Source organism: Arenibacter sp. F20364 (assembly GCF_023015905.1).
Lineage (GTDB): Bacteria > Bacteroidota > Bacteroidia > Flavobacteriales > Flavobacteriaceae > Arenibacter.
Genome location: NZ_JALKBD010000021.1, coordinates 1 through 95,074, shown reverse-complemented (window position 1 = coordinate 95,074; position 95,074 = coordinate 1). Strand labels below are relative to the sequence as shown.

The window sequence follows — 95,074 nt, the reverse complement described above, 5'->3', positions numbered from 1 at the left end:
ACTCTTCATCGTTGATTCTTATATAACTTCGATCAACCAACAAAGCTGTTTCCCGGCCCGTATTTTCGATTTATTTCTCTGCGCCCCAAAACCGTCTCCGGTAAAGGGGCACGCTGTCTTTACAATATATCAATGAACTTGTTAACTTCTTTTTTTACTATCGCTCTTTCTCTAAGCGGGTGCAAATGTAGGATACTTTTTTGGCTTACACAAAACCTTTTTTGATTTATTTTTAAAATAATTTTCAATCCTCTTATAACACCTTGATTTACAGCTAAAACATTTCCGTATTTTTTTTTACGCTTTAGACCATCTTAAAAGATTAAAAACCTAAACCACAAAAAAAGTTGAATTCAACTAAGAGAAGAAATTCCAAACCAACCCAAATCGAATTACAAAATCCCTGTATGGATAATTTGGGGCGGCATAAAAATTACTGTTGCCAAACGAGGAATTGAAGTGTTCGGCTTTTAAGAATATTCTAGTTTGCTGTATTCGGGCATTAATAAAAAAGTCCAGCATAGGAAAGCCTCCCAATTCCTCCTGGCCTTGGGAGTAGAATTCGCCCAGCACAGGATTATAAGCATCCGCATTATAAGATGTAAAATACTTAAGGGTCACCCCCGTTTGAAAGTACAAGGCCTTTTTAAACCCAAAGTTTGAATAATAAAAGGTATTCCTTGTGACCACTTCCGGCAGATTTAAAGCATTGTTGGGCTGGGAAACATTCTGATACATTACAGTATTATTCAGCGCAAACCCCTTCCATTTAAATTCCTTTCCATATTTAACCTTTATAATATTGATGGTGCCACTCTCCTGGAACGGCTTAACAAATGCCTGTTCCCCACCTTCAACCACCGTTTCCGAGGGATCCGAAGCAAAGTAGGTGTAATTGTCCAAGGAAGTGTACTTCGCCATTAAATCGCCAAAAACATTGGATTCCAAATCAAATTGAAAACCGATATTGTTTATCTTATCAAAATCAGCTGTATGCTGCCAGTTGTAATTACTATAGTCACTTTGATATAGCAGGAAATTAAAATCGGGCATTCGCGAAGAAGAGTGTACGGAAAATTTGAGCTTATTGTTCTTATTGACGTCATAACTGGCAAACGCATCCAATAAATTTCCAGATAGATCCCCGGAGATATTGACCTGTGCCGACCCATTCAATTGAAAGCCTCCGATTTTCTTTACATATTTGGCCCCGGCAGAGATTTCATCGCCACTTAGCTGGCTTTGGATAAGTTGGGTAGGCGTTTGCAAAACTGAATTAAAAAAATAGTTGTACCGATAATGATTGATCAACCCTGTTAAAACACCTAAGGTTTTATTGGAGAATTGGGCATTGATCTGGTTATAGGTCGTTTTTAAGCTAGCCTTATCCGATATACTAGACTCATAGCCATCCCCAAAATAATCATTTTGGGCGGTTTGTTTATATTGATAATACTTGGTCTCATAATTAAATTCATGCCCCAAGGTCAACGAAGTGGTCCTGGTCTTCGATGTATCCATTTTTTTACCAAATAAAACATACTGATGATCCAAATAATAACGTTTCCCTAGCAATCGGTTGTTGGCATCGGTAAAAAGCACATCCAATCTGGAACGGTCGCTAAAGTCAGGATCGCCCGATTCAAATTGCAATTCCTTATTGGATAACCCACCATTTTCCTCTGACAAGGAATTTTGGGCTGCTCCATGCGCCCTTAAATTATAGCGCTCGTCCTTAGTTTCATAGTTGGCCGTCATCTTAAAATTTCCAGACTCAGCCTCACTATATTGATATTTACCCAAGGATCTAAAACCCTTAAACCCTATTGAAAAATTTAGTCTTCGTGAGGTATTAAAAGCCAATAATGCATCCAATAGCTGCCCTTGCTCAAAAGTGGTCTTAAACATTAAGTCGCTCATTGGGGTCGCCACATTGTAATAGTTAACATCCCTAACTTCCATATAGTTGTAATGCTTCGCAGTAGCACCCAACTTTGGATAGGTATCCTTTACATCAAAATCAACTCCCAATTTATTATAAGGCTGTCCTACATTGGCAAATGGCATCAGTTCAAAATCGTCCTTTCTTAAGAAGTTGTATTTATACTCTTTCTGTATGGAAATAGTAGTATCCAGAAACGTAGTATCCCTTTCGTAACTAATAATCTTATAATCCTTAATCGTCACTTCCTGACCTTGGCCATCACCATTTATTCTCGGCGGCAGGTTTCTAACATTACGTTCCATCCCAGCCTCACCCTCTTTCCTCGACGGGGGAATAGAATCTTCCTGGGCACTAATGGCCTGACCAAAAAACACTATTAAAAGTGTCAATAAATATCTCATGCTACAAACTTACGTCGACAAAGTTAATTTTTTTGTCCTTAATGAAATGTGAAAGTTTAAAAAACAGAAAAACTACATCTTATACTCTGTCCTAAAATGGTAGCAATACACGTATGATACATATACCGCTCCTCAAATGAAACTTTAAAACTAATGCACTTCTCCCGATTCTTAGCCACAAAAAAAAACCTGCAGGGGACACCTGCAGGTTCTTAGACTTATTTTTAAAGACTATTCTAGTTCAAATCCCAGAACAACTTTGTCTCTGCTTCATCACCACCAATGGCGGAAGAAGCGGATCCATAATTGGTCCCGTTAAGTGACTGTTCTATAATTGGATAGGTATATCTATTTGGAAATCCGGAAACCGCATCTGTAGGAGTAGCCATAAGTGGATAGTCCAACAATCTAATGGATGTCCAAGCTTCCAAACCTCTATTATACAATGCAATCCACTTTTGGGTTCCAATAACCTCTTTCCAAGGCGTAGTAGCCGTACTGGCCAATATAGCCAAATCATAATCTACCGTAGGTTGAGCCAAATAGGTAGTAGCCTCTGCGGCAGTTCCTCCCCAATCAAGGATGGAAGCCGTAATACCAGCATCATAATGCTCTTTGGCAGTACCACCAACCTCAAATGATCTTGCCCTTGCTTCGGCCAATAAAAATCTCACCTCGGCATAGTCAAAAAGTATACCTGGGAAAGTAGCTTCCTCTACTTGGGCGGATACGTGCGAATGGGTAGAATAATTGGATGTCTCACCTATATTACCTCCCACGTAAGTACCGTCATCGATAGGAGTAAAATAAAGAGGTCTTCTTGGATCATCCAAAGAGTTCATAATATCTATGATCGTCACAGCGGCAACAAAATCCTTTCTTCCACTCAAAACCAAATTATCGTGAATCGGGTTTGTATTTGGGTCGGAACCCAAAAATGTATAGGACGCATTATCTGCATTGCTTGTGAACACCCCAGTGGCGACGGCACTCTCAACGGTAGTTTTAGCAAAGGCTGCATCTACATCAGATAGAAGTATACCCATTCTTAATTTTAGGGAAGCAGCGAACTTTTTCCAAAGCGCCACGTCTCCTCCGTATATCCTATCAGCACTACCAAAACTTTCAGTACTCTCATCCAAAGCATTTATTGCTGCTGTAAGCCTAGCTACTAAATCCTTATAGACAGTTTCGGCATCATCGTACTTGGGCAATAGATTATCAATATCCAAAGCTTCAGTATAAGGCACATCCCCAAAAGTTTCCACCAAATTGGCATAAGTATATACATTAAGAATCTCGATTATAGTAAGCTTGTTAGGCTTTAATGCCTCAAGCTCAGCGGTGGTATAGGTTGTTGCCTCTATAACCTTTTTTGCTTCATCCAAATCCTTTAAAACATCTTTGTACATGACACTCCAATGTTTTTCCGGTATGGTTCTGGTAACCTGATCGTAGTTACTTTCATCCGTATAGGTGGTTTCCTGTAAATACTGTGCCCAAAGTTTGGTGTTGTTGTTATTTACATTCAAATCCACCACTTGGTCCACCAAATTTTTCTGTGCCCCGGTAAATAAACTTTCCCCAGGTACGGCCAATGGATCCTTGATGTTCTCGTTCAGACTTTCCAAATCACTGGAACAAGAAGCAAAAATCACGGCAGTAATTAATATTGCTAGTTTTTTCATGTTTATTTTTTTTAGAATTGTAATTTAAGATTGACACCAAAATCCCTTGTGGTCGGCAAAGAACCAACGGAATACCCTTGAAGGTTACCAGCAGACAAACCACCTTCTGGATCTTCATGTGGAATATTCTTGTCTATTATCCAAAGGTTGGAGCCAATTAAACTTAAACTGGCATTGGTCAAGAAAGTATCGGCCAATAATCTGCTTGGCAAATTATATATAAGCGCCACCTCACGTAATTTCACATAGCTGGCATCATAGACAAATGCTTTGTCCGGCAAACCTCTTCTGTAGCCAAAAGCACCAAACCTGTTAGCATTTATCCTAGTAGTGTTTGTTGCCCCATCCGGGTTTACACCTTCATTAATAAATCCTCCGCCATCGGCCAAGGTATTCCTAACTGGATTTCCCAAATCGTTAATAAAAGCAGTCTCTTCGTACAAACCTGTTGCACGACCATAGTATTGGTCCAAAGAAAAAATACTACCCCCTTGTTGAATATCGATCAAAAAGCTCAACGAGAAATTTTTGTAGTTGAATTTATTGGATATCCCCATTAACCAATCTGGGTTGGTATCTCCAATTTTTTGGTCTGAAGTAGACGTTTTAATATATTGCCCGTCTGCTGGATCAACTACTCTTTCCCCGTTTAGGTAAGTATAGTCCGTACCATATATAACACCATAGGGTTGTCCTACTTCTGCATTGAGGGTTACCCCGCCCTGGAAATCTCCCAACTGTAAAGTCTCGATTCCATCTTCCAATGATACCACCTCATTTCTATTCCTGGTCCAGTTGACCATAGCGGTCCAACTAAAGTCTTCCGTTCTAATTGGATTCCCAGAAAGGGAAAGCTCCACACCCTGGTTTTCAATTTCACCTGCATTTAAAATCTTCTTTTGAAAACCTGTGGCTCTTGAAACGGGAACTCCAAAAATTTGATCAACTGAATTGGTCTTGTAGTAGGCCACATCAAAACTTAACCTATTTCGTAAAAACTTCATTTCCAAACCAACTTCGAAACTTTCTGTCTTTTCCGGCTTCAAATTAGGATTCTTTTTCTCATTGTCTACAGAAGTACTGGGTGCCCCAGGTGGAATGTTTACATTATAGGTATCGTATAGAAAATCGAAAGGAGCACTGTTACCTACTTCTGCATAGTTGGCCCGTAATTTACCAAAGGTTACAAAATCCGCATTCAATAGATTAGTGAAAACGAAACTCGTAGCTATCGAAGGATAGTAAAATGTACTATTGTCTTCAGGCAATGTAGAAGAGTGGTCCCTTCTTATGGTAGCGTCAACAAAAAGTATACTGTTGTAACCTAAAGAGGCGCTGGCATAAATACCATCTATACCCACCTTTTCATCATTTTCAACAGGAAGAGCCAGTGGACCGGTACTATTCTGTAAAGAATATAGTCGTGGTACACTCAAACCACCGCTTGTTGCGGAATAAATTGATTCAAATTCACTTCTCCTAATGTTGGTCCCCAATATCCCTTTTAAATTAAATTGGTCAGACAGGTCTTTTTGAAAATTAATCATGAAATCATAATTGGTCTCCGTAACCTGAAGGTTTCTTCTTCCGTAACCAGAATCCACATTCCCTCTGTTTCCTGCACTGTCAGGAATACCAAAGCTTGTTGGCACACTACCATTGGCCCTTCTCTCTTCCTGTATCTCAGAATAAGTATCTGTAGCCGCCCTTGCCGTAAAGTTTAACCAATCCGTGAATTTATAATCCAAAGACACATTTCCTATAAAACGGTTCCTGGAATCGTTTTGGTAATTCTCATAACGGGTCCAATAAGGGTTATCCCAAAAGATAGGCGCAGAACCTGCCTCGCTGGTAGCCGGGTTCCAAGTAACATTTCTTTTGGTGTCAAAATAAATATCCTTTTGATCCTTGATATCAACGTTGGTCTGCCACCATTGTTTAAAGTTACTTATAATGTTATCGTTATAACCGGTTGAATTACGTCCTAATGCTTTTTGATTAATATAGTTGGCATATCCGGTTACCGTTAGACGATCCGTTAATGCAAAAGAACCGCTCATTGAAAAATTGTGCTTTTTAATGGAACTGTTCGGCATTAAACCGCTCTGATCAAATTGCGTATAATTCAATCGAAAAGAACCATCATCATCATAAGACCTTGCAAAAGAAACCGAATTGGTTATTGTAACAGGTGTTTCAAAAAATGATATTGGTCCGTTCTTAGCATTTACCCATGGCGTAGCCGTTCTGTAGTTTGGAGAATCCGGATCAAAGGAATCCCACTGGTATACTAACAAGTTAGGATCAAAAGGCGCTCCATAAGATCCATCTTCGGTATACACCACTACTTGATCATCATTTCCGTCACCGGTAACATCTTCTTCGTACCAATATCCACCAGGACCATCATAATAAGCCCCGTAACCGGCACCGTATTGATCCTGATACTTGGCAAAAGTACTTTTATCTATAGAACCTATGGTTATCCCAGAGTTAACGGTAACACCAATCCCGGCAGCATCCTTACCTTTTTTGGTAGTAATCATAATAACCCCGTTAGCAGCCCTTGAACCATATAAAGCGGAAGCGGCCGCTCCTTTTAAAACGTTTACCGACTCAATATCATCAGGGTTAATATCGGAGGCGGTATTTCCATAATCATAGTAGTTACCACTCGCTTCCCCTTGATACTTGGAATTGGTATTCGTATTGTTTACCGGCACACCATCAATTACGAACAGGGCCTGGTTACTTCCAGTCAAGGAGGCATTACCCCTAATAACCACATTGGTAGAACCTCCAAGGTTATTGTTTTTTCTGATCTGAATACCAGAAGCTTTTCCCGAAAGGGCATTTACGAAGTTTCCGCTCTTCACAGTACTCAGATCCTCACCTTGAACCTCCTGTGTAGCATATCCCAATGATTTTTTGTCCCTTGAAATACCCAAAGCAGTTACCACTACTTCCTCCAGTGCTTCGGCATCCTCCTGCATTACCACATTAATTGTGGACGAGGCACCAATAAGCTTACTCACACTTTGTTGCCCAATATAACTGAACAATAAAGTTTGCCCTTCACTACCTTGAATGGTGTAGTTACCATCAAAATCCGTTTGTGTTCCATTAGTAGTCCCTTCGACTACAATGTTTACTCCAGGTAAGGCTAGACCCATTTGATCTGTCACCGTACCGGAGATTGTTTTTTCCTGTGCGTAGGAAAAACTCATTAATAGCCCCATGATTGGAGCTAAAATCCAAGTTAGTTTTGATTTCATTTACTTTATTTTAAGAATTAGTCAACCACAAACTTGAAAAAATTTTGTTAAAAAACCTAAATTATTTAACATTCACTTACCTGTTTGTTAAACTTCTTGTGTATTATTATTAATTTATTAATTATTTAACCATTTAGTAATGTTTATTTTAACAAAAGCGTATTAAAACCTAATTATTGTTATCAGATTATTCCTACCTCTATTGTAGTTATCAAATTTTAACGGATTCTAAGCCCCAAATCCAATTCTAAATACAGGATCCTGCCCTGGTTAAAAGCGGTATTCATCCTATATTTTGAAGAATTATTGCAAAATTCTTTCCATTCTCAGCAGAGAATGAGTTAGAAATAGAAAGAACATCCTATTGAATTTGGATCAAAAGGGATAAATCCCTTTCTATAATTTTTATATTTGGCCTGTTCGGGATAACCCTTTGCCCCCAAATACAGGGTTCTATATTCCACACTTAAAAAGTGGTAGACGGTTTTAAATTCCCTTTACCTTATATATATGTACAAAACCATTACATGCTAAAAGCCAATTATAAATATCAGCTAGAAGCCGGAACCGATGAAGCGGGCCGGGGTTGTTTGGCAGGACCGGTAACCGCTGCGGCCGTTATTTTACCAACAGATTTTGTAAATGACACCCTTAACGATTCAAAAGTTTTGACCGAGCTAAAGCGAAATAACCTTAGACCATTAATAGAAAAGAATGCCACAAGCTTTGGGGTTGCCCAAGTTTTTCCAGATGAAATTGATAAAATAAACATCCTGAACGCTTCCTTTGTAGCCATGCACCGGGCCTTGGATCAATTAACCCTAAAGCCGGAGTTTATTATTGTAGACGGCAATAGGTTTAACCCATACCAAAACATCCCCCACGCCTGTATTGTAAAGGGTGATGGCAAATATCTCAGCATTGCTGCGGCTTCCGTCCTTGCCAAAACCTTTAGGGACGCCTATATGGAGAAAATCCATCTGGAATACCCTATGTACAATTGGGTAAAAAACAAAGGCTATCCAACTCTGGAGCACAGAGAGGCCATACGGAAGTACGGCATCACCAAATATCATCGAAAAACTTTTAGACAATTACCGGATCAATTAAAACTGGACGTTTAAAAATCTTAAATTTGTTCAAAGCCTTATTTATGAAATTCAAATTACTTGCGTTACTCTTTTTACTAATAATCGGATGCACGGAACAAACCACTAAAAACTCACCAATACTCTACTACGTTCCGCAGAATAGCGCTATTATTATAAAAATAAACGACAAGCCATCTTTCTCCAGCGAGTTGGAAAACAGTGACCTCCTCAAGACCTTATCCTCGACAACGGCCTACACCTCGGTTCTGGAAAAACTAAAACCACTAAGATATATTCAGCCCAATGGAGAAAGTATTTTGGCCTTTGTTGAAGTGGGGAAGGCTAATTTTGAGCTGCTGTTAATTGCCCAAAAAACAGATGACCTTTTTCAAATTGCCGATGAGAGCAATAAAGTGGTAGAAAATATAAGTTATGAGGGAAAAAACTTTGATAGGTACAGTGTGGACGGGACCAATTTCTTTTCCACCCTTATGGATGATAAAATTATAGTAAGTTCCACGCAAATGTTGATCGAAAATATTCTTCGCAACGAAAGGGATTTAACGGTAGACGAATCCTTAAATAAACTTTACCAGATTGCCAATAACCAGAGTAGTGCCAATATTTTTATAAACACCAACAAAAGCAATCCAATGCTCAACAACGTTTTGGCAGATGGCCAAAAGGCTGACATTTCCAAATTTACAGACTGGGTCTCATTGGATTTTAACACCAATAAGGATCACCTAAAACTGAATGGTATCAGCATGGCCAATGATTCCATTATAAACTATAGCAATCTTTTTAAAAACAGCCATGCCTTAACACCCAAGACACCCAATCTTGCCCCAATTGCCTCCGATGCCATTATGGCATTTACATTTGACAATTATGAAAATTTTGCCCTAAACCAAAAAAAGTATTTGGACCGATCCATTGTTATTGACACCACCTTCAAAGCCGTGGAAGAAATTGGATTTGTTTATTTGAACAAGGAAAAAGCCGTGATTCTCCACACTTACGGTTCTGAGAATATCCTTAACTATCTGGATAAATTAGAAAAGTCCTCGGAAGAATACCAGGGCAATGAAATTGTTGGGCTATCCAAGTCCGATTTCCTCAATCATTATTTTAATCCATTGATTCGCGATTTTGAGGCCAATTATTACACCATTATAGAAAATGCATTTGTGTTCTCCCCCTACCCGGAAACTTTAAAGACCTTTATTGGAAACTTTAAAAATGTTTCCACTTTTGAAAAAACATCGGTTTACAAAACGGCAAAAGAACAATTGGCAGACGAATCCTCTATGCTTTTTGTTTCCAATGCCGATGGTGTTGAATATTTTTTGGATCAATATACGAACCAGGACATCACCAAAAACGTTGAAACCAAAGAACTATCGGAGTATTCCTTTGCCGCCCAAATGGTCTCCGATGATAATTTTCATCACACCAACATACATTTCCAAAAAATTGCCCACGAAACCACACTCAACAAAACCATACCCTACTTTACCCTGCAGCTCGATACCGAAATAGTAACTCCCCCGCAATTTGTAAAAAACCACAGGACCAACAAAGACGAAATTATAGTTCAGGACCAGGACAACAACCTCTATCTGATTTCTACCGACGGTAAGGTGATTTGGAAAAAACAATTAGGCGGTAGGATACAAGGCCGGGTGGAACAGGTAGATCTTTACAAAAATGGAAGATTACAATTGGCGTTTACAACGGACAATCAGTTGTTGATAGTAGATAGAAATGGTAAGGATGTGCCACCCTTTACCTTAACATTTGAAGGAGGCAATCTAAACCCTTTGGCCGTATTTGACTACGACCGCAAAAAGGACTACAGATTTGTAGTTACCCAGGGAACAAAGGTGTTTATGTACAATAGCGCAGGACAGATCGTAAAGGGCTTTAAGTACACCAAGGCAGAAAACCCTATTGTGGGAACGCCCAAACATTTTAGGATAGGCAAAAAGGATTATTTGGTGATGAAACAGGAAGGTGGCGAATTAAAAATATTGTCCAGGACCGGGGATACTCGGGTAAAGACGAACAACAAAATAAATTTTTCAGATAACGAAGTGCTGCTTCATAAAAATAAGTTTACGGTAACCGACACCAAGGGCCATCTATTCCAGGTAGACGAAAAAGGCAAGACCACTACCGCCAACCTAAAACTGCTCCCTGACCACGGTTTGGACGCCACAAGCAATACCTTGGCCATTATGAACGACAATGTACTGACCATTAGGAGCAAGAAAGTAGAATTGGATCTAGGCGTATATTCAAAACCCAAAATATTTTATTTAAACGACAAGATATACATCAGCGTTACGGATATACAGAACCAGAAAATATATCTTTTCGACAGTCAGGCGGAAGCCATTTCCAATTTTCCGGTACCCGGGAATTCCAGTATTGATCTCATTGATATGGACAATGACCATAAGCTGGAGCTTGTGGCAAAAGATCAGGACAACTCTATAATAGTCTATAAGATCAACTAAGAAAAATCTCTCCACAAAATTTCGGGAGAGATTTTACCTCTCCCAGAACAAGGAATAATAAAAGCTCCGAGTGCGCCTCCCATGAAATAGGGCTTTCCCAAGGCTAAAAACAAAGTAAAAAGGAGCCGCATCATGTAGTATGAAGAGCTTTGGCAAAGCACCATCGGGCAATAACCCGTAACCAATATTTATTTATTAGTTTTACCTTCAAAATACATCTGAAAATTTTATCAATATTATCAGATTAATCCTTTTTTTTAAAACCATTCCAGAGACATTTAATACTTTTTTTACAAACTTTTTCATCTTTCATGTTAATCATAAGGTGTAATCTACTATTAATACATAAAAACGGACCACATATACACCATTACGGTCCAGCCCCTAAAATTTCGTTAATTTTAGTTAAATTATTGGGCAGAAGCATATTATATCAAGAATACATTGAGAACACTAAAAATTTAGATAATGAATCGCATTAAAATTTTCCCCAAGGTAATATTATCTTTTCTGTTGCTATTTTTTGTCTGCAGTGAAGTACAAGGCCAAATATTGAAAAAACTGGGAAAGCGGGCAGAAAGGGCCGTAGAACGGACTGTAGAAAACAGGGTAGACAGGGAAGCCTCAAAAAAGACAGATGAAGTATTGGACAGCATCTTGGAACCCGGCAGTAAGGGGCCTTCCACCAACCCTCAGGTTGGGAACCCACTACCTCCAGCTGGACCGGAAAATCCGGGAGGCAGTATCGGCAACAGTAAAGATATGCCCTCTAAGGGTGGCGTAAAAACCATTGAGGTATACAGTAAGTTTGATTATGTCCCTGGAGACAAACTTTTATTCTACGATGATTTTGGCAACGACTTCGTCGGTGATTTTCCCTCAAAATGGAACACCAATGCAGGTGGCGAAATCATCACAATGGGGGACTCGCCACAAAAATGGCTTGAACTAAAAGCAGGGTACAATATTTATTTTATCCCAGATGTGCCAAAACTTCCAGAAGAATACACCATAGAATTTGACATCATGGGCCGTGGGGTCCAAAAAACCTCTTCAACGGCCCATTTAAGGGTTGACTTAAGTGATGACGAAAAATTTAAGGAAGGCACTAATTTTGTTCAGGCCCATATCCCGTTTTGTCAATATACCCCTGTAGGTATCACTATAGAGAATAGGATAAACAACAAACGAGAAATTCGAAGCACTATCAAGGCCGATATACGCGATGCGATACTCAACAAGGCACATATATCGATTGCCGTAAACAAGCAAAGGTTCAGGCTTTGGGTAAACGAGTCAAAATACATTGATGTTCCCAGAATGGCCCCAGAAGGTGCCATTCTCCATACCCTTAAATTTCATGCTAATAATTTTAAGGATGGCCAAGAGCAAGTTTTTATAACCAATCTGAAAGTGGCCGAAGGTGGTTTGGATCTTAGGCGAAAACTAATCTCGGAAGGCAGCGTATCCACCAATGGCATTTTGTTCGATTCAGGATCGGCCAACATCCAACCGCAATCTATGGGGATCATCCGTCAAATCTCACAAGTACTACAACAAGAACAAGGCATGAATTTAATGATCGAGGGTCATACGGATGCCGATGGACAAGAAAACACCAATCTTGCCTTATCCCAAAAACGTGCCTTAGCAGTAAAAGAGGCTTTGGTGAGTGTATACGGTATAGATGGCAGCAGACTGAGGACAGATGGAAAAGGCGAAACTGAACCCGTAGGTGACAATACCACTCCCGATGGCAAAGCGCAAAACCGAAGAGTGGTCTTTAAAAAGATATAAGCACTAATCATAAATCAATAGAAAACATATGAATTACCTAAAAAATACCCTAAGAACCTTAGTAATACTTTTAGTTCTTAACCTCCCTGGAGCATCGTTCGCCCAATTGTGTGATACCTTTTTCCCTATGCGGGAAGGCGTACGTATGGAATATACCCTCCACGACAAAAAAGGAAAAGTCGAAGGGTCCCAATGGCAAGAATTCAGAAATGTGCAGAAAACGGCGAACGGTGCGGAAGCAGAAATCCACATGGGCTTTATAGATAACAAGGGAAAAAATCCCTACGAAATGTCTTATAATATAACATGTGATGGCGATGTCATCCGTATCGACTTCAAATCCCTACTCTCCACGCAAATGATGGAGCAGTACGGTGAAATGGAAGCGGAAATAACCGGTACGGATATAGAATGGCCAACACAACTAAAACCGGGCATGGAACTACCTGATGCGGGCATGACCATGACAATGAGTATGGGGGCCATGAATATGAAAACGGAGGTGGAAATGACCAACAGGAAAGTCGAAAAGAAAGAAACCATTACCGTTCCGGCAGGGACCTTCGACTGCTATGTGATTTACAGCGACAATCGCTCTAAAATGATGATGATCGACAAAAATTACCCAAATCGGAGCTGGATTTCCGAAGGAGTAGGCACCGTAAAGACCGAATCCTACAACGAAAAAGGAAAACTCTTGAATTCCATGGTGCTGAGTGCTATTTCAGAATAAAGCTTAGTCTTGGTAAATATCAAATTCCTAGACAGCAATAGAGAAAATGCCAAGAGGCCAATTTCCCTGTCCAAATTGTGTGCTTTCTTTTTGGAATTATACAACAAGCCTATGGCACAGAAACTATGCAGCCAGTAAGGGTATTTATTGTAGATATTAACTCCCTCTATGGGAGAAATTAAAACCTCCCTATGTGCAATTTACAATCGACCTAAAATATAGCCGGTTATTATTTCAGGTTGTTTCTCTCCAAATATCCCTGGATCAAACCGGTTTATTATAGTTTATCATTTCCACCTCAAAAAGCTGTGAAAAGTGTTTCAATAATTTTTCCTTAACCTCATCCATAGACACCTTCTGTTTCCCTAATTCCACATTTAAGGAAGTTACGGCCTTTCCTTTAATGCCACAGGGGATCATCAGGTCAAAATAACCCAAATCGGCATTTACGTTCAAGGCAAAACCATGCATGGTTACCCATCGGCTGGCACGTACACCCATGGCACAGATCTTTCTGGCGAATGGGGTACCTACATCCAACCAAACTCCAGTCTCCCCCTTGGAACGCTCCGCCTTCAGCCCGTAGTCGGCCAAGGTTAGAATAACCATTTCCTCTAGAAACCTCAAGTATTTATGAATGTCGGTAAAGAAATTATCCAGGTCCAAAATAGGGTATCCTACAATTTGCCCAGGCCCATGATAAGTGATATCTCCGCCGCGGTTTATCTTGTAGAATTTGGCTCCTTTTTTCTCCAGATAGTCCTGATCCACCAAAAGATTTTCCAAATGCCCACTTTTGCCCAAGGTGTAAACATGGGGATGCTCTACAAACAAAAAATGATTGGGCGTTTCCAACTGGGAGCCCTCCCTCCTATTCTTAATTTTTAAGTCCAAAATAGATTGGAACAATTCTTCCTGGTAATCCCAAGTTTCCTTGTAATCCTTGTGCCCCAAATCTTTAATTTCTACTACTTTATTTCTTTTCACGCTTCAAAAATATAAATATCGTTCTGAAAATGATCAATTTTCCTTTCCCCAACCCTAAAGGGAGGGAAAATTATCAACTCCTTTTAAAATTTTTATCAACTTCTCTGTTATCTTACTAAAATTATTGTCTATTTCTTGATTGTCAAACCTAATCACTTTCAGCCCATAACTTTCCAAAATACTTGTTCTATCATTATCATATTCCAAATTCGATTTATGTTGTTTTCCGTCCAGCTCAATGACAAATTTAGCTTGATGACAATAAAAGTCGAGTATGTAGTCATTGAACGGATGCTGCCTTCGAAATTTGAATCCATGTGGTTTAACCTTCAAGAATTCCCATAATTTTTCTTCTTGTGGAGTTTGTGTCCTTCGTAATAAATCCGCGTAAGCAAACTTATCGGCCTTAGCACCTGCATGCATTCCTTCTTCTTCTAACGACCTGTTTTAACTACACATAAATTGGATCTATACCCTAAGTTTTTCCCGATTAACGACCTCAATTCCTTTAAATAGAAAAAACCTCACCCTTCAGGGTTGGGGCATGGTTTTTTCGGACTTGCCCGTTATAGATTATTCCTTGTAATCCTTATGTCCCAAATCTTCTAAGAGAATACTTTTGTTCATCCTGCAAAGATACAAACTCCACTCATAAACCAAACCTCAAAACCCTAGTTTGGATTGTTAAGGATGATCAGCGCGGCGATAACACCGGGCACCCACCCGCAAAGGGTAAGAAGAAAAACGATAATAAAGGATCCGCACCCCTTGCCAATTACGGCCAAGGGCGGGAAAATAATGGCCAACAAGACCCTAAAACAGCCCATGCTTTTTTCGATTTTTGATTGATGCCGCCCCTCAGCGGGACAGGTGTACCAATATGACTAAAAAACAAACATTTTGTTACAAGGAATTGGGAATAATTTGAATACACTGTTTTGAAAACAATCAATTCCAATTTTTGGATTGATAGATTAACGGAGAGTGCCTATATTTGCAGCCTTAATTTATAAGAATATGCAACTTTCGGAACAAGAAGTAATTAGAAGGGAAAAACTTGGCAAGTTACGGGAATTGGGCATCGACCCCTATCCCGCAGCACTTTACCCAGTAAATAGTACTTCTAAAAAAGCCAAGGAGAATTATGAGGAAGGCAAAAAGGTAGTTCTTTCCGGAAGACTTATGTCCAGAAGAATCCAAGGTAAAGCTTCCTTTGCGGAACTACAGGACAGCGAAGGCCGTATACAGGTCTATTTTAACCGGGACGAAATTTGTACAGGTGAAGATAAAACCTTGTACAATGATGTGTATAAGAAATTATTGGACATTGGTGACATTATTGGCATAGAAGGGGAGCTTTTCACCACTCAGGTAGGCGAGAAAACGGTCATGGTCAAGAATTTTACAATTCTAAGCAAATCCTTGCGCCCATTACCCTTGCCAAAAGTGGATGCCGACGGGAAAGTCTACGATGAATTTAACGACCCAGAATTGCGCTATCGCCAACGATACGTGGATCTGGTAGTGAATCCAAGCGTTAAGAAAAATTTTATAAAGCGTACCAAGATCACCAATAGTATGCGTCAGTTTTTTAACGATGCCGGGTATTTGGAGGTAGAAACCCCTATATTACAACCCATTCCGGGCGGAGCTGCGGCACGTCCGTTTATGACGCACCATAACGCACTTAACATTCCATTATACTTAAGGGTGGCCAATGAGCTATACCTAAAAAGATTGATTGTTGGTGGCTTTGACGGGGTTTATGAATTTGCCAAGGATTTTAGGAACGAAGGTATGGATCGTACCCATAACCCTGAGTTTACGGTTATGGAACTTTATGTAGCCTATAAGGATTACAATTGGATGATGGACATGACCGAAAAGCTTTTGGAAAAAGTGGCCATCGATTCCAACGGCACATCGAAAGTAACCGTAGGCAAAAATGAAATAGAATTTAAGGCCCCTTACCCTAGGGTTCCCATTTTGGAAGCCATTAAGATCCATACCGGTTTTGATGTGGCGGGGATGAAAGAGGTGGAACTAAGGGAAGTTGCCAAGAAATTAAATATTGAGGTGGATGATAGTATGGGAGTTGGAAAACTTATCGATGAGATTTTTGGCGAAAAATGTGAACATCACTACGTACAACCCACCTTTATCACAGATTACCCCAAGGAAATGAGTCCTTTGTGCAAGGAGCACAGGGACAATCCCGCATTAACGGAACGTTTTGAACTGATGGTAAACGGAAAGGAATTGGCCAATGCCTATTCCGAGCTGAACGATCCCATTGACCAGCGCGAAAGGTTCGAGGAACAACTTCAACTTTCGGAAAAAGGGGACGATGAGGCCATGTTCATTGACCAAGACTTCCTAAGGGCCTTGGAATATGGTATGCCACCTACCAGTGGCATCGGTATCGGTATTGATCGTTTAGTCATGTTAATGACCAACAATGCCTCCATACAAGAAGTTCTTTTCTTCCCTCAAATGAGACCGGAGAAAAAACAAGTAGAGCTAAGCGAGGAAGAAAAAGAAATCCTTGCCCTTTTAAAGCCGGAAGGCAAAATGGCCCTGGATGAGCTTAAGACCAAAGCAGGCTTAAGTGGAAAAAAATGGGACAAATCCATGAAGGCCCTTTCCAAGCACGAGCTGATCAAGGTAGCCACCGAGGGAGATGCCAAAGTGGTGCTGCTAAAGAAATAATATCTGCAACGGAAGGTTTTACAATAGACCTAATTCAGTAACAATAACAAGTGCTTGCAATACTCAACTTAAAAAGCTGGGAATTGCAAGCATTTTTATATTGTGTAGCCTATAAAATTCCTGGAAAACAAATAATTCAACTTAACAAAACTCAAAATAGGCCTTATTTAACAATTCCATGTTCTATTCTTAATAAATACATTTTTTGACAAAATTATCTATGGTTTCGCATAATTATTCTTATTATTAGTGGAGTTTTATTCAACAAAGTAAAAACCATGAAAAATAAAGCATATATATTCCTATTGATAGCAGGGGCAGTTGTGCTTGTTATTTCCGTTTGGAATATGCTGCAACCTTCCGATACGGTTGATTTTAGTGCCGATATTAAACCCATCTTGAACAAGAATTGTATTACCTGTCATGGTGGGGTTAAAAAAAGTGGCGGCTTTAGTCTTCTGTTCCAGGATGAAGCCTTTGCCAATACCGAATCCGGGACTCCGGCCATAATCCCTGGCAACGCCGCCAAAAGTCCTTTTATTCAAAGGTTAAAGGAAGATGATCCGGAATTACGAATGCCCTATAAGAAGTCCAAACTTTCAAAAGAGGAAATAGAATTATTGACCAAGTGGGTAGATCAAGGCGCTAAATGGGGCAAACATTGGGCCTACACTTTGCCTGAAAAAGTGGAAATTCCGGAAGCAACACAATCCGCAGGTATCGCTTCGGGTGATCTAGAGGGATTTATTCAAAATAAAATAGACCACTTTATTTTAAGGACTTTGGAAAATAACGACTTGGAACCGAGTCCTGCAGCAGAGCCCAATGTAATAGCCAGAAGACTTGCCCTGGACCTGACCGGACTTCCACCGGAGGATTCCTTGTTTAATGATTTTACCGCCGGAAAGATTACCTATGAAAATATGGTGGACGAGCTGTTGTCCCAAGATGGGTATGGTGAAAAGTGGGCCAGTTGGTGGTTGGACCAAGCCCGCTATGCCGATACCAAAGGTTATGAAAGTGATATGGGGAGAACTATGTGGCAATATCGTGATTGGGTAATAAGGGCCTTCAACCAGGATATGCCCTATGACCAGTTTACCATTGAGCAGTTGGCCGGTGATCTTTTACCTCAACCATCCGTTGACCAACTCATTGCAACGGCTTTCCATAGAAACACCATGAATAACGGAGAAGGAGGAACAGATGATGAAGAGTTCAGGGTCGCTGCGGTAATAGACAGAGTAAATACCACTTTTGAGGTATGGCAGAGTACCACTATTGGCTGCGTACAATGTCATAGTCATACTTATGACCCCTTTAAAAATAAAGAGTATTACAATCTCATGGCGTTTTTCAATAATTCCAGGGATGAAGATACTTCTGAAGATGAACCTACTCTAAAATTTTATACTCCGGACCAAAAAAAGGAGATAAAAAAGATAGTAGATTGGATTTCTAACCACGGCAGTCCCCAAATTGCCGAAAAATATCAGAACTTCCTCACCTACACCGAACCAATTTACCATTCGCATTTAATAAAAAAATTCGAAAATGGTAACGTAGAAGGAAGGCTTTCCTTGAGGGATAATGGTTTCTGTTTTTTAAATAATGTATACACTCAAGGTGCGGGGTATATGTATTTAAAATATTCTTCGGGAATAGACGGTACTACTATGACGATAAGAAAGGATAATGCCGAGGGAGAAATTCTATCCCAGTTTGTCATCAATAAAACTTCTGGCAACTTAGTACGAAAAGTTCCATTTAAAAAAACGAACGAAAAGCTAAACCTTTATATCGAAACGGATAACAATAGGGTCTCACCTAAATCTGCCTTGGGATATTTTACATGGTTTGCCTTTCTTCCCGATATGCCCAATGATCCGGTAGCCGAGTATTCTACCATTGAAAATACCTTATTAAAATTATTAAATACAGATACAGCCTCCTTACCTATCATGGTTGAAAACCCGGACTATAGAAAACGGATCACCCAAGTTTTTGAGCGGGGTAGTTGGCTTATGAAAACCGATACAGTACAACCAGGAACCCCCAAAAGTCTCAACGCTTGGAACGATGCCTGGCCTAAAAATAGGTTGGGACTCTCAAGATGGCTTGTCAGTAAGGAGAACCCGCTAACGGCTAGGACTTTGGTCAATAAGGTGTGGCAGCAAATTTATGGCCGGGGCATAGTAGCTTCCTTAGAGGATATGGGCTCCCAATCTGATCCGCCTTCCCATCCAGAATTATTCGATTGGCTGGCGTTAAGATTTATGAACGAGCACAATTGGAGCATAAAAGCCTTGGTAAAAGATATTGTGATGAGCGGCACCTACAGGCAGAGTTCAAAAAACAACGCCAAATTATACAATTTGGATCCTGAAAACCGACTCTATGCCCGTGGCCCCAGAATTCGTTTGAGTGCAGAACAAATTCGCGATCAGGCCCTGGCCGTATCCGGACTTTTGAGCACCAAAATGTACGGCCCAAGTGTTATGCCGCCCCAACCGGATGGTATTTGGCAAACGGTATACAATGGTGGTAATTGGGTGGAAAGCAAAGGAGAGGACAAGTATAGAAAGGGCGTATACACTTATTTAAAAAGAACCAGCCCTTACCCTTCCTTCCTGACTTTTGACGCAGGCAGCAGGGAAGTATCAACGGTACGCAGAACGGTGACCAATACCCCATTGCAGGCTTTAGTCACCCTTAATGACCCAGTTTACCAAGAAACCGCCTATCATTTGGCCAAATTCATGGGTCAAAGTGATGAGGTGGACAGCAGCATAAGACAAGGGTACAAGAAAGCCGTTTTATTAGACATCAGTGACGAAAAACTAAGTGTATTAAAAGAACTGTACAACAGTTCTGTTTCTGATTTCAAGGAAGAACCTCAGAATATTACGGAATTTATTCCATATGAAGCGGATGCAGATGCCAATATAGCGGCATTGACCGTAGTGGCCAATGCCATCATGAATTTGGATGAGTTTTTAACAAAATCGTAGTTATGAACAGTTTGGACCGATTAATAAAAGAAAAGTTACAGCGGGAAATACAGGCAAAGACCCGAAGGCATTTTATAAAGGATTGTGTTGCCGGGATGGGAGGTTTGGCCTTAGGTTCACTTTTTATGTCCTGTAACTCTTTTCTTGGCAACAATGACAAAGCTAAGATTGCACTAACCGAGAGGGACATCAACCCCTTGGCTTCTATGGCACCCCCATTCCCTGCCAAGGTAAAATCCGTTATATATTTGCATATGGCGGGCGCTCCCTCCCAACTGGAAATGTTCGATTACAAGCCTACCCTTCATAAACTGAACAATCAGGCCTGTCCGCAATCCTTGTTGGAAGGGCGAAAATTTGCCTTCATCCGCGGAGTTCCCAAATTACTTGGACCACAGGCGGAATTTAAGCAGCACGGGGAATCCGGTAATTGGGTCTCCAACTTTCTGCCCCACTTTTCAAAAGTAGTGGATGAAGTTGCCTTCCTTAAAGCGGTAAATACAGATCAATTTAACCATGGGCCTGCGCAATTGTTCATGCATACCGGAAGTCCCAGATTGGGCAGACCAAGTATAGGGTCTTGGGTTACCTACGGTTTGGGATCCGAAAATCAGAATTTGCCAGGTTTTGTGGTTCTTACCTCCGGAGGAAAAACACCGGATGCCGGAAAAAGTGTCTGGGGCAGCGGTTTTTTACCCTCGGTGTACCAAGGTGTCCAATGCCGATCCAAAGGAGATCCGGTACTTTATATAGACGACCCTAAAGGCATTACCCGAAACCTTAAAAAAAGTACTATTGATGCTATAAACAACATCAATAAAAAAGAATTTGACGAATATTCCGATCCAGAGATCTTGGCCAGAATCAATCAGTACGAAATGGCCTACCGTATGCAGACTGCAGTACCAGAGGTCATGAACATCAATAATGAACCAGAGCATATAAAGGAAATGTACGGGGTACAACCCGGAAAGGAATCCTTTGCCAACAATTGTCTATTGGCCAGAAAACTCGTTGAGGACGGGGTACGCTTTGTGCAATTGTTCGATTGGGGCTGGGACAGCCATGGCGACAGTCATTCCAATGCCGTAGATCTTGGGTTAAGAAATAAATGTACAGAAATAGACAGGCCAATTACAGCACTACTCCTAGACCTTAAACAAAGAGGATTATTGGAAGAAACCTTGGTGGTCTGGGGAAGTGAGTTCGGAAGGACACCTATGCAGGAAAACAGGGAAGGAAAAGAAATGGCCTTTAAGGGAAGGGACCATCACGGGGATGCCTTCACCATGTGGATGGCAGGAGGAGGCATTAAAAAAGGTGCTAGCTGGGGACTTACGGATGAGATAGGCTTTTCCGCTTTGGAGGGCCAAGTCTCGGTACACGACGTGCATGCTACCATGATGCACCTTCTGGGTTTTGACCACGAACAATTTACTTTTGACTTTCAAGGAAGACCCTTCCGCCTTACAGATGTGGAAGGCCATGTCATACACGAAATTCTTGCCTAGAACACAAACCGACCAAACCAATATCATGCGATTATTTATCATACTTTTTCAGTACTTATTATCATACCATAGTCAGGTAGCATTTAAAAAAATAGCCCAAAATTGAATAAATAGTTGATCTATGGAAGTTATTCAACAATTAATAGGGCGCTTACACCCCCTTGTAGTACATTTACCAATAGGATTCATTCTTGCCGCCTTACTATTGCAATGGTATGATAGAAAGAATTATGAATGGTCCAAAATAATTGGAATCCTGTTTCAATGGGCTTTTATTTTTGCTACCATTGCCTGTATTAGCGGCTATCTGCTTTATACAGCCGAAGGATATTCCTTTGATACTGTAAAATTCCATTTATGGCTGGGTATTGTCACCGCCCTGTTTTCTTTGTTGATGTATCTTAGGTTGACAGCACCCTCAAAACTCGATTTTATAAAGCGAGTTCCGGTGGTGCTTTTATCCTACTCACTATTATTTCTTATATCGTTCACCGGGCATCTTGGGGGAAATATTACCCACGGATCGGACTACCTCATTGAACCTCTGCCCAACAGTATAAAATCCCTATTGGGCGTTGGCCCGGAAGTTTATGAAATGCCTACCCTGGAAGAAGAAAATTGGGAAGAGGCAATTCTATATACAGACCTTGTACAACCCATCCTCAATACTAGATGCGTAAGCTGTCACAATGCCAAAAAAGAAAAGGGGGAATTGCGATTGGAAGAAGAAAATGGAATTCTGAAAGGCGGGGAGGACGGATTGGTAATTGAGCCAAACGACCCGGAAAAAAGTTCCCTCTACGCTAGATTGATATTGCCATTGGAACATGAAGACCACATGCCACCAAAAGATAAGGATCAGCCCTCCAAGGAAGAATTGGATATTATTAGAACCTGGATAGCCAATGGCAATTCTTTTGACAAGAGCATTGGGGAAATGGGCCTAAAAAAAGAATTGGTCCAAGCTTTCTTTCCAAAAGCAAAAGACGATACCTACCCGGACGTAGTGGTTGCCGAAGTATCTGCAGATACCATTTCGGCCATAAAGAAAAAAGGCTTCCACGTAGAAAGGGTCAACGAAGAAAGTAATTTCATAAAAGTGTCCTGTATCAACAAACCTACATTTTCGGATGGAGATTTTGAGCTGCTTGCTTCGCTTACAAATCAGATCGTTTACCTAGACCTAGGTGAAACCCAAGTTACGGATGCCATTTTTGAAAAAATAAGTATCCTGCCCCACCTTACGGTATTAAAGTTGGACAATACTGCGGTAACAGGAAAAAATATAGAAACCTTGGAAAAACTGGAGTATCTTAAAAACGTGAACCTTATGGGGACAAATTTTGAAGAGGTACATCTCCCAAAATTAAAAGAATTTAAAAAATTACAGATTGTATATCTGTTCAAAACCCCTGTTAAAAAACCAGATCAAGTAAGCAAACCGCAAGAAGGGGAATTATTGATAGATTACGGGGGTTACGACCTCCCCAAAATAGCCACAGATTCCATAGTTTATTAGTTTGCCACTAACTTGGTACTATCAACGTTAAATCCCTGTATTACACCGAAATATTAAAATAATGGCGACATAATTACGTTAATACTTTTAGGATCCCAAATCTTAAGAGTATGAAAAACTTCTACGCGATTATTTTCATGTCCATTTTTGTGGTTTCCTGCACCAAGGAAGACAAGGGGGACATTACTGACCCCGAGCAAGAAATAAGTTTAACGGCCTGTTTTACCATAAGCAAGGATACCATAGCCATAGGAGAATCGTTACAATTGACCAATTGTTCCAAAGATGCCGTAATCTTTTCCTATGATTTTGGCAATAATGAAATAAGCAACCAAGAAAGCCCTTCCGTAAGCTTTCAGGAAGGCGGAAATTTCACCATTTCCCTTGTTGTTTATGATGACCAAAAAAATAGCGCAACCTTTAGCAAGAAGATTTTTGTTGAAGCAGCTGTGGAATCCTATTATCTGTTTCCCGATATTTCTGCTGGATATAACGGGCTACCTATAGAGATGGGCATCAATCCGCAAAACGGCAACATTTTCTATTTGGAGAAATCCGAGGATATGGTTAACCTGTCCACATCCAAATTCTATTACAAAGAATTGGGCAGCGATTTCGTACCCAGCTCCAACTACATTGCGGACCAACAATTTAATACAAAAAATGCCTATATAAATTTTTTGGGCAACGGCAACAAGAACATCCATTTTTCCCGCACCCTTCCCGAATTATATGGGTCACACGAAATAACCCTTAACAGTAACTGGGCTTTAACGTCCATTTTAAGTTCTGCCACCAAATACCTTTATGGTTACCTGAAAGAGGATGTAAATTTCATCTTCTATGGCACACAAAAAGACAATGGCACCTATAAAGCAGTTATTGAAAAAAGGAACGCCAATGGCGATGCCTTTGATGTCCAATTCAAAACCATTGGATCCAATAATGCCATGCTGGCCGCTATGATTAAGACCACTGATGGCTATGTAGCTTATGGAGGAACATTCGACAAGAACATAATCTTGCCCTTTATTCAAAACTACAGGCCTGTACTTACATTTTTCGATACCAATTTGACCGTTACAAAAACGGCAGAACTTAGTAATTCCGTCTTGGGGACGCAAATCACCGAAGCCAACCATCTAAACGGTGCTTACCACCTTATACAATTGTCCAATGGCAACTTGGTTGCCTACGGCAATGGCGAGCTCAGCATTACAGATTCGGAAGGAAACCATATCAAAACCCATAATTTTAATGAGGACAATAATATCCAAGCAATGATCTCCTTGGGAGATTCTTTTGTAATCTCAACAGGCGATGGCTATTTGCGCAAATTCGACCCTACCGGTACGGAAATCAAAAAATTAAATTACAAGGGGAGCTTTATTCCAGAATTATTGGAAATAAACAACAAACTATTCTTTGTTGCCGGTTACCGAACCAAGGAGTCGATCCTCAATCTAGGGGAACTTTCGGTTATCAAAATACTATATGGTGCGGTGGATAAAGACCTAAATATGATAGATTTAGCTTCTATTTTCAATTAATTGGAAGGAAATTGGAAAAAACTAAAGCTGCTCCCCTATTTTCATTTTTATAACTGCAGGAAATAACCTAGTTTAGAAGGCCATAAACCTCCCATATGGATTTGAGCAAAAAATTAGGACTGTTATTGGGTCCCACCTTCTTCTTCATTCTTCTAAATTTACCTGTTACCCTGGTCTCCGAAAAAGGGGATGCGGTAATCGCTGTGGCCGTTTGGATGGTAGTCTGGTGGATCACCGAGGCTGTTTCCATTTCAGTTGCGGCCCTGTTGCCTTTGATTTTGTTCCCCTTACTTAAGATCATGCCCATCAACGATGTAGGTGCCAACTATGGCAGCCCCATCATTTTTTTATTTTTTGGAGGCTTTGTGATGGCTTTGGCCTTGGAAAAGGTAAATTTACATAAACGCATTGCCCTCAATATTATACGAATTACAGGAACAACACCAAATAAGGTTGTCCTAGGGTTTATGATCGCGACAGCGGCATTAAGCATGTGGATCAGCAATACGGCAAGTACTGTAGTTATGCTCCCCATTGCCATGTCCGTTATTGGGTTATTGGTCAATGATGCCGATGGCTTCACCAAAGATGATCGCAATTTTGCCCTAAACGTAATGTTGGGAATCGCCTTTTCCGCAAACGCCGGGGGCATAGCAACCGTTATCGGCACCCCGCCAAATTCAATTTTAATAGGTTTACTGGAGAACGAGTACAATATTGAAATCTCTTTTCTAAAATGGATGGTAATTGGACTTCCTTTTTCAATCATCTTGGTAAGCATTTGCTATCTGGTCCTGGTAAAATGGTTTTTTCCCAATAAGAAATTGAAATTTACAGGCTCCAAGAAGATCATTCAGGAAGAATTAAATAAATTGGGGCCCACCAGCCGCAAAGAAAAAATGGTGCTCACTATTTTTGGAATAACAGTTTTCCTATGGATTTTCAGAACCCTTATCAACAGTATATTTCCATCGCTTGGACTGTCGGACACCATCATAAGTATGATAGCTGCAGTTTCCCTATTTGCGATTCCATTTAACTTTAAAAAAGGAGATTTTATAATCGGTTGGAGCGATACCGAAAAATTGGCCTGGGGAATTCTGGTATTATTTGGCGGTGGACTTGCCTTGGCCGAGGGTATGTCTACTAGCGGCATTGTAGATATGGTAGCAAATGCCATTTCCACAAGCGAAATATCCATATTATTTACAGCTTCCTTGTTAATCCTATTAATGCTCTTCATGACAGAACTGATGAGCAATGTAGCCTTGGTGGCAGTACTTGCACCCGTGGTAGCAGGTATAGCTATAGGCTTAGGGGTTCCAGTTCTTTATTTATTGATTCCGGTGACTATGGCCAGTAGCTGCGCCTTTATGCTGCCTATGGCCACCCCGCCCAATGCCATAGTCTTTGCCAGTGGCTATATAAAAGTTTATCAGATGGCCAGGGTAGGAATAGTTCTGAACCTTATCTCAGTTGTCTTACTGATCCTATTGTTCCAATTGGTTGTGCCCCTTCTCTTCTGATCCATAGCTAGCATATAGAAAACTTTTTTGGAAAAGGCACGACAAAAGTAAAGCCTTTGTTCCCACAAAGGCCTTACAGAAGCTTGATTCAAATAAACTATAAAAGAAATTCTCTATTTAAATAGACTATTGAAACCTAGAAATGTTACAGATAATTGGTAAAAAAAATTCATTTAGCTGATATAATGCAAGATTAAAAGCCCTAAGATTCAGAAAGAGATACAATTCCGTTAATTATTTTGTAATTGGGCAATAATCCAAATCTACTTCCAAAATTTAAATTATTTTTAGTTCTTTGAAAGAACACAAGAATTCATAGAAATTACCTGAAATATGTTTAAAAATTTACACGCGAAAGTGTTATTGGCATTCTTGCTAATAGGTTGCTTCCATACTACAGAAGCACAGATCTTTAAAAAGAAAGAGAAGAAAACCGAAGCCTCCGATGACAAGGAAAAATCAAAAAAAGGAGAAATAGAAGCCTATGAAAAGGTAATTACCAAAGATGCAAAAACGGACAAGGGCCTTTTTGATGTGCATGTGGTAGATGATAAACATTATTACGAAATACCAGATTCCCTGTTCAACAAGGAAATGCTAATGGTGAGCAGAATTTCGAAAACAGCTACAGGCATCGGTTTCGGAGGCGGAAAAATTAATACTAAGGTACTTAGGTGGGAAAAGTTGCCAAAAAAGGTATTACTCAGGGTAGTAAGCTACGATATTGTTGCGGCCGATTCCCTTCCCGTGAGTGAAGCCGTTGTAAATTCCAATTTTGAACCTGTACTGTATTCGTTCAACATAAAGGCATTTAATAAAGATAGCTTGAACCCCGCTACGGTAATCCAAGTAAACGATCTTTTTGAGAAAGATGTACATGCCCTGGGCATGCCGGAAAATTATCGCAAAGAATATAAGGTTTCACGTTTGGACGAATCCAGAAGTTATATCGATTCCCTAAAAAGTTACCCTTTAAATATTGAGGCAAGACATGTAAAGACCTACGTAGCCAGTAATCCTCCTTCCAATGGAAGTTTGGGGTCTATCTCCATTGAAATAAACAATTCCATGATATTGCTCCCGGAGGAACCAATGAAACGTCGCTATTTTGATGAACGGGTAGGTTGGTTCGCCCGCGGTCAGGTAGATTATGGCTTGGATGCCCAGGAGAGCAAAACAGTGCGCTTTCTTGACCGATGGAGACTGGAAGTTAAGGACGAGGATATTGAAAAATACAAAAATGGAGAATTGGTGGAACCGAAAAAACCAATTGTATACTATGTGGACAGGGCAACCCCAAAAAGTTGGGTCCCCTTTATAAAGCAGGGTATCGAGGATTGGCAGACTGCTTTTGAGGCAGCCGGCTTCAAGAATGCCATTTTGGCCAAAGATCCGCCAACTCCTGAAGAAGATCCAGAATGGTCCCCTGAGGATGTGCGTTATTCCGTAGTTCGCTATTTGGCCTCCCCGATTCCCAATGCCAACGGACCGCATGTAAGCGACCCTAGGACTGGTGAAATCCTGGAATCGGATATCAACTGGTACCACAATGTAATGACCCTGTTAAGGAATTGGTTTTTTGTACAAACAGCCGCCATTAATCCTGATGCCCGAGGAGTTGCCTTTAAGGAGGAGGTAATGGGTCGCTTAATTAGATTTGTATCTGCACACGAAGTGGGCCATACCCTAGGCTTGCCCCACAATATGGGCAGTAGTGTAGCCTATCCCGTAGATTCGTTGCGGTCGGCCTCCTTTACCAAAAAATATGGTACAGCACCCTCCATTATGGATTACGCTAGATTCAACTATATTGCCCAACCCGGAGATGAGGGCGTGGCATTGATGCCAGAAATTGGTGTTTACGACAAATATGCCATTAATTGGGGATACCGCCCCATATTGGACAAATCCGCTAAGGAGGAAAAAGAAACTTTGGATAGCTGGATTTTAGAACACGCCGGGGATCCCTTATACCGCTTTGGCCACCAGCAAGTGGGAGATGTGGTTGATCCTAGCTCACAGACGGAGGATTTGGGAGATGATGCCATAAAGGCCAGTGCCTACGGCATCGAAAATTTAAAAAGAATAACCCCAAAACTTATTGAATGGACCGCTGAAAAAGGCAAGGAGTACGACGATCTAAATACCCTTTACGGGCAGGTAATTTCCCAATTCAACAGATATATGGGTCATGTAAGCAATAATATTGGCGGGGTTTATGAGCATTACAAAACCTATGATCAGGAAGGGGCCGTATACACTCCAGTAGATAGGGAACATCAAAAAAACTGCTTACTATTTGTACAGGAACAATTATTTCAAACCCCGGAATGGTTGATCGTTCCAAACATTTTTAATAAAATAGAATATTCAGGTTCAGTGGAGCGCATAAGAAGTCTACAGGTAAGATCACTGGACAATATATTAAGTTTGGGCAAACTGGCCAGGATGATCGAAAACCAAACCATTTACGGCAAGGAGGCCTATTCCCTTTTGGAAATGATGACCGACCTAAGAAAGGGGCTATGGTCCGAAACTCGCACTGGAAATAAAATTGACACCTACAGAAGAAATCTTCAAAAGGCCCATATAGAAAGATTGGCCTACTTGATGACTGCCGAAAACGAAACAAAAAAAGGAGATTTCGGTGGATATCAAAAATCTACACCTATCAATACAGGCCAGTCCGATATACGATCCATTGCGAGGGCGGAATTGAACATTCTTAAAAAAGACCTTAAAAATGCAATTAATAGGACAACGGATTCCATGAGCAAATATCATTTGCAGGATGCAGTGGAACGCATCGATCTAATTTTGGACCCCAACAGTTAGGTGGATCAATATTTAAGGAGACTACCTTAAATATTATAAAAATAACATTGAATATACTGGACAGGGCGATCTTCGAAGATCGCCCTGTCTTCATGCCAAAATTCAATATTTTTCCGTTGAACGGACACCTTTTGTCGATAAAACGTAAAATTTAACAATATTTATTTTCTGACTTTTAATATTTTTCCTACTTTCAAGCCTTTATTAATACCCCCCAATCTATGTCTTATAAAGTTAAAAGCTTATTGTATTTTGTTTGTTTTGTAGCCTCGGCTGTTTTGTACTATGCCTTGGAGCCAGAACATAACAATACAAATAATCGTGATTCCGCCGAAGTCATTCAACTACAAACTGATAAGCTAGATATCGACAAAAGGGTAGCAAAATTGGACGAAATAAAAGAATAAATAATTGTCCTCTTTTATTTAAAATTTCAACCACATTTCTTGGTCTTTTTACAACAACTTTATGTAGGTTTCACAACATTTGCCAAATTGGTGCTAATAGATCATCTAATTTAGAGGTATAATTAAAACCCCAAATCTATGTCCTACAAAATAAAAAGTCTATTATATTTTATTTGTTTTCTGGTATCCGCATTGGTTTACAACAAGCTATCTGAGGACACTACTACAAAAAACGACTTGATCTCAATCGAAAAATCAGAAGTAAATATTGAGACCTTGGCCGATAACTCTGAAAATCAGTTTATCAACGTACAATAATAACCATCCAATAATTTGATTAGAAAAAGGGCGTAAACTTAGGTTTATGCCCTTTTTAATTTTGCCAATACACCTATCCCTAATCCGTTAAGGATTAAATATTATCCCTTCAATATTAATTATACTCCCCTCACATTTATATACGACAGGTGTTAAAATTGCCCTAAAATAAACCTTCCCGTTAAACCAATCCAATATCATATTGTCCTATATACAAAACAGTAAATAATAAATAATATGAAAAAAATAGTTGTATTAATTGTATTAATGGCCGGTATTACCGCCATAGCACAAAAACCAGAACATGAAAGACCCCACAGAGGCGATATGAGTGATATGACTCCTGAACAAATGGCCACTCTGCAAACAAAGCAGATGACATTGGCCCTAGATCTCACCGATGCCCAACAAAAGCAAATTCAGAGTTTAAACCTTGAAAATGCAATGGCACGCTCCGAGAAAATGAAAGAAATGAAGGCCAAAAAAGAAAGTGGTGAGGCTAAGAAGTTAACTTCTGAGGAACGATATGCCCTGAAAACCGCTAGGTTGGACCATCAGATCGCCCAAAAGGAAAAGATGAAAAAAATACTGAATACAGAGCAGTATGAAAAATGGGAGGCAATGAAAAAAGACAGGAAAGGACACAGAAGAGGTAGAGGACATAAAGAAAGAGCAAACGGCAAATAACAACTTGCCTGAATGCTTATTGAAGGCTAAGAATTCATAGTTATGAATTCTTAGCCTTTTAAATTTTAAGCCTGCAAATCCTTGGCGATATTGGAGAGCGCCACAATGGTCTCATCCAAATCTTGATAGCTTAGGGCGTCGTTCAAAAAGTAACTCTCAAAGGCACTAGGGGGCAAATAAATTCCCTGTTGCAACATTCCATGGAAATATTTCTTGAACGTGGCATTGTTACCTTTTGCGGAAGTTTCAAAATCTACCACAGGTTCATCTGTAAAATGAACGGAGATCATAGAACCAAACCTGTTCATCTGGAACGGAATATGATTATCGGTCAATACCTTTGCAAGACCCTTCCCCAAGTATTTGGTCTTATCGGCCAAGCTCCTAAAAACTTCGGGATTATTGTTCAATTCGGTCAACATGGCCAATCCGGCACTCATCGCCAAGGGATTACCACTTAGTGTTCCGGCCTGATAAACTGGGCCATCCGGTGCCAAATGCCCCATAATCTCGGCTCTGGCTGCAAAAGCACCAACAGGCAACCCACCTCCAATTACCTTTCCAAAAGTAACAATATCCGCATCTACCCCCAATACTTCCTGAGCACCTCCTTTCGCTAATCTAAACCCGGTCATTACCTCGTCAAAAATCAGTAAAATATCTTCCTGGTCACAAAGATCACGCAATCCTTTAATAAAGTTTTCTTCAGGAATAATACATCCCATATTACCGGCCACAGGCTCAATAATAATGGCGGCTATTTCTCCTTTGTTGGCAGTAGCCAAAGCTTTTACACTTTCCAGATTGTTGTAAGCCGCCAGCAGTGTATCTTTGGCCGTTCCTTGGGTAACCCCTGGACTATTGGGACTACCAAAGGTAACCGCTCCACTTCCCGCCTGAATTAAAAAGGAATCCGAATGCCCGTGGTAGCATCCGGCAAATTTTATTATTTTGTCCTTGCCAGTAAATCCCCTGGCCAAACGCACAGCGCTCATACAGGCTTCTGTACCACTGTTTACAAAACGTATCTTATCTATATTGGGGACCATGGAAACCGCTAACTTGGCCAATTGCGTCTCAATTTCCGTTGGCATTCCAAAGGACGTCCCCATTTTTGCCTTCTCAATAACCGCTTCGATCACAGGTGCATGGGCATGACCTAGGATCAGCGGCCCCCAGGATGCTATATAATCAATTAAACGGTTGCCATCCTCATCGTACAAATATGCCCCTTTGGCCTCCTTTACAAATACAGGATTACCTCCAACGGCCTTAAAGGCCCTAACAGGGGAATTTACCCCTCCAGGGATATAACGCTGCGCTTCAGCAAATAAAGCACTGCTTCTTCTATAGATCATAAACTATCTAATTTTTTCAGATTTAACGGTCAATTTTTGGCCCTCTGCCAAATTGCTGTTGTTCATATTGTTTAACTTCATCAATTCCGGAATGGAGACGAAGTAGCGTTTGGAAATGGAATATAGGGTATCTCCCTTTTGAACCACATGAATTTTATGTTCGTACTGTTTCGGTTCCTTTTTTACAATGGCCCCAGACTTTACAACCGTCCTGTCATATTTGTCCAATTCATAGCGCTCAATGAGTGCGATCAACTTATGGGCATATTTACGGTCTGTTGCATAACCCGCTTCTCTTAAACCATGGGCCCATCCTTTATAATCATCGTGATCCAAATCGAACAAAAAAGCATATCTGGCACGGGTAGACAAGAATATACTATGATCCCTAAAGGAATACATAGGATGGTTATACTTCCTAAAACATTCCCCTTTTTCGTCATCATCATGAAAATCATAATCCCCTTCCCAACCGGTATGACATTTTATTCCGAAATGGTTATTGGTCTTGGCGCCAAGGACACCTCTACCCGCACCACTTTCCAGGATGCCCTGTGCCAATGTAATACTGGCAGGAATACCATAAGCCTTCATTTCAAACTGGGCTATTTCTCCAAATGTCTCTATATATTCCTCGGTAGAATTTACCGTAAATTTTACAAATTTGCCATTGTCCTCCGGTAATGCATAGGCAGCCTCGCTTTTGGACTCGACCCCTGTTTTGGACCCCGGCCTGTTAGCGGTTGTGGTCGTCCTTGGATCTGGCTTTTTAGCATAAGTCGTTCTCTTTTTAACACCGCAACCCACTAGGAATAAAACTAGTATTGTTGTTATCGCTATTCTCTTTATCATACTTTTATTAATGGAAGATTCTTCTTTTTTAAAACTAAATTCATACCTGCTATCCCCTGTAAACCACCACTGTGTATAGCCAAAATTTTGGTTCCTGGCATAAAATAATCATTTTTTACCAGATCTAAAATGCCAAATAAAAGCTTCCCTGTGTATATGGGATCTGTAGGAATATTGGTCTTTTCCCTAAAATAATTAATAAACTCTATAAGCACTTCAGAAACCTTGGCATACCCTCCAAAATGATAATCGGTATTGATTTCCCAGTTTTCTTTGGCGGTAAAATTACGAATATCTTTCTTTAAAAAATCACCTTTCAATGAAGGAAAGCCTATAATTCTCTGGTAATGAAGGGAAGAATTGATAATACCGGCCAAGGTGCCACCTGTTCCTACACTGGAACATAGAACGTTAAAATCCGCATCTTCAGGGCTCAATATTTCTTCACAACCTTTAACTGCCAGCAAATTTGTTCCCCCTTCAGGAATTAAGTAATAGGGGGCCAAGTCCCTACCCAACAGCTCCAAAAAAGATTTCTCGTTCCTACGCCTATAATCCTCCCTGGAAATAAATTTAAAATCCATCCCGTGCTCATGGGCTTGCATCAAAGTGGGATTAAGCATCCAATTTTGGCTTAGCTCCTCGCCCCTTATTACCCCAATGGTCCTTATACCATGCAATTTTCCCGCATAAGCGGTGGCTGCAATATGGTTGGAGTAGGCACCACCAAAAGTTAGAATGGTATTCAAGCCCCTTTGTTTGGCCTCCAAGATATTGTACTTAAGTTTTCGGTATTTATTGCCAGAGATAAAAGGGTGTATCAGGTCTTCCCTTTTTACCACTAGGGTAACCTGTTTTTTATGTAAAATAGAAAGGTTTACTTCCTGATTTATTCCCTGCACGTTGAAGGCTTTTGACCCCAAAGATATTTAATAAAACTAAACGTCCTTCTCTCTTGCAGATAATATAAATTAGTTTCATTATCGTAAGCCTCCCTTTCAAAGCTAATATTTTGGTAGGCCTTGTAGGCGTCAAAACACATAAGAAACCTAATGAAGCCCTCCGTTAAATACAAAAAATAAAAGGGCACTATCAACAATTCCTGTTGCTGACGTAGATGTATTCTTTCGTGATTGAGTAGCGTAACATCCTTTTTTAAAGAAGAATTTTTTAAAATAATGAAGGGCCATATGGATAGTCCAACATAGTTCTTGTAAAATAAATGTTTAAATACTAAAATCATTCTTTTAGGTAAATAGCACGCTTATCAAAGATAACAGGGGCTCTTCAAAAAAATTTTCCATAATCGACTTACTACGAACAAAATAGGTTCAAATACAAAAAGTATGCTAAACTCTGTTAAATTAACCTCCACATGGCCGACCAGCTTAAATTATTTGGTCTAAATCCTATAAATTTACGGCAATGAAGAAATTTATACCATTGGAAGAAGGGGATTATTACCTTTCAGAGGAAGGATACAGAGTTTTTACGAAACAATATCATCTAAAACGGGGGTACTGTTGCGAAAGTGGCTGCAGACATTGTCCGTACGGCTATGATCAAAAAACGAACGCACAGCGCCACAACTAAGGTATTCGGCATGATTTTTGAGCCTATTTAAATGGAATATCACAAGTACTAATTCAAATATATAAGCTATGAAAAAGATCAAATTTTTAGTCGTTCCGATCATGGTCCTGCTCTTTGCCAGTTCCTGCTCCTCGGTACGTGTATTATCGGATTATGATAAAGAAGCAAATTTTAATTCCCTCAAAACCTATGCCTTTTATAAAACCGGGATAGACAAGGCCCAGATTTCGGATTTGGACAAAAAGAGAATTTTAAAGGCCATTGATGCGGAAATGAGCTCTAGAGGTTTCGTGAAATCCGAAGATCCCGATATGTTATTGAGCATCTTTACCAAAGAAAGACAACAGGTAGATGTGTACAGCAACTATTGGGGCGCAGGGTTCTATGGCTGGGGTTGGTCTCCATTTTACTGGGGGTCCCCATATTACGGAGGAAACAATGTTAGCACAAGGACCGAGGGCTCCCTATATATTGACATCATTGATGCCAAGAACAAGGAACTGGTTTGGCAAGGAAGGGGTGTTGGCACCTTGAACAACATTAGAAATATAGAAAAGAAAGAACAAAGGATTAAAGAGTTCGTTTCCGAAATATTGGAAGCTTATCCTCCCGAGTCGACCATGAATTAAAAAGTTGACCATATCATTATATAGAGAATCTTCTAGGTTCTGTCTTAGATTAAATCCCCCTATATTCCCTTCCTATTCAGGCGGGGAATTTTTTTTGATTCCCGTCCAAAAAATAGGTTATCTAAAACTGACATTAAACCATTTTTTTTAAGTGCCCTTTTACTTTCTTTAGCTATGTAATTACAAAAGGCCCTTCTTGGGAGACACGGGCGCATTTTGTATCTTTAAAAGGAATAAAACTCAGACTATGTCTTTTGAAAGCAACTACATCTTAGATAAGCTTCCCAAGCATTTGAAGCAGTATATAAAACCTCAAAATTATGAGGACTACTCCCCTATCGATCAGGCAGTCTGGCGATATGTAATGCGAAAAAATGTAGATTACTTGAGTACGGTGGCCCATAAGAGTTATATGGAGGGACTAAAAAAAACGGGGATTTCTATAGACTATATTCCCAATATGTACGGTATGAACAGAATATTGAAGGAAATAGGATGGGCGGCCGTGGCCGTAGATGGTTTCATCCCTCCTTCGGCCTTTATGGAATTCCAAGCCTACAATGTCTTGGTCATAGCCTCGGATATTAGGCAATTGGAACATATTGAATATACCCCCGCACCCGATATTATCCACGAAGGAGCAGGGCACGCCCCTATTATTGCCAATCCGGAATATGCCGAATACCTGCGTAGGTTTGGGGAAATAGGCTCCAAGGCCATTTCCAGTGCCAAGGATTATGAACTATACGAAGCCGTTAGGCATTTATCCATCATAAAGGAGGCCGAAGGCACCCCCCAAGCGGACATAGATAGGGCACAAAAGAAAATTGAGGACCTACAATTGGATATGGGAGAACCCAGTGAAATGGCGCTGATCAGAAACCTTCATTGGTGGACCGTAGAATATGGGCTGATCGGTACTGTAGACCAACCAAAAATATACGGTGCGGGTTTACTTTCCTCCATTGGTGAAAGTGCCTGGTGCATGACCAATAAGGTTAAAAAAATTCCTTATTCCTTAGAAGCGGCACATACTTCCTTTGATATAACCCAACCACAACCACAACTTTTTGTCACCCCTGATTTTGCCTACCTGAATCAAGTGCTGGAAGAATTTGCTAACACCATGTCCTTAAGGAAAGGTGGCCTAAGTGGTCTGGAAAAGCTTATCAACTCCAAGGTACTGGGGACGGTGGAACTAAGTACAGGCCTGCAAATATCCGGGAATTTTGCCAGTGTAATTGCCCATGAAGGCAAACCGGTCTATCTTCAGACCAAAGGCAATACAGCCCTTGCTTACCGGGAAAAGGAATTGATAGGACACGGTATTGAACAGCATCCGAACAGCTTTGGTTCGCCCATAGGAAAATTGAAGGGCATAAATCTTGCGATAGAGGATATGAGCCCCCGCGATTTAAAAGCCTACAGTATTTATGAAGGTGAAGTAGTGGCCCTGGAATTTATTGGCGATATAAAAGTATCCGGGAAAATTATTACGGGTACCAGAAACCTCAAGGGAGAAATAATTCTGGTTACCTTGGCAAATTGTACGGTTACCCATGGCGAAAAAATACTCTTTAGCCCAGATTGGGGACTTTACCATATGGCTGTGGGGGAAAATATTGTTTCTGTATTTAATGGTCCCGCGGATTTAAAAAGTTTTGATCTGGTTACGCACAAAGTAACCGACACCACCATAAAATCGGCCAAAACTGAAAAAAGAAAACAATTGGAACAATTATACAAGCAGGTCAGGGAATTTAGGGAAGGTAAAAATGTAACTATCTCCAGAAACAAAGTCTTCCAGGAAATAAAAGCCAACCACCCAGAAGATTGGTTGCTTTCGGTTGAATTGTACGAATTGGCAAAAAATAATGGCGACGGAAGTTTTGCCAAAGATCTGAAAGCACACTTGGAAGCCCTTAAGCTCCAAAAACCACAATTAGGCCATCTGATAGACGACGGACTGGAGTTGGTAGACAAAAGTTTAGTAGCATAAGCTTGTGCATTATTTCCCTAAGGATTTCCTATATTTATACTCTTAACTGTAAAAGATATTAAATGAAGCTTCTAACTTGTTTTGTGTGTGCCTTTTTTATATTGTCCATGTCCCCTCTACTATCACAAACCAATTATAATGAAAGCCAAGTCCCTTCCTTTGAGGTGCCAGATCCGCTGACGACATTTAAAGGAAAAAAGATCAAATCGGTTAAAAAATGGGAAAAAACAAGACGGCCGGAGCTACTTCATTTTTTTGAAAACAGCGTTTATGGCAAGATTCCCAAGACCCTTAAAATAGACTCCTATAACATTTTGGAACAGGATAACAATGCTCTTAACGGAAAAGCCAAGCGCAAGCAGGTAGAACTTACTTTTAAGAACAATGGCAAAACCTTGAGCTATACCATTTTGCTTTATCTGCCCAAGAATATAGCAAAAGCACCCGTTTTTTTGGGCTATAATTTTTATGGCAACCATACGATTACGGAAGACAAGGCCGTATTGATTTCATCTGCCTGGGCCAATAACAATGAATCATTCCAAATTGAAAACAACACCTTGACCGAAGAGTCAAGGGGAAAAAGAACGAATCGATGGGCAGTGGAAAAAATCTTGGAAGCCGGTTACGGCCTAGCCACCATTTACTATGGCGAAGTAGATCCGGACAAAAATGATTTCTCGGACGGAGTCCACAGTTTATTATACGACAGAAACCAAGAACAACCCAAACCAGATGAATGGGGAAGTATTGCGGCTTGGAGTTGGGGTATGGTAAGAGCTTTGGATTATTTTGAAAAGGATGCTGATATCGATGCTTCAAAGGTGATTGCCTTTGGTCATTCACGCTTGGGCAAAACATCACTTTGGGCAGGAGCCACGGACCAAAGGTTTGCCGGGGTAATTTCCAATGATTCCGGATGTGGGGGTGCTGCCTTGTCCAAGAGGAAATTTGGCGAAACTGTTGGCCGTATCAACACAAGTTTTCCACATTGGTTCTGCGACAATTTTAATCAGTACAGCGACAATGAAGAAGCCTTGGCTATAGACCAGCACCAACTCTTGGCATTAATTGCACCAAGACCTCTTTATGTAGCCAGTGCAGCCGAAGACCAATGGGCCGATCCAAGAGGTGAATTCCTTTCCGCCCACTACGCCTCTTCTGTATATAACCTATACGGTAAAAAAGGAATAGAAACCACGGATATGCCCAAGATAAACGAGCCCGTCCATAATACGGTCTCCTACCACATTCGCACCGGCAAGCACGATGTAACCGATTACGATTGGGAAAATTATATTAAATGGGCAAATGCTTTTGTGAAATAAAGTGGAAATTAGCCCAATCGGCATTTATTTAATCCAGCAACCTTAAGCCATCGAAGTTTTCGATCTCGTTATCACCATAAGCCAGTGTCCACCCCATAGAATTGGTAAGCACCAAGAATTTGGAAAGTTCACTCACCAGTCTGTTACTGGCATTGGATCTTAAAGTGGAGGCCTCTATTTTTTTCAATAGGGAGGCGTTTACATTGCGCTTTATTTTGTTGTAATCCTCGGCATTGAACTGGTTTAAATAATCGGAAGTGACATCATAATATTCAAAATCGGGGTTTATTTTTATTTCGGGCTCTGGGATATCTATTATCCTTAGGGTTTTGTTCTTCTCGTCGATTTCAAATTTTATCACACTTAGATCATAGGCCACGGTCACTTCCGCATTTACCACCACCAATGCCTTCTTATCCGCAGTAATCAACGGTCCAAATAATTGCTGGGAATCCTTATAATTATAAACTTCGGCAAAATGCCCCTCGGTAACGATCAGTTTGGAAACATTATTTATCTGCTCCTGAATGAGCATGGAATTTTCTTTCAAAATGGACTTCTTTTCTTTCTCCTCAGAGCAGGAACGAAAAATCAAAACCACGGCCAACGTAAGGATTACCCCTATCAATATTTTCTTCATGCACTAAAATTTCATGTAAGGATACTTCTTTTGAAGGTACGCAATTTTTAGATCAAGTGCCTTTAGGAATTCCCGATGCTTTTCCGATACCGGGTTAAACGGCCTATGCTTTAGTCCTCGTTGTACTGCTGCCACCTTTTCCATCACCGGCAATGCCTCTTGATCAATCCAAACCGTTTTAAACTTATCCCACAAATATTCGATCGCCATATCATTGGGATGCACCAGATCATCCCCGTAAAAGCGATAATCCCGAAGTTCATCCATCATCAGTTCGTAACTAGGGAAATACACGGCACTAACTTTTTCCAATATTTGGTGGATAGCGGTTATCAAATGCGCCTTACTCCGTTGATTTTCTATAAAACCATCCTTCAAATGACGCACTGGGGAAACCGTAAAAATAATGTTGGCCTTTATGTTTACAGATCGAATCTGCTGTACCATTCCCTCTAAACCTTGAACAATTTTTTCTATTGAGAGTAGTTGTTTGGCAAAGGCCATTTGTGGCACTTTATGGCAATTGGCGACCTCTTTTCCACTCTCTTTCAATTGATAGGCCCATGCGGTCCCTAAAGTAATAAAGATATGGGAAGCCTTGGTAACCCCTAGTTTCGTTTCAATTAACCCGGAGTTTAAATTAGCGAGCAACCCTTCTTTTGTAACAGAGGACAAATCGGAATGTGCATCATAGCACTGCCAGCGCTCATTTAGAAAAAACACCTCTTCCTCTGTGTATTGCTCCTGCTGTATAGCCCTGGAAATTAAGTTTTGAATAGCCAAAGGATGAAACAAAACTCCAAATGGATTTTGAAGTGTTTGGAATTTATGATAGTCCAGTTTGTCTCCAATATTATCAGAAAAGCAAGACCCCAACACTACTAATCGACTGCTGTAATCAATCTGACTTTCAGCTTTTTTCAGAGGTATTTGGGTTTGTAATTTCATGCAAATTAGTGCTTGCCTATTGCTAAAAAAATTTATAATTATTGTGCCATGTTATCTCGAACGGACATTAAGGTTTATCCTTTCTTCACACCAAGTCTTATATATAACTCTTCGCCTTTTCCAAAGCCTCTGGAATTCCAGCCGGATTCTTACCGCCTGCAGTAGCGAAAAATGGCTGTCCGCCCCCACCTCCTTGGATATACTTCCCAAGTTCACGTACAATGGCACCGGCATTCAACTTCCTCTGCTCCACCATTTCCTTGGAAATATAACAGGACAAAAGTGCTTTCCCGTCGTTTTCAGCAGCGAACAACAAAAATAGATCCTTCCTGTTCTGCCCCAATTCAAAGGAGATATCCTTGATTCCGGCTGCGTCCAAATCTACCTTTTTGGCCAAGAATTGGATTCCGTTTACTTCGGTAAGTTCGTTCAGTAACTCGCCCTTCAAATTTTTGGCCTTGTCCTTCAAAAGGTTTTCCACCTCTTTTTTCAACCTCATATTTTCCTCCTGCAATGCCGTTAAGGCCTTTACCGGCTCCTGGGAATTGTTTAGTAGTTCCTTGATCTCCAACAGGGTATTATTGCTTTCGGAATAGAAATCCTTGACCGCATCGGAAGTTATGGCCTCTATTCTGCGTATTCCCGCGGCCACTGCCCCTTCCGACCTAATTCTAAAATGCCAGATATCGGCCGTATTTTGCACATGGGTACCCCCGCAAAGTTCTATGGATTGCCCAAAGCGAATAGTTCTGACCGCATCGCCGTATTTTTCACCAAATAGGGCCATAGCCCCTTGCTCCAGAGCCTTTTCCATGGGTACATTTCGCTGTTCTTCCAAGGGCAGTCCATTACTGATCCGCGCATTTACAAAGCTTTCTACCTCCCTAAGTTCATCTGCGGTAAGTTTGGCAAAATGGGAAAAATCGAAGCGCAGGTATTTGGAATGAACGGCCGAACCCTTTTGTTCCACATGCGGCCCCAAAATCTCACGTAGGGCCTGGTGTAACAGATGGGTAGCTGTATGGTTGCATTCGGTTCTTTTTCGCTGTCTTGCATCTACCACCGCCTTGAATTTATCCGCCGTATCCTTGGGTAGGTTTTTTGCAAAATGTACGATTTCGTTATTTTCCCTTTTGGTATCCAGTATATATACCACATCGCCATTGGGGGCTTCCAAATATCCCTTGTCCCCTACCTGCCCTCCTCCTTCCGGATAAAACGGGGTAAGGTTGAATACGATCTGATATTGCTCTCCTTCCTTCTTGGAAGTCACTTTTCTGTATTTTACAATTTTTACAGAGATTTCCAAATTATCATACCCCACAAATTCCTGCTGTGGGTCCTCAATAAGGACAATCCAATCCTCTTTGGACACCTCGGATGCCGACCGTGAACGAGCTTTTTGTTCTTGCATAGCCGCATCGAAACCCTTTTCATCCAGTTCATAACCCCTTTCACTTAAAATAAGCGCTGTTAAATCGATAGGAAATCCGAACGTATCATATAGCTCAAAAGCTTTTCTACCATCTATTCTTTTACCCTTGTTTTGGTCAACTATATTATCCAACAACAATAACCCCTGGTCCAAAGTCTTTAAAAAGGAATGTTCCTCTTCCTTGACCACATTTTCTATTAACTGACGTTGGTCCTTAAGTTCCGGAAAGGCTTTTCCCATGGTATCCGATAGCACCTTTACCAATTGGAACATAAATGGCTCCTTGGTGTTCAAAAAGGTAAATCCGTAACGTATGGCCCTTCTTAAAATCCTACGGATTACATAACCTGCCCCAGTGTTACTGGGCAATTGCCCGTCCGCAATGGAAAAGGAAACCGCCCTAATATGATCGGCAATTACCCTAATGGCAATGTTTATATCCTCGTCCTTGCCATATTTGGAATTGGTAATGGTTTCTATCTCACGAATTATAGGTGTAAATACATCGGTATCATAATTGGATTGCATTCCTTGCATCACCATACATAGCCGCTCAAATCCCATCCCTGTATCCACATGTTTGGACGGCAAGGATTCCAATTGCCCGTTGGCCTTCCTATTGTACTGCATAAAAACCAGGTTCCATATCTCCACTACCTGGGGGTGATCTTTATTCACTAGCGAAGCACCGGATACTTTGGCCTTCTCGTCCGCGGAACGAATATCCACATGAATTTCCGAACATGGTCCACATGGTCCTTGATCTCCCATCTCCCAAAAATTATCCTTTTTATTCCCAAAAAGAATTTTATCCTTGGCCACTATGTTACTCCATAGCTCCAGAGCCTCAGTATCCTGCCCCAGCTGGTCCGCATCCTGGCTGCCCTCAAAAACGGTTACGTACAGGCTATCCTTATCAATTTTACATACCTCGGTCAGAAACTCCCATGCCCAAGCAATGGCCTCGGCCTTAAAGTAGTCTCCAAAACTCCAGTTCCCCAACATTTCGAACATTGTGTGGTGATAGGTATCTTTCCCTACCTCTTCCAAGTCGTTATGCTTTCCACTTACCCTAAGGCACTTTTGGGTATCGGTCACACGGGTGTACTTTGGTACGGAATTTCCGAGGAAAAATTCCTTAAACTGATTCATGCCGGCATTGGTAAACATTAAAGTTGGATCATCTTTGATCACCATAGGTGCCGACGGAACTATTTTATGGGATTTTTCCTTAAAAAATTCTAAAAACTTGGCTCTAATCTCTTGGGATTTCATGTAAATTGGTAAGCTTTTTATATATTTAACGGTTGTTAGAAAACATTTTGCAAATTTGCAAGTTATCTATAAACACGACCACAAAAATAGGATAAATTAGATACATGTCTAAGGTAAAATATTATTACGACCCGGACACCCTATCTTACCGCAAGATAGAACCCAAAAAATCCAGAAGATTTAGAAATATTGCTCTATTTTTTCTGGGCTCCTTTCTATTTGGATTTTTAGGCCTAATATTGCTTTTAAACACCAATTTGGTAAACACCCCACGCGAACTTTCCTTGGCCAGGGAGGTCAAAAATTATGAACTTCAATTCGAATTGTTGGGCAAAAAAATGGAGCAGATAGAAAATGTACTGGCCAATATTGAGGATAGGGACAACAATATCTACAGATTGTATTTCGAGGCCAACCCCATACCTGAAGAACAGAGAAGAGCTGGATTTGGAGGTGTAAACAGGTACAAATCCCTTGAAGGCTTCAACAATTCCGATATGATCATTTCCACTACCAAAAGGTTGGATATCATTCAAAAACAAATGGTGATACAATCCAAATCCTTGGACGAAATTACCAAACTGGCAGAGGAAAAAGAAAAGTTATTGGCGGCAATTCCTGCCATACAACCTATAAAAAACGAAGATCTTACGCGTATGGCATCTGGTTACGGTTGGCGATCCGATCCCTTCACCAAGGCTAGGAAAATGCACTGGGGAATGGATTTCACTTCCCCTAAAGGCACTCCTATTTATGCCTCGGGCGACGGAACTGTTACCCGGGCAGACAACAATGCCTCGGGCTACGGGAAACACATAAGAATAGATCACGGTTATGGATACATGAGCCTTTACGGTCATTTAAGTCAGTACAACGTCAAAGCCCGCCAAAAAGTAAAAAGGGGCGACCTCATCGGTTTTGTGGGAAACACTGGAAGATCAGAGGCCCCACATCTACATTATGAGGTGTGGAAAGATGACGAACGCATTAACCCGATCAACTTCTATTACGGCAGTTTAACGGCGGAAGAATTCGAAAATATGTTGAAATACGCAACCCAAGAAAACCAATCCCTGGATTAATGCACATAGATCTTCCGGAAAAACGCTATTATGGTATTGGTGAAGTGGCCGATGCCTTTGATGTGAACACCTCCCTCATCCGTTTTTGGGAGAAGGAGTTCGATGTCCTTAAACCTAAAAAAAATGCTAAGGGCAACAGAAAATTCACGCCCCAGGACATTAAAAACCTTCAGCTGATCTACCATTTGGTCAAAGAACGTGGTTTTACCCTAGAAGGGGCCAAAACCCATTTAAAGGAAGATAGGTTAAAAACCTTGTCCACCTTTGATGTGATCCAAAAATTGGAAAAGGTCAAGGCGGAACTGATCAAGATAAAAAATCAACTATAAATAACACTAAATACACTGCAATGAAAAAATGGTTAATTCCAGTTATCATCCTTGCCGTTTTGGGCATAGGCATATATCAATGGGCCGTAGGCTTTAACAATACGGCTATTAAACTTAAGGAAACCTCTACCCAGACATGGGCCAATGTAGAGAGTGCCTACCAAAGAAGAAACGACCTTATAGGCAATCTTGTTAAGACGGTACAGGGCGCTGCAGACTTTGAAAAAGGTACCCTTACGGCAGTTATAGAGGCCAGGGCCAAAGCCACCTCGGTCAGTATAGACCCCACTAACATTACACCGGAGCAACTTGCACAATTCAACGAGGTACAAGGGGGACTTAGCGGTGCACTAAAAAGCCTTTTGGTTACCGTGGAGCGCTATCCCGACCTGAAGGCCAATCAAAACTTCCTGGAACTGCAGTCCCAGTTGGAAGGCACGGAAAACCGGATAAACATAGAACGGAACCGTTTTAATGAAAGCGTTCTGCCCTACAACAATCATATTAAAACCTTCCCCAATACTGTATTGGCAGGCCTATTTAATTTTGACGAGTTGGCCTACTTTAAATCGGAAGCCGGTGCAGAGCAGGCTCCTGATGTGAATTTCGAATTTAATTAATACAGTATGTCCAAAGTAGAAGATTTTTTAACGGCCAGTGAGGAATTGGAAATAGTCAATGCTATTGTTGAGGCCGAAAAAAATACTTCAGGGGAAATTAGGGTCCATATTGAACCTATGTCCAAAAAACCCCACTTTGAACGTGCCCAAGAGGTATTCCACTATTTAAAAATGGACAATACCAAAGAAGAAAATGGGGTATTGATCTACATTGCCGTACATGACAAGAAATTTGTTATTTATGGAGACAAGGGCATTAACCGCGTAGTCCCCGATAATTTTTGGGACAACACGAAAACGATTCTGGAAAAACATTTTAAAATAGGACATTTTAAGCAAGGTATCATAGAAGGAATACTCATGGCCGGCAAAGAGCTGGAAACCCATTTCCCATGGCGACATAATAACACCAACGAATTAAGCAATGAAGTATCTAAAGGGTAGTCTTTTATTTCTGGTCCTATGCAGCTACTCCATAACTGTTGCCCAATTTAAAATCCCTGAAAAACCCCAACTTGAGGAACAGACCAGCGTTTATGATTATATAAACCTTCTAACTCCCCAAGAAACGAATACCTTGGAACAAAAATTGATCCGTTATTCGGACAGTACTTCCACTCAGATCGTCATGGCCATTATCTCCTCTACCGAAGGGGAAAACATCAACTATTTGGGCGCCAATTGGGGACACGCCTGGGGAATAGGACAGGCCAAAGAAGACAATGGCATATTGATCCTATTGGCCAGAGACGATCGTAAAATTGCCATAAATACAGGCTATGGTATTGAACCGTTCTTGACCGATGCCCTTTCTAAACGCATTATAGAAACCGTAATTATCCCAGAATTCAAACAGGACAGGTATTACGAGGGACTCAATAAAGGTGCCGATGCCATTTTTGATGTGTTAAATGGTGAATTCCAAGAGGACAGAAGTTTTGACAACACGCCGGGATTTCCATTTCGGACCCTGCTACCCTTCATCATTTTCATTGTAATTATCATTATTCTTTCCAATAAGGGAAGAAGGGGTGGCGGTGGCAAGGGGGGAAACCGTAAGGGAATGGACCTATGGGACATTATTGTGCTGAGCAATATGGGTAGGGGCGGTTATAGATCAGGGTCAACGGGAGGTGGTTTTGGCAGCGGCGGTGGTTTCGGAGGAGGCTTCGGCGGTGGCGGCTTTGGTGGCGGTGGTTCGTCTGGGAGTTGGTGATATTATTAATGTAACAATGAACTAATGTAGCAATGGATTAATTTGGAAATTGGTGAATTTGAAAATTTGAAAATGGAATAATCAATGTACCAATGTTATAATGTGGCAATGGGTGAATTTGATGATATGAAACACATCCAAGCACAAACTTTTCAATCCAGAAACATTTCAATCTAGAGACTAGTGGTAAAAAAGGCAGAAGTGGCCCACATCCAAAAGAATGCAACAGTGGTTTAATTTGGTGATTTGGTGATTTGAAAATGTAACAATTAATTAATGTAGCAATGTGCCAATTGGCTAATTTACCAATGAGGTAATTTGAACATTTGGCAATAAGCTAACGTGAGTTCGATGTAAAAACTTAAAAATCAAAAGCCGTCAAATTGAGTGGTTTTGCATAGTGAAACGAAGAAAAATTGTATCGAAATTAGGCTATGATCGAAAATCCACTTGTCTTCGATACGATTTTCTACCGAAAATCATTCTGACTGACGTAAATTTTCTAATAGACAACTCACGTTAAGCTAATTTGGTAATATTGAAATGGAATAATGTGCTAATGTATTAATGTAGCAATAGTTTAATTTGAAAATGGGTTAATTCGATGATTTGAAAATAAACCATCAAATCAAAAACCCTGGAAAACCGAAACACCTCAAACAATAACATTAATTGTAACGACCTCTTCTACCTCCAATATCAGGTTTTTTACCTCCAAACTGATCGAACTTATACGTAAAGCTCGCCATAAAATACTGTTGTAGTACGGTACCTTGAAAATCCTGAATAAAATCTTCCCCGGTTGTTCTTCGGGTATTGATGTTCTGATCCAACAAATCATAAGCCAACACCTTAAGGGTCCCTTTATCCTGCAGCATCTGAAGTCCGAGACTCATATTCCAAAAAAGGGCATCCTTTCTAAATCCTGGCCCCACATTGCCATTGTAACTGTATTTAAGATCATTGCCCCATATTAAATTTTTGGGCCAGTAGGTCGTAACCCTTAGACTGGCATTCTGGGAGGTGAATTTTATATCTTCTACACTTTCCAAATTATAGGTGGTATTGTTAAAGCCTATTCCATATCCGGGTTCAATCTCTATCTGTTCCTTATAATTATAGGTTGTGGAAACATAAGGCGTAACATCAAAACTTTTTGCCTTTAATTCCACGCCATTGGTGAAACTTACCTGCCTTCCGTAGCTCAATCTTGGCCTTACGTTGAATTTAAGGGTATAGAGACTGTCTTTCTTTATTTGCTTGGAATACCCAATACCCCCGTATCCACTATAATTGCCATCGACATTGGTATAACGGGTGGTTCTTAAAAAATTATCGTCCGTTGTGGAGATGGCGGACACCCTATCCTTGCGGATATCGAATCCGGTATAAAGAAAAATTCCGGTTCTATCCTTCCAATTATAATTATTGTAATTAAAATCAACACCATGGTTAATACTCGGCAACAGATTGGGATTCCCTATTACCACATTCAAAGGATCGTTGATATTGGGCACAGGTTGTAATTGATTTACAGATGGCACATTTAGACTGGAGTTATACCTAAGGTAAATACGTTTGTTCTTACCTAAATTATACCTCACTCTAGTTCTGAACAATAAATTCTTATAAGAATTGGAAAAAGAAGTATTCTGAAGAAAGTCTTCATTTTTAAGTTCCGTCATCACATAGGAGGCATCGGCCCTAATATTCAATTTTTCTCCATTACTACGCACCCCAAAAGATGGTGACTGTTGCACATTCCCGAAGGTAAAATCAGAACTCAAGGCAGTATTAAAATCGGTATAACCATTAGTATTGGTATCAAAATCCATTACTTCCTTGGCATTGTCCCTTTGGTCGTTTCTATATTCATAACCAAATTCCAAAAACAGCTTGCTGGTCAAAGGCTGTCTATATTCCACCTCCAATTCATAGGAATTTCTTTTATTGTCTATCTCCGAAAGTTGATCCAAGTTTTCTACACTTGGGTCATCTCCAAATATCTCCCTGATAGAATTTAGATTTGTCGTATTTACATTTTCAGAATTGTCATTGGAAAAATTAAAGCTGACCATTTTACCAATGGTATCCAGCTTTTTCATAATCCCAAAACGGTTGGAAAAATTTCTTTGATGTCCGTCACTGACTGTTGTCCTATCATTTCTGTTGATCAAATCCCCATTTTCATCCGTGGAAATCCTGTTATTACTATTGACGGAATTGGTCCTATTGATGCTCATGGAAGGCTCAACGGTAACCCGAAGGGTTTCATCCACGTCATAGTCTATATTTGCCGCCCCTCGGTTGGAATTGGTAGAACCCTCAAAATTGGATACATTGTCGGTAAAATACCTACTATCGGGCAAGATGTTTTCCCTACTTGTTCTTTGGTCATTATAGGAATCGCTATATCCAAAAAAGTAGTTCGCATCGATCTTATATTCCCCCTTTTCCGAATCGGCATAACTGGTCCCTAAATTGGATGAAGTGGTTATTCCATTACCAAAATTATTGATTAAACCGGATTCCCGGGCTCCCGAATAACCCCCACTGGTATTTCCTACCATATCATAGATCTCATCAAAAGAAAATCCTGAATTATTAATATTATTAGAGCTAGCAATAAAACTTACCCGCTTCTTATCGCTAAAGTAATTGAGCAGTCCGTTTAACTGATATCTTTCATCGGTACCATAACCTGCAGCCATTCTTCCCAAATAGCCTTTATTTTTATCCTCCTTTATAGTTAGATTAATGGTCTTATTTTCACCATCCCCAGCTTCCCCTGTAAACTCCTCGGTTTTGGTTTTGGTATCCATAATCTGGATCTTGCTTATAATGTCCTTGGGCAAGCTTTTGGTTGCTACCTTGGGGTCGTTACTAAAAAAAACCTGTCCGTTTACCAGCACTTGGTCTACTTCCTTGCCGTTCACGGTAATCTTACCGTCACTATCCACCTCAACCCCAGGCAACTTCTTCAGTACATCCTCTACAGAGGCATCTGGCTTTGTTTTAAAGGAATCCGCATTGAATTCCAAGGTGTCTTTTTTTATGGTGATCGGCACCCTATCGCCCACAACAAGAACAGCATCCAATTCCTGGGCTTGTTCCTCCAATTGCACATTCCCCAAATCTACCTGGGCCTCTAGCTTAACTTTTAAATAATGTGGTTTGTACCCATTGTAGGAGAAGAATACATTTACCTCTTTAAGACTGGTATCCCCCTCCAGTTCAAAAGCCCCTTTTTGGTCAGATACCGTAAAGGAGACCAAAGTACTATCCTTTATAGATTCCGCATAAACTGTGGAGGCTTCCAATGGTGCCTTGGTCATGGCATCTACAATGGTCCCGCTCAACACAAAATCCTGGGAAAAAGAAAGGCTAAAAAATAAAATGGAAAAAAGAATAGAAAATTGAAATTTCTTCATTTGGCAATACGGTCTTGGATTTTTGGTTGTATGGTAAGTCCCCAAAAATAACCCTTGACCTACTAAGGCCCAAATGCTTAACAGAACTTTAAGACCCTAATTGAAAATGGTTGTTCCAATGTAAGCCATAGCGATTTTTTTGGGATGTATTTTGACCAAAGGGGCCAAAAATCGAAATATTGTATTTTATCTCACGCGGAGCTGCCAAAAAAGACAGTTCCGACCCTGCCTACCGGCATAGGAAGGAGGAATTCACAAAAAAAACCTGTCTAACGAACGGACAGGTGCGAATCACAACCATAGGGAAAACCTTGGTTAAAATAAAAATCCCGGTTTCAATAGGATATTTATTTCTTTCTCATAAATACCGTAACCGGCACCCCTGTAAAATCGAAATTCTCCCTTAATTTATTCTCCAAAAAGCGCTTATACGGCTCCCTTACATATTGAGGAAGATTACAGAAAAAAGCAAACTGTGGGTAGGGTGTTGGTAATTGGGTGCAGAATTTAATCTTTACATACTTGTCCTTATAGGCCGGCGGAGGATAGTTTTCTATTATGGGCAACATAATATCGTTCAGTTTTCTGGTCACTACCTTTTTGGATCTATTTTCATAAACCTGAACTGCTGTTTCAATGGCCTTAAAAATGCGCTGTTTCGTTAAAACGGAGATAAAAATAATGGGCACATCGGTAAAGGGCGCTATGGCCTCCTTAATTTTTTGGGTGTATTGCTTAATGGTATTGGTCTCCTTATCCTCTACCAGATCCCATTTGTTTACCAAGATCACTATCCCCTTGTTGTTGCGTTGTGCCAACCAGAAGATATTTTCTACCTGCCCATCAAAACCACGGGTGGCATCCAACATAAGAATACAGACATCCGAATGTTCAATGGCCCTAACGGACCTCATGACCGAATAGAACTCCAAATCTTCCTTTACCTTGGCCTTTCGCCGGATCCCAGCGGTATCTACCAGATTAAATTCAAAACCAAATCTATTGTATTTGGTATCTATACTATCTCTTGTGGTACCGGCAATGTCGGTAACGATATATCTTTCTTCCCCAATAAGGGCATTTATAAAAGATGATTTTCCCGCATTGGGCCTTCCCACCACTGCAAAACGTGGCAGATCGTCCTTCTCCTTTTCCTTTTCCGGCAACACTTTTACCAGGTCGTCCAAAAGATCTCCGGTACCACTACCATTAATACTGGCAATGGTATAATATTCACCTAGGCCCAAGGAATAGAATTCCACGGCATCTTCAGCTCTTTTACTGTTATCCACTTTATTGACTACCAAGAAAACCGGCTTATTAACACGTCTCAACAAATTGGCCACGTCCTCATCCATTCCGGTCACTCCAGATTCCACATCTACCATAAAGATGATAGCATCGGCCTCTTCAATGGCCAACTCTACCTGCTTATCTATTTCCTTTTCAAAAACATCATCGCTCCCCAATACATATCCACCGGTGTCTATCAAAGAAAACTCCACTCCGTTCCAATCGCTCTTTCCGTAATGACGGTCGCGCGTAACCCCACTCACGGCATCAACAATGGCCTCTCTCCTTTGAATTAATCTATTAAAGAAAGTTGATTTGCCTACATTAGGTCTTCCTACAATGGCTACTATAGCACTCATACTTTTAATTTGCTGCAAAAGTACTATTTATATCCGAAGAAAAAACAGTATCTTTTATCCTAATTATCAGCCAACTAGTTTGAAAGCATTACCCAACGAAATTGTTCTACGACCAAGGTTCCAAATTAAAGCAAACGGTCCCGCAAAACCCATTTTAGAATTATTCCAAAAGGCGGACAAACCTCCTTTTATCGTAAAAATATCGGATCATCATGTTTTTATAAAATTCAATAAGGCGGAATCCCATTTTTGGTCGCCCCAACTGCAAATTGAGGTGGTAGACCAGGAAGAGGGCGATAGTACCATTTATGGATTGTTCGGCCCCAACCCTACTTTATGGACGTTTTTTATGTTCATCCATTTTGGAGTTGCCACCTTATTTATCATTTTTGGGATTTGGGCCTATTCCAATAAAGCCCTGGGCAAAGAAATAGGCCTTCAGATCGGGTTAATGGCCTTAATGATCGTAACATGGATAGTTCTTTACGTATTTGGTAGGATAGGAAGAAAAAAAGGTAAGCCCCAAATGCATCAACTGCATGAGTTTATGTTACAGCATACCAAGGTTGATAACGATCTGTAGGATAGGCATTGGGGACAAGACTAGATGCTAGATGCTAGATGCTAGATGCTAGATGCTAGATGCTAGATGCTAGATGCTAGATGCTAGAAATAAAAAAATCCCTAGACATCAAGATGCCCAGGGATTAGTTTCATTAAAAATTTATGTGCTATTTAATTTCATAGAACGCTATAGTATTGGAGACCTCATTGGTCACTACCACCAAGGCATTTCCGGTAGGACTATCTTCCTTGGAAACAGCCAACAAACCTTCTGGAGCAACATCCATGGCATCGAACAACCAATTTACGTATTCCGGACTGTTAGGGTTGGTGATATCATATACCAAAACTCCGCCTGAACGTTCCAAACCAACAAATAGCAGGGTAGATTCACCTACCTTTAAAGTAGTTACAGATTCTGGTTCGGCACCTTTATCATCACTTCTACCATCGGCTTCGCCCTCGTCGGCATTGAAATAAGCCGGATTTACTTCCAAAGTTTTTCTTCCAATTTCATCGGCACTGTCATATACCAAATCACCAGAAGTGGACCAAATACTAAAGGACCTTGCCCCATAGGCATATATTTCATCAAAATCCCCATCACCATCGGTATCCCCATTGGCAGTTGTAGTTTTTAATCGCCCAATATTCTCATCCATTTGTAGATCCGCAGCATTTGGAAATACTGTTGGGTCCAGGATTAGATCCTTTACCCTTTCCTCTTCCGAATAGCCATCGTAATCCCTGGAATCCCCTTCATTTGCTGAGATTATATACCCAATACCGTTAAGTTCCGTATAAGTAATGGCATCGGGCATAAAAAATCCTAAAACTGGCCAGTTCTGAAAATTCCCTACGATACCATCCTCATTGCTGGCATCCAACTTGTTTTCAGGCAAGGAATGATCCTTTACCCCCAAGCCAAACACATTGGAAATGGTCATTGCCTTTAAATCTACTACTGCCATCCCATTGTTTTCCTGAAGGGAAACATAGGCATACTTACTGTCGTCCGAAATCGCTACATATTCTGGCTCAATATCTTGTGCGGCGCTGGCATTGGGACCGAAAACCCTAAAATTATTTCCAATGGAAGCGGCATCACAGTTGGTAAAAAATAAGGTATTCACTTCATTTTTCTGAACATCCACTACAGATACTGATCCCTCAGGGTCAACCGTATAATCATCGTTAGGCTCCCCTTCGTTGGCAGAAATAATAAATTTCCCATTGGGACTAAAAGTTACCATATCTGGCAAAGCACCTACATTATAGGTATGCATCAAAGTTTGTGATTCGGTGTTATAGGTCTGTATGGTACCATTCATTTGCTTGTTGGCATTTTCCACGGCCACGGCCAAAACCCCATCGTGTACGGCAACACTGTTGGGGGTGCCGGCCAATGAAATTGAGGTTAATTTAACGGATAATGAAGGTGATGTAATATCCCATACAGAAACTTCGGTCTCTACAGGGTTTACTACAAATAATTTGTTGGTCTTGGGATCAAAGGCACTGATTTCAGCAAAACCTTCTTCTCCGGCGCCATTGGTGAAGCCGCCGATTTTTGCGAAGGTCAGGGTTGAAACATCTACATTGTCATCATCATTACCGCCACCACCATGGCCGATATGATCTTTAATACATGAGGTGAACAGCATTCCACCTACGATAAACGTTAAAAGTGATTTTTTCATTTTCTTTGGTTATTTATTTAAAACCAAAGATGTAAACCGGCTATAAGCTAAGCGTAAAATAAATAATAACTAATTGTTAAGGATCTAACCTAAATGTTAAGGATAAAGAAAATAAACGGCCGGCAACACCACTTTTACAGTACTTATGGTCTCGTCCATTTATTTGGGCGTTTCCTCCTAGGTCGGTCGGGCTCTTGATTACATCCCTGGCCTTGCTGCGGGGATGCCACCGCTCCTTGCCATCAGCAGGCAGGGCTAACGCATAACAAGGCAACAGTTGCTCAACCTATGCTTTTAAAAATGAAACCTACAAAAACCAAGGGAAACTTAGCTCGTTAAAATTCTAACCCTGATTGTAGCCGAAGCGCTTCAACTGATTGGGATCACTTCTCCAATTCTTGTTTACCTTAACATAGAGTTCCAAATGCACCTGTTTGTCGAAGAATTTTTCCAAGTCCTTACGGGCTTCCACCCCTACCCTTTTAAGGGCACTTCCCTTATGTCCTATTATGATTCCTTTTTGGGAATCGCGTTCCACCATGATAACGGACCGCATTCGGATAATGTCTTCATCCTCAAAAAATTCCTCGGTATCGATCTCCACTGAGTATGGAATTTCCTTTTTATAAAATTGAAGGATTTTCTCCCTAATGGTTTCGTTTACAAAAAAGCGTTCCGGCTTATCCGTTAACTGGTCCTTGGGATAATAAGGAGGGGCTTCCGGCAATAATTCCAAAATCCGTAAAAAGACTTCCTTCACATTAAAATTCTGAAGGGCGGATATGGGATGTATTTCAGCTGTTGGCAATTGTTCCTGCCAGTATTGTACCTCTTCCTCCAATATGCCCTGTTCCGAAACATCAATTTTGTTCAACAGAAGCAAAACGGGAATGGTACTGTTTTTAATTTTTTCAAAAAAGCGTTCGTCCTTTAAAGCCTTTTCCCCAATCTCTACCATATATAGCAGCACATCGGCATCTTCAAAGGCCGACTTTACAAAGTCCATCATGGACGACTGCAATTCATAGGCGGGTTTAATAATCCCTGGGGTATCGGAAAGTACCACTTGAAAATCGTCCCCGTTGACGATGCCCAAAATTCGGTGCCGGGTAGTTTGTGCCTTAGAGGTAATAATAGATAATTTTTCCCCAACAAAGGCATTCATGAGCGTGGATTTCCCCACATTGGGATTTCCTATAATATTTACAAAACCGGCTTTATGCGACATCTTCCCTTTTTAACTTTAATAGGTGCAAAGGTAGTGGAATCCTTCCAGCTATATCATAATTAGCCCTAAAATTACGTAAAGAGTTACAGTAATTAGGCCACCGATCAGGGCATAGGGCAACTGGGTATTAACATGATCTATATGGTCACTGGCAGAGGCCATGGAGGAAATAATGGAAGTATCGGAAATGGGAGAACAGTGATCCCCAAAGACTCCGCCGCCCAACGTCGCCGCCACCACCAAAGCCAAAGGTGCCCCATGAATTTCGGCCATGGGTATGGCAATCGCCATCATTATGGCAAAAGTCCCCCAAGAAGTCCCTGTGGAAAAGGCAATAAAGGAGCTGATCACAAAAATTACAGCCGGTAAAAAGGCGGGCGACAACCAGTCTTTGGACCAATTGGCCACGAACTGCCCTGTTCCCAAGGCATTACAGGCGTCCCCAATGGCAAAGGCCAACAGCATCAACAAGGCCAGGGGCATCAATTCACTAATTCCTTTCAGCACTAGATCTATCATTTCTTTGGTCTTCATGATTTTTTGGGACCTGTACATCACCATAGCGACCAAAATAGCCGTGAGTACGGCGTATAGTACGGAGGAGGAACCGGAACCTTGGCCAATGGCCTTAAAAAGATGGTCCGTAAAAGAGCCCGCGTCCTCCACGGCATCCCAACCCGTATAGGCCAAATTAATCGGCATCATGAATACCATGGTCGCCAGGGGCACTATCATATTATAAGCCTTGGCCTTGATACCTTCTTTGGCCCCATAAGAGGTTACTTCACTGGACAACATAGGCTGAGCAGTGTCGCTTAGCAATTTCCCTGTTTCCCTGGCCCGTTTTTCCGCTTTCGCCATTGATCCAATATCTTTTTTGGTAACTATAACCACAAAAACAATGGCTATGGCCAGTATGGGGTAAAAATTATAGGCTATGGAAGAAAGCATGGTGCTGAAAGGATTTTCTATGCCCTGGGTAAGCAATAAGCCCATGATAAAGGCCCCCCATGCATTAAAGGGAATCAATATGGAGGACGGGGCCGAACTGGAGTCCGCTATATAGGCCAATTTTTCTCTGGGAATCTTCAATTTATCAAAAACTGGGCGGTACAATGTTCCTACCGTTAAGGAACTAATACTCGTCTCTACAAACAATAAAATTCCAGTAAACATGGCCATGAGTTGTACTACTACCCTACTGTAGCCACTTTGTTTTTTTTCGAAATAGGCTATTACCTTATTAAGCTCGTTTATAAAACCCTCCACCCCTTTGGAATACTGTATAAACAACAATAAGGCCCCTACCAGGGCACTGAACATGATGGTCCTGGTATTGCCGGGAGATTTAAAAACATCCACCAAGCCTTCAATGGCGGCAAGGGTACCGGTGAGAAAATTAAAGTCGTTGATGATGATCCAGGAAAACCAAATTCCAAAAAGAAGGGCTATATAAACTTGTTTTGTTCTGAGTGCCAGAATAATAGCGATTACGGGAGGTAAGATTGAGAGAAAACCATAGTTATCCATAAATGATCGGGCGAATTAAAGGTGACGGATTTTACTTAAAATCGATACAAAATAGCAAGATTTTGGAGAAGGTAGACTACCAGAGGGCATTTTTTATTGGACCTCTCCCAGAAATGCCGGAAATGGCCTTGGGGCGCCTTTACTAGAATGCCTTCAGGCCCAATTTTTATTTGAGAACAATTTTATGGGAATCATTTTTTTTTGCTTTGCCACAAAGCCAATGGGAGCATTGCTTTTATGGGTTGTCAAAGGAACTGGATTCTTTCCTTCGCGCTGCTACGGAAAGGGCCTTGGGGGAGGTTTTACAAAGAAAACCATGGTCGCTTCGCGCCCGGTTATTTTTGTTTTACTTCAAAGCCAATGCAAGCATTGGTTTTACGTAAAACAAAAAAACCAGCTATTTCTAGCTGGTTTTCTTAGTAGCGGGAACTGGACTCGAACCAGTGACCTTCGGGTTATGAGTCGCAGAAATATTGGTTTTATATGGTCTAATATGTTTTGATATAACTGATAATCAAATATTTACGTTTTATGTCAAAACAGCAGAAATCATATAAAACCCCAAAATGTTTTAGGTATGTTTTAGGTAGAATGTGGTCATTAGTGTATCTTAGAGGAAATATTTTACTAAAATGGCCTCGATAAAGATAGTGCTTTGGAAACATGATAAAAAGAAGGATGGCACTTTTCCATTGGCCGTTCGAATTACCCAAAATAGAAAGACACGATACATATTTACAGGTCAATATATTTTGGAAAAGGATTGGGACAAAGATTTGGGTAAGGTTAAAAAATCCCACGCCAATTCAGCAAGGTTGAATAATTATCTACTAAAAAAATTGACCGAGGTCGATAGTATCGCACTAGAAGCGGAAGGGTCAAAGGAGTTCATTTCTAGTAAACAAATCAAGAACAAAGCAAAGCATAAAGGTCGAACGGTTTCGTTTTTTCAATTTGGGTCGCAACGTGTAATAAACAAATTTCAGTCAGGTTCATTTTCCACCTGTAAAGGGGAACTTTCAATGTTGTTTAACATCCGTGAGTTTTTAAAGTGGAAAAGATTTGAAGAGCGAAAACAAGTCATCAATGGAATTATAGACCGGCGACGAAATCGGGTAGGTCAGTCCAGAAAGTTTGGATATAATTTCTTGGGCCATGTAAAAGGCGAATTTGGTAAAGAAACCTCGCTCTATTTTGAAGACATTACCGAGGCATTTCTAAGTAACTTTAAAGTGTTCTGTATTTCTTATCTAGATCATAAGACCAGAACCGTTACCAATCATCTTATTTATATTCGCACCCTCTTTAATGCGGCCATAAAAGAAGGTATCGTGGAAACCAAACACTATCCTTTTGCAGGAGAAAAAGAGCGTATACGAATAAAACCAACACAAAAAATCGGTTTGACAAGAGAAGAAATAAAGCGTATTGAAAATGCGGAATTGGAGAAAGATTCGGCTATGTGGCACACCCGTAATGTGTGGTTGTTCTCTTACTATTTTGCCGGAATTAGGATTTCGGACGTGTTGCAAATGAAATGGTCGGATTTGATGGATGGACGTCTCTATTATACCATGAACAAGAACGAAAAGCCATTGAGCCTTAAAATTCCGGATCAGGTCAAGGGGATATTGGATTTTTATCGACCGTTGCGCCAGTCAAATAAGGATTTTATTTTTCCCTATTTAAAAAAAGCGAATCCTAATAGTAAGCGGGATGTATTTGTAAAGACCCGTAATGGAACCGCTGTACTTAATAAATACTTAAAGGCGATTGCCGAAAAATGTGGGATTACAAAAAACCTATCCAACCATATTGCCCGCCATTCTTTTGGTAATATCGCAGGGGACACCATTTCGCCCCTAATGTTACAAAAACTATATCGGCATAGCGATTTAAAAACGACCATCATGTATCAGGCTAATTTTATCCATAAAGATGCCGATGATGCTTTGGATGCGGTTTTAAATTCTTAAAAACCATTGGAAATGTTGGGATTTATGGCAAAATAATGGGGTATAGACTGTACTTTGTTCTCACGGATATCCTTGATCGATATTTCTAGATCGAAGCTGGAGCTCGCATAGGCCAGATGGTAGGTCTGTGAGCAAACCTTATTTAAATTGACATCCTTCGAATATGAAAATGCCATTACTTTTTTTAATTGTTTTGGAGAGGTGAAATAGTTTATACGAAAACCTACATTATTTCATCATGCTATTTTTGAGGTATTCATCCCGAACTATTTTTGCAGTTTCATGCTGTCCGGTTTCGTTCCAGCCCGGTGGCATAAAAATATAGAGAAATTTGTTTTTTATACCAGAGGCCCTTTTTACGTCTTTATACAGTGCTACAAACTCACCAAAATACACATCCCAGAAATTAGAGGCATTCATTTCTCGAGTAATTCCATATTGAATTTTCAGATCCAACTTTTCATCCTGATGAGTTCCAAAAATTTTGTCCCATATGTTCAAAAGATTACAGAAATTGGTATCCATATATAGAGGATTGCTTCCGTGATGAACGCGGTGATGTGAAGGGGTTAAAATAAATTTATTTAAAATGCCCAATCGGCCATTTGGCAACATATGTTCACCAATATGAATGAAAGTGGCATAGGTAATATCCAATAATAAAATAGATATAAATAGTTTGGGATCTACACCAAGTAACATACAGATGGAAGTTCTAACAAAATCAGCGTACGGAAACTCAAGAAAAAAATGAGCTTGATTAACGGATAAATTCATATTCTCAGCCGCATGGTGGGGAGAATGAAGACACCATAAAATACGTACTTTGTGACCAAAGTAATGATAAATATAGCTGCCTAATTCCCAAACAATATATCCATAAATAAACCAATACCAAGTATAGGTGGTTTGGAATGGTGCGAATTTTTGAAAATATCCAATACTCCAAATCATAACGCTTATTGAGAGTAACCTGCCGATTATTCTGTTAACAACTATGATTAGGAAATTAACCTTATAGGTTTTTAGCTGCTCTCTCTCACGCGTAAGAACAATAAAAAATTCAACAAATAATAGGATAGGCAAGGCTACAAGTAGACAAGACATAACACCATCAAACGAAGCTAAAGTATCATAGTGGCCTGTCTTAAAGGCGGATATAAATATCTTTAACCCCAAAAAATTTATAATCTCCTCATAAACCGCATTTAATATATCCATTCAATATTTTTTTATCATAAACATGATCCCTAGCGATTGGCATTGTGAAGGGCAATTAGGTTCTGCTTTAATTAATTCAGAACTTAAAACTGTGAAAATATAAAATTTTATGTATATATGTATGTACATAAAGACTTAATTGATATATTTGTTAAACATCTTTCTAACTCGCCGTCAATTATCTAACTAAAATATAATGAAAAATTATAAGTCGAATTACAGCACTTCTTTCTTTGTCCTAGTTTCAATACTGCTCTGCTGCCTTGCTTTCTCTTGTAAAAATAGTGCTAACAAATCTGAAGATCAGGTGGAAATAAATGCGGACTCCATTAAGCCCCAAACAATACTCGATGATCAATTTGGTAAACTACTAATCAAAGATTCGGGCGGAGTAACTGGTGCTGATGGTGTAATTTCATTTCCGTTAAATAACGGAAAATCAGTGTTTATGATGGGAGATTCATTTGTGTCTGAAGTAATAGGCAATAAAAGAGATCCGGAAAGTAAAATGATCAACAATTCCTTTATTGAGTTTGACCTTAGAACGGGTGAATCAAAATCGATTATTGGGGGTAACTTGCAGAATCCTGAAACTATGTTGTTACCTTTAAATGCCGAAATGACTAAGGAATACTATTGGCCGGGCTATGGTTTTCAAAACGACAATGTTATTCACGTATTTATGTCTAAATTTTGGAATGACCCTGCAATTACCAGTGGATGGAATTTCAAGTTTAAAGGTACGGATTACATAAGATTAGAGCCGGATACTTACCGGGTAATATCACAAAATAAATTTGCAGCAAGCGATGTCAATGGGGTACACTACGGTCATTCCGTTTTAAAAGATGAAAATTACACTTATATATACGGATCAAAGGTGAATGGAACCATCGCGGAACTACATGTGATTCGCTCAACACTGGATAGCTTATCCAACTCGCTTACAAACTTTGAAATATTCGATGGAAAGAATTGGGTAAACAATGTCACTACAACCGCAGGGTTAAAAGGAATTAAAAAGAACGTCCCTGAACAATTTTCAGTTTTCAAATACGAAAATTATTATGTCTTGGTCATGGAAGAAAGAGAACTCGCAGGGAATATTTATTCGTATATCTCAAACAGTCCAAGTGGACCATGGCGTAATGAAAAGCTTTTATTTAAGCCTACTGAATCTAAGAATCAAAAGGATAAAATCATCACCTATAATGCGATGGCCCATGCTCAATATATTAAAGATAATAAATTATTGGTTTCGTACTGCGTAAACAGTATGCACCCGCCAAACATACACAATATTGATGTGGAATATTATAGACCAAGATTTTTTTGGGTTCCAATGGATTTAATTTTGTCTGAATAATGTCAACTTATGGTGGGAATTCTGTGTCTATTGAGATATTGCTTAATTATTGATTTGATAATTTCATGCCATTCTGGGTGTGATATTTGGATATAGGACATTTAAAATTTGCAAATTTCGAATAATTAATTACATTTGTTTATATGTATGAACATAATGACATCTCGGATTTACTTGACAGAGTAGATCACCAAAGTGCGATTCCGCTACATATTCAAGTAGAAGAACTGTTGTTGAGTATAATTAGAATGCCTGATTATGCAAATGGCAAATTGCTTCCTAAAGAAGTTGAACTGGCCAAGAATTTAGGAGTTTCAAGAAGTACTGTTCGCCAGGCCAGTAATAGACTAGCCGAAAAAAATTTAATTATTAGAAAGAAGGGTATAGGTACCAAAGTCAATAGGGATATGATTATTACTAAATTGGATAGTTGGTCTAGTTTTAGTAAAGAAATGTTAGAGCAAGGTAGAACACTTGTTAATTATAAATTTGAATTAAAGAAGGTATTATCAAATAAGGAAGTAAGTTTTAAATTGGGAATAGGTCAAGATACAGAAATATATAGGCTTTCTCGAGTTCGTGGTGACAAGAAGGAGCCTCAAGTCTATTTCGTGTCCTATTTCCATCCTAAGGTGGTTTTGAAAGATGAGTATGATTACTCTAGGCCACTTTATGATATCATTCAAGAAAAGTGTGGTTATCATGCCGAAGTCTCAAAAGAGGAAATTTCCGCAATTTTAGCCGATGAAAAACGAGCTAACAAATTAATGATATCAGTAGGTAGTCCCATTTTAAAGCGTCAACGGTTAGTGCTAGACCGTGGACAAGGGGCTTTAGAATACAATATTGGCTATTATAAGGCTGATAACTTCGTATATTCGGTAGAATTAAGAAGATAAATTGCCAAACTATAGTAAATCGCTTTTTTGTCACATTTAATATGTATGAACATATGTACATTCTTTAACCAATTAAAAATGCCTTAAAATATGAAAAGACCGTTTATTACTTTATGCTTGTTGGTATTGCTTTTGCCTATTATGGCATGCGATGACAACCTAAAAGTTAATCCTGATGGATTCACTGAACTTACCGTTGATCTTAACGGAACCTGGAAAATTGACCAGGTATTACAAAATGGTTTGGATATTACAGATGCCTTGGATTTTCAGTCTTTTGCACTGGATCTGAACTACGATGGCAATAGGCCATCCTCCTTTAGTTTAACTGGTAAATTTCCTTTTGTTACTTCAAGTGCAGCCGGCTCTTGGTCCTTTGACGACCTCACTTACCCAACGGCCATTATATTCTCGGACGGAACAAGTGCTTCTATAATTAATCCTGTGCTGACCAGTGGTACCAATGTATTAGATCTAAGTATAGTCATGGGTTGTGACAATAATATGTACCAGTATAAATTAAGCAAGTAAATAACTTAACGATGAAAAATAAGTTTAATAAAATCTCGAAAAAACGAATCAAAGTAATCCTGCTGCCGCTGTTTTTTTTGATTCTCTCCATGTGTATGACCATAACAGGAGTTATACAACCCGAATCTGCCGTTATAGGAGAACAAATGGATATTTCCGTTAATGTAAAAATATTGCCTGGGGAAAGCAATGCTTATAATCTTGTTTTTGGATTTTTAGCTCCAATATCCTGGGAAGCAAAAGCCAACTCTACAGCTACTTATACTTCTCCTGTTGGTAATGGAACCCTTAGATTGGCCACCGCAAACGATCTGGCCACAAATACATTCAACACTTGGTCCAAAGAGATTGAGGATAAAGTTGGAATTGGTGAAAACTACGGTCTTGTTAAATGGGTGGTATTCATTTCGGAAGAGCCCATAGCAGTTGAGGAAAACGTTGAGGTTAATGGTATAGTGCATTTAACTACCAAAGTAGGTTCTGAAAACCTTAAGACACAATTAGGTTATATTATAGCCAATAAAGGTTATGGAATTGGACTCGATTTTAATAATGCAAAGGCCTATCATACAAAATTTACACCCTGTATGGAGGTAACTGGTGGCAACAATAGCCTTATTGATTTGTGCGGTCCATTACCATTTCCTGTTGTCGTAAAACCTGCCGAGTATAGCCTAAACGATGTTATTAATATTTCCTTTGATGCTTCAAAAGGTGCTCTAGGGCAACCAACTGATCTTTTTGGAGCCGAGAAGGTGTATTTATGTGCAACAGCTACAGCCGACGGAGAAACAAAAGAAGTATGTCAGGCAAGCGCAGCGTCCATGCTTAAAAATATTGGCAACGATAAATGGGAGATTTCGATTTGGGCCAAACAATTTTTCGACTTCGATTTGGATGCCGATATTACTTCAATTACGTACAAATTTACCAATGAAACAGGAGATGTCATAGTAACTAATCCAGATACTGGTGAAGATTTCGAATTAATTGCCAACTGCTCTAACTAATCAAAAAACAATACGATGAATATTAAAATATTAAGTGTAACACTTGTGTTTATTTTGCTTGGGTGTTCTTTGTCTTATGCGCAAGAAATAACGATTTCAGGAACTGTGACCTCTTCAGTGGACAACCAACCATTGCCCGGTGCTAATGTCATACTCAAAAATGGATTGGTCGGCACTACTACGGACTTTGATGGGAAGTACACTTTCAATGTTTCCAGCCAAAGTGATATATTGGTATACAGTTATCAAGGATATACGACCACTGAGGTAGTTGTAGGTTCTCAAAAAATAATAGATATAGGCCTGGATGAAGATGTGTCAAATCTAGATGAAGTTGTTATCATAGGTTATGGAAGTTCAAGACGTAAAGACCTTACTGGATCAATTACTTCAATTAAATCCGAAGATTTGGAAGCTGTTAAAGCTACCACGGCCGACGATTTTGTACAGGGTCGGGTATCTGGGTTACTCTTGACTCAGACCTCCGGACAACCTGGAGGTGCAACATCAGTTCGTATTCGTGGTAGTAGCTCAATAAATGCCAGCAATGAACCCTTGTACGTAATAGATGGCTTTCCCGTAAGTAATAGTGGTAGTTCGGCAGGAGTGTCCGATGGCCCTTCCTTAAATGCATTAGCAACAATAAGTCCAAATGACATCGAATCCATTGATGTCCTTAAAGATGCATCAGCTACTGCCATTTATGGGTCTCGTGGTGCAAATGGCGTTATAATAATTACTACTAAAAGAGGCTCGAGCGGAGAAACGCAAATCAATTATGAAACCTATATGGGTGTTAGTAAGGTTACAAAAGAACTTGAACTTTTAGATGCCTCGCAATTTGCTCATTATTATAATGAATCAATTTATAACGGTTCTGGCAGACCACGGTTTTACACAAGCCCAACGGATTGGGGTAAGGGCACCGATTGGCAAGACGAGATATTTAGAACGGCCATTACTACAAGCCATGATCTGTCCATAAAAGGCGGTGGTAATGAGGTGCGTTATGCTATTTCAGGATCTTATCTAGATCAAGAGGGCACGATCATTGATTCCGATTTTAATCGTTATAACCTGCGAATTAATCTTGATGTTAAAGCGACCGAAAAATTATCAATAGAGAATACGACTAGCTTAAGTAGAAGCGATTATAACACTGCTCAAACCGATACCCCGGGGGGCACAAATATAAATAGTTCAACTATAGGAGCCTACGGAATGAGTCCTTTAGTTCCAGTATTCGATGCTCAGGGCAACTATACCAAAGGCGATTTTATCATGCAAAATGATGGTACTTTTGTTAACGATGTAAGTAATGTTCAAGAGTATCTTCCTGACTTTGCAAGTCCAGTAGCTTACATTAAATTGAATGAGAGCAGAGGGCGTTCAACCAGAATATTGGAAAATTTGGCACTAAAATGGAATTTTGCCAAAAACTTAACTCTAAAAACCTCACTTGGTGCAGATGTTACAATTAATGAGGAGACAAGTTTTGCAACTGCCGCACTTGATTTTGGTAATGAAAATGCAGCAATTGCAAACCAGGCAAAACTGGTGTCATCCAACTTACTTTCCGAAACAACAATGAACTATGTAAATACTTTTAACTATGTTCATCAATTAAATGTTTTGGCTGGAATATCTTGGCAAGATTTTGAAATAAGGGGCACTTATGCCAATGCTCTTGGTTTACCGACTGAAAATTTTGGTGCAAACACTTTTGCAGGTGCAACTACTCCGGGAGTAAATTCATTGGTTGTAGATAACTTTCTGCACTCATATTTCGGTAGGGCTAATTACATTTATGATGGCCGCTATATTTTAACGGCATCCTTTAGGGCAGATGGTTCATCCAAATTCGGTGATGGTCAAAAATTCGGTTATTTTCCTTCGGGTGCTTTCGCATGGAATATATCCGAAGAAAATTTTATGCAAAATAGCAAGGTATATATGAAACTGCGTTTGGGCTATGGAATTGTAGGGAACCAAGAAATTGGTAGTTATCGTTCAAAAGATAGTTACATACCCACATATCATACTTTTAATCGCACCCCTGTAGTTGGGCAACTTCCAAGAACACCGGCTAATGCAGATTTAAGATGGGAACAAACAGAGCAATATAATATTGGATTGGATTTAGGCTTTTTTAATGACAGATTAAGTTTAACTGCCGATGTATATCGCAAAAACACTGAGGACTTATTACTTGAGCTGCCCGTACCTTATGAAACAGGGTATTTTTCTTCCTTAGTTAATGTTGGTAGTGTTCAAAATCAAGGAGCGGAACTAGCCATTAACTCAAGTAATATTCAAGGGAAATTTAAATGGGACTCCAATCTTACTGTAGGCTATAACAAAAATGAAATTTTAAATCTTGCCGGCGTAAATGAAATACCAACAGGTGCTACTATAAATGGCATACAGAATTGGCAGTTATTGGTTGAAGGTGGTGAAATTGGAGCCTTCTATGGTTATGTTTCCGATGGCATCATTCAACTTTCAGATACCCCCGAAAATACTCCACAATTTATCACGGATACCTTTACACCTGGTGAACGCAAATACAAGGATTTGAATGGTGACGGAGTTATAAATGCAGATAATGATAGAGCTTTCTTAGGCAACCCAATACCTGAATTAACTTTTGGACTTAACAACAGCTTTAATTGGAACGGTTTTGATTTAAATATTTTCTTAAACGGCGTATATGGTAATGAAATTGTGAATTTCACTAGGGCTTACTTGGAGAACTTTAACGGTCGAAATAATGTATTGCTTACATCCTTCTCGAATAGATGGACACCAGAAAACCCTAGCAATACATATACTAGATCATCTAATGGAATTCGCAACGCTCCATTCGCATCCAATTATGTTGAAGATGGCTCCTTTTTAAGGTTAAAGTCAGTGACTCTTGGATATTCTTTTGCCAGTGATTTTCTTTCTACCATGGATATCAACAAAATAAGGCTTTATGTAACCGGTAAAAACCTACATATCTGGACCAACTATAGCGGTGTTGATCCGGAAGTTAGCTGGGGTGGGCCAGATAGTGCATTGAGTGCCGGTGCTGATTTTGGTGGTTATCCTACTTCTAAAACAATACTGTTAGGTCTTAACGTAAACTTTTAATCAAAAAATTAGCTAGTCATGAAAATATTTAAAAATCTTAAAATAATAGTCTTGGTGGCCATTATTCCGCTATTGCTGAATTGTGAAACAGTATTGGACGAAGAAGTGAAAACCTTTTTTACCGAGGAGACTTTTTATCAAACTGAAGTTGATGCTAAATTAGCCATCAACGGAATTTATGGTCACTTGGGATCCACCTTTGATCCCGGTATTCCAAATGCCACGGGTATCTATCACACCAATTATTGGATTTCTAATGCTCTAATGTCTGATGAAGGTGTGGAAAATTATGTTGGTAATGGTTTTGATGACTTGGCTGTATTGGCTCAAACCCCTGAAAACCCTATTGTTTCTCAAATATGGGCCAATGTCTATTTAGGCATTAATGCAGCAAATTTGGCTATTGCTAATATTCCTAATATAAATATGAATGAAGATTTAAAGGATGATCTACTCGGTGAAGCATATTTTATGCGCGGTTTACTTTACTTTGAATTAGTTCGTTTCTTTGGAGAGGTACCTCTATATTTACAAGCTACCAAAACTTTTACTGCAGATTCCTATCTTGAAAGATCATCCGTCAATGAAGTGTATGCCCAAATATTTTCAGATTGGGCTATTGCAGAAACTAGTCTTCCCTCTGTTCAAACTGGGGAGAATTTTGGAAGGCCAACTAGTTGGTCGGCCAAGGCTTATATTGCCAAGGCCGCTCTACAGCAAGGTTTGGATTATAATTTAGCTAGAACAAAACTTGAAGACATTATAAATGAAGGCCCTTTTAGTTTATGGGAGGATTATAAGGATGTATTTAAAGTAGCCAATAACCTTGGCAAGGAAGTGATATTCGCGATGAGTTTTTTGAGTGGTGATGATTTATTTACTACACTATGGGAAGGCGGCCATTTGGTCTATAGATCCTTACCTGGAGGTGTTTATGGTGGACGCCCAAATGGTGGTGGATTTGAGTCTCCTACCCTAGATTTATATAATGCGTTCGAGGATCAGGATAGACGCAAAGAAACCATATTTATTACCGAAGACAATATACGGGGTGAAGTGGTTGACTTCGGTGGGCCTCAGATAATTAAATATTGGGATCGTGAAGCAGAGCCTTTGGTAAATGATACTGAAAACGATTTACAACTTATAAGATATGCCGATGTACTGTTAATGTACGCTGAAGTATTGAATGAAATAGAGCAGGGTACTTCAGCTATCTCATTAGATGCTATTAATCAAGTGAGAAGAAGGGCTCGTTTTGCCGATGGTGTAGAAAGAACCGGGGTGCTGCCAGATTTGACCGCTATGGGTTACCAAGCGTTCAAGGAGGCCATTTTAAACGAAAGACGACTGGAACTATGTTGGGAAGGCCATCGCTGGTTTGATTTGGTAAGGCATGGTAAGTTAGCCGAAAAAGTTACAGCAGCAAAACCAAATGTATCGGTAGCTGAGCGTCACAACTTATTGCCTATTCCTCAAAGGGAACGGGATATCAATAACAAACTTTCACAAAATCCTGGATATTAAAATGACATACCAGACGAAACACGGAATGGCGCTATTAACTTGTACTGAGAGGACCAAGAAAGTATTCTTCAAGACCTTTCTGTTTATTGTAATGATTGCACCGTATTTAAGTAATTCGCAAAACATTGCTCCACAAGCCTCGGTCTCAGCATCCACCCAAAAAAAGGAAATGCCAGTTGAGAATGTAATTGATGGTGTAATTCATATTAAAGATTCCGGAGAATGGGCTAGTGATGGTATTCATAGGGCCTGGGGTTTTTTTGAATTGCCCTGGATTAAATTAGAATGGTCGAAAAAAAGAGCTATTGAAAAAGTAGTTTTATATGACCGACCTTCCTATGACACCCATCTTGCAAGCGGGAATCTAATTTTTAGTGATGGTAGTAAAATTTCAGTAACTGAAATTCCCAATGACGGGTCGCCTAAATCCATATCTTTTCCGCCCAAAGAAATTGACTGGGTGCGATTCGACACTACCGATGGGGAAGGCTTGGGTATGGGGCTATCTGAAATTGAGGTATTCGAAGCACGAAATCATGATAACGTTCTCTCATGGGTAGATCCTTTTATAGAATCAGCTAAGGGCAGATACTTTTTCTTTACACCGGCCGCCCGGCCTATGGGAATGGTAGCACCAGCCCCGATCACCCGTAACAAAAATCAATATGGAGGGGGCTATAATTATAATTCCATGGAAATATTAGGTTTTGAACAAATTCATGGCTGGTGTCTCTCAGGGGTTCAGGTAATGCCAACAACTGGTGTTATCGACCCTACAAAAGGAGCCGATGCCTGGAAATCCAATTTTAGCCATGATGATGAAATTGCAGTGCCTGGTTATCATCGTTTATATTTAAAAGATCACAAAATTTGGGTAGACTATACTAGTACCGTTAGAACAAATATTTATCGTTTCAAATATACTGAAGATGGGGAAGCTGATATCTTAGCAAATTTAGGAGGCTATTTGGGTAATTCAACAATGATTAATGCCGATGCCAGAAAAGTAAGTGACTCAGAATTTGAAGGTTCTTTCGATTCTTCTGGAAGGTTTTGGGGAGGGCCAGAAAATGTAAAGATTTTTTTTGTTGCTACATTTGATAAACCCTTCGAGTCTTTTAACGGATGGAATGAAAAAGAAATCCTTAAAGACATTAATGGCATAAAGGGAACATCGGAAATGACACGTAGGGATTCCATAGTTTTTCCCACTGTCACACAAAGTTATTGGAATGCCCCCACTACAGGAGTATCGGCTCATTATAACGTGAAGGCTGGCGATGAAATACAGATGAAAATAAGTATTTCATATACCTCTATTGAAAATGCACGTCAAAACATGAATGCAGAAGCGCCACACTGGAATTTTGAGCAATACAAGGAAAAATCTTTGGCGGTTTGGAACGAAAAATTAGGTAAAATTAAGGTTAAGGGTGGAACCTCTAAGCAAACAACAAAATTCTATACAGACCTTTGGCATGCACTGTTGGGAAGACGAATTTTAAATGATGTAAGCGGTGACTACCCCGATTATACGGAAGGGGAACGTTATGCCAATTTCACCAAGGCAAAATTAAAAGTTAGAAAACTTCCTGTGGATGACAATGGCAAGTCAAAATTCAACATGTACAATTTTGATGCTTTATGGCTTACTCAATGGAATTTAAATATTCTTTGGGGCCTGGCCTGGCCTGAAATTTTAGACGATTTTTCAGCTTCTTTGGTACAATACTCTAAAAATGGAGGCCTTCTTCCTCGTGGAGCTATTGCCGGAGGATATTCCTATATCATGACAGGTTGCCCGGCGACCAACATGATCGTAAGCACTTACATGAAAGATTTAATGACCAAGGTGGACCCTAAGCAAGCCTTTCAGGAAATGAAACAAAACCACATGCCTGGAGGAATGATGGGCGATACCCCTGAAGAATTACAGTTTTATATAGATAATGGTTGGTGTCCTGACAACGCAGGGAAGACCATTGAATGGGCATTTCAAGATTGGTCATTGGCTCAAATGGCAAAAAAGATGGGAAAGCAAAAGGATTATTCTATTTTTCTTAAACGTTCTGAGGGATGGAAAAAATTATTCAATCCATCGCAAAATTTAATTTTTACAAAAGATATTAATGGGCAATGGACACATGAAGATCCGCTAAGTAATTCTGGTTGGATAGAGGCAAATGCATGGCAAGGTACGTGGTCGGTTTCTCATGGAATAGATGAACTTTCAAAATTGATGGGTGGCAATGAAATACTAAGTGAAAAATTAAATTATGCATTTGAACAGGCAGAACCAGAAGATTTCGTATTTGGTTATGGCAGCGGCTATGTAAGCTATGCTAACCAGCCCGGATGTAGCAATGCACATGTTTTTAACCATGCAGGCAAACCATGGTTAAGTCAGTATTGGGTAAGAAAGGTCACCGAACAAGCTTATGGTGGTACTACAATTGATAGTGGTTATGGTGGACACGATGAAGACCAAGGCCAGATGGGGGGAGTAAGCGCATTAATGTCTATGGGAATTTTTAGTCTTGACGGGACCAACGCCTTAGAACCAAGATATGAGTTAACCAGTCCTGTATTTGATGAAATTACCATCTCTCTGAACAAAAAATATTATCCAGGAAATGAATTCAAGATAATCACTGTGAATAATTCGGCAGAAAATGTTTACATCCAAAAGGCCAGTTTAAATGACCAGTCTTTGGAAACATATTGGTTTCCACATAAAACTTATGCAAACGGAGGGGAATTGCAAATTGTTCTTGGTTCAGAACCAAACAAAAACTGGGGCAAGAAGTGATAATCCTAGAGTAATTAAACGCTCAGGCAATTAAGAGTGAAAAAAGGTTACTCTTATAAAAATAACAAAGTAAGCAGAACCCTATGAAGGTTAACCGGCAAATCGAGAAATACCTCTACGCTTATTGTTTGACCTTTGTATGCCTAGCCTGTACGGATATACATAAGGATACCAATAAACTGTTTATTCAGCTTTCCAGTGACGAAACTGGCGTAGATTTTTCAAATAATCTACCTCTAGATGATGAACTCAATGTACTCAACTATATCTATTACTTCAATGGAGGCGGGGTTGCTGCTGGCGATTTGAACAATGACGGTCTGCTAGATTTATTTTTTACGGGCAATCAGGTAAGCAATGAAATGTATATTAACGAGGGTAATTTTAAATTTAAAAAAAGCACTAAAGATGCGGGGTTAGCATCAATAGGATGGTCCTCCGGAGTAAGCATGGTCGATATCAATGCCGATGGATGGTTAGATATTTATGTGTGCCAAGCCGGTTCCCCAAACGCCAAGAATCGAAAAAATTTGTTATACATCAACCAAAAAAATAGCAAGTTTAAAGAAATGGCTGTAGAATATGGTTTGGCAGATGAATCTTATTCTACACAGGCGACATTTTTTGATTATGACCTAGATGGGGACCTAGACATGTACTTGTTGAATCACATGCATAAGATGGAGGGCCTAAATCAGCCTAAGCAAAAAAAAATAAACGGCGAATCCAAAAACACTGATAAACTGTACCGAAATAACGGAGTGGGCGCAAATGGACACCCCACTTTTACCGATGTCTCCCAAACGGCAGGAATAACGATTGAAGGTTACGGCTTAGGAGTAGGAATAAGTGACTTTGACAAAGATGGCTTTACTGACATTTATGTCTCCAACGATTTTGTTTCCAACGACGTCCTCTATTGGAACCAAGGAGATGGTACGTTCAAAAATCGAATTGCAGAATTTATCGGACATCAAAGCCATAATGGAATGGGGAATGATTTGGCGGATATAAATAACGACGGCTTAACGGATATCATAGTAATGGATATGCTTCCTACCACCAATGAACGCCAAAAGAAAATGCTCAATAAGCCCAATTACGATTTTTATAAATATAACCTCAAGATGGGATATCAACCTCAATATATGAGGAATACGCTTCAATTAAACCAAGGCATCATGAACGGAATTACCCATTTTGGGGAAGTAGGTCAATATTCGGGAATAAGCAGTACAGATTGGAGCTGGGCAGCTTTATTGGCCGATTATGACCTAGATGGACAAAAAGATCTATATGTGACAAATGGCTATTTAAAGGATATGACGGATCTTGACTTCATTAACTATCGAAGAAGGCAATCAATATTCCGTACACAAGAACAGGCCGATAGTCTCTATTTGGCGAGTATTGTCAAATTACCGGAGGTTGCTTTACAGAATTATTTTTTCAGGAACAAAGGCGACCTTAAATTTAAAAACGTATCCGACACTTGGGTTCCTCACTCACCGGGATTCTCAAACGGTGCAATATATGCAGATTTAGATAATGACGGAGACCTCGATTTGGTTACCAACAACTTAAACGAAACGGCAACAATATTAAAAAACACTATTGACACCGTTTCTCCAGAATTTAACTATTTGACTGTCTTATTTCAAGGTGACGTTGACAATCCCAAGGGCATTGGAGCAAAAGTATGGACTTACTCAGGCGGCGGCACACAGTTCGCAGAAAACTACACAACTAGAGGCTTTCAGTCTTCGATTGCCCCCAACCTGAATTTCGGTTTTGGTTACAACACCAAAATTGATAGCCTTAAGGTAATTTGGCCAGATGGAAAATCACAAATTTTGGATACAATTAAATTAAACCAAAAAGTTACCTTATTCTATTCAGATGCCATTTACAAAGAAAAAGTAACGCCTTTATTGGATCCCTATTTGTTTACCAAAAGCTACGAAATTAAAGCAAGGCATGAGGAGCTAGATTTTTCGGACTATCGAATTGAACCATTATTGCCCCATAAATTCTCCAATGACGGCCCTTCAATCGCGGTAGCAGATATTAACGGAGATGGAATGGACGATTTATATATAGGTGGTTCTTATAACTTTTCGGGACAATTATTTACCCAATCGCCTAACGGCTCGTTCCAAAAAAAACCTTGGATAAATGACATTGATCTAGAGGATTTAGGTGCACTATTCCTGGATGTAGATAATGATGGGGATGAAGATCTTTACGTAGTGAGTGGTAGCAACGAATTTGGAAATAAAAAATCCAATTATCAGGACCGATTATACTTAAATGACGGTAGCGGCACTTTTACGAAAAACAAGAGTGCACTTCCCGTTATGGACAATAGTAGTAGCTGTATATCGGCGGCAGATTTTGACCGTGATGGTCAACTAGACCTATTTGTAGGTGGTAGGGTTGTTCCAGGTGATTATGGTCAATCACCAAAAAGTGTATTGCTGAAAAACAAAAATGGCATATTTGAGAAAGTCACCCAAAAAGTTCTTCCTAGTGAGTATTTAGGAATGGTAACAGCATCGCTTTGGACAGACATTGATAACGATGGTTGGGTAGATTTGATGGTGGTTGGTGAATGGATGCCTATCACCATTTTCAAAAACAATAACGGTGAACTATCAGAAAAAATTGAGATAGAAAATTCTAGTGGATGGTGGAATAGTATTAATGGTGGTGATTTTGACAATGATGGCGATATAGATTATATCGCAGGTAATTTAGGTGAAAATTCCGTTTTCAAAGCCTCAAAAGAATATCCCTTAGAACTGTATCGAGGTGATTTTGATAAAGATGGTAGAATAGACCCTATTATAACACGCTATTATGAAGATGATAACGGTAAAAAAAGGAGCTATCCATTCGCTTCCCGAGATCTTTTGGCGGATCAAATGGTAGATGTAAAAACTAAGTTCCAATTCTATGCGGATTATGCCCAGGCGCAGATTTCAGATTTTATAACAAAGGAGTCTAAAGCATCCCTTGAAAAGCTATCAGCTGTTCTCTTAAGTAGTTGCTATATCGAGAACTTAGGAGACGGTGGATTCAAGATTCACAGGCTACCATGGCAATCTCAACTTTCCCCAGTTATGGGAACTACCATTTCGGATTTTAATCAAGATGGTAATTTGGACGTGCTTTTAACAGGTAACTTCTATCATAACGAAGTAGGGCAGGGACGTTATGATGCATCTAAAGGTCTCTTGTTAACAGGGAACGGTCAAGGAGGTTTTTCAGTATCCAGTTCAACAAAAAACGGATTCTTTGTAAATGGGGACGGTAGGGCCTTGACTAGACTTTCGACGAAAAATGGATATATGGTCATTGCCTCTCAAAATAATGATAGCTTAATTACTTATCATCATTCAAGCAATAAGATGCGAAAACACCTTCCCAAAAATGGAGTTTATCACGGAATTCTTACTAATGCCAATGGAAGTAAAAGAAAAATAGAACTTTATAAAGGTGAAGGTTATTTAAGTCAATCTACCAATATAATGTGGATTCATAATCAAGCTTCCATACAATGGGGTGAAATACAAACCATAAATGATTAAACGATAACCTTTATTAAACCATTCAGCTCTTAAATTCAGGCTATAGTCTATCAGAACTATGGCTTAAATAAATATAATCTTAAAAACTATTAATACCAGTATGAGCAAAACCTACGCATTGGGAATTGATGTTGGCGGAAGTCATCTAACTGCAGCCATTATAAATGTTGCGGATAAAAAAATTCTACTTGACACTAAAGTTAGGGATGTACTTGACAGTCAAATAGGCACACAGGCTATTTTAGACGCAATGATAAGTTGTATTACTACTTGCCTAAATAAATTTGGAAATCCAGTTTTAGGTATCGGTGTTTCTGTACCCGGTCCTTTTGATTATAAAAATGGTATTTCAAAAATTTATAAGTGCAATAAGTACGATAATATTTTTGGAGTAGACCTAAAAACATATCTATTCAACAACTTACAAAATTTTATAGGCAAACCAAGCGATGTCGTTTTTACGAACGATGCCAGTTGTTTTTTGGTTGGGGAAGCATGGTCCAATTCCTTAAAAGGAGAAAAAATGGCAGCAATAACGCTGGGCACAGGTATTGGATCAGGTTTTATGATAAATGGAAAAATTGTTTGCTCGGGAGATAACATACCAAATGATGGGGAAGTCTACAATCTGCCCTTTAAGGAAAAAAGAGCTGAAGATTGGCTGGGAGCGCAATGGTTTTTAAATAAATACGAGGAATATTTTAATACGCGTATTGAAAATGTAAAAAAAATTGCAGACAAAGCTGATACGTCCGAAATTGCCCAGCAAATTTTTGAAGAATTCGGTTCCAATTTGGGTGAATTCCTAGCTCCCCTCCTGTCCGACTTTAAAGCGGACCATCTTATTTTAGGAGGCAACATTGCCAAAAGTTTTAGGCTATTCAAATCTTCCTTTGAAAAAAACTTCAAAGGGGATCTCCCTAAAATTATAATTGCTAAAGACACAGAAAACTCCGCTATTTTAGGAGCTGTTCAAAATTTACTAAATAGAGAGCTTGTGGAACAAAAAAGAACTACCGATCAACATTTAATGCCTTTAATATCTGATGGATCAAAAACAGACAGTTACGATATTTTCCCTGATTTTCAAATTTCGAAGGGTAGTATAGCACATGGGTATAAAAACCTTGCCAGAGAAATCTCACAATACAGTTCGGTGATTATTGATGGTTATATGGGGGTTTATTGGGGAGATTTTATTGCGAACTTAACCCATGAATTGAAAGTTTTGGGGGTAAATAATACACCGTTTTCAGTTTCTTCCGCTTATAAGAGCTCCGAGGATATAGATCAAATGATAGCTCCATATCTTGGCGGTGACGATGCCGTCTTTGGAAAAATATATCCAGGGAAACTTACAGATTTTTTCGATTTGGAAAAGTTGCATAGCATTGAAAAAAGTACTGGGAGCATAAACATTTTATACGGTTGCGGAGCTAGTTTATCCAAGTGGGAAGGTAAAGTAATCTATATAGATATTCCCAAAAATGAAATACAATATCGATCACGAGCGGGTAATCTATTCAATATTGGGGCTGAAGAAGTTTTAGAGCCAAAATCCCAATACAAAAGGATGTTTTTTATTGATTGGCAAGTACTTAATAAACATAAACAGGAAGTACTTCCAATTTTAGACTATATAGTGGACGGGCAATACCTTGATACAATTTCGTGGTCATCCGGAGATACTTTACGTGAAGGATTAAAAGAATTGTCCAAAAATGCATTTAGAGCAAGGCCTTGGTTCTCACCGGGTGTCTGGGGTGGTGATTGGATGAAAGAAAAATTTACTCAACTCAACGGAGACGTAGTCAACTATGCTTGGTCCTTCGAATTAATAGCCCCGGAAAATGGATTGGTTTTATCGGATAAAGGAGTTCGGCTTGAGGTTTCTTTCGATATGTTACAATATTTGGACAATGAGGCCATTTTAGGTGATGCAGCCGAAACTTTTGGTACTGATTTTCCAATTCGATTTGATTATTTGGATACTTTCGACGGAGATAATCTTTCACTTCAATGCCATCCTACACCTGGATTTATACGTGAAAATTTTGGTGAAAAATTTACCCAAGACGAAACCTATTATATCTTGGAAGCTGCACCAGATGCTGAAGTATATCTAGGTTTTAAGGAAGGGGTTCAAAAACAAGAATTTCATGACATTTTGGTTAATAGTCACAAGAACAAGGAAGCTATTCAGGTTGACGACTATATACAAGTTTATAAGGCAAAAAAACATGACCTTTTCTTAATTCCCCACGGAACAATTCATTGTTCAGGGAAAAATAATCTAGTTCTTGAAATAAGCAGCACACCGTACATATACACATTTAAGATGTACGATTGGATGCGTATGGACCTTGATGGAAGTCCAAGGCCATTGAACATTGAACGAGGTATGCAAAATGTAAATTTTGAATGTCAAGGCGCTATTGTGCCAGATCAATATATATCCAAAGAATCAATTAGTGCTAAAGATGCGGATTGGCAGATAGTAAAACTGAGCACTCATCCAAAGCATTTTTATGAAATAAACCGTTTTGAATTCAATTCAAGGCTTGAAATTGAAACAAATGGTCAATGTCATATTCTGAACCTGGTAGAAGGCACAAAAATAAGGGTCATAACGGGTGAACGAGAGCTTTCAATTCATTATGCCGAAACTTTTGTTATTCCGGCTGCTACTCAAAAATATGTATTAATTAATATGGGCAAAAAGAGGGCCAAGGTCATTCAATCTAATGTAAAGGCTAATTTCTGCGATACTAGATTCCGCTAAATAGACAAAAAAAATAGGTATGAAAAAATCAGAATATTTACTAAAAATTACCTTGATAGGAGCTCTAGGTGGCCTGTTGTTTGGGTATGATACAGCAGTTATTTCCGGTGCCATTGGATTTATAGAATCAAAGTTCTCTTTAAATGCCGACATGAAAGGTTGGGCAGTTTCCAGTGCCATTTTGGGATGTATTTTTGGTGTAGCGATTGCTGGGTATATTGCGGACAGGATTGGTCGAAAAAAAGCATTGATTATTACGGCTATCTTATTCGCAGTTTCAGCTATTGGCTGTGCCTTGGCGGAGACCTTTTCGCAACTGGTTATTGCAAGAATAGTAGGTGGTATAGGTGTCGGTGCCGCATCTATGCTTTCTCCACTTTACATTTCTGAAATTGCGCCAGCACACAAAAGAGGCATGTTGGTTTCTTTATATCAATTGGCAATTGTTGTCGGCATCAATATCGTTTTCTTCCTCAACTATATTATTGCTGGTTTATACGGTGAACAATGGAATGTTGATATGGGCTGGCGATTCATGTTAGGTTCAGAAACTATACCTGCAGTTTTGTTTCTAATAGCCCTCTTCTTTGTGCCGGAAAGCCCTCGTTGGCTTACCAAAGAGGGCAGGGATGAGGAGGCACTAGACATTCTAACACGGATAAATACAAAGGAAATAGCGCAAAGTGTTCACAAGGATATTAAATTGGTCCTGGGCCAGGAAAAAGGAACGCTTAAGGAATTATTTGCGCCAGGGCTACGGGTAGCAATGATAGTTGGTGTTATTTTGGCATTGTTTTCACAAATTACCGGCATAAATGCTATTATGTATTATGCCCCTGAAATATTAAAGGATGCAGGCTTTGGTGTTGATTCCGCATTAATGCAGACCGTGATCATCGGGGTAATCAATACTATTTTTACCTTTGTGGCGATTATGTATATAGACAAACTTGGTAGAAGAACACTCCTCCTATGGGGTGTTTCGGGGATGATTCTGTGTCTATTGGGAATAGGCACTCTTTTTTATTTAGGACTAACAACCGGCCCTTGGGTTTTAATTTTAATTTTAGGGTTTGTTGGTTGTTTTGGCACTTCATTGGGTCCTATCCCTTGGGTCTTGATTTCAGAAATTTTTCCGACCAAAACAAGAGGAATAGCAATGTCTCTTTCTATAATGGTATTGTGGATAGGGGTCTGGTTCATCTCACAATTTACCCCCGTTTTATTGGATAAAATAGGTGGCGCCTTTACCTTTTGGCTATTTATGATCAATGCTATTATTCTTTTAATCTTTACATATAAGATGATTCCTGAAACTAAAGGAAAGACTTTGGAGGAAATTGAAATGAGTTGGAAAAAATAACCTAAAAAAGGAACATGAAAAAATTAGTTGTGCTTATTGTTATGTTGGGTACCTTACTACCCAATACTGTTAGAAGTCAAATAGAAATACCCAAAATATTTACTTCCAATATGGTTTTGCCAAGAATGAAATCCATTCCAATTTCAGGTAAGTCACAACCCAATGAAATCATTGAAATTAAAATTAAAAATCAGTCACATAAGGTTAAGGCGGATAAACAAGGGTTATGGGAGGTGATACTCACTCCTCTTCAGGCAGGTGGACCCTACGAATTATCTTTTAAAGGACAAGAGGAACTAATATTGGATAATATTCTAATAGGTGACCTTTGGCTTTGTGCTGGGCAATCCAATATGCAGTATACCTTAAATATGTTGAATTATCAAGAACCTGATACTTCGAGAATCGCTTATGAAAACTTGCGCTTATGTTCTATAGGGGTGGGAGCAGATTATTTACCGCAAAAAGACGTGCCCACGGCAGTATGGCATGAAACCAATGCCGAGACCATTAGCAACTTTAGTGCGACAGGTTATTTTTTCGGAAGGGAATTAGCTGAAAAACAGGATGTGCCAATTGGCTTAATTAGCAGTAACTTAGGCGCAACCACCATAGAAACATGGATGAGCATGGATGCCTTAAAAAAATTCCCACAATTTGATGAAGTTACAGGTGATATCATCCAAACCAACAAAGACTTCGCAACACTGAACAAAGAATTTGTAAAATATAGAAAAAAATGGGACACGAAGTATTATTTACAGGGGCCTGGACTCGATGAAAAGTGGTATGCCGATAGTTATGATTATTCAGATTGGGAGGAAATTAACCTACCGTCATTTTGGGAGGATTTTGGTTATGAGGAACATGACGGTAGTTTCTGGTTTCGTAAAACGTTTGACCTGGAATCATCCCAATTGGAAAATGATTTTCATCTTGCCCTAAATCAAATAGACGATTATGATATTACTTGGGTAAATGGGAAAAAGATCGGTGAGACTTTTGGAAAAAGTAATTTTCGAAACTACTCTGTTCCCAAAGAAATATTACGGGAGAAGGGAAATACCTTAACTATTAGGGTTTTTGATATTGGAGGTAAAGGGGGTATATATACCAATGCTTTCTGGGGGAATCAAATATTAACGGGTAAATGGAAATACAGAAAGGGTCTTTCTATCGACACTGAAAAATTTCCCAAACCCAAGGTTCCAAACGGCAGTATATTCTCCCATCCCCTCTTATTATATAATACCGGGATAGCCCCTTTACACAATTTTCCGATAACTGGTATAATCTGGTATCAAGGGGAATCAAACGAAAATCGCGGAGGGGAATACGAAGCTTTGCTCAAAGGCATGATTAATGATTGGCGATTAAAATGGAATGATCCCGAAATGCCCTTTCTAATAGTACAGTTGGCAAATTATAAACAAGAAGACTTATTGCCCGGAGATAGCAAGTGGGCTGAAATCCGCAATTCACAAATGAATGCTACGGTATTAAAAAATGTTGATATTGCAACTGCCATAGATATCGGGGAGGCAAATAATATACATCCTTATAACAAAGCAGAATTGGGTAGGCGATTAGGCTTATTGGCCATGCATTATTCGTACGGGGAAAAATTAAAACAAGGACCAATCTACAGCTCACAATCAATAGTTGGAAATAAGATTGAAATCAAATTCAACACCTACAACAGTAAATTAAGAAGTCTTGATAAGTACGGATACTTGAGGGGATTCTCAATTGCAGGGTCAGATGGGAATTTTAAATGGGCCAAGGCCAAAATTATAGATTCAAATGTGATTGAGGTATATTCCGAAAGTGTTTCCGTGCCAAAATATGTACGTTATGCTTGGTCAGACAATCCTGGGCCACTTGATTTAATTAATGAGGAAAGCCTTCCGGCTTTTCCTTTTCGTACGGATAACCTAGAACTTAGTACCCAAAAAGCAAAATATACTTTCAATCCTCATGCCTTCTAAAATGACTTAAATACGTTGAAGTTGGTGTAGCATTAATAGTTTATATAGCAGCTTTATAATGTTAAGATAAAGATACCTTTGCCAGATGTGGGTTTAATTCTATTTACCAAGGGTTTTACCTGTGAAGGTTTAATTTCCTTTACAGAGAATCCCTAGTCCCCCATCTACTCGAAACGCTTGGCCAGTAATTGACCCTGCCATTGCGCTGCTTAAAAATCCGATTAGTGCCGCTACTTCTTCTGGGGGGCAAATACGTGCGCTCAAATGCATATCGACACATTCCTGATAAATCTTTTCTGGATTATCCATAGTAGCAATCGCATCTCGTAACATTGGAGTGTCAACAGTGCCAGGGCAAACGGCAACCGATCTAATGTGCGGTGCATAATCCACGGCAATGCTTCTGGTTAATCCCAACATTGCTGTTTTTGATGTGGTATATGGCGCTACACGCTCTTGGCTGATAAAGGCTTGTACACTGGAGACGTTTACTACTACGCCTGACCCTTTTTTTTGCATGGAGAGAATGGCATATTTGGAGCAAAGAAATGCACTTTTTAAATTTGCGTTCATGACTAAATCCCATTCATCCTCGGTGGTTTCCGTTATTGTAGAGTATCTCTGAATACCTGCGTTGTTCACTAAAATATCTATTTCACCAAAAACATCCACTCCTTTTTGAATGGCCTGTTGAACTTGTCCAGAATTGGAAACATCACAAACCATGGTCAACAACCTTCCATCAGTGTCTTCAAGCATTTTTAGGGCATCTCTGTCAATATCCAAAGCAATTACGGCATCGCCGTTGTTCAAAAAATATTCGGTACAGGCTTTACCGATTCCTTTTGCCGCCCCGGTAACTATCACATTTCTTCTCATTTATATCATCCTTTAAATCTAGGTTCTATTTGACCTTTAGTATTGGTTTCAAGTCCGAAACATCTGCCCGCAAGCGGATTCTCTTTTTGTTCTTTTTCTGTTAAGTTTAAACGGGAGGTGGTAATAAATAGAATATTTTTATTTTTCCCTCCAAAACAACAACTTGTGACATGGTGGACAGGAACATAAATATCTTCAACCCAATCACCCTCTGCGTCAAAATGACTTACTTTATTTCCTTCCCACATGGCAACCCAAAAACCCCCATCAGCATCAATGGTCATACCATCTGGAAATTCATCCTTTCTCCATTGTATGTGTTCCCTTCTATTCGAAATGCGGGCTGTTTCGGCATTATAATCGTATGCATACATGACGTTGCGCATAGTATCGATCATATAATAAGTGCGATAATCCGGACTCCACCCCATACCATTGGTTATATAAATATTTTGTTCTAGAAGTGCTACGCTATGATCTAGGTGTAAACAATATAAGTTACCTGTAGGATTAGCGCCATTATATTCCATGGTCCCTGCAAAAAATCGCCCTTTGGGGTCAACCGCACCATCATTCATTCGTCTTTCTTTGACATCCATTTCAGGGGAATCTTTAATTAATTTTAATTCATTCGTGCGTTCATCATAAATCCCAAAACCATCTCGTACTCCCGTTACGATTTTACCGTTTTCACAAAGGGCCATTACCCCCAGTTCTTGCCCAACATTGAATTCTTTTGAATGACCAGTTTTATAGTCTACTTTAAAATATGACCCCTTAAGTAAATCCACACAATAAAATTTCTCTTCTATAGGGCACCAAATGGGTCCCTCTCCATGAATCGGTTTTATATCAAATATAGGTTCTGCTTTCATAGTCAATGGTTACAATTGGTAGATAAGGAAGTCTCTATACGCTGTCTAGGATCAAGTTTCAACCAATCCTTTTCAATACTTTCTTTTGACGGATTTTCTTCCCAATTATTTGTCCATGGTTCTAAGGCAAATGCGTAGGTTTTACCCCACCACGGAGCATTTTGGGTAGCATAGCATTCCTGCCAATACCACAACGACTTGAAAATGTTTTTATCCCATTCAATGGAAAAAGACATGATGTCCGTTGTAATTTTATAATAGGCCTTGGCTGTAAAATCATTCAAATAGGCCAATTCGGAAAACTTGGATTCACTAGGTTTAAGGATGATACTAGCGTCTTTTTTTTGATTGTCAACAGTAGTGACCATTGGCCAATCTTGCGTTGTACCAGGCTTAAAGATTCGCTTGTCGGGCATTTTATTTTCTGCTATAAACTTTGTTGCCGATGTTTCAATAGCTCCACCTGCTTCCAAAAATGGAAGACCGAAAGCAATATGATGGCCCCACATTAAATGTAATTGCGTATCAGATTCATTAGTCAGTACTTCATCAATCTCTAATGACTTACTGCCCTTTTTTAAAGTTAAAGTCTTCTCAATTACTATAGGAAAACGTAACGGCCTTGTCCATAGCTTAACGGAAACTTCATCCTCCGAGTTTTTAACAATCGCATATTCCCACTGAATTAGTGATACTTCACCATGTTGCCCTAAAATGGCACCACGATAATCCAAGGACGCACTATTTGGTAAGATCTCTTGCCACCCGCCATAATAATAATCTTCAAACTGATTGTTGGTGCTCCGATCTTGAGAAAAAACTTCGTTGGGGTTGAGAATGTCTTTATCCAATCTCAACATTAGATCAATCCCCGCCGGTTTGTAAACAAATTGAAAAATATCACTGCCACGGCCAGGTAGAATACCGATACTTAAGTATTCATTTTCCATGAAAATGACTTTCATCCGATTATAGGTCCATTTATCATTTACTTTACACTTGCTCATACCGTATCTATCAAAGCTTTCATATAACCCATGGCGTATGCCATGCTTGCGTGCCAAGGTGCATCGCAGCTCATGGTGGGACTATGGTCCGGAATCAACACACCTTCAAAATTGTTTTTCTTCAATATTCTGAGTGCTTCAGCCATGTCAAGATCACCCTCATCTACGAAAACCTCACGGTAGTTTGGCACCTTGCCTTTAACATTCCGAAAGTGGATATAGCCTATTCTGTTTAAGGAACTATACTTATCCAGAGTTTCAAGGACATTGCTTCCTGGCATTTCTTGTAAAGTGCCCATGCAAAATTCAAATCCATTGTTGGGGCTCTTGTTAACCGAAAATAATTTTTCATACTCTTCGATACTATAAAAAAGTCTGGCCGCATTTCTCAATTCAGGTATTGGAGGGTCATCTGGATGTGCCACCATTTTTACTCCATTTTCTTCTGCTACCGGAATTATTTCGTTCAGAAACCAGGTAAAACGATCCCACATTTCATCACGCGAAATAGGCCCCAAACTACCAGTTAAGGTTGAATCATAGGTCATATTCCAAACCATACCGTTCTTAATGGGCTCATTTACATTTACTCTGTCCATATCAAAACCTACTGTCATCGGATTCCCTCGGCCATATTTTCGGTTGGTCCAACCCCACACACCGGCAATACTAAAATAATATCCCATAATGGGGATACCCGCCTTCCCTATATTTGCTATCATATATTTTAAGTTGTCCATCTGTTGAAGCCGTTTAGGTCCATCCAACAAGATGTCAAACCAATGTGATGGATCAAAATTCTCAATAGCCTCCCAAACCAATCCATGTGACTCAATTTCCTTTTTTAAGCGAATCAATTGATCATACTCCCAAAGTTTGCTTTGATTGTTGGTAACTCCCCAGCCATTTAGATAATTTTGCGCCAATGAAGGATTATCTCCTCCTTTCATATAATCAACTAACTGAACCACCAAATGGGTTGCCCCAGCCTGCTTGGCAAATTCGAAATTCTTTCCGTTTAAAAGACTTTTATACAGCCCCAATCCTAATTTAGGCATATTCGATTAGTTTGTAGTATTATGTAAGTGTAACAAATTGAAAAATAATTGGACTTCAATCATTGTAATGGACCAATACAACTTCCTCATTTCATACCAATAGTTTGAATAAAAATCAAAAATAGCAAACTTTGTTCTAATGTTCATACATATTAATTATTAATTTTGCTCATCGGCTTAAAAGATAATAGATTTCAAAAAATTAAGTTATTTCAGATACTTATATAGGGAATTTACTCGATAATTGTGATTTAAATGTTCCAGCGCTTGCCTGTCAATTTTCGTTCAGGCAGGCATATAATCTAAAGTAAGGATCTTTTCAACGCCTCATGGGCTTGCCCCGAGGTAGTTTACTACATGGTATAACTATATCAATAGATGTATTAATACACTTATTTTTTCATAAATTGTGCCCTCAGAAAAGTTAAGAATTGGTGACAGTGACTAGTTTTTATTATTGTAATCCAAATCAATGGCGAACTATTTCGAAAAATTAACGATAGCATCTAATACTTCATCTGGATTCTTATGTATGAAATTTACTTGTACTGCAATTATCTTGCTCAGATTAGTATGTCTTTAGAATTTTGAAGGCGTAAGTCCCGTAAACCTTATCCGTCAATTTTACTCTTGTGGACATGTTGTGTCTGTCCTCTACTTAAATCTTTCCGCTTCGCATACCTGACTTCATTGTGGCCGCAGGAAAGAATAAACAGCGAAAATGCTGCTTGACCTTCCTTCTCCCTGCCCACTAGCATTTTAATCTGCTGAAATGGTCCCTAGTCTCTAGGTTGCACTTGGAACGATTAATTACACTAAATAATAAATGGATTGCTGAGGTCACGATATATGGATATATGTAAATATAAATATATGGGTATATGTATATATGCACATAGGATTTACGCATTCGGAAGGTTTTTTGTTATAAAGTAGGAACAAATCAGACCTACGCCCCGTGAGTAATATATCATTAAAAAAGAATTGAAAATATTAATCTTCGGAGAAGATAGCAAGTTATGTTTTGCGCAACGCAAAACTCCTACTTCTGGCGAAGTGAAAACTGGGTCTGTGGCAGACAGGCGATAATAATTGAATGAGAAAATGGCAATTAACAAAGGCGGGAGGAAAAGTTTGGGAGAATGAAAACGCGAGCATACCATAACGCAACGGTCCGATCGCACGGAACTGGAAAGGTTAAAGGTTATTTAGCAGTCCTTTAATCTTGATTTTAGGAAAAGAGTGGTAAAAAATTCTTCCTATTTTGGTTAACTCAACTATTTGTATAAATATCCAAATACCATGAAATTGTTCTTGATCCAACAAGTTTTTGCTTGATCCTAAATTGTTTTAGGTATGTTTTAGGAAGAGAATCAAAAAAGGCTCCACATTTTTGTGAAGCCCTGTCTTTACTAGTAGCGGGAACTGGACTCGAACCAGTGACCTTCGGGTTATGAGCCCGACGAGCTACCTACTGCTCTATCCCGCGATGTATCTTCAATGTACCCTTAAGGGTACTGTATTTCAATTTTGCCACCCTGGCAGAGTAAGCACCCTGTCCTGGGCGTAGTCGAAGGATGCTGCTCTATCCCGCGATGTGCGTTTCCAAAACATTCAACTTGGCTCTAAACCCTCAGTTCCTAATGCTGACTGAATTATTTCGGACTGCAAAGATACATGCTTTTTATGATTTCCCAAATCTATTTGAATAATTTAAATAAAAATATATTTAAAGTCTTAGAAAAGTTGATTTCTTGCCAATACCCCCAAACTCCGTCATTAATTGATTTAATTCTTATATTGTTAGAGTTCATCTTATTGCATAATTTTTTTCACCTTGTATTAATTATATTAACCAAAGAGAATCATGAAAATTAAACAGTTTGAATACGAACCCTTATCCCATTATTCCTATGCCCTAATAAGCGATGGGGAAATGGCCATCATTGACCCGGAGCGCAACCCCATGCAGTATTATGCCTTTGCCAAAGCGAACAAGGCAAAAATTGTAGCTGTTATCGAAACCCATCCCCATGCCGACTTTGTAAGTTCGCATCTGCAAATTCACAAAGAAACCGGTGCTATCATTTACAATAGTGAAAAATTGGGAGCGGACTATCCGCACCAACCCTTTGACGAAGGGGATAGCATTACCATTGGAAAAGCTACCTTGACTGCCATAAATACCCCTGGTCATTCGCCGGACAGCATTACCATAATGGCCAAAGAAGGCAAGGAAACGGTATTATTTACGGGCGACACCCTATTTATAGGCGATGTAGGCCGTCCCGATCTTCGTGAAAAAGCAGGCAAGATGCAGGCCAAACGCCAAGAGCTGGCCGAGGCCATGTACTACACCATACAACATAAATTTAAAAATATGCCCGATGATGCGGTAGTCTATCCCGCCCACGGTGCCGGATCCCTCTGTGGAAAAAGTATGAGCGATGCCAACAGCAGTACCCTGGGCAATGAGCGCATGGGCAATTGGGCTTTTAAAAATCAGACGCAAGAAGAATTTGTAAACGAGTTATTGGACAGCCAACCTTTTATCCCTTCCTATTTTGGGTACAATGTGGATGTAAACAAGACGGGAGCTACAACGCTTCGCAATGCCATTGCTGCCATACCTTTTAAGATGAATTCTACCACAGACGGACTCATTGTGGATGTGCGAAAGGAAAGCGAATTTAAAAAGGGACACCTAAAAGGAAGTATCAATATACAGGCGTCTTCGGAGGAGGACACTTTTGAAACCTGGCTGGGCGCCATAGTAGCACCTGGGGAAAAATTCAGCTTGGTCATAGAAAAGCCCGAGGATCTGGATATGATATTGCAGCGAGTAGCCAAAATTGGCTATGAAAAGGATTTGCAAAGGGTACTGACCCTATCCGGGGAAAACTTAATAAAGACCAAGCAGTTGGATCTGGAAGATTTCAAAAAACACCCCAACAGTTACACCATCGTCGACATACGTAATAAAAGCGAGCTGGCCGAGGGCAAAATTTTTGAAAGCGCCTTGAACCACCCCTTAAATGAACTACGCAAATCCGCTGCAAACATCCCTGCCAGCAAGCCTATTGTGCTACATTGTGCCGGCGGGTATCGCAGTGCAGCGGGAAGTAGCATTCTCGAAAGCGGATTGGAGGGCGTTACCGTCTATGATCTAAGTGATGATGTGGGGCAGTTTCAGGATTGAGCTAAATACATTGCTAGCCTGCCTATCGGTAGGTGGACGGAACAAAGTGTAGCGCCGCATTCGCTTGAATAGAACCCAATACAGGAACATTCTTTTTTTAAGGCCTCGGTATCACCTAAAATTGAGCAGCATATTTGATATAAAATTGCAACCATGGAACACATACATACAGCCAGGGAAAAAGACCAAACCACCATTGCAGAATACAAAAAAGGATTTGAGGCCAACACACTGGAAGTCTTGGTGGAGTCTTACAATAGACAAGTTAAATGCGGTATTGTAGGGGTACACCAACAAGCTCTGTATTTAATAGCCTTAAGACAGGAGTTTAAAGAACGCTTAAAAGAAAGCCCTGTATATCTATTACAACATATTTTGGGCCTTGTAGGCCCCATTGAAGTTGTTGATGGGAATATTAGAATAAAAGGTATTAAACCTCAGGGCAAGCCCTGATCCCAATAATAGGAATCGACTCAAGGGCCGAAGTATTGAACCTAGATCCCGCCGAAAAAGGCGGGATTAGGAATAGATAAGTTATAAATCTCAACCACGGCGAAGACAAATTTATAACTCATTCAAAGAATGCAGTACAATGGGTATTATCCTCATTTACCGATTAAGAAAATACGGAACCTAATATTTGTTAAATTGGAAGCTATCATTCTAAAAACAAATAAAAGACAATGGCTAAAGAAGAATTATATGAAATTATTCGCGCCCCTTTTTCAGAATTGAATAAACTGAAAATAGGGATGTTGGTTAGGGCAACTTTACCTGAGATTTTAGAATTGGAATTGATATCTGAAATGGAGGTAAAGAAAATGGCCCAGGATAACTATAGTAAAATCTTCTTTAACTTAAATTATCCTGTTCTGAAATTGGTAGATGAAAATCTTTCAATAAACGAAAATAGAACTATCGGCGAATATACCAGGTATTATGCTGCCCCTATTAAGTATAAGAATTCCAGATATCTTATCACAAGTGAATGGTATGATCGGAATCAGGAGGAATATATAAAATGGTTTAAAAATAAAGTTAAGACAGAATAGGCTTTCAAATTTCATTCAAAAATAGTTTTAAATAATATTTATCAACCAAGTAGCATTTAATATGATCAAAATAATGATTGACCACTCGTTACAAAAATGTTAATCGCTCGTCACCTAAATTCTGGAAAATTACTTAGGCTACAAAAAGCATTAAGAAATTAACCAACACGAATATCTACTCTACTTTTTATATATTTAGGCCGATATGTTTAACGAATGATTTATGAAGGAAATTAGTGTAGTAGCTGCAGTTATAAAACACGATAATAAAATCCTGTGTGTACAACGAGGTGCCAATAAGTATAATTATATTTCAAAGAAATATGAGTTTCCAGGCGGTAAAATAGAAAATGGGGAAACACTCGAAGATACTATCATTAGAGAGGTTCAAGAAGAATTAAAAATGACCATCAAGACAGAAAAGCAATACCTTACAGTTAAACATCAATATCCTGATTTTGCCCTAACCATGTACAGTTTTATTTGTTCTTGTGAAGATCCTACAGTGCAATTAACAGAGCATATAGCATACCAATGGCTGGCCTCTTCAGAATTAGAAGGATTAGATTGGGCAGCAGCAGATATTCCAATTGTTGAGAAATTAGTAATGAATGGATAAGCTTACCCTAATTTTTAATGACAGTTTGCAAACCGGGTATGTGGACAAAACCTTTTTATCCAATGTTGATTACCAACCAGAATTGCTTGTCAATCAAAAAAATCCACCTAAAAAGGTTCTTTCATCCATTATCCATGAGCTCGAAAATTGTACCCAGTTTTATATCTCCGTAGCATTTGTGACCACAAGTGGCGTTGCCACAATAATCAACAAGCTTAAAGAACTCGAAAAAAGGGACATAAAGGGCAAAATATTGGTCTCTCAATATTTAAACTTCACCCAACCGGAAGCCCTTAAAAGATTAGGTCAATTCAAAAATATAGAACTTAAAATTGCCACCACAGGAAATGCGCATGCAAAAGGGTACATTTTTAAAAACAAGAAGCATTATAATTTAATTGTTGGCAGCAGCAATTTAACTGCTCAGGCCTTATCCACCAACAAAGAATGGAATATTAAAGTATCGGCATTAGATGAAAGTGGCATTGTCGAAAAAGTACTGCAAGAATTTCAAGCTGACTTTAAAAAAGGAACACCCATAACCGCAGAGTTCATTTTGAAGTATGAAGAAATATATCAGAAACAATTTCTTTTATCTAGGAATAACAATCTCGAAAACTTAGCTGAACCCCAAGCCGAAATAACTCCAAATTCAATGCAACGAGAAGCATTGAAAAACCTGAAAAATTTACGCGCGGACAATAAAAATAAAGCGTTGATAATTTCTGCCACTGGAACAGGTAAGACTTATTTATCAGCGTTTGACGCCAAAGCTTTCAAACCTCAAAAATTATTGTTTGTGGTTCATAGGTTAACCATTGCAGAAAATTCATTAAATACGTTTAGAAGTGTTTTTGGCAAGGATAAAACCATGGGGCTGTTTTCAGGTGAAAAAAGAGAATTGGATTGTGATTTTGTGTTTTCAACCATTCAAACTATTTCAAAGTACAGACATTTAGATAACTTCTCGAAAGACCATTTTGATTATATAATTATTGACGAAACCCATAGGTCAGGTGCGGATTCATATTTACGATTAATAGATTACTTTGAACCTAAATTCCTATTAGGAATGACGGCCACTCCCGAGAGGACAGATGGGAATGATATCTTTCAATTATTTGACCATAACATTGCCTATGAAATAAGATTGAACAGAGCAATGGAAGAGGAAATGCTCAGTTCCTTTCATTATTACGGCGTAACTGATTTATTAATTGATGACAATGAGGTAGACAATAAGACAGATTTTAACCTCTTAATTTCTAGTGAAAGAGTCAATAGAATCATTGAGCAGGCAAGTTTCTACGGAAGCGACAATGGAATAACCAGAGGTCTGATTTTTTGTTCTAGAAAAAATGAGGCAATTGAATTATCCACTTTATTCAATTTAAAAGGATTTAAAACAGTTGCTTTGACCGGGGATAGCTCTGAAAAACAGAGAGCAAATGCCATTGAAAAGTTAGAATCGGATAATTTAAGTGAAAAACTAGATTACATATTTACTGTTGATATTTTCAATGAAGGGATTGATATTCCAAAAATCAACCAGATTATTATGCTAAGACCTACAGCATCAGCCATTATATTTATTCAGCAATTAGGAAGAGGGCTGAGAAAGGTTGAAGGAAAGGGTTATTTAACGGTAATTGATTTTATTGGAAATTATGAAAACAACTATTTAATACCCGTTGCACTGTATGGTGATACTTCCTATAACAAAGACTCCTTGAGGAAATTAATTACAGAAGGCAGCAGGATGATCCCAGGGGCTTCGACCATTAATTTCGATGAAATCACCAAAGAAAGAATATTTCGGTCCATTGATTCTGCCAACATGCAGTTATTAAAAGATTTAAAGAAAGACTACAGCCTATTAAAATTCAAGTTGGGTAGAATTCCAATGATGATGGATTTTATTGAACATGGTTCTCGTGACCCATATTTATACGTGGATTATTCCAATTCCTATTACAATTTCATTCTCAAAATTGAGAAAGAACACTCCTGTGAATTATCAAAACAACAGGTCAAACTTTTGGAGTTATTCTCTAAAGAAATAAATAATTCCAAAAGAGTTGAGGAAAGTTTGATTCTAAAATTATTAATAGAGTCTGGTAAACTATCCCTTGACGATTTAAAAGAACACATTTTATATAAGTATTCCTATTCTATTTCTGACGAAACCATTAAATCCTGCGTTTCTAATTTAAATTTTGAATTTATTAGAGAAAAAAAAGGAGGTAAGTTACTTTCGGCAAAAGAGATTTATGATTTGGATATTCTTAGAATTGATAATGGAAATTTTGTGTTTTCAAGCACGTTTCTTTCCTATTTAAACCAGGAACATTTTAAAAAATTTCTGCTCGATTCTACTAATTATTCAATCTATGAATTCAACAAATTATTTGACACTGATAGTTGGCAGAATGGCTTTGTACTTTACAGGAAATACTCTCGTAAAGATGTATTTAGAATATTAAATGTATTGGAAAACCCTGTTGCTCAAAATGTGGGTGGTTATTTAGTAAGTCCCGATAATGCTCATTGTCCAATATTTGTGAATTATCATAAAGAGGAGCACATTTCAGAATCGACAAAATATGAGGATGAATTTGTAAATAATAAGGAATTTGATTGGATGTCAAAGTCCAACAGAAAAATTGATAGCAAGGATGTTCAATCCATTTTAGGCCATAATGGGGCAATCCGTCTTCCTTTATTTATCAAAAAAAACAATGATGAAGGAATGGACTTCTACTATATGGGAAACATAAGTCCAGATTTGAATCAGGTTCAACAAACCACAATGAGCAATGATAATGGCAAGCAAATTTCGGTCGTAAAAATTCGATTCCTATTGGCCAATCCCGTTATAGCTACGATGTATAACTATTTACATGAGAAGGTAAAAGTCATGGAAACCTATTTGGAAAAGAAAGATAAGTCCGTTCCAGCACAAGGAACTTTTAAATTTGAACAGGAGTTAAAAAATCCTATACCGCTTTATGATTTTTACGCTGCAGCCGGGTCGTTCAGTGAAATGCAATCAGAAAAAGATTTCACTTTAATAGAAGGTCCTGAAAATAGCAATCCAAATGATTATTTTGCCTGTAGGATTTTTGGTGAATCCATGAACAAAGTAATCCCCAATGGTTCAATTTGCTTATTTAAAAGATATATAGGTGGCAGTAGAAATGGAAAAATTGTTTTAGTAGAAAACTTGGACATCCAAGACCAAGATTTTAATTCTGCTTTTACCATAAAGACCTATTCAAGTGAAAAGGTAATTAACGAAGATAATTGGCAACATCAATCCATTGTTTTAAGGCCAAATTCTTATGATAATACTCATAAAAGCATCATTATAAATGAAGAAAATGCTGCAGAAATGAGAATTGTAGGGGAGTTTGTTAAAGTTCTAATACCGGAGGTGACCTCCTCCCAATAAACCCGACAATTTAAAAAATTAAGCAGTTCTATCTAAGGGAAACTTACAATGCCTATGACGAACAATGTAAAAAAGCGCCTCTAACGAGTCGAAGACTCCAAACGAAATAGATATAGCGGATAGCAAAAACACACCCCAACCCCCTCTACATTTTCTTATAAGGCCAATAGGTATCCACCCCTTGATTTCGAATGAGGCTTTGAAATTTCCTCACGGCTGCGGCATCTTGATAAACCCATTATAGTTAGTAGAGCCTACTAACAGAGTCCTTAAATATTTTTACAATTTTTTAACCCTATGTAAAAAAAATATAACTTAGGCCTAAAATGCTTTTGCTTCCTAAAAAATATTTTAGCTACTATAAACTGCGTCTCTATGAAAACCTTCTTAAAACACCTCTTAGCCTTTTATATTGTAGTCAATTTGGGTAGTGCGCTCTACGCGCAAAACGAAAACCCAAGCTTCTCCCATACCATAACGGAAGAATTGAAGCCATGGACGAACAAGCCATTTTACAATAATCCCAATAATTTTCAATTTGCCATTGTAAGTGATAGAACAGGGGGGCATCGTGAAGGAGTATTTGGAAAGGGAGTTGAAAAAATAAACCTGTTGTATCCGGAATTTGTGATGAGTGTGGGCGACTTAATTGAAGGATATTCCAAGGACAATACCTTGCTAGATGCGCAATGGAAGGAATTTGACAGTATCCTAAATCCGCTCTCCACCCGATTTTTCTATGTGGCAGGGAACCATGATTATTCCAACGAGGTAATGGCAAAACAGTGGAAGGAACGCTATGTCAAGGATTACTATCACTTTATCTACAAAGATGTGCTTTTCCTTATCCTAAATAGTAACGATGGTGACGGGGTTATGATGAGCAAGGACCAAATTGCATTTTTAAAGGAAGCCATCGCCCAGAACACCGATGTGAGGTGGACCATGGTTTTTACGCACCACCCTATGTGGGCCTACGGGGACGCCAGTGGGTTCGATGAAGTGGAGGCAGCCTTGAGCAATCGGAAATATACGGTATTCGCCGGTCATACCCACCGATATTTATTCGACGTAAGAAACGATCAAAATCATTATGTCCTGGCTACCACCGGCGGTGGAAGTAGGCTTAGGGGCCCCAAATTTGGAGAGTTCGACCAAATCGGTTGGGTTACCATGACCGACAACGGTCCCAAACTCGTCAACCTTGCCCTTTCCGGAATTCATGATCATAACATCAGTAATAACCAAACAAAAGAGCAAGCCGTTTCTCTTATCAAGGCAACGGATTTTAAAACCTTGGTCATGGCCAAAGAAAGGGAAAGAAAAGTCATTCTATTGCTGAACAACACCTCCTCCAAACCCATTCATTTTAAGGGACAATTATACCATCATCACCAGGTAAAGGCAGACTCCTCGCGTTTTCAGCTTAGTCTGCCGCCCATGACTTCCTCTGAAATAGTGATAAAAACTACCCCCTTGGACGTTTCCAAAGCATCCATTTGGGATCCTATGGAACTTGAATGGGAAATGGGTTACGACAATGAATTTATGGAACCGGAATTCAGTTTGAGCGGTACCGAAATAATTGAACTTATGCCCTCCCAAGCCGGTATATCCATGACAGAACAAGACATTTTTATACAGGAGCTACAAGTGGCTTTAACACATCCCTATAATAAAGTTTCCGCAAAATTTACTTTGGATGGTACAGAGATCAATGCTAATACTCCCGTATTTCCGGGAAATATAACCTTGGATAAAACCACCATTATTAATGTAAAACTTACGGATGCCGAAGGTTTTGAAAGTGCGGGCTTCCAAAAAACTTATAAAAAGGTAAAGCCGACAGCCGCAACAAGAAAACCAAGGAATACCAAAAAGGGACTCCAGTATACCTATTACGAAGGCAATTTTGATTCTATACCTGATTTTAGCAGCTTGAAACCATTAAAAAGCGGCTCTGTCACCGTATTGGACCCAGAAGAAATCGGAGAAAGATTGGACCACTTTGCTATTCAATATAAAGGCTTTATCAGCGTACCGGAAACGGGAATCTACACCTTTTATTTAAAGTCCGACGATGGGTCCAAACTTTATTTGGATGGTGAACTTTTAATAGATAATGATGGCTCGCACGATACGGCAACAAAAACAGGTATGAAAGCGCTCAAAAAGGGCATGCATCCCGTTCAAATCGATTATTTTGAAGACTTTTTAGGGGAGCATTTGCAATTGGACTTCTCTGGCCCTAATGTGGAAAAGTCGCCCGCAGTGTTTAGTCATTAAGGCTTGCTTGTGGTTAGATAGTAATCCCATAAATACTTCATTACCATAAACGACTATTGTAGATAGACAAAACTCAATTAATCCCCTCTACATTTTCCCATAAGGCCAATGGGTATCCACCCCTTGATTGCGAATGAGGCTTTGGAATTTCCGCACCGCAGCGGCATCTTTGTAAACCTCTTGTGGACTCCTGCCCGTTTCCATTAAAAAGGGTACAAACATCCCTATGGCCTCCCCTATGCTCCATTCCACAGGGTGCAGACGGTAGCAGCCGTTGGTAAGGTGGGTGGTGCCAATATTTTTGTTCACCGGAAATATATTTTCCATCCTTTGCGGTATTAGGGCTCCCAAGGGAATTTGAAAGGGAAGGGAAGCAAAGTCGATATAATTATCCCCTCCACTACTGGGATGCAGGTCAATATGATAATACCCTATCCCAATAACTAAGACTTCGTGTGGTCGGTACGGCCAAACATGAAGACCGTGTTGACTGAACCGGGTCCTGTTTTCCCTTACTATGGGGATTGCTA

Annotated in this window: 66 protein-coding genes and 1 tRNA gene; 42 read left to right on the top strand and 25 right to left on the bottom strand. The window is 39.5% G+C overall.

Features of this window, described 5'->3' with window-relative positions:
* Positions 1-357: 357 nt before the first annotated feature.
* The 3 genes from MWU84_RS16690 to MWU84_RS16680 form a co-directional block, all read right to left on the bottom strand.
* A complete protein-coding gene (locus MWU84_RS16690; protein ID WP_246903807.1) occupies positions 358-2,346 on the bottom strand; it encodes a putative porin in 1,989 nt (662 codons plus the stop codon).
* 236 nt (positions 2,347-2,582) lie between these two features.
* A complete protein-coding gene (locus tag MWU84_RS16685) occupies positions 2,583-4,034 on the bottom strand; it encodes a SusD/RagB family nutrient-binding outer membrane lipoprotein (RefSeq protein WP_246903805.1) in 1,452 nt (483 codons plus the stop codon).
* A gap of 11 nt (positions 4,035-4,045) precedes the next feature.
* Positions 4,046-7,309, bottom strand: a complete 3,264-nt coding sequence (locus tag MWU84_RS16680) for a SusC/RagA family TonB-linked outer membrane protein (RefSeq protein WP_246903795.1) — start codon at positions 7,307-7,309, stop codon at positions 4,046-4,048.
* Between the two features lie 527 nt (positions 7,310-7,836).
* On the opposite strand from MWU84_RS16680, the gene MWU84_RS16675 reads away from it, so the two are divergent.
* From MWU84_RS16675 to MWU84_RS16660, 4 genes are all read left to right on the top strand, one after another.
* A complete protein-coding gene (locus tag MWU84_RS16675; RefSeq protein WP_246903793.1) occupies positions 7,837-8,433 on the top strand; it encodes a ribonuclease HII in 597 nt (198 codons plus the stop codon).
* A gap of 29 nt (positions 8,434-8,462) precedes the next feature.
* Entirely contained in the window at positions 8,463-10,922 is a 2,460-nt protein-coding gene (locus MWU84_RS16670; RefSeq protein ID WP_246903791.1) for a ribonuclease HII, read from the top strand.
* Positions 10,923-11,390: 468 nt separating this feature from the next.
* Complete coding sequence (locus MWU84_RS16665) at positions 11,391-12,719, top strand: OmpA family protein (protein ID WP_246903788.1); 1,329 nt, start codon at positions 11,391-11,393, stop codon at positions 12,717-12,719.
* Positions 12,720-12,747: 28 nt separating this feature from the next.
* A complete protein-coding gene (locus MWU84_RS16660) occupies positions 12,748-13,452 on the top strand; it encodes a hypothetical protein (RefSeq protein ID WP_246903786.1) in 705 nt (234 codons plus the stop codon).
* A gap of 264 nt (positions 13,453-13,716) precedes the next feature.
* Here MWU84_RS16660 and lipB read toward each other — a convergent pair whose 3' ends face one another.
* From lipB to MWU84_RS16645, 3 genes are all read right to left on the bottom strand, one after another.
* Complete coding sequence (gene lipB, locus MWU84_RS16655) at positions 13,717-14,439, bottom strand: lipoyl(octanoyl) transferase LipB (RefSeq protein ID WP_246903784.1); 723 nt, start codon at positions 14,437-14,439, stop codon at positions 13,717-13,719.
* Between the two features lie 54 nt (positions 14,440-14,493).
* On the bottom strand, positions 14,494-14,862 hold the full coding sequence (locus MWU84_RS16650; protein WP_246903781.1) for an endonuclease domain-containing protein: 369 nt from the start codon (positions 14,860-14,862) through the stop codon (positions 14,494-14,496).
* Positions 14,863-15,110: 248 nt separating this feature from the next.
* Positions 15,111-15,266, bottom strand: coding sequence for a YqaE/Pmp3 family membrane protein (locus MWU84_RS16645; protein WP_072860763.1), 156 nt, complete (start codon positions 15,264-15,266; stop codon positions 15,111-15,113).
* Positions 15,267-15,456: 190 nt separating this feature from the next.
* Between MWU84_RS16645 and lysS the strand changes: the two genes are divergently transcribed.
* The 10 genes from lysS to MWU84_RS16595 all read left to right on the top strand — a co-directional run bounded on the left by lysS (position 15,457) and on the right by MWU84_RS16595 (position 30,512).
* Positions 15,457-17,148: a lysine--tRNA ligase gene (gene lysS, locus MWU84_RS16640; protein ID WP_246903779.1), complete on the top strand. Its 1,692-nt coding sequence runs from the start codon at positions 15,457-15,459 to the stop codon at positions 17,146-17,148.
* Positions 17,149-17,426: 278 nt separating this feature from the next.
* Positions 17,427-20,159 carry a PSD1 and planctomycete cytochrome C domain-containing protein gene (locus tag MWU84_RS16635; protein ID WP_246903777.1) on the top strand — a complete coding sequence of 911 codons (2,733 nt, stop codon included), beginning with the start codon at positions 17,427-17,429 and terminating at the stop codon, positions 20,157-20,159.
* A gap of 2 nt (positions 20,160-20,161) precedes the next feature.
* Entirely contained in the window at positions 20,162-21,670 is a 1,509-nt protein-coding gene (locus MWU84_RS16630) for a DUF1501 domain-containing protein (RefSeq protein WP_246903775.1), read from the top strand.
* A gap of 121 nt (positions 21,671-21,791) precedes the next feature.
* Positions 21,792-23,189, top strand: a complete 1,398-nt coding sequence (locus MWU84_RS16625) for a c-type cytochrome domain-containing protein (RefSeq protein ID WP_246903773.1) — start codon at positions 21,792-21,794, stop codon at positions 23,187-23,189.
* 110 nt (positions 23,190-23,299) lie between these two features.
* Positions 23,300-24,739, top strand: a complete 1,440-nt coding sequence (locus tag MWU84_RS16620) for a PKD domain-containing protein (protein WP_246903771.1) — start codon at positions 23,300-23,302, stop codon at positions 24,737-24,739.
* A gap of 95 nt (positions 24,740-24,834) precedes the next feature.
* The gene (locus MWU84_RS16615; RefSeq protein WP_246903769.1) at positions 24,835-26,265 is read left to right on the top strand and encodes a DASS family sodium-coupled anion symporter; all 1,431 of its coding nucleotides are present in this window, start codon (positions 24,835-24,837) and stop codon (positions 26,263-26,265) included.
* Positions 26,266-26,598: 333 nt separating this feature from the next.
* A complete protein-coding gene (locus MWU84_RS16610; protein WP_246903767.1) occupies positions 26,599-29,100 on the top strand; it encodes a zinc-dependent metalloprotease in 2,502 nt (833 codons plus the stop codon).
* A 221-nt stretch (positions 29,101-29,321) separates the two neighbouring features.
* Positions 29,322-29,507, top strand: coding sequence for a hypothetical protein (locus MWU84_RS16605; RefSeq protein ID WP_246903765.1), 186 nt, complete (start codon positions 29,322-29,324; stop codon positions 29,505-29,507).
* Positions 29,508-29,645: 138 nt separating this feature from the next.
* On the top strand, positions 29,646-29,825 hold the full coding sequence (locus MWU84_RS16600; RefSeq protein WP_246903763.1) for a hypothetical protein: 180 nt from the start codon (positions 29,646-29,648) through the stop codon (positions 29,823-29,825).
* A gap of 237 nt (positions 29,826-30,062) precedes the next feature.
* The gene (locus MWU84_RS16595; RefSeq protein ID WP_246903761.1) at positions 30,063-30,512 is read left to right on the top strand and encodes a hypothetical protein; all 450 of its coding nucleotides are present in this window, start codon (positions 30,063-30,065) and stop codon (positions 30,510-30,512) included.
* Positions 30,513-30,577: 65 nt separating this feature from the next.
* Here MWU84_RS16595 and hemL read toward each other — a convergent pair whose 3' ends face one another.
* Genes hemL through MWU84_RS16580 form a run of 3 tightly spaced genes read right to left on the bottom strand, consistent with a single transcriptional unit; the run spans position 30,578 to position 33,624 of the window.
* Positions 30,578-31,870, bottom strand: coding sequence for a glutamate-1-semialdehyde 2,1-aminomutase (gene hemL / locus MWU84_RS16590; RefSeq protein ID WP_246903759.1), 1,293 nt, complete (start codon positions 31,868-31,870; stop codon positions 30,578-30,580).
* Between the two features lie 3 nt (positions 31,871-31,873).
* A complete protein-coding gene (locus MWU84_RS16585; protein ID WP_246903757.1) occupies positions 31,874-32,722 on the bottom strand; it encodes a glucosaminidase domain-containing protein in 849 nt (282 codons plus the stop codon).
* Positions 32,719-33,624: a pyridoxal-phosphate dependent enzyme gene (locus MWU84_RS16580; protein WP_246903755.1), complete on the bottom strand. Its 906-nt coding sequence runs from the start codon at positions 33,622-33,624 to the stop codon at positions 32,719-32,721. Before MWU84_RS16580 ends, MWU84_RS16585 begins: the two co-directional genes overlap by 4 nt.
* A 523-nt stretch (positions 33,625-34,147) precedes the next feature.
* Between MWU84_RS16580 and MWU84_RS16570 the strand changes: the two genes are divergently transcribed.
* The 4 genes from MWU84_RS16570 to MWU84_RS16555 all read left to right on the top strand — a co-directional run bounded on the left by MWU84_RS16570 (position 34,148) and on the right by MWU84_RS16555 (position 38,271).
* Positions 34,148-34,315 (top strand): DUF5522 domain-containing protein, encoded by a 168-nt coding sequence (locus MWU84_RS16570; protein WP_246903750.1) that lies wholly within the window; start codon positions 34,148-34,150, stop codon positions 34,313-34,315.
* A gap of 68 nt (positions 34,316-34,383) precedes the next feature.
* Entirely contained in the window at positions 34,384-34,944 is a 561-nt protein-coding gene (locus tag MWU84_RS16565) for a DUF4136 domain-containing protein (protein WP_246903742.1), read from the top strand.
* 247 nt (positions 34,945-35,191) lie between these two features.
* Positions 35,192-36,943 carry an aromatic amino acid hydroxylase gene (locus tag MWU84_RS16560; protein ID WP_246903734.1) on the top strand — a complete coding sequence of 584 codons (1,752 nt, stop codon included), beginning with the start codon at positions 35,192-35,194 and terminating at the stop codon, positions 36,941-36,943.
* 62 nt (positions 36,944-37,005) lie between these two features.
* The gene (locus MWU84_RS16555; RefSeq protein WP_246903732.1) at positions 37,006-38,271 is read left to right on the top strand and encodes an acetylxylan esterase; all 1,266 of its coding nucleotides are present in this window, start codon (positions 37,006-37,008) and stop codon (positions 38,269-38,271) included.
* A 28-nt stretch (positions 38,272-38,299) separates the two neighbouring features.
* Here the strand turns inward: MWU84_RS16555 and MWU84_RS16550 are convergent, their stop codons facing one another.
* The 3 genes from MWU84_RS16550 to alaS form a co-directional block, all read right to left on the bottom strand.
* Positions 38,300-38,911 (bottom strand): DUF4230 domain-containing protein, encoded by a 612-nt coding sequence (locus MWU84_RS16550; protein ID WP_246903730.1) that lies wholly within the window; start codon positions 38,909-38,911, stop codon positions 38,300-38,302.
* Positions 38,912-38,914: 3 nt separating this feature from the next.
* Positions 38,915-39,859 carry a GSCFA domain-containing protein gene (locus tag MWU84_RS16545; protein ID WP_246903728.1) on the bottom strand — a complete coding sequence of 315 codons (945 nt, stop codon included), beginning with the start codon at positions 39,857-39,859 and terminating at the stop codon, positions 38,915-38,917.
* A 97-nt stretch (positions 39,860-39,956) separates the two neighbouring features.
* A complete protein-coding gene (gene alaS / locus MWU84_RS16540; protein WP_246903726.1) occupies positions 39,957-42,569 on the bottom strand; it encodes an alanine--tRNA ligase in 2,613 nt (870 codons plus the stop codon).
* 104 nt (positions 42,570-42,673) lie between these two features.
* Between alaS and MWU84_RS16535 the strand changes: the two genes are divergently transcribed.
* Genes MWU84_RS16535 through MWU84_RS16515 form a run of 5 tightly spaced genes read left to right on the top strand, consistent with a single transcriptional unit; the run spans position 42,674 to position 45,816 of the window.
* Positions 42,674-43,651, top strand: a complete 978-nt coding sequence (locus MWU84_RS16535; protein WP_246903724.1) for a M23 family metallopeptidase — start codon at positions 42,674-42,676, stop codon at positions 43,649-43,651.
* A complete protein-coding gene (locus MWU84_RS16530) occupies positions 43,651-43,980 on the top strand; it encodes a MerR family transcriptional regulator (RefSeq protein ID WP_246903722.1) in 330 nt (109 codons plus the stop codon). The genes MWU84_RS16535 and MWU84_RS16530 overlap by 1 nt, the downstream gene beginning before the upstream one ends.
* A gap of 20 nt (positions 43,981-44,000) precedes the next feature.
* Positions 44,001-44,600: a LemA family protein gene (locus MWU84_RS16525; protein ID WP_246903720.1), complete on the top strand. Its 600-nt coding sequence runs from the start codon at positions 44,001-44,003 to the stop codon at positions 44,598-44,600.
* A 6-nt stretch (positions 44,601-44,606) separates the two neighbouring features.
* Positions 44,607-45,044 carry a TPM domain-containing protein gene (locus MWU84_RS16520; RefSeq protein WP_246903718.1) on the top strand — a complete coding sequence of 146 codons (438 nt, stop codon included), beginning with the start codon at positions 44,607-44,609 and terminating at the stop codon, positions 45,042-45,044.
* Complete coding sequence (locus MWU84_RS16515; protein ID WP_246903716.1) at positions 45,025-45,816, top strand: TPM domain-containing protein; 792 nt, start codon at positions 45,025-45,027, stop codon at positions 45,814-45,816. The genes MWU84_RS16520 and MWU84_RS16515 overlap by 20 nt, the downstream gene beginning before the upstream one ends.
* Before the next feature lie 668 nt (positions 45,817-46,484).
* Here MWU84_RS16515 and MWU84_RS16510 read toward each other — a convergent pair.
* Together MWU84_RS16510 and der are read right to left on the bottom strand one after the other, a co-directional pair.
* Entirely contained in the window at positions 46,485-49,247 is a 2,763-nt protein-coding gene (locus MWU84_RS16510) for a TonB-dependent receptor (RefSeq protein WP_246903714.1), read from the bottom strand.
* Between the two features lie 347 nt (positions 49,248-49,594).
* A complete protein-coding gene (gene der, locus MWU84_RS16505) occupies positions 49,595-50,899 on the bottom strand; it encodes a ribosome biogenesis GTPase Der (RefSeq protein ID WP_246903709.1) in 1,305 nt (434 codons plus the stop codon).
* A gap of 79 nt (positions 50,900-50,978) precedes the next feature.
* Between der and MWU84_RS16500 the strand changes: the two genes are divergently transcribed.
* Positions 50,979-51,482, top strand: coding sequence for a GTP-binding protein (locus MWU84_RS16500; protein ID WP_246903707.1), 504 nt, complete (start codon positions 50,979-50,981; stop codon positions 51,480-51,482).
* Between the two features lie 148 nt (positions 51,483-51,630).
* On the opposite strand, the gene MWU84_RS16495 is transcribed toward MWU84_RS16500, so the two are convergent.
* The 3 genes from MWU84_RS16495 to MWU84_RS16485 form a co-directional block, all read right to left on the bottom strand.
* Positions 51,631-53,163, bottom strand: coding sequence for a choice-of-anchor I family protein (locus MWU84_RS16495; protein ID WP_246903705.1), 1,533 nt, complete (start codon positions 53,161-53,163; stop codon positions 51,631-51,633).
* Between the two features lie 343 nt (positions 53,164-53,506).
* Positions 53,507-54,391 carry a GTPase Era gene (gene era, locus MWU84_RS16490; protein WP_246903703.1) on the bottom strand — a complete coding sequence of 295 codons (885 nt, stop codon included), beginning with the start codon at positions 54,389-54,391 and terminating at the stop codon, positions 53,507-53,509.
* A gap of 48 nt (positions 54,392-54,439) precedes the next feature.
* On the bottom strand, positions 54,440-55,921 hold the full coding sequence (locus MWU84_RS16485) for a Na+/H+ antiporter NhaC family protein (protein WP_246903694.1): 1,482 nt from the start codon (positions 55,919-55,921) through the stop codon (positions 54,440-54,442).
* 632 nt (positions 55,922-56,553) lie between these two features.
* Here MWU84_RS16485 and MWU84_RS16480 point away from each other — a divergent pair.
* Positions 56,554-57,897, top strand: coding sequence for a tyrosine-type recombinase/integrase (locus MWU84_RS16480; protein ID WP_246903692.1), 1,344 nt, complete (start codon positions 56,554-56,556; stop codon positions 57,895-57,897).
* On the opposite strand, the gene MWU84_RS16475 is transcribed toward MWU84_RS16480, so the two are convergent.
* Together MWU84_RS16475 and MWU84_RS16470 are read right to left on the bottom strand one after the other, a co-directional pair.
* Positions 57,894-58,073, bottom strand: coding sequence for a hypothetical protein (locus MWU84_RS16475; protein ID WP_246903690.1), 180 nt, complete (start codon positions 58,071-58,073; stop codon positions 57,894-57,896). The two genes, MWU84_RS16480 and MWU84_RS16475, sit on opposite strands and share 4 nt — an antisense overlap.
* Positions 58,074-58,125: 52 nt before the next feature.
* Positions 58,126-59,118: a sterol desaturase family protein gene (locus tag MWU84_RS16470; RefSeq protein WP_246903688.1), complete on the bottom strand. Its 993-nt coding sequence runs from the start codon at positions 59,116-59,118 to the stop codon at positions 58,126-58,128.
* A 196-nt stretch (positions 59,119-59,314) separates the two neighbouring features.
* On the opposite strand from MWU84_RS16470, the gene MWU84_RS16465 reads away from it, so the two are divergent.
* The 11 genes from MWU84_RS16465 (at position 59,315) to MWU84_RS16415 (ending at position 80,118) form a co-directional block, all read left to right on the top strand.
* Positions 59,315-60,484: a hypothetical protein gene (locus MWU84_RS16465; protein ID WP_246903686.1), complete on the top strand. Its 1,170-nt coding sequence runs from the start codon at positions 59,315-59,317 to the stop codon at positions 60,482-60,484.
* Between the two features lie 143 nt (positions 60,485-60,627).
* Positions 60,628-61,383, top strand: a complete 756-nt coding sequence (locus tag MWU84_RS16460) for a GntR family transcriptional regulator (RefSeq protein WP_246903684.1) — start codon at positions 60,628-60,630, stop codon at positions 61,381-61,383.
* A gap of 90 nt (positions 61,384-61,473) precedes the next feature.
* Entirely contained in the window at positions 61,474-61,914 is a 441-nt protein-coding gene (locus MWU84_RS16455; RefSeq protein WP_246903682.1) for a DUF5004 domain-containing protein, read from the top strand.
* 11 nt (positions 61,915-61,925) lie between these two features.
* Positions 61,926-62,924, top strand: coding sequence for a DUF4961 domain-containing protein (locus MWU84_RS16450; protein WP_246903680.1), 999 nt, complete (start codon positions 61,926-61,928; stop codon positions 62,922-62,924).
* A gap of 15 nt (positions 62,925-62,939) precedes the next feature.
* Positions 62,940-66,059, top strand: a complete 3,120-nt coding sequence (locus MWU84_RS16445) for a TonB-dependent receptor (protein WP_246903678.1) — start codon at positions 62,940-62,942, stop codon at positions 66,057-66,059.
* Positions 66,060-66,077: 18 nt separating this feature from the next.
* The gene (locus MWU84_RS16440) at positions 66,078-67,586 is read left to right on the top strand and encodes a RagB/SusD family nutrient uptake outer membrane protein (RefSeq protein WP_246903676.1); all 1,509 of its coding nucleotides are present in this window, start codon (positions 66,078-66,080) and stop codon (positions 67,584-67,586) included.
* Position 67,587: 1 nt separating this feature from the next.
* Complete coding sequence (locus MWU84_RS16435; RefSeq protein ID WP_246903674.1) at positions 67,588-70,395, top strand: GH92 family glycosyl hydrolase; 2,808 nt, start codon at positions 67,588-67,590, stop codon at positions 70,393-70,395.
* An 83-nt stretch (positions 70,396-70,478) separates the two neighbouring features.
* Complete coding sequence (locus tag MWU84_RS16430; RefSeq protein ID WP_246903664.1) at positions 70,479-73,985, top strand: VCBS repeat-containing protein; 3,507 nt, start codon at positions 70,479-70,481, stop codon at positions 73,983-73,985.
* A 100-nt stretch (positions 73,986-74,085) separates the two neighbouring features.
* Entirely contained in the window at positions 74,086-76,767 is a 2,682-nt protein-coding gene (locus tag MWU84_RS16425; protein ID WP_246903654.1) for an ROK family protein, read from the top strand.
* A gap of 19 nt (positions 76,768-76,786) precedes the next feature.
* Complete coding sequence (locus MWU84_RS16420) at positions 76,787-78,130, top strand: sugar porter family MFS transporter (protein ID WP_246903651.1); 1,344 nt, start codon at positions 76,787-76,789, stop codon at positions 78,128-78,130.
* 14 nt (positions 78,131-78,144) lie between these two features.
* Positions 78,145-80,118 carry a sialate O-acetylesterase gene (locus MWU84_RS16415; protein ID WP_246903647.1) on the top strand — a complete coding sequence of 658 codons (1,974 nt, stop codon included), beginning with the start codon at positions 78,145-78,147 and terminating at the stop codon, positions 80,116-80,118.
* Positions 80,119-80,247: 129 nt separating this feature from the next.
* Here the strand turns inward: MWU84_RS16415 and MWU84_RS16410 are convergent, their stop codons facing one another.
* The 5 genes from MWU84_RS16410 to MWU84_RS16390 all read right to left on the bottom strand — a co-directional run bounded on the left by MWU84_RS16410 (position 80,248) and on the right by MWU84_RS16390 (position 85,426).
* Positions 80,248-80,997 carry an SDR family oxidoreductase gene (locus MWU84_RS16410; protein WP_246903644.1) on the bottom strand — a complete coding sequence of 250 codons (750 nt, stop codon included), beginning with the start codon at positions 80,995-80,997 and terminating at the stop codon, positions 80,248-80,250.
* 5 nt (positions 80,998-81,002) lie between these two features.
* A complete protein-coding gene (locus MWU84_RS16405) occupies positions 81,003-81,872 on the bottom strand; it encodes an SMP-30/gluconolactonase/LRE family protein (protein WP_246903642.1) in 870 nt (289 codons plus the stop codon).
* A 2-nt stretch (positions 81,873-81,874) separates the two neighbouring features.
* Positions 81,875-82,879, bottom strand: coding sequence for a DUF4432 family protein (locus MWU84_RS16400; protein ID WP_246903640.1), 1,005 nt, complete (start codon positions 82,877-82,879; stop codon positions 81,875-81,877).
* On the bottom strand, positions 82,876-83,937 hold the full coding sequence (locus MWU84_RS16395) for a mannonate dehydratase (RefSeq protein ID WP_246903630.1): 1,062 nt from the start codon (positions 83,935-83,937) through the stop codon (positions 82,876-82,878). The genes MWU84_RS16400 and MWU84_RS16395 overlap by 4 nt, the downstream gene beginning before the upstream one ends.
* Before the next feature lie 1,416 nt (positions 83,938-85,353).
* Positions 85,354-85,426 (bottom strand) — tRNA-Met (locus MWU84_RS16390).
* 378 nt (positions 85,427-85,804) lie between these two features.
* On the opposite strand from MWU84_RS16390, the gene MWU84_RS16385 reads away from it, so the two are divergent.
* The 6 genes from MWU84_RS16385 (at position 85,805) to MWU84_RS16360 (ending at position 94,544) form a co-directional block, all read left to right on the top strand.
* Positions 85,805-87,136, top strand: a complete 1,332-nt coding sequence (locus MWU84_RS16385) for a rhodanese-like domain-containing protein (protein WP_246903628.1) — start codon at positions 85,805-85,807, stop codon at positions 87,134-87,136.
* Positions 87,137-87,289: 153 nt separating this feature from the next.
* Positions 87,290-87,589 (top strand): hypothetical protein, encoded by a 300-nt coding sequence (locus MWU84_RS16380; protein ID WP_246903626.1) that lies wholly within the window; start codon positions 87,290-87,292, stop codon positions 87,587-87,589.
* Positions 87,590-87,819: 230 nt separating this feature from the next.
* Positions 87,820-88,188 carry a hypothetical protein gene (locus MWU84_RS16375; RefSeq protein WP_246903624.1) on the top strand — a complete coding sequence of 123 codons (369 nt, stop codon included), beginning with the start codon at positions 87,820-87,822 and terminating at the stop codon, positions 88,186-88,188.
* 223 nt (positions 88,189-88,411) lie between these two features.
* Positions 88,412-88,807: a (deoxy)nucleoside triphosphate pyrophosphohydrolase gene (locus tag MWU84_RS16370; RefSeq protein WP_246903622.1), complete on the top strand. Its 396-nt coding sequence runs from the start codon at positions 88,412-88,414 to the stop codon at positions 88,805-88,807.
* Positions 88,800-92,258: a DUF3427 domain-containing protein gene (locus MWU84_RS16365; RefSeq protein ID WP_246903620.1), complete on the top strand. Its 3,459-nt coding sequence runs from the start codon at positions 88,800-88,802 to the stop codon at positions 92,256-92,258. The genes MWU84_RS16370 and MWU84_RS16365 overlap by 8 nt, the downstream gene beginning before the upstream one ends.
* A 375-nt stretch (positions 92,259-92,633) precedes the next feature.
* Positions 92,634-94,544, top strand: coding sequence for a PA14 domain-containing protein (locus tag MWU84_RS16360; protein WP_246903618.1), 1,911 nt, complete (start codon positions 92,634-92,636; stop codon positions 94,542-94,544).
* Positions 94,545-94,631: 87 nt separating this feature from the next.
* Here the strand turns inward: MWU84_RS16360 and MWU84_RS16355 are convergent.
* A partial coding sequence (locus MWU84_RS16355) for an FAD-dependent oxidoreductase (protein ID WP_246903616.1) occupies positions 94,632-95,074 on the bottom strand: 443 nt, incomplete at its 5' end.

Excerpts from the sequence above, each read along its gene's own strand:
- MWU84_RS16660 (WP_246903786.1), top strand. The coding sequence starts at position 12,748 with ATGAATTACCTAAAAAATACCCTAAGAACCTTAGTAATACTTTTAGTT.
- MWU84_RS16645 (WP_072860763.1), bottom strand. The coding sequence starts at position 15,266 with ATGGGCTGTTTTAGGGTCTTGTTGGCCATTATTTTCCCGCCCTTGGCC.
- MWU84_RS16685 (WP_246903805.1), bottom strand. The coding sequence starts at position 4,034 with ATGAAAAAACTAGCAATATTAATTACTGCCGTGATTTTTGCTTCTTGT.
- MWU84_RS16480 (WP_246903692.1), top strand. The coding sequence starts at position 56,554 with ATGGCCTCGATAAAGATAGTGCTTTGGAAACATGATAAAAAGAAGGAT.
- MWU84_RS16435 (WP_246903674.1), top strand. The coding sequence starts at position 67,588 with ATGACATACCAGACGAAACACGGAATGGCGCTATTAACTTGTACTGAG.
- MWU84_RS16650 (WP_246903781.1), bottom strand. The coding sequence starts at position 14,862 with ATGCATGCAGGTGCTAAGGCCGATAAGTTTGCTTACGCGGATTTATTA.
- MWU84_RS16585 (WP_246903757.1), bottom strand. The coding sequence starts at position 32,722 with ATGATAAAGAGAATAGCGATAACAACAATACTAGTTTTATTCCTAGTG.
- MWU84_RS16545 (WP_246903728.1), bottom strand. The coding sequence starts at position 39,859 with ATGAAATTACAAACCCAAATACCTCTGAAAAAAGCTGAAAGTCAGATT.
- era (WP_246903703.1), bottom strand. The coding sequence starts at position 54,391 with ATGTCGCATAAAGCCGGTTTTGTAAATATTATAGGAAATCCCAATGTG.
- MWU84_RS16495 (WP_246903705.1), bottom strand. The coding sequence starts at position 53,163 with ATGAAAAAATCACTTTTAACGTTTATCGTAGGTGGAATGCTGTTCACC.
- MWU84_RS16665 (WP_246903788.1), top strand. The coding sequence starts at position 11,391 with ATGAATCGCATTAAAATTTTCCCCAAGGTAATATTATCTTTTCTGTTG.
- MWU84_RS16635 (WP_246903777.1), top strand. The coding sequence starts at position 17,427 with ATGAAAAATAAAGCATATATATTCCTATTGATAGCAGGGGCAGTTGTG.
- MWU84_RS16380 (WP_246903626.1), top strand. The coding sequence starts at position 87,290 with ATGGAACACATACATACAGCCAGGGAAAAAGACCAAACCACCATTGCA.
- MWU84_RS16485 (WP_246903694.1), bottom strand. The coding sequence starts at position 55,921 with ATGGATAACTATGGTTTTCTCTCAATCTTACCTCCCGTAATCGCTATT.
- MWU84_RS16410 (WP_246903644.1), bottom strand. The coding sequence starts at position 80,997 with ATGAGAAGAAATGTGATAGTTACCGGGGCGGCAAAAGGAATCGGTAAA.
- MWU84_RS16680 (WP_246903795.1), bottom strand. The coding sequence starts at position 7,309 with ATGAAATCAAAACTAACTTGGATTTTAGCTCCAATCATGGGGCTATTA.
- MWU84_RS16385 (WP_246903628.1), top strand. The coding sequence starts at position 85,805 with ATGAAAATTAAACAGTTTGAATACGAACCCTTATCCCATTATTCCTAT.
- MWU84_RS16415 (WP_246903647.1), top strand. The coding sequence starts at position 78,145 with ATGAAAAAATTAGTTGTGCTTATTGTTATGTTGGGTACCTTACTACCC.
- MWU84_RS16620 (WP_246903771.1), top strand. The coding sequence starts at position 23,300 with ATGAAAAACTTCTACGCGATTATTTTCATGTCCATTTTTGTGGTTTCC.
- MWU84_RS16535 (WP_246903724.1), top strand. The coding sequence starts at position 42,674 with ATGTCTAAGGTAAAATATTATTACGACCCGGACACCCTATCTTACCGC.
- MWU84_RS16445 (WP_246903678.1), top strand. The coding sequence starts at position 62,940 with ATGAATATTAAAATATTAAGTGTAACACTTGTGTTTATTTTGCTTGGG.
- MWU84_RS16690 (WP_246903807.1), bottom strand. The coding sequence starts at position 2,346 with ATGAGATATTTATTGACACTTTTAATAGTGTTTTTTGGTCAGGCCATT.
- MWU84_RS16425 (WP_246903654.1), top strand. The coding sequence starts at position 74,086 with ATGAGCAAAACCTACGCATTGGGAATTGATGTTGGCGGAAGTCATCTA.
- MWU84_RS16675 (WP_246903793.1), top strand. The coding sequence starts at position 7,837 with ATGCTAAAAGCCAATTATAAATATCAGCTAGAAGCCGGAACCGATGAA.
- MWU84_RS16605 (WP_246903765.1), top strand. The coding sequence starts at position 29,322 with ATGTCTTATAAAGTTAAAAGCTTATTGTATTTTGTTTGTTTTGTAGCC.
- der (WP_246903709.1), bottom strand. The coding sequence starts at position 50,899 with ATGAGTGCTATAGTAGCCATTGTAGGAAGACCTAATGTAGGCAAATCA.
- MWU84_RS16460 (WP_246903684.1), top strand. The coding sequence starts at position 60,628 with ATGTATGAACATAATGACATCTCGGATTTACTTGACAGAGTAGATCAC.
- MWU84_RS16595 (WP_246903761.1), top strand. The coding sequence starts at position 30,063 with ATGAAAAAAATAGTTGTATTAATTGTATTAATGGCCGGTATTACCGCC.
- MWU84_RS16420 (WP_246903651.1), top strand. The coding sequence starts at position 76,787 with ATGAAAAAATCAGAATATTTACTAAAAATTACCTTGATAGGAGCTCTA.
- hemL (WP_246903759.1), bottom strand. The coding sequence starts at position 31,870 with ATGATCTATAGAAGAAGCAGTGCTTTATTTGCTGAAGCGCAGCGTTAT.
- MWU84_RS16565 (WP_246903742.1), top strand. The coding sequence starts at position 34,384 with ATGAAAAAGATCAAATTTTTAGTCGTTCCGATCATGGTCCTGCTCTTT.
- MWU84_RS16440 (WP_246903676.1), top strand. The coding sequence starts at position 66,078 with ATGAAAATATTTAAAAATCTTAAAATAATAGTCTTGGTGGCCATTATT.
- MWU84_RS16560 (WP_246903734.1), top strand. The coding sequence starts at position 35,192 with ATGTCTTTTGAAAGCAACTACATCTTAGATAAGCTTCCCAAGCATTTG.
- MWU84_RS16475 (WP_246903690.1), bottom strand. The coding sequence starts at position 58,073 with ATGGCATTTTCATATTCGAAGGATGTCAATTTAAATAAGGTTTGCTCA.
- MWU84_RS16400 (WP_246903640.1), bottom strand. The coding sequence starts at position 82,879 with ATGAGCAAGTGTAAAGTAAATGATAAATGGACCTATAATCGGATGAAA.
- MWU84_RS16670 (WP_246903791.1), top strand. The coding sequence starts at position 8,463 with ATGAAATTCAAATTACTTGCGTTACTCTTTTTACTAATAATCGGATGC.
- MWU84_RS16430 (WP_246903664.1), top strand. The coding sequence starts at position 70,479 with ATGAAGGTTAACCGGCAAATCGAGAAATACCTCTACGCTTATTGTTTG.
- MWU84_RS16610 (WP_246903767.1), top strand. The coding sequence starts at position 26,599 with ATGTTTAAAAATTTACACGCGAAAGTGTTATTGGCATTCTTGCTAATA.
- MWU84_RS16465 (WP_246903686.1), top strand. The coding sequence starts at position 59,315 with ATGAAAAATTATAAGTCGAATTACAGCACTTCTTTCTTTGTCCTAGTT.
- MWU84_RS16570 (WP_246903750.1), top strand. The coding sequence starts at position 34,148 with ATGAAGAAATTTATACCATTGGAAGAAGGGGATTATTACCTTTCAGAG.
- MWU84_RS16370 (WP_246903622.1), top strand. The coding sequence starts at position 88,412 with ATGAAGGAAATTAGTGTAGTAGCTGCAGTTATAAAACACGATAATAAA.
- MWU84_RS16455 (WP_246903682.1), top strand. The coding sequence starts at position 61,474 with ATGAAAAGACCGTTTATTACTTTATGCTTGTTGGTATTGCTTTTGCCT.
- MWU84_RS16555 (WP_246903732.1), top strand. The coding sequence starts at position 37,006 with ATGAAGCTTCTAACTTGTTTTGTGTGTGCCTTTTTTATATTGTCCATG.
- MWU84_RS16360 (WP_246903618.1), top strand. The coding sequence starts at position 92,634 with ATGAAAACCTTCTTAAAACACCTCTTAGCCTTTTATATTGTAGTCAAT.
- MWU84_RS16530 (WP_246903722.1), top strand. The coding sequence starts at position 43,651 with ATGCACATAGATCTTCCGGAAAAACGCTATTATGGTATTGGTGAAGTG.
- MWU84_RS16550 (WP_246903730.1), bottom strand. The coding sequence starts at position 38,911 with ATGAAGAAAATATTGATAGGGGTAATCCTTACGTTGGCCGTGGTTTTG.
- MWU84_RS16450 (WP_246903680.1), top strand. The coding sequence starts at position 61,926 with ATGAAAAATAAGTTTAATAAAATCTCGAAAAAACGAATCAAAGTAATC.
- MWU84_RS16515 (WP_246903716.1), top strand. The coding sequence starts at position 45,025 with ATGAAGTATCTAAAGGGTAGTCTTTTATTTCTGGTCCTATGCAGCTAC.
- MWU84_RS16520 (WP_246903718.1), top strand. The coding sequence starts at position 44,607 with ATGTCCAAAGTAGAAGATTTTTTAACGGCCAGTGAGGAATTGGAAATA.
- MWU84_RS16615 (WP_246903769.1), top strand. The coding sequence starts at position 24,835 with ATGGATTTGAGCAAAAAATTAGGACTGTTATTGGGTCCCACCTTCTTC.
- MWU84_RS16510 (WP_246903714.1), bottom strand. The coding sequence starts at position 49,247 with ATGAAGAAATTTCAATTTTCTATTCTTTTTTCCATTTTATTTTTTAGC.
- MWU84_RS16600 (WP_246903763.1), top strand. The coding sequence starts at position 29,646 with ATGTCCTACAAAATAAAAAGTCTATTATATTTTATTTGTTTTCTGGTA.
- MWU84_RS16525 (WP_246903720.1), top strand. The coding sequence starts at position 44,001 with ATGAAAAAATGGTTAATTCCAGTTATCATCCTTGCCGTTTTGGGCATA.
- MWU84_RS16395 (WP_246903630.1), bottom strand. The coding sequence starts at position 83,937 with ATGCCTAAATTAGGATTGGGGCTGTATAAAAGTCTTTTAAACGGAAAG.
- MWU84_RS16470 (WP_246903688.1), bottom strand. The coding sequence starts at position 59,118 with ATGGATATATTAAATGCGGTTTATGAGGAGATTATAAATTTTTTGGGG.
- alaS (WP_246903726.1), bottom strand. The coding sequence starts at position 42,569 with ATGAAATCCCAAGAGATTAGAGCCAAGTTTTTAGAATTTTTTAAGGAA.
- MWU84_RS16365 (WP_246903620.1), top strand. The coding sequence starts at position 88,800 with ATGGATAAGCTTACCCTAATTTTTAATGACAGTTTGCAAACCGGGTAT.
- lysS (WP_246903779.1), top strand. The coding sequence starts at position 15,457 with ATGCAACTTTCGGAACAAGAAGTAATTAGAAGGGAAAAACTTGGCAAG.
- MWU84_RS16625 (WP_246903773.1), top strand. The coding sequence starts at position 21,792 with ATGGAAGTTATTCAACAATTAATAGGGCGCTTACACCCCCTTGTAGTA.
- MWU84_RS16405 (WP_246903642.1), bottom strand. The coding sequence starts at position 81,872 with ATGAAAGCAGAACCTATATTTGATATAAAACCGATTCATGGAGAGGGA.
- MWU84_RS16630 (WP_246903775.1), top strand. The coding sequence starts at position 20,162 with ATGAACAGTTTGGACCGATTAATAAAAGAAAAGTTACAGCGGGAAATA.
- MWU84_RS16375 (WP_246903624.1), top strand. The coding sequence starts at position 87,820 with ATGGCTAAAGAAGAATTATATGAAATTATTCGCGCCCCTTTTTCAGAA.